Consider the following 115,343-nt stretch of genomic DNA (forward strand, 5'->3'; position numbering starts at 1 on the left):
ATAAAAGCCCTCCAGGCCCACATCGATGAGGCGAAAACTGCAATAATAGACTCTCCACCGGGGACCGCCTGTCCGGTCATCGCGTCCGTGGAAAACATGGACTACTGTATCCTGGTGACCGAGTCCACGCCTTTTGGTTTCCATGACCTGAAGCTTGCGATAGACGTTGTGAGGCAGATGAAAGTCCCATTCGGGGTGGTCATCAACCGCCACGGACTCGGGGACGCAAGGGTAGAAAAGTACTGTCTGGCCGAAGGAATCCCTGTGCTCCTCAAGATTCCAAACGACCGTAAAATCGCAAAGCTCTATTCCGAAGGCATTCCCTTTGTTGAGGAAATGCCGGAGTGGAAGGAGAGGTTCCGGGAAATGTTTGAAACGATAAAGACTCAGGTGGGTATGGGGGCTATGGCATGAAACAGCTTACCATTATCAGTGGAAAAGGAGGGACGGGAAAGACCACGCTTACCGCGGCTTTTGCCTCTCTTGCGAAAAACGCCGTCTTTGCGGACTGTGATGTGGACGCGGCTGATATGCACCTGATCCTGAAGCCCGAGGTCCTGAAAACCGAAGACTTCTGCGGGCTGGATGTCGCGGCAATTGACAAAGAACTCTGTATCGAATGCGGAAAATGCAGGGACCATTGCCGTTACGGGGCTATTACGGAAGTTTCGGGATCTTTTAAAATCGATCCTTTAAGTTGTGAGGGCTGTGCGGTCTGCACCCTTGTCTGCCCCGAAGGGGCTGTTTCCATGCAGACAAGGGTTTCAGGACAGGCCTTCTTCTCCGAGACCCGTTTCGGGCCCATGGCGCACGCAAGGCTTGGCATAGGGGAAGAAGCAAGCGGGAAACTGGTAAGTGAAGTCCGGGAAAACGCGAAAAGCCTTGCTGAAAAGCATGGTAGAGAACTGATCATAATTGACGGTCCACCCGGTACGGGTTGTCCGGTAATCGCCGCGATTACGGGCACGGATCTTGTCCTTGTGGTCAGCGAACCCACGCTCTCGGGCCTCCATGACCTGAAGCGGGTAATTGAGCTTGCCAAACATTTCAGGATTCAGGCAGCGGTTTGTATTAACAAATACGATATAAACGAGGAAAACACCCGGCTTATCGAGGATTTCTGCGAGGGTGAGGACATTCCGGTGCTTGGCAGGCTTCCATATGATGACGTTGCCACAAGGGCAATGATCTGGGAAGAAACTGTGATCGAATATGCCAAAGATAACATACTTGCCGAGAAGCTGAGGCTTGTCTGGGGGATGTTGCTCCGCTTGCTGGAAATCGGGCCTAAAACGGAAACCCCGAAAAAAGTTCTGGACATGAAAAAATTTTAAATCCGGGTTAAGATTGGAGAAGTTCGAAAGTTACATAATAGAATAGATGATTATCAATTGTAGTAACAATTCACTAAAAAACATAATATTCGGATAATTCGGAAATCCTGATTCAAAGAAACCATAATATTCAAAGAAGTTCAAATTAAACAAAATACAAAATTCGCGAGGAAGCAAGATGGACTATGCTGAAATATCAGAGAAACTGGTTGAGTACCTGGACCTCAAATACGAACCCGTTGCGGTGAAAGTGCTCAAGAAAGGAGAAGCGATTCCCGAGGGCTATTCCGAACCTGAAAAGAACATCAGGCACTGCCAGTCGATAATGAGGGCCAGGAAAGGGGAATCTTTAGTAATTCCGGCTGCGAAACACGCCTGTGTGGTGGGCGGGTCAAGCCTTGGGCTGATTCCCACTCCCCCGAAAGTTACTTCCGGGGAATTCCACGCCAACCTCAAGATGTTTGACAATGCGGAAGCAGCCGCCGAAATGATTGCAAAACGCCCGGCCTTCGAACCAGAAAGCAGGATCGCAACCCTTGTCAGCCCCCTGAAGGACGCAAAATTCGAACCCGATGTCGTGATCCTTGTAGACCGGCCAGAGACCGTTTACTGGATCATCCCGGCAAGCACCTACTATGGGGGCGGCAGGGTAAACTTCAGTTCCGCGGCTTTCCAGGCCACCTGCGCCGACTCCACGATCATTCCGATCCTTACAGGAGAAATTAACCTGTCCCTTGGCTGCTACGGCTGCAGAAGGTCCACCGACATTGAAAAAGATGAAATGCTTATGGGAATTCCCTTCGGTAGGCTTGAGAGTATCGTCACAGCCCTTGAAAAGATCCACGCCGGACCCATGGCAAAGGCAAGATAAAAACAATTTCTTTCAATTTTTCATTTTTTCACTTTTTTTTCCATACTCTTTTTCCACTTATTTTTCTCCATACTCCTTTTTCCACATCTTTCCTCACTTCAGACTTTTTTAATTTTATTATGACCTTAAGGTTATGGAAACGTTTAATACTTCCAAGTTTCGTTATAAAATAATACTAAAGTTATGTTTCCATTCTAAAAAATATGGGGAGAAAAATGCAATGTGCATTATGCAGAAATAAGGAATGTCTGCGGGGCAAGAACTGCTCCATTATAAAATCGGAGCTTGAATACAGTGAGAAGGAAAAAAGGGCCCTTCAGGCTTCTTCCCTTTTTCAGGTCGGAACCGAGAGAAAAACAAAACTTGAAGAAATTATAATTTATGCAAAAAGAATGGAATATAGTAAGATAGGAATCGCTTTTTCCATCGAGTGTGAAATAGAGGGCCGCCTTGCCTATGACCTCCTTTCCAGGTATTTTGAGGTCTTTTCGGTCTGCTGCAAGGTCTGCGGTTTTGAAAAAGAGCAGTTTGGAATCCCGACAAACGGAACTTCAGAATTTGAGGCCGCTTGCAATCCTCGAGGTCAGGCTCTCCTCCTTAATGAGGACGGGGCCGAGCTGAACCTCATGCTTGGGCTGGATGCAATAAATGAAATCATTTTTTCCGAAAAGTCGGATGCACCTGCAGTAAGCCTCCCGGTGGGGGAATTGCTCTCCTTAAAAGAGGTCCGGGCCAGTCCTGTGGGAGAAAATACAGTCCTGAAAAATCCGGCATTCCGGAAACAACATGCAATCAAAAAAAAATGGGTTTAATATCAGGGCTCACCACCTCCTCTGCATTCAGGGTTTTCAGGGCTACGGCTACAGCCCGGATTTTGTGTCCAATATGCGGGAGATCGTATCTGCTCTGAACCGGGATCTTTTTCTGAAACTGAAGCTTGTTTCCGAATGTGACGTTATCTGTGCCTGTTGTCCCAATAGACCAGCGTGTGTTCAGCAGGATTCCAAAAAGGCCGGCCGGATCAGGGATATGGACCTCTTCGTGCTGGAGAAACTGGGCTTTGGGGACGGGGCGGTCCTGGAGGCAGGGGAACTTTTCGGGCTTGTCCACACAACATTCAGGAACGCTTCCGATATCGAAGCTGTCTGCGGAAACTGTGGGTGGAGATCTAAATGCCTCTGGTACCTTCAAAAAGATAGCTGAAAATGCTGAAAATCCGGGGCCAGAAAACAGGTATTTGATTGAAAAAAATAAATATGCTCCGGACCTGAGCTTGTTCTCCAGCCCGGGCCGGGCCAAACTTTCTTTCTGTTATTGAGTTTTTCGGATATTGAAATTTTTCGGATATTGAAATTTTTTGGCTATCGAACTGTTTACCTTAAACCGGCACTGATTTCATAGACCTTTGCCAGGAATTCCATGTTCTGGACCGCATTTTGTTCTATACCCAGTTCGTCCGGGGAGGCCCCGAGGGCCAGGGCGAGGAGCTGGGAGTAGTGAAGCACGGGGATTGAGTAATCGGTCCCGAATTCCTCGTTTACGGCAAGCTGCCCCCGGTCAAACTGGAGGTGGCAGAAAGGACAGGCGTTGACTATGCAGTCCACATTCGCTTCCCGGATGCAGGCGAGTTTGTGTTCGAGCATCTCCAGGGATTCCCGGACATGCCCTGAACGAACCCCTCCGCCTGCTCCACAGCACATCATTTTATCGGTGTAGTCCACGCTTTTTGCGCCGGTTGCTTCCACCAGTTCGTCAAAGAAGACCGGGTTTTCCGAATTTCCGAGATTCCGTTCTCTGGAAGGTTTGATCAGGTGGCAACCGTAGTGGAGGGCTACCTTAAGGTCAAGAGGAGTCGTGACCAGGGCTTTGAGGGCTTCAGGTCCTGGTTCTTTGTAGAGCAGTTCTATAATATGCCTGACTTCCGAGCTACCCTTAAACTCCAGCCCGATTTCTTTGAGGTATTCGTTCGTTTCCTTTTTCAGTTCCGGGTTGCCTTTCAGTTCCAGGTTTGCGTCCGCAAGGGAGGCATAACAGCCATTGCAAATGGTAAGCACGTCTCTATCCATCTTTTCGGAAAGCACGACGTTTCGGGCCGCAAGGGCCAGCCAGCTTGCTTTGTCAAACGACTTGAAGACCCCGGGAGCCGGGCAACAGGACGCACCGGAAAGTTCCGCCACGTCAAAGCCGAGCCTGTCCAGGCAGATTTTGGTGGCCTTTTCGATTCCAGGGTAGCGGTTCGGGACAATACAGCCAAGAAATAGTGATAGTTTTGTCATGATAGGGCCCCCCTTCTTTATTTTTCAGGAATCTTCAGCAGCTCATCGAATTTACAGGCCCGAAGAAGGGTCTGAACGTCCCTGAGGGCTTCGGGATATTTCTGGACCGTTTCGGTCAGGGGGTCAAGGCCCAGTTCCTCTCTTTTCTTCTTTGTTTCCTCGTTGAGGGGGACTGCGTGTCCGCATTTCATGACAAGCTCCGAGACCTTCCTGTGCTCGGGCAGCATGAAGCCTTTCCTTACGGCAAGTCGTCTGATTTCAAGCAGTGCATCGGTAATTGGGATTTGCCTTGGGCAGCGTTCCTGACAGGTATAGCAGGTGGTGCAGAACCACAGACTATCATCAGACAGGACGGCTTCCCTGTTCTTTCGAGCATCCCTGAGGATTCTCCGGACATTGAGGCTGGTATGCCTCCCGGACGGGCAGCTCCCGGTGCATGTGCCACATTGCATACAGGCAAATATATCCAGCCCTGCAGCTTTTAACACGTCTAATATTTCTTCACTCATACGGGTTCACCGGTTAAAATTTCCTTTAAGGATCGGCCGTTTTTGAAAATTAAAGATTGATCGGGCAATGATTATTTTTAGAATATTTCATGCCTGATTATGGGCATTTATACCCTACAATAAGCTTTAAATTCTATTTTCAGGCCCATATTGATTTTTTACAAAATTAAAGCATTTTAAGGCCTTATATTTTCTTTTTAAGGGGAAGAATTCTATTTGATTTATATATTTGTATGATGTTTCTGGTATTTAATATACACTAAATTGCTTTACGCTGTTATTCGTCTTTTATTATTTACCTTTTATTTTATATAATATATGTGTTTTTTGTGTGATGGGATAAAAGGCCGTCTGAATATTTGTAAATGCAAGTTTGATATAGATAAACTTAATTAATTTTTTGTTAGTCTTTGGATAATCATATTCACAGGCCTTTATATATTAAAATCTTAGTAACTCCGGTTCATCTGTTTACAGTTATTTAAATTCCTTCGGTTTTTACACAAATGAGGAACTAATACAAGAGACTACTCACAGTCCGGAAAAATAGGTTCAGCCGTCAGGAGTTTGTTTTATACTGTAAACAAAATGTTATTGTTTATTATAAAACAATAATATTTTCTCAAAAAACTGCATAAAAAGTTAAGTTGCCCGCCTGAGTTCTACCGGTGACGGCCCTCTTTTAGGCTTCAATTAGGACAAAACGATAATGTTTTGATTGCTTATGAATTCCGGTAAAATACCCAAAGTGATTTTAGACGGGAGTGTTCAAAATACTGAGCATTCCGAAACCTGGTATTACATTTGACTTCTATCTGAAATAAAACATTCACATAAAATTATCTAATTTGAAACATATCTTCAATGGAAATATAATCCATATCAGTATCTAAGTTTTTAACATAACTATATGAACCTCTGAATAACCCGTCTTCGTCGATAGGAATCATTATATTTTTAAATAAATTTCCCAATTCTTCTGCAAATTGATTTAGATAAATCTGATTTAATTTATGCACATAAGAAATCAAACTATCTAATATACTGGAAAAACTTTCAAGTAAATTCATTGATCCATGTATTAATAGAGGGGCCTCTTTTTGTTCTCTTTTAGTCATATTAAATTGATTTTTAAATATTGCTTCTTCAAAACCAGTTAATTGTGGTTTAGAATTATGCGGGGTGTCAAATTTCTTAGTATTTTCTTCAAATTCCTTTTTAACATTTTTATTTTTATCAATGACATCTTTTTTTAAGATCTCTATATATTTTGGATTATTTGAGATATCAATTAGATTTGCTTTTATTTCCACAATTTTACCATCTTTTACTTTAGCGATATTTCCCCCTTTGGATGAAGATTCAGATATTCTCCCCCCTTTAAAATAGAATGGATTATCTGGGTGAACTACTCTGTTCCTGATTATTTTTAACCTCCAATAAATTTCCCAATAAAGGCAATCTGGATCTTGAGATTTTGGAAAAATTGAGTTAAATTCATCTTTTTGTTTTTTACTAAAATATTTTAATGCCTCATTTTTAAAAGGTGCTTCAAATAAGGATGCTGCTGTTTCAATGAAAGAGTCAAATTCATAAAAAATTGAGTCATTATTAAAAGGAATTAAATATTCATTTTCATCATTAATATCAGTGGGTGTTTCGAATTCATTTAATATAGAAATAAACCGCTTTGCATGGTATAAAAATCTTAATACATGATATTTATGTCTTAAAAACATTTGATTTAGATCATAATATACATTATAGCTTATATTTGGTTGCAGATTGTAAGTTAATACTTCGTTATTATATATATACAGAACAAATACTTCATTTTCTATACTTATGATTGCCTTCGATAAATCTTGATATTTTTTAAATTGCATAAAATGAATAAACATTCAATTAAATATAACTCTGTTGACATTCTTGAAATATTTTTTTCTTTGGCATATCAAAAGTTAACCCTGTATAAAAAGTTCAGTAGCTCGCCGGAACCTTACCGAGGGCGCAGGATCTGACCGCTTAACCTCTTTCTTAGAAGCCGGGGCCGGGCTTCAATTACCTTAAAACAATAACGTTTTGCTTTCTTATGAGTTCCGTAAAAATACCCAGGGAGATTTTAGACGTGGGTGTCCAAAATCTCAGGAATTTTGAAACCTTTAGATTTTTGCAAAAAAGAGACACAAAAATTTTAATGGCCATCACAATTGCTATTTATTTTCATTAATTTCTTCTTTGTTGTTTATTGAATATTCTGTAAATTGTTTCAAGCCTATGGAAATTTCTTTGAGATCTGACTGAATTTCCTTAATAGATTTTGCTAAACGGAACAAAGGTGTTGATTGTGCACCTATTTGGCTAAGACCTACCATTTCGGAAAAATTAATTTGATATATAGATTTATAATTATTGCCTACACTGTTTGTGTATACAATTTCAATATTGATGGGCTCCTTTGTTTTAAGAGCTAAATCTTCTAACAAACTGGTTGAAAAAATTCGTATTTTTTGGTTGGGAGCAAGATAATTAATTCCATTTTTAATAAGTGTTACTTCAGATAAAAATTGGCCACTTATATATTCAAAATCCGGTTGTACTTCAAATATTATATCACGAGCAGGCCCCAAACCTATGTTTTGTATGAACATATCTATAATATAATTAAATTCTTCTTTCGGCTGAATAAATACAGAAACGTTGGGTTCGGTCTGAACTTTCCTCATTTTATTTGTTTCAAAAACTAATATGCATGTTAATAATGCATAAAATATAGTTGATACCGCCACTATTCCTGAAAATATCAAAGTTAAAGAAGAAGTATCAAGGTTAATAATCCTAAATATAAGCTCATTCATTAAAATCACCTCTATAAATTAGTAATTGTTACATTAATCACTCAAAAAATTAACAATTAGTGCAAACAAATCATCAAATATAAATCTGATTTTAAAAACAATTTTGCTTTTTCTATCAACCCAGCATAAAAAATATATAGATTCAAACATTGATACTTTATAAATAAAATCAAGAGTATATCTTGGCAAATGACGAGAAGGAGCAAATTATATGGTTGCAGGAGAAGATTATATAATCGGTAAAGCTGCAGAAGCTATGGTCGTTTGGTTCAATAAAAGAAAAAATGAAAAGGAACTTGTCCATGAAATATTACTATCCCTTAAAATTGGACTAAACAACATCCCTCTCCACATGGATTTATGTAAGGAGTATGGCTGTATCAAATACTTAAAATTAAAAGTTTATTTGCCCTCGGACATTGAAAACTTGTCACATTTTCTGATAAAGTACCAATATAAGTTGGACAATGATTTGTACGATGTGATGATCGACTTCATTAGACTTCTCATAGATTACAATGAAACAATAAATTCTTTACATTTGGGAATGGGGGAAATATTGAATGAACAAGAAAATTTAATATTAGGAAGCATCGAGAACCTAATTCAGAAGATAAATGAGTTAATAAAAAAAGTAGAGTAATTTGGCATGAAAGTCCAATGTGTACTTTCATTTTTTTGCCTGTAATTCGGGAATATCATGTGTGTTTTTCCAGTAAATTCACTTCTTCCAATACACTCGCCCATCAAAAACAAAAAAGAAGAAGGTATATGAAGAAGAGATGTCCTGAGTTTCTGAGTTTTTCCATAAACTACTCGGCCTGGTCCGGCTGGGTCTCGAAGCTCAAGGGTTAAGGGGTGGAACTCCGAAGAATTGAACTATTGCGGCGGCTCTTTATATGGAGACATCAAAAAAAGGGATGAGAAAGAAAAGAAGATGTTAGGAAACTGTACCAGATCATGTCATGCAATGCTTAAAAAAAATATTTAAATGTTACCGCCATATAAAAAAATCATGGCTATAAGATCCAGTGCTGTAATGATTTATGGAGTGCCTATAATATATCTTGTAATCTTTATTATTTTAATAATCTGCATTCTATATTTATATTATAGAATCAAAAAAAAGTAATCTGTACCTCAATTTCGATCAGAAAAAGAGCTTGCCAGAAAAGGACTTGAGAATTTATCAAAAAAGAAGTTGAAAAATTGCCAGAAAAAAAAGAGAAAGACTTCAGGAGAAATTTATTCCCAGGTCTTTCAGGCCGTTAAGTTTTGCGATATTGATCAACAGAGGGGTTAACGCTTCCACGGTATTTGCGTTACTTAAGGGTCCGCCGTCCAGAGGTTTGAGACAGCCCATGTTTTCTGTTAATTTCATGACCACTTTTTTGGCTTCTTCGTCGTCGCTGCAGATAATAGAGTCATGCACTGCTTTGCACTTGACAACGTCCTGCAGTTTTCTGGCTGCGACATTATGGAATGCTGCGACGACTTTTGTGGATTCCGGAACTCTTGCCTGGATTGCTTTGGCTGCGGATCCTTCTTCCGGGGGTTGGTATTCAAAAACGGGACCCGCTTTTACCATCGGGACAACCGGGCTTATAAGGATCTTATTTTCGAGATCTTCCCGGATGCTTTCAAGCAGGGAAGGTACATGACCAAAGCGGATTGTCAGAATGAGGAGGTCGGCTTTTTTTGCGGCTTCGGTGTTGCTTTCTCCTGTTATCTTTATTTCTGAAGTGTCAAAACCGTAGTTTTCCAGTTCTTCAAGGGCCTCGTTTGCAGCTTCCTTTGCGGTTTCCGGGGTTCTTGACCCTATAACCACTTCGTTCTTAACACCATCTTCCATCAGGTTTTGAAGTGCAAGCCTGAGAACCATCCCTTTTCCAATGTTCCCGGTTCCACCAAGTACTGCTATTGTTGTCTTTTCCGAATTCAACTAAACTGGCCTCCGAGTTTGCCATGTTTATTTATAAGCTATAGTGAGAAATTAATATAGTTTCTCCATTTCTTTTGGTAAAGTATATTAAGTTCTCCCTATTTATCCCTCCTTATTTTATTTTTAAAAAGTTTTTATACTATAAGTAAAGAAGTTCCTTTCCTTGATTCTGAAGGTGGTAGAGAGGGATAGTTCCTTCACAAAAAAACTTCCCAAAAAATATTATTTGTCCTATCAAATTTATAGATAAGTTTATACGCTATACTCCCCAATATGAAAAATAATTTATTTATGTGGGACATTTTTAGCTTAATTTTCAATTGTTTGGGTGGCGAAAGCCATCCATATCTTAAATGTAATGCATAATTAATGGGGGGTGGGGGACTGGGGAGTACCCCGAGAGCATTATCTATGGTTGCGGTGACGTTAGTTTCCGCAGGAATTATTTTACTTGCATGTGAAGCCTTTTTGGGGGATATCGGGATGGAGGAGTCCCGGGATTCATTTTCAGAGTTTCCTTATAATTTATTTCTGGAAGAAAAAAACTCTGAGCTGGTAGAAGAGCCGGTTTATGTGTATGTTTCTCCTGATTTCGATACCACTGTACTGGATTCCTATCTGGAGGTCGTGGAAAGGGACGAAAAGAATCATGTAGTTGTGGGCCGGGCAAAGCCCGATTCTCTGGAGGTATTTTCTTCTCTTCGGGAGGTCTGGCTGGTTCGGAAAGCGTTGCCTCCTCTTGTAAGGGAGGTCGGGGAGGTCCCGGAGGGAGCGTTTCCTTCCGAAAAGCTCCTGAATTCCTTTAAAGTTTCCGGGGCAGGGGTCAAAATAGGGATTATTTCCGATGGGGTTTCCCTGCTGCCTGAGGTCCAGGCCTCCAAAGGGTTGCCCCCTGATGTGCGTGTCCTGGATGCAGGGTCAGGGGACGAAGGTACTGCGATGCTTGAGATTGTGCACGGCATTGCTCCGGAAGCTGAACTGTATTTCCACAAAGCCGGGAGCAATCACCTTGAATTTAACGAGGCCGTTGACGCTCTTGTCAGTGCCGGGTGTACGGTTATATGTGATGATATCGGCTGGCCCGATGAACCTTTTTTTGAAGACGGGATCGTAGCTTCCCATGTCCGGGAAGTTATTGAAAATAACGACATCCTGTATGTAAGTGCGGCAGGAAATGATGCAAACCACCATTATCAGGGCCTGTTTTTTGATGAAGGAAACAACTGGCATGATTTCAGTGAGGGAAACAGTTTATCTAAAAACCTGTATGTGGATATCCCTCCAGGTGGATCGGTGATCATCGTTCTTCAGTGGAATGACCCCTGGGTCTCTTCAGGAAACGATTACGACCTCTACCTGAAGGACTCCGCAGGAAATATACTGGCATGCAGTAAGAATTTCCAGGACGGAGACGACACTCCTTTAGAGTACCTTATATATGAAAATACGGGGTCAGGGTCAACTCCTGATCCCATGCATGTTGAGGGGCTTGTTAGTGTAAAGAAATATTCGGGTGACCCGAAAGTTCTGGAACTGTTCCTGTATCCGGAAGCCTCTGCCAGAGTTAAACCCGTAAACCTTGTGGCGGAAGACTCCGTCTTCGGGCATCCCGCAGTTCCAGGGGTTATCTGTGTCGGAGCAATTGATTCCGGAAACCCTGATAGGGAAATAGAAACCTTCTCTTCCAGGGGGCCTGTGAGCATCTATTTCCCTGAATACGAGCTTCGGAAAAAAACGGATATAAGTGGCCCTAATAATCTGAAAGTCACGGGGAAGGACGGAGAATGTTTTATTCTTTCAGGCACAAGTGCTTCAGCTCCCTATGTTGCGGGAATCGCGGCCCTGGTCTGGAGTGCCTATCCCGAAAAAACGGCCCCTGAAATCCGGGAAATGCTTTACTCCACGGCCCTGGATCCCGGGGAACCCGGATATGATTATACATACGGGCACGGCTCAGTGAATGCTTTGGAAATGTACCTGAGCGGGGCCAAACAGGTGGAGGATGTGGGGGCGGAAAAAGAAATTATTCCCACTCTTTTCAACCTCCTTTACCTTCCTGTTTTTTGGGAAGAAAGGGTGGGGGCAGTTGACGGAACCTCTTGTGCATCCGGAGCCAGGATCCGGGACCCGTGTATGGCTCTGGAAAATGTAACGAAAATTTGGAGAGGGTGCGATTAACTGTTTTTTTTCTTAACCCTTTTCCCGAGCTCTTTTCCTGAATCCTTTGTCAGTCCACAAGCAGAATTCCAACACAGCTTGTTTTTTCCGGTTTGCAGAACTCAAGTTCAAGCCCCGCTTTTTCCATGGTCTTTTGCAGGTTGATTCCCACAGCCTCAGGGGCAAAGCGCCTTAAATGGGGTTTTGCGCAACTCTTTCCGCATTTTTCGCACTCGTTGCAGGAGCCGGGCCTGAGCAGGTGGGCGTAAGTAAAACCTTCCCTGAAGGCCTCCAGCTCAAGTTCCAGCATTTTGTGAAAAGAGTCCTTTCGCAGGCGAGACCAGGCCTTTATCAGGTCAGGTTCGGTTTTTGTGTCGTGCTCTTCCACAAGCAGGAGAGCTTTGGAGTATTCCTCCAGGATTTTCCTGAATTCATCAATGGAAGGGATGTGAGGCGGGCAGCTCAGGCGTTTCCCGTAGCTTGGGCAACCAAAGGCGCATTTCAGGGAAATTCTGTTTTCAACGGCTATGTCTCCCGATTCCAGTGAGTAGGCTTCGATCCCAAGTTCTGAGGCCTTTTCAATCAGCTTGTTTAATTTTTCGGACAATTTGCTTTCCCCTTCTTTCTAATTTTTGAATTTTTGCTTGCTATATCCTGGTAACTGCGCCCTGATAATTGCTTTCACTACCCGAGTTAAACTACCTGAGTTAAACTACCTGGGATACTTTTCTATAATTTGCAGAAATAATCTTAATAGATATCCCCATGACAAAAAAAGTACCTTTAAATGAACTGGAAAATCGCATAAGCCGCTTCAGAAAACAAATGGATACATCAAATCCCGACTGGGATATGGCCGTTTTCTTCAGTAAAATAAACCTTTACTACCTAACCGGCACGATGCAGGACGGGATGCTAATTATCCCGAGGAATGAGGAAGCAACATTCTGGGTCCGGCGTAGTTATGAAAGGGCTCTTGAAGAATCCTTATTTTCCCGTATCGAACCTATGAACAGCTTCCGGGATGCTGCGGGGAGTGTCATTAAGGGAAGTAAACTTCCGGATACGGTCTATCTGGAAACCGAAACAGTCCCTCTGGCCCTGTATCAGCGCTTTCAAAAGTACTTCCCCTTCAAGACCGTCAAACCCCTTGATCCTCAGATTGCCGCCGTAAGATCCGTAAAAAGCGAATACGAACTCTCCCTGATGCGGGAAGCCGGCCGAATTCATCAGCATGTACTCGAAGACCTCGTGCCCGGGATGCTGCGGGAAGGGATGAGTGAAGCAGATCTCGAAAGCGAACTGTTTTCACTTATGATAGAAGAAGGACACCACGGAGTAATCCGATTTGGAATGTTTGATACGAGTATGGTTCTGGGAAACGTCTGTTTTGGGGAAAGCTCCATTTATCCCTGTTATTTCAACGGGCCCGGCGGAAAGCGCGGACTGAGTCCTGCAGTACCCGAACTTGGAAGCCGGGACCGGAAATTAAAGAAAGGCGACCTGGTCTTTGTTGATATAGGCTGCGAAGTTGAAGGCTACCACACCGATAAAACCACGACATACATGTTCGGATCATCTCTTCCCCAGTATGCCATAGATATCCACAGGAAATGCGTGGACATACAAAATGAAGCTGTATCGATGTTAAAACCCGGCGCCATCCCCTCGGAAATCTACAATACCATAATGAATAAGCTGGATGAGGAATTCCTGGAAAATTTCATGGGTTTTGGGAACCATAAAGTAAAGTTCCTCGGGCACGGTATTGGCTTATTTGTCGATGAAACCCCTGTAATTGCCAGAGGCTTTGATGAGCCCCTGCAGGAAGGAATGGTATTTGCCCTCGAACCCAAAAAAGGAATTGAAAAGCTCGGAATGGTGGGGATTGAAAATACCTTCATAGTAAGTTCTGAAGGTGGAGAATGCATTACCGGGGACAATCCGGGTTTGATTCCCGTATTTTAATTGGCGAAAATCAAGATTCCGGTTGAATATTATAGAGAAATTATAGTGGCTCTTCGCCATTTCCTATGGGTATAAAGAATCTTAACTCAAAGATGGGGGCCTGTTTTGTGATGGCTATACACACAAAACAGTGAAGAGCCTTTTTAAGCCCGAATAAATTACTCAAAACTCATACATGAGCCATTTTAGAAGGACCGCTTTGAGAGCCGGATTTACAAAATATTTCCTGTATTTTCCTTCTGTTTCTGAAAAAACGATCCTATCATCCCTTAATTTCTTTATATGCCAGTAAGTTGTGCTTTTGTCCAGATGCAGGACCTTTGAAAGCTGCTGATTTGTGATATTAGGGTTTTCCAGGATCTTATGAAGTATATGTTTTCTTGTGCTGCTTTTTAGATGTGCTATTATTATCTTTTCGCTGCTTGCGAAATGGTCGGCGTTTTGAAAGGCCCTTGTGAATTTTCCGCCTCTCATTAAAGTTATCTTATTTCTGGCCTTAAGCATTTCAAGATGGAATTTTACAGTTCCCCGGTTAATTTCCAGCTCTCTTGAGATTTCGGATATCGTGCACCCCGGAATCTGCTGTATGTAACAATAAATTTTTTGTTTGTTTTCCTTTCCCTGCCGGACTCTGACCTTTCCCAGAATTAAAGGGGCCAGCTTGAATATGGAAAGAAAGGCGGCCAGATACCCCATAATGTAAGCTATCTTGAACGACAGAGGAAATTCCCGGAACGTGAGAGTCCTGTCCGCCCCGCTCGTATCGACGGCACCACTCAACTTATTGAGTTCTTCCTGAGGTGGGCAGGGGCCTACGGTATATCCTCCGGTATCTGCATTAGCTGGACATATGGTACTCAGGATCAGAATAAAAAGTAAGCTTATCTTCCACATAGTTTTTACCTTTAATCCAGGCAGAATTGTCTTCTGTTCCGGCTGCTTGTTCTGTCCGTTCTTTCTGTTTTTCCTGTTCCAGAAACTCTTTTTTAACGCATTTTTAACATGTTTCAACTTTTTCAGAATTAATTCTAATGAAACTTATTTAATTTTTATGGCCAAATCGTCCAACTGAATATTTACGGTCTGGTGCTTAATTTCGGCAAATTGGACCATTATATTTTTTTGGGAGTTCTAATTCATTCTTCAGTACACGCTTTTTGAAAAATATACCAAACCTGAATTCAAATTTTTGGAAAATTCATAATGCTGCTAGCTCAATAGTTTGAAGGTCTGGCCGGAAAACTAATATAAATCTACTTTAAAGTACTTTTCAACATTCTTACAAATTGTCAGAGCAATGAGTAACTCCATTAGATTTTCATTTTTATTCATTTGTTTGATTATCCAGAATCACATTCTTGGGGAATTTATCTGAAAAGAAGGGTGTTTTATCCTGAATTTATTTCTTCCAGTTTCTCTTTATTTTTAACCTGAAATTAATTCAACACTTCTTGAGGAAAAAATATGAAAAGTAATTCAAAAAGTAAAACCATATCAGCAATGCCGATTGACACTTTTTCGATTCCACACTCATCTGTAGCAATGTCTAATAAAACATGCGGAAAAAATACACTCATAAGAGTTCTGGGAATAACAGCACTTGTGATTTTAATACTGATGGGCGGAGCAGGTGCAGCTCCATCTTTATACGTGCCATGTACTGCGGATTGTACTGTCTTTGTAATTGACACAGCAACTAACGATATTACAGCTCTGGTGCCTATAGACGGCTGGCCTAGAGATGTTGCAGTCAACAGGGCAGGAACAAAGGCATATGTGGCAAGTCCATTCAGTGATGACAATGTCCATGTAATTAACACTGCGACAAATACGGTTAGCACCTCAGTGGAGGTAGGAGGTTACCCTCTGGAACTTGCGATCAACCCGAAAGGAACAAGGGTTTATGTGACGGACCGTGACCGCACCTACATCTCTGTAATCAACACAGCCACAAACAGCGTAGTGGACAGGATTGAAGTGGGCCTGATTTCTCATGATATTGCAGTTTCACCGGATGGAAATACAATCTATGCTACGAATGGTTTCAACAACACTACTTCTGTTATTGACGCGACTACAAACAAAGTTATAGACACTGTGTCTGTGGGACCTTCTCTCTATGCAATTGCAGTCAATCCTAATGGAAATAAGGTGTATGTAACAAACGGGCGAAACAACACTGTTTCTGTAATTGATACAGCTACAAACAGGGTTACGGCCACTGTGCCTGTAGGAAATCCTCGCAGCGTTGCGGTCACTCCGGATGGAACAAAAGTATATGTGACAAACTGGCAAAACAACACTGTTTCTGTAATTGATACAGCTACAAACAGGGTTACGGCCGCTGTGCCTGTAGGAAAGAATCCTGGTAACATTGAGGTCACCCCGGACGGAAAAAAGGTATATGTAACAGGCTGGGGAAGCAATACTATTTCTGTAATTGACACAGCCACAAACAAGGTTATAGCCACGGTGAATACGGAAAAATATCGTAGAATATACTGTAATGGAACTTACATTTGGCCTTCTATAGATTCGAATACGGCTGATCAAAGTATAGAGGCAAGCTCCGAGGCAACTGAAGATATAGGAGTTGAAGAGACTGACTTATCATCACCTGATGAAGGAAACTCTGAAGAAACAAACGTGGTCGAGTTCAATAATTCAAACAATAATAATTCTGAATCTGATAATGGTAGTAGCTCAAGTGAAAATGAATCGAGCAAAAATAACTCCGCTCCGGGCTTCGGATTATTGGGAAGTTTGATTTGCCTGTATGGCGGATGGAAACTCAGAATGAAGTAATTGGATCTGGATAACCCGGGGTGAATTTGCTGTCAACTTAATGTAAAATATTGTGAAGCTTAAGCAGATCCCACGGTCCAATAAAAAAAAGAGATAAGATAAAGCCCGAAGCTTCACCTTTAAAGTTACTGTAAATCGATTTCTATCCGTAAATTTATTCCGGTTTCCTTGCAAGCTTCTTTGTTGCAAGCTTTTCGACAATCCCGAGGCTGATCTCGTCGCTTGTGCTCAGCTTTCCACTGGCAACGGCACTGTCCAGGAGGTGTTTGCCTACCGGGGTGCGGACGATCAGGGTTGTGTAACCGTCAGGGCTTCCGACGGCCCCTGCGGAAATGTCGGATTTAAGAGCCGAAAAGTCCGTGCAGACCTGGCAGCCAGGCCTGATGGTGTCTTCGAGCTCTTTGAGGGGGATGAGGAACCCGGTCCCGTCGTTCAGGGTGATCTCGAGCTTGCCCTTCACGTCCATACGGGAGATCTGCATGGGCTCGACCTCGAACTCCTTTTTGAGTTTACCCGCAACAAGCTTTTCGTAATCGAAACTTTCGGTGCAGAAAAGGCCGATCACGACACGGATGGATTTTTTGTAGGGCCTGACAAGATCGTGCTCGCTCTCAAGCATCTTCCTGATTGCCTGGACCACACAGGGGACCCCAACAACTGCGATGTTCCTGTACTTCTTCCTGACCACGGCTTCCTTGAGGGCCGAGACCAGAGGGACCCACCAGTTGTAGCGGCTGCCTGCCTGGCTGATCAGGGCTTCTTTTTCGGTGATTACAGTGGAACTCGGTTTGAGGGTCCAGGGGTCCTGGCTGACCGTGACCACAGCGTCAATCTGGCCGTTTTCAAGAGCGGTTTCAAGAAGGGCGGTAACAGCCCCTCCGCTCTGTTTTCCCGGGACCTCAAACTCGGCTTTTGCGGCTTTGATTTCCAGGTAGTCTCCAAGGAGGCTTGAAGGTTGTTCATCTAACCTCGGGCAGACCTCATAGCAGGCTCCACAGGGCACGTCGTCCACCGCGGCTTTACAGTAGCCGTTGTTAATGGGGCTTGAAGAGTTCTTGCCGGTTTCGAAGTAAAGGGCATCTGCCGGACAGACCGCAATGCAGGCTCCGCAGCCCGCACAGAGGTCCTTGTCCCAGACTGCCTCTTTCAGGTCCCTGTAATCCTTACTTACTTTGTACTCTGTCATCAGAATCACTCCCAGACGTACTTTCCTGCAAAAGGCCGGCTGCTTGCAGGAGCTATTCTTGTGTAATTGGTATTCAAAAACTCGGAGGGGTCAAGCCCGAACTGGGTACAGAATCCCTTTATTTCCGGCTTGATGCGTTCGAGGTCGGCTTCCGTGAACTCGAACTTCTTTGCGCCTACTCCGAGCAGGTGGTCCTCCACTTCTCCACGGATAACGATCTCTCCGCCGTGGATTCCACTGCCTATCCCGCGGTCGGTCATGGACGTTTCCAGACCGATCCCGAGCACGAGCACGAGTCCGCCTGCCATGTATTCTCCAAGGAAGGAGTGGGCTGTCCCGCCTATTACCAGGATCGGCCTTGCGTCCACAGCGTACTGCTTCATGTGGATGCCGCCTCTGTACCCAATATTGTTTCGGATATAGACCTTTCCACCGCGCATACTGTGGGCCACTGCGTCTCCGGCACTTCCGTGGATTACAAGCAGGCCCTTGTTCATGGTGTTTCCGGGAGCGTGTTCTCCATTCCCATGCACAATGCAGGTCGGGCCGTTCATGAGCATTGCAAGGTCCCCACCGGGGACCCCGTTAATGACAATGCGCACGTCGTCGCCTCTTAAGCCGTCGGCAATGAACCGCTGCCCGAGCACGTTGTCAAGCACGATTTCTTTTTCGCCGTTGGCCACGGCAGCCCTTATCTGCTGGTTCAGAGGGGTGTAATGCATATCTTTTGCATCGATTTTGAGCGTCATATTCAGGCCCCCACGATTTCCACGTCAAGCACTTTAAGCAGCCCTTCGTCCAGCATGAACCCGCGCAGGCGGTCCCTGTTTCCACGCATACTCTCGATACTGTTGATTCCGGCAGCACCCATAAGTTCACTCAGTTCCAGGGTCCAGCCCTTGATAAGGTTCGAGACCTGTCTTGCTCCCTCTTCGGGGTTAAGCCGGCTCACAAGGTCGGGACGCTGGGTAGCAATTCCCCAGGGGCAGAGCCCTCTGTAACAGTTTCCACAGACCCGGCAGCCCATGGCGATAAGGGCCGCGGTCCCTATGTAGGTCGCGTCTGCCCCAAGCGCAATGGCCTTTGCAAGGTCAGCGCTGTTCCTGATCCCGCCACTTGCGATAATGGAGACTTCGTTTCTGACTCCCTGTTCCCTGAGTTTCTTGTCAACAGTTGCAATGGCAACCTCAATCGGGATTCCCACATGGTCTCTGAAGACCTTGGGGGCAGCTCCGGTCCCGCCGCGGTAACCGTCGATTACAACCGCATCTGCAGAAGAACGGGCAATTCCCGCCGCAATTGCTGCAACGTTGTGTACGGCCGCGATCTTTACGAAGACCGGCTTTTTCCACTCGGTTGCTTCCTTGAGGCCCCGAACAAGCTGGACCAGGTCTTCAATACTGTAAATGTCATGGTGAGGAGCAGGGCTGATGGCGTCGCTTCCTTCAGGGATCATTCTTGTCATGGAAACTTCCGCAGAGACCTTTTCTCCCGGCAGGTGTCCGCCGATTCCCGGCTTTGCTCCCTGGCCGATCTTAATCTCGATTGCAGCTCCCCTCTCCAGGTAGTCCACGTCCACCCCGAAGCGGCCTGAGGCTACCTGGGCGATCAGGTTATTCTGATAGGGGTAAAGTTTCCTGTGCATCCCGCCTTCTCCGGTCCCCATGAAGGTCCCGAGTTCGGACACGGCCTTTGCCATGCTGAGGTGGGCGTTTAAGCTGATGGCCCCGAAACTCATGTGTCCGATCATGATCGGGGTCTCAATCCGAAGGTTGGGGGCAAGCTTTGTCTCAAGTTCCACGTCTCCGGCTTCGGTCTTTTTGAACTGGAGCCTGGAGGGCTTTTTCCCGATATAGGTCCTGAGTTCCATGGGTTCTCTCAGGGGGTCAATACTCGGGTTTGTTACCTGGCAGGCATCAAGCAGGAGCTGGTCGAAAATGATCGGGTGATTCTGCGTGTTTCCCATGCCTGACAGGATAATCTTTCCGCTCCGGGCCTGCTTGATGACGTCTTCTCTGGCTTCTCTGGTCCAGACCGGGTGGCTGCGGTAGTCCACAGGGTTTTCCCTGAGGTTAATTGCGTCCCGTGGGCACATGGCGATACAGCGCATGCAGGCGGTACATTTCCGGGACTCGGTTATTATCCGGTCTCCTTCTCTCCTGAACACTCCGTAGGAACAGTTTTCAATGCAACGACCGCAGTCCATGCACTGTTCCCGGTCGATACTGATCTTGTAGCGGGGGGGTACACTTCCGAGGGTCATTCGTTAAACCTCCCGATGATGGGTTCTCCTGCTCTGGGAGTATAAACATTTTCAATATTGGGTTCAAGTACCCGGATTGCAGACTCTTCACTGGAGATGTAGAGCCTGTTTTCAGTTTCTCCGACCACGAGGGGGCGGAGTTTTATCCTGTCCGTAAAGCCAACAATGCCGTCGTTTGAGGCAACCACGATTGCGAAAGGCCCGTTCATGAGAGCGGAGCCATAGGTCAGGCGGATTGCCCGGTTAAGTTCTTCTTCGGCAGGGGGCATGCGGTCGATTTCATCCCAGAATGAAGGGGCAAGGGCTTTAACAACCATTTCTGTGGAAAGCTCGTGCTTTCTTCCGAGCAGGTCGAAGAGGTAGGCTACGACTTCGGTATCCGTTAAGAGGGTGCATTTGTAGCCGTACCCTTCCACATAACGCTTGTTTGTCCCGTAGGAGGTGATTTCTCCGTTATGCACAACCGACCAGTCAAGGAGGTTAAAGGGGTGAGCGCCTCCCCACCAGCCTGGAGTATTTGTGGGGTAACGGTTATGGGCAAGCCAGATGTAGCCTTTGTATTCTTCAATCCTGTAGAAGTTTGCCACGTCTTCAGGCCAGCCCGAGGCCTTGAATACACCCATGTTTTTCCCGGAGGAAAAGACCAGAGCACCTTTTATCCCTGCGTTTACTTCCATTACGATGTCCTTGACAAGGTCCTCTTCGGAGCCAAAGCTGCCTCCGATCTGGTCCTTGAAGGGTTTGAAGAAGTATCTCCAGGGGATATGGACCTTTTTCAGGCCTGGTTGCTCGGTTGTTGGGATTTCTTCCTGGTGCACTATTGTGCCATGGGATTGGAGGATTTCGTCAACCTTTTCTTTTGGTTCTGCCATGTTGTCAAAAAAAACATGAAGAGCATAGCAGTCTGCATAGTCAGGATAGATCCCGTATGCAACATAGCCTGCCCCGTCTCCGCTACCTCGTTCATTCATGAGGCTCAGGGCGGCTTTTATGCACGAACCGTCCATCCTGGACTTTGTTCGGTCTATAACGCCGATAATTCCACACATTGCAATCACTTCAAAAATAAATTAGTTATAAGGTTAAAAGGTATTTAGACAATCGAAGCCTATGTGTTTTAAAAATTTGCAAAAACATGTACATAATATATACGGATCTCAACACCTGCCTCTACGAGCATAATGTGAATAACTGAGTGTTCCGCAACGGTCTACTTTTTTGTCCGGTTTCCCGTTTTTCTGTACAGTAGCCATAAGCTTGTAAATATTCGGTAGTAGTAATTCCTTTGATGAGGGCTAATCCATTGTCAGCTCAAAGCTTTTAGAACTCCTGCAATAAGAAGCAGGTAAGTTAATACCCCCCTCACTATATATAAAATTTCCCGTATTATAGGGAGGGAGAAAGGTCGCTAAAAACCGATGCAGGCCCCGGTTTTTCTGGCTATTTTCAAGCAGTTCAAAAAAGATTTTTGATAATCCTGGCCGTCAAAAAACTCAATTTTTCATAAAAAGTTAAAAGCAGGCTGGTCTGTAGATCAGGTACAGACATACAACCGCTTCATTTTTTCGGGTCCCTCAAAGCATGTGCAGGTATGTCTCAAGTTCCCAGGGGTGGACTATTGCCTTGTATTTGTCCCATTCACTTGTCTTCGAGCAGATGTATTTTTCAAAGACATGGTCCCCGAGTGAGCTGCGTACGAATTCGCTCTTTTTCATCTCGTCGGTTGCTTCTTTGAGGTTTGCGGGCAGGGACCTTATACCTCTTTCCTGACGTTCTTTTTCAGTGAGCTCGAAGACGTTTATGTTTGTAGGTTCTCCGGGGTCGGTTTTGTTCTTTATCCCGTCAAGCCCTGCTCTGAGCATGAGTGCAAAGGCCAGGTAGGGGTTGCAGGCCGGGTCTGGACACCTGAGTTCCACCCTTGTCCCTTTGCCTCTTGCAGAAGGGATACGGATCAGGGAACTCCTGTTGCTGTTCGACCAGGTGATGTGGATGGGGGCCTCGTGACCCGGGACAAGCCGTTTGTAGGAGTTTACCACCGGGTTCGTAATTGCTGCAAATTCCATGATGTGTTCCAGCAGCCCGCCTATGTAGTACATTGCCTCCTCCGAAAGTCCGTTGGGAGTTTCAGGGTCGTAAAAGACGTTTTCCCCGTCTTTAAAGAGGGACTGGTTGGCATGCATGCCCGAGCCGTTAATTCCGTAGATGGGTTTTGGCATGAAGGTTGCATAGTATCCTTTATGGTATGCGATGGACTTGACCACATACTTGAAAGTGACAACGTTATCGGCCGTTGTCAGGACGTCTCCGAACCTGAAGTCTATTTCGTGCTGGGAGGGGGCCACTTCGTGGTGGGATGCTTCCAGTTTGAAGCCCATATTCTCAAGGGCGTAATCAATGTCCCTCCTGACATCCTGGGCCCGGTCAAGGGGGGCGAAGTCAAAGTAGCCGCCGTGGTCCGTGAGTTCGGTTGTGGGGTTCCCATTTTCGTCCAGTTTGAAGAGGAAGAACTCAAGTTCAGGCCCTACATTCATGGAATATCCCAATTTTTCGGCGTCGGCAATCGCACTTTTCAGGACGTAGCGCGGGTCTCCTTTGAATATTTTTCCGTCCGGAAGTTTAACGTCTCCGAGGATACGGGCCACAGCCCCCACTGAGGGTCTCCAGGGAAGTATCCGGAAGGTCGATGGGTCCAGTTCGAGCATCATATCCGATTCTTCAATCCGTGTGAAACCTTCGATAGAAGAGCCATCAAACATGACCCCGTTTTCAAAGGCTCCTTCGAGCTCTTCGGCAGGGATCGCCCAGCTCTTTATGATCCCGAGAGTATCCGTAAACTGGGTCCGGATAAACTTAACGTCACATTCCTGTACCTTTTCCAGTACGTCTTCCTTTGTCATTGGCTTTTCTTCTTTTTGAGTCATTTGATCCCTCTTTCAAACAGGAAAACGGTAACCTATTACCTATTTAATATTATTTATAATTTTCTACTTTTGCTTATGTATATAAATAAAGAAATACTCAACATAATATTGATTTTTTGGGCATATTAAGGTGCCTACAGAGAAATCTTTCTTTTTTTGAAAAGTGTCAACTATATCAGCAGGACTTATTTTCTTCTCTTAATTCTTTGTTACAATGGGGGATGAACAAAATCCAGTGGACAACATCCTGGAAATGTTAAAAATTAATATCTTGTGTACTTTCCTTCCCTGTCAGCCTTCGACTGTCGTGTTAAACCATAGGTTTAACAGGAGTTTCTAATTTTCAATTAGAAACATCGAGAACGAGAGCCCCCCTCTTCCCGCATGATATCTAAAAATTATATAAAGAGCATATTATTTCCTTCCCGCATGAGATCTATAAATTATATAAAAAATGTAATGTTTATACTGTTTTGCATGTTACTGTTTTTTGGACCCCAGAGCCAGCTAATGCTTCAAAAACCGACTCAATCTATGGCAATCAACACGTTTGTCGCCTTGACTATGGCATAGGCCTCTTCTCCGACTTTCAGCCCGAGGCTTTCGGCGGACTTTTTTGTGATTATGGACACCAGTTCCGCTCCACCCGGAAGTTCAAGTGTGATTTCCGAGTTTACGACCCCGTGGTCTATGTTCGTTACCTTTCCTTTCATAACGTTCCTTGCACTTACTTTCATGTCTTTTCACTCCCTTATTTTTTGAATGCTTATTATTGATATTGATTTTTCGAATGATGGCTAAAGGCGGCCCGGCTTTTTTTTGCAGAAGGAGCTGCTTGAGGCTACTTGAATATTATTATAGTGCTCCGCATCCGCAGCTTCTGGAAAGCAGGGTCAGTATCCTGCCTTTTATATCGTTAATATCGTCTTCTGACATGCTGGCAAGGAGGTCCTTATGGTCTTTTTCCAGGTGCTCAAACATATCTGTTTTCACTTTTTCAGCATCATTGCCTACGGAAATGAAGTCGCAGTTTATCCCCAGATCCCTGCATTTTACAATTTTTATGTAAAATCCCCCCTATAAAATTTTAGATCAACTACTTCTTAAAAAGCAATATTTTATTTCCTATTATATGATGGGAATGTTCCTTGCACAGCCATATTCCTCTTTATAGGGGACATTGATAGTGAGCATTTCCTTTGAATTTATTGCGATAGCCTGGTCGGGGTCAACGGGCCCGTCAAGGAAAAAGGACCCGATGTATTCCGCACTTTCACTGAAAGCTTTCAGGTAAAAGCTGTTTTCATGCATCAGGATGGTAATATTTTCATTACTCACATCAGGCAGTTCTACTTCAATAGTAAGATTTTCATGATCGTCGTCGTGATACATGGCTATTATAGGTGTTTTTAGTATCTTGGGTATAGGCCCCAGCATGAATATTCCCCCCGATTTGCATATCTAATTTTCATCAAAACAAATGTTTTAAAAAATTGATTTATTCCCCATGGACTACACAGATAATATATAGAATATTTATTATAAATATCTTACAGGTATATTTAAGGAAAAATGCTGCGGTGTCAACTACCCCACGCTGAAGCAGTGGGGCTTGTATAAGCCCTAGTTGACCAGCCTAAGTCTTAATTGACTACGTTGGAAATGTCAGTGCGACAAGAAAGCTATAATATGAATTGCGGTAACGCTATCCCTTCCATTTGGGATAATCCTACTATGACATGCGTTGATGGTAACGTCAAGGTGTGAAGCTCATATGACAATATGGAGAAGTTTAGAAATCTAATCTAAACCATCTGTTAGGATAAGAATTCTAAGAAGAACGTAATGTGAACCATTGTAAGAATCGTGACCAACAACAAGCGAAATTAGATTGATACGCTTGAACCAAAATGGTAATGAAATCAGACCAATAAGGCTTGACATACTTATTGGGAAATGGACATATGATTTTCGGTTTAAAGATGGCTTCTAAGGTATTCACAATTATTCATTTTATAGAACTTGGTAAGCCCTATATGTTCCCCTCGGGGTAGGAATCCTGCAAAGGATGACAATGACATAGAGGGTAAAGGAAAGGAGTAGAAAGCGAATGACAATTTGTAATGAACTGTATAGGGGTTCAAAATTTGCCCTAATCCAAAAGGATGCAGACTTACTCCGTGGTATCAAAACGTAAGAATGAAGGTATGACCTATGAATGTAAGTCATTCAAATACGCTGATCGAGAAATCAATCCGCGAGAAGCTTACAAACAAAACACATGTTAATAGGCTGCAAGTCATGACTTACGAAAGCAGTTATTAACCAAATAACTGCTGCCCTAACGGGTTAAGAGATGCTTGAGCTGTATGAGGTGAAAGTCTCACGTACAGTTCTTAGGCGAGAAAGAGGGAGTAATCCCTCCGACTTAGCCGACTGATACCTGCGAATGCTTCCTCAGTTTGCAGCTCTATCGTGTAGTATTAAAAGTCCTGAGAGGTAGGGACGGTGTGCTACGCATGACAAGCGTTTCCAACATTGGCGAGGGGAGACAATTTAAAAATTGCGTTACCTGCTGCGGGAATTCGTTTCCAATGCAGAGTGGAGAAATCCATTATGATTTTTGTACTGAACAGAAACAAAGAGCCGTTAAGTCCCTGCCATGAAGCAGTTGCAAGAAAACTGCTTAAAGCGGGAAAAGCGCTTATTCACAAAAAATATCCCTTTACAATTCGACTCAAAGAGCTGAAAGAGTCTAAGGACAATTCGGCTTTTAGACTAAAAATAGATTACGGTAGCCGTCACACGGGTCTTGCTATTCTGAAAGGCTCAAATGTTGTCTGGGTTGCACAGTTGCACCACAAAACAAGCATAAAAAAGAATATGGATAGCAGAAGATCAATGCGGAGAACACGGCGAAATCGAAACACCCGTTATCGAAAACCGAGGTTTCTGAACCGGAAAAGGCGGGAAGGCTGGCTGCCTCCATCCCTGCAAAGCCGTGTAGATAACATTGAAAATTGGGTCGAAAGGCTCAGGAAACTCTGCCCTCTGACACATATTTCCTATGAAAACTGCAAGTTTGATACTCAACTCATGCAAAACCCTGAGATAAGTGGAATCGAGTACCAGCAGGGGGAGCTGCAAGGGTATGAGATAAGAGAATACCTGCTTGAAAAATTCGGTAGAAAATGTGTCTACTGTGGAGCTGAAAACGTTCCTTTAGAAATTGAGCACATTATTCCTAAAATCAGAGGGGGCTCAAACAGAGTCTCCAATTTAACATTGGCTTGTAGAGAATGCAACCAGAAAAAAGGAAGTCAAACTGCAGAAGAGTTTGGACATCCAGAAGTATATAACCTGGTTAAAAAGCCGCTTAAAGATGCTGCGATTGTAACAGCTACCAGATGGAAAGTTTTCGAAGTTTTGACGAGAACGGGCCTTCCTGTAGAATGCGGCACGGGTGCAAGGACAAAAATGAATAGAATCAGGGCAGAGCTGCCAAAAGATCATCATTTCGATGCTATTTGTGTAGGAGAATCCACTCCAGAAAAAATCAATTTTGCAACAAACAACGTCCTGCATATCAAAGCAAAAGGAAGAGGGCAGTATAAAAGAACAAATCTCGATAAGTACGGCTTTCCTCGTTCATACCTTCCCAGGCAAAAAACCTTTTTTGGTTTTCAAACTGGCGATACAGTCAAGGCGGTTGTACCCAAAGGCAAGTACAAAGGGACATGGTTTGGTTCCGTTGCTTGTAGAAAATCGGGTAGTTTCGACATCAAAAACAAAGAGGGGAAAAGGATCTCAATTAATAAAAAATACTTCAAAGTATTACAGAGGACAGATGGTTATGAATATTCGACAGAGAAGTGCGGCATTCCTCCCGGCGCTAAAGCAACCGGGCTCCCTGCCTGAATTTTTGTGGATAGGTCAACTCTCCCTCCCTAAAATATCCGATTTTAGTATAAGGAGCTTGTCTGGGAAAGCAAGTCCTGGTTGACCAGGCCACCAATCAGGCGTTTCAAAAGATTGCCAGTCGATAGGAGAATACATAGTTACCCTGGAAGGCCATTTCAGTTCCAGGCTCTAAGGATGCCGGTCAAAAAGTTATAATAGGTATTACCAGTGCTTGCTTTTTGACACTACACCTAAAAGCGGGACCCTGTTCCATTCCCCAATCTGATTAAATCATCGAAAATTGTTGTGAAGACGGAAGCAGTTTATCATGATTCTTCACTTAACCGAAGACGCATTACTGAGTTTTCGAGACATCTAAATTTTCAAAGTTTTCGGCTTATTCAGGGTGAATTGACAATGAGAAATGTAAAATGTATTTGTGAAGCAGCTCTTTTCATGCTGGTTGTCGCATTCGTTATTGCATCCGTTATTATTGCCCCTGCCTCTGCCGCGGTCAGCGGGCCAAACCTTAAAGTCACGATTATTGAGATAAACCCCTATCCGGCCGAGATCGGGCAATATATAGAGCTGACCGTCCAGGTGGAAAATGTAGGCAGGGAATGGGCAGAAGATGCCTCAATAGAGCTTATCCCCGACTATCCGTTTTCTCTGGATTCCCCTGCCAACGCCATACAGAACATCGGGGCCCTTTCCCCGGAAAAGATCGCTACAAGGGAGTTTCATCTCTTTGTCGATAAAAACGCTCAGAGAGGGACCCGTTCCATAGACATCCGCACCCAGAGTGAAAAAAGCGCTCCTTGGAGTGAGGACACTTTTGATATCAGGGTCGGGACCGAAACCTTTGACAGCAAGGGCACGGTGGAATTGGAACAGATCGTTTCCGACCCCGAGGTCTTCATGCCCGGAGACCGGGGAACAGTTACCCTGACTCTTCGAAACACCGCGGAATCCTCCACGATAAATATTGGGGGCAGGGACTACGATACCAATGCCAGGATACAGGCGGCTGTCCTCAGTTCTTCAGAGAATGGGGTCACGGTTACAGGCAACACCTACGGGGAAATGGGGATCCTGGGGCCCGGGGACAAAATTGACCTCACTTTCAATGTCGAGGTCGCAGAGGCCGTGGAAGACGGGACCTACCACCTGGAACTTTCCGTGGAAGGCAACTCTTTTGAATATAACAGCAGGAAGAACATCCCCCTCGATGTAGACTCTTCCAATGTGAAGGTTATTCCCTCCAAACCTCTGAAACTGGTAAACGGGGAAGCAACCCTCGAGTTTGATGTGGCAAACACCCACCCAAACGAGTTCAATTCCGTAATCATAAGGCCTGAAGCCGAGGGAATCGAGTTCTATCCCCCCGAATACTTCATAGGGCCTATGGACCCGGACGAACTCTTCACAATCGAGTTTGACGTGTTCACAGATTTCGGGAAAGGTTCCGGGGAAGGGGCTGGGGCGGAGGATGTTTCTTCTTCTTCTTCTATTTCTCCCTCTTCCCTGACAGGGCCGGTTAACCTGACCCTTACCGCAAGCTACAGCAACGGAATCAACCGGCACGAAAATACTGTTAGCAACCTGCAGCTTTCCCGGGTATTTGAGGGCCAGGAAGGAGGTTCAACAAAGTTGTTTACAGGTCTGGGTCTTCTCATCCTGATAGTTGCCGGGGTCTTTATCTACAGGAAGAAAAAGCAGGGGTGAAAATGAACCCTGTGGACACTCTTCGTTACGAGTGATTAACGGGGCACTGCTTTCAAAATAATTTAATACGTAAAAGAAAGTCAACGAAAGTCATAGAAAGTCAAAGCCTTATATTCAGGCCCCCTTATAGTAATGGGTATATTATGGGGATTTTTGTAAGGGGGCCGGGCTTTTGGTGAAATTTAAGGAAGCCGTAAAAATCTCAATCGGGAGTGTAAGCAGTGCGAAACTTCGCTCTTCCCTCACAATCCTGGGCATCGTCATAGGCATCGCTGCCGTGGTCGCTAATGTTTCTCTCGGAGGGAGTTTCAACCTCTTTTTTGAGAAGGAAGTCAATGCCCTGGGCTCCAATTTTATAATCATCTTCAGCCAGGAGCCTAACCTCTTTTACACCGATGAGCTTGAGCTTATAGAAAAGACCCCCGGAGTCAAGGGGGTCTCGCCTATAAAACAGCAGCTTGCGGAGGTCACCTATCTTTCCCAGAAAAAAAATGTTGAGGTGGTCGGGGTCACCGAAGACTACGAGGAGACGGCCAACATCCTTATGGAAGAGGGGGTTTTCATAACGGACCGGGATATTTTTTCCGCAGTTATCGGGTCCGATGTCGCTTATGAGAAGTTTGACCGGAATATCTCGGCTCGGAATTCCATTGATATTGCTTTTCGCCTTGAGGGAGAAGAGATGGTTTCCAGAAAGTTCAAGGTAAAGGGCATAATAGAGAGTCCGGATACCGCTTTTGTCCAGGGGGGAGTTGACAGGGACAAGAGTATCTTTATCCCGGTCTCCACCATCAACAGGATGCTTGAAGAAGATGATTACGGGGCTTTTTTTGTCATGGCTGAGGACCTGGAGACCGTCAAGGAGACCTCGGACGAAGTGGACAAACGCCTTGCCCGCAATTTCGGGGTCCCCTCAAGGGATCTGGATGATGAGGACGCAAAACCCTATACGATCTTCAACCAGGCCGACATCCTTGAGCAGACCAACCAGCTTGCCGATTCTTTGGGCAGTTTCCTGATCGCGGTTGCCCTGATCTCTCTTCTGGTGGGCTCCATAGGGATCATGAACATAATGCTTGTGACCGTTACGGAGCGCACCCGGGAAATCGGAATCATGAAAGCTCTTGGTTTTTCCGCCAGGGATATTCTTTTCCTCTTCATCACGGAGTCCGTAATCCTCAGCCTCTTCGGGGGAATCCTCGGGGCCGGGGTCGGGGTTGCAGGAGCTTACCTGATTACGAGCTTTCTCTCAATTCCCTTTGTTTTTCCGCCATATATCATTGAAATAGGTTTCATGGTGGCGTTAATTGTGGGGGTTGCAGCGGGAGCTTATCCTGCGAATAAGGCCGCAAGAATGGAACCTGTGGAGGCCCTGCGCTATGAATGAGTAAAATTTTCCCGAAAATATGGGGATTTTTTCCTGATTCCTGATTATAGAGGTGAAAGGAGGGTTGTTTTCCTGCTTAATGCAGGGTATTAATGTTGTGGAAAATTAATTTCTCAACATATATATGTCAATAAATTCAATTACTAATTATACTTTAATAAACTGTAATCAAAAAAACCGGAATTCAAGGAGGGAAAAGAAATGGCTGCGCCGGACAAAAAAGCAATAGGGGCCAGAACTTTCCTGTATCCAATGCCCACGACTCTCGTGGGCGCAAATGTGGATGACAGGCCCAATTACCTGACCGTTGCTTTTTGCGGGATAGTGCAAGCAAAGCCTGCTATGATCTCGGTGGCTCTTGGCAGGAACCATCATACGAATGCGGGCATCAGGGAAAACGGGACTTTCAGTGTAAATATCCCATCCCGGCACATGGTTGAACTGACAGATTACTGTGGGATCGTTTCCGGAAAAAAGGTGGACAAGTCCGGGCTTTTCGAGACCTTTTACGGGAAACTTGAAACCGCGCCCATGATCCGGGAATGCCCTGTTAACATGGAGTGCAAACTCGTAGAAATCCTCGATTTCGGGGGCACAAACGAGGTCTTCATCGGGGAAATTATCGAGAGCTACGCCGAAGAAAAGTACCTGTGCAACGGGACTCCGGATATTGAAAAGGTTGACCCAATCCTATTTTCCATGTACGACAATAACTACTGGCAGATGGGACAGCACCTGGGAAGGGCCTGGTGTGTCGGGAAGAAATTCAATGAAAACGGAGATAAAGATCTCTGACTATGGATATCTGATTAAATAATTTATGTCTGTTATTTTTAAATAAAGGTGGGTCCGGGAGAGGGACTTTTCCCTCGCCCGGGATCGAACAGGGGGATTTGAATATGCCAGTCATCACCATCGAGATCACGAAACTTACAAAGGAACAGAAAGCCAGGATTGTTGATCTGTTTACCAGAAATGCGAGCGAAATCACCGGAATTCCGGAACAGGCCTTTACAATAGTCTTCCATGAGATTCCCAGGGAGAATTTCGGGGTTGGAAGAGTATTGCTTTCCGAAATTAAAGATTGATTAATTCTGTACTGATTAATTCTGTACTGATTAATTCTGTACTGATTCGTCGAAATCTGATCCATTAGAGGCATTTTTCGGGCCTTTTTTTCCAAAAAAAGGTCAGGCCGGAAATTAAGGGGGGAACTAATGAAAATCACGGTTTTTAGCGGGAGCCATAAAGGAAGGGAGGGCAACACCTTCCTCATGGCAGAGGAATTTTTGAAAGGGGCTGAGGAAGCCGGGGCCGAGACCGAGAACGTCATCCTGGTCGAAAAGAAAATCGGATACTGTAAAGGTCTTTTTGAATGCTGGCTCAAAACTCCGGGCAGGTGCAGCATCCGGGACGACATGGATGAACTTCTTCCACTCTTTTTGGCCTCGGATGTTGTCGTGTTTGCAAGTCCAGTTTATTTTGATAACGTTACAGCTCTTATGAAGACCTTTGTTGACAGGTTGACTCCTCTTCTTTACCCTCACTTTGAGGAAGATGAAAAAGGGGAGTACAGGCACATGAAACGCTTTGAAAAAGTTCCGAAAATTGCTCTAATCTCAAACTGCGGGCTGCCCGGCCAGAGCAATTTCCAGGTTCAAAGCCTCTTTTTCAGGCGGCTTGCAAGGGCTCTCCACACCGAGGTCATTGCCGAAGTCTACAGGGATGAAGGGGAAATTTTCAGGGGCAAGGACAACATCCTGTTAAAACCCCTGCTTTCAAAGTACAGAAAACTCCTGCGCTCCGCAGGCAAAGAGCTTGTGGAAATGCAGGAAATTTCTGAAAAATTAAGGGAAGGCCTTGAAAAATCCATAGTCCCTTCTTCCATCTACATAATGTTCGGGAACGAGGAATGGGACCGCTTGATTAAAGAAAATAAGCTTGCATGATAAAAGTTTCTGGAAAAAAAGGGGAATAGGAAAGGAAAGGAAAGGAAAGGAAAGGAAAAGAAAAGAAAAGAAAAGAAAAGAAAAGAAAAGAAGGAATGTAAAAAAAGGGGGAAGGGAAAGGGAAAACCTCAGTTCCCTTCCACAAGTTCTTCAAGGGTTTTTTCCATGTAGGGGGCGTTGCTCCTGTTGAGCAGTTCCTGACAGACTTCCGATGGGTTTCCGTCCATTACAACCGCCCCGTTTTCGATCAGCACGACCCTGTGGGCGACTTCCCGGACAAAGTCCATATGGTGGCTGATGAGCACGATTGTGGTGCTGAAGCGGGCGTTGATCCTTTTCAGGGAGTTGGTAACGTCCCTGAGGGTTACCGGGTCGAGGTCCCCGAAAGGCTCGTCGAGCAGGAGGTATTTGGGGGAGGTCGCAAGGCTCAGGGCTATAAATGCCCTTACGTGTTCCCCTCCGCTGATCTGGTAGGGGGTTTTGTCGAGCACCTCGAGGGAGAGGTCCAGGGCTTCAAAGACGGGGGCTGCGTAACTGTCCACATCCGTAGACGGGATGGTCGGGAAAAGTCTGGAGTAGACGTCGAGCGTAAGGTTCAGTTCCCGAAGCGTGATATCCTTTTCTTCCTCGAGCATTTCTGGAAGCCTGTAGATGGTGTCCAGGGTCTCTTCCGAAAGGCCCAGGTCTTCAGCTTTTTTCCGGGCGTATTCGATTGATCCCTGCTTTTTCATGCTGAGCCTGAAGCGGATCTGGTCCCGGACCGTGGAGTTTACGGACATGGAAAATTCCTGGTTCATGACACTCATGATCCTCCGGAGCTCCATGCGCTTTTTGCTGTACTGTGTGATATCCAGCCAGTCCCCATCACAGAGGTACTCCACAGTCCCGCTTTTAGGTTTGACCAGGCCTTCCATGAGCTTGATTATTGTGGTCTTTCCGACTCCTGAGGCTCCGATGAGGGCCAGGATCTCTCCCTTGTGCACGTCCAGGGAAAGGGCTTTGATATTCAGGACTTCTCCCATGCGGAGCACAACATAGCGTTTTGAGATATCCTTTACCCGGATGCAGACCTCTTTTGATTCGGGTTTTGTGAGCCCTTCTCTGGGTTTCATGTCTTTCTTAAAATTTTTTAGAACTTTTGCAGGCGCTCCTTCCTCGACGATTTTTCCGTTTTCGAGGAAGATCAGACGGTCTGCGAGGTAGGCGTGGATTTCGGGTAGGTGAGAGACCACAATGACCGCAAGGTTCAGCTTATCCCGGATCTGCTTTATCACGTCCAGGACTTCCTGCTTGGTGTCGGGGCCGGTCATGGTTACCGGTTCATCAAGAAGGAGCACTCTCGGCTTTGCGGCAAGCTGTCTTGCCATCACCACTCTCTGTTTTTCCCCTCCGCTCAGCATCTGTGTGGAATGGAGCGCCTTGTCCCCGAGCCCTACAAGTTCGAGGTATTCAAGGGCTTCCGAATACAGTTCATCGTAGAAAGGGGAGTCAGTTTCAGGAAGGCCTTCTGTCCCTATCCTCTGGAAATTGAGTTTCCTTATCACGTTTTCTATTGCAGGCCCGTTCCAGAGTCCGAAGTTGCGCTGGAGGTGGATCGCGGTCTTTTTCATCAGGATCTTTTCCCCTTCGCGCCCGGAGGCAGGGGTTATTATCTCCCCGTCCACTTCCACACTACCTTCCTGGAATGGCTCGACTCCCCTGATAATCCGGAGAAGGGTTGATTTTCCGCTTCCGCTTCTTCCTGTTATTCCAAGGATTTCCCCGTCTTCCACGGTCAGGTTGATATGGTCTAAAACTCTTCTTTTTTCGGAGTTCACCTCGTAATCTTTTACCAGATTGGAAAGCTTGAGCATACGTGCACCTCTAATTATTTTTTATCCTGTGATATTTATGTAATATTTCTATAATATTTCTATAATATTTCTGTGTGTACTTCTGTAAATCCTTGATTATACGAACATGTTAAATGTCCGAGGTTTCCCTTATTGGGGGATCAAAGCCCTCGGAAAATGAGGATATTAATAGAATAAGATGCAATATTACCTTTAAAACTATTTATTGTAATCGCCGCCGAGCAGTCCTTATATTTTTAAGAGACTTCGGGGTTTTAGGAGTCTCAATAGTTATATTTTTTTTCGTTTTGTAAATCTCTTTTCCCGAAAAAAAGCTTTTTCTCTCGATCAGTATTATTTTTTTATGAAAGTTATTCATTGCAGAAAGCAGGGCTTTTTTTCAAAAATATTCAAAAATATTAAAAAATATTTAAAAAACATATTAAAAATAGGGTTCGGCATTATATGCAAGAAAGTTGGTGATTGAGTGGGGGGTCCCCCGGACCAGTGTCCGGGTTCAGTGCTTGATAGCGGCCACGAGTTCGGCTACTTTGGCAGTAACGTCTTTCGTTTCTTCAACAATCGTGCCTGTCACGATCATATCCGCACCGGCTTTCGCACAGAGTTTTGCGGCTTCTCCGTCCCGTATCCCGCCGCCTACAATCAGCATGTTGTCCCCGAGTGCCTTCTTGACAGCCCCTATCATTTTCGGATTGATCGGAGCGTCGGCTCCGGACCCGGCTTCAAGGTAGGTATAGTGCATGCCGAGGTATTTGCCTGCTAGGGCGTAGGCAACGGCAAGTTCGGGTTTCTTGCGGGGGATCAGTTTCGCGTCCCCTACCCAGCCGACGGTCCCACCGGGTTCTACCAGGATGTAAGCCATGGAAATCGGCTCAATTTTGCTCCTGTAGACCATGGGGGCTCCGAGCACCTGGTTTGTGACAATATAATTTATGTCCCGCGAGTTTAACAGGCTCATAAAAAATACCGCATCAGCATAGCTGCTCAGGCCCGCTGAGTTCCCCGGAAAGAGGATTATGGGCACGTCAACTTTTTCTTTGATCTTCATGACCGTCTCGTCAAGCAGGGTCCCGCTGGCTCCTGTTGATCCCCCGATCATGATTGCGTCGGTTCCACCTTTCACGGCCGCAAGGGCCATTTCAGCAGCTTTTTCTGGCGTCTGAGACGCCGGGTCAATAAGGGTCAGGTGGGCTTTACCGTCCTGCTTAACAATCTTTTTTAGGTGAACTTCCACCTGCAAAAAAGATCATGCTCCCTTAGATTCCTTGGATTTTACTCGAAGATTCTTGTATCCGCATTTCCTGCAGCGGGTCGCTTTTACAGCGTTTCTGGCGTTGCATTTCATGCAAATTTTTTTATTCAATAACCTTTCTTCTGCTTCTGGAAATCGTGCCATTATCGTCACCTGTATCTATTTTATTATAGGTATATAGCCCGCTTAATGGATGTTAATGCATATAATAGTTTTCATCAAAAAATCCGGCCTGCTGCCCGATTTTTTAAGCTTCCTGTGCCGGACTTCCAGGGGGCTCAAAGCTTATTTATGAGGGGGGCTTTAATTCCTCCCTATCCGTTGTAGTTCATTCAGATCCGGATCCGTAAAAGACCCGGAGCTCTATCCTATAAAATCCCTATTATATTAATATGATTCCAGATTATGTTCGCAAATTTGACTTTGAAATCGATACATTATTCAGAAATTATCAGAACAGGACCCGGCGATTAATATGGCAATTCATCCGATAGAATTTCGTTACGGTACAGCAGAAATGAAGCACGTATGGAGTCAGGAAAACAGGCTTGCAAGAATCATGCAGATCGAAGTCGCCCTTGCAAAGGCCGAGGCTGATGTGGGGCTGATCCCGAGGGAGGCCGCGGAAATCATTGAAGAGAGCATAGCTTCTGTTCAGTCCGAGCGGGTAAACGAGATCGAAGAGGAAATCCATCATGATATGATGGCTGTGGTCATTGCGATCACCGAGCAGTGCAGAGAGGATGCGGGCAAATGGGTGCACTTCGGGGCAACCTCAAACGATATGCTTGACACGGCAACCGGGCTCCAGATTAAAGATGCTATTGAGCTCCTTGAGGAGAAGGTCAGGGCTCTTCTGAAGGTCCTGCTCAACCAGGCCGAGACTCACAGGCAGCTTGTCTGCTGCGGCAGGACGCACGGGCAGATCGGGGTTCCCACGACCTACGGGCTCCGGTTCGGGATCTGGGCCTCTGAAATTGCCAGGCAACTCGAACGCCTCCATGAACTCAAACCGAGGGCAACAGTCGGGCAGATGACGGGAGCCGTTGGGACCCAGGCGGCTTTTGGGAAAGCGGGCATAGAAATCCAGAAGCGGTCTATGGAATACCTTGGGATTGGGGCTGTTGACGTCTCCAACCAGATCATCCAGAGGGACCGCCACGCCGAGTTTGTGATGTGGATGGCAAATGTGGTCACTACCCTTGACAAGATCGGAGTGGAAATCCGTACCCTCCAGCGCAGTGAGATTGCGGAACTCGAGGAAAGCTTCGGGAAAAAGCAGGTTGGATCCTCCACCATGCCCCACAAGCGAAATCCCATAAAGTCCGAGCAGATCTGCGGGCTTGCAAGGATCGTGCGCTCCATGGTCGAGCCCGAACTCCTGAACAACACCCTCTGGGACGAGCGAGACCTGACCAACTCCTCCTGTGAAAGGGTGGTTTTCCCGGAAGCCTGTGTGCTTACGGACCATATCATAAAACTCGGGACCGGAGTAATTGAAAACCTGGTGTTCTTTCCGGAAAACATCAGACGGAACCTGGACCTTCTCAAGGGCCTGAACATGGGAGAAGCCGTCATGATCGAACTTGCAATGCGGGGAGTCGGCAGGCAGGAGGCTCATGAGCTTGTCCGGGCCTCCGCAATGAAAGCCCATGATACGGGTATGCACTTTAAAGATGTACTTCTGGAAAACCCCGAGGTTGCAGGTTACCTGAGCGCCGGGGATATTGAAGACCTTGTTAATCCGGACAGGTACATCGGTACCGCCGTCGAACAGGTTGAGACTCTCGTCTTAAAGTTGCGGCGGGTCTACAGCCTGTAAAATGTTTCTGACCATAGGAAATGGGCTTCCCATTACCCTTTATTTTTTTTAAAAAGGGTAAAAAGGAAATAAAGGAAAAAAAGGAAAAAAGGAGGAATTTCAAAAATTTTCAAAAGGGTTATTGAGGCATCTTTAGCATTGGTGTTGCATTATAAACGTCTTCGGGTATTGTGGTAGATGATAACGGTTTGATAGTGGATTAGATGCCTCAATCAGTCCTATGTATAAATTATTTATATACTTTGTGTTGGCTTTGTACACAACCGCCCAAAACATTTTTCCAATCTTCCTTTGTATCTTCTATTTGTTGGGTTTCCGGGCTTCTTAATTCTGGTCTGGCGTGTTTAAGGAGTTTATTGAGAGATCTTTTTCAAATTTTCACCGTTATATTTTTATACAATTATTCTATGCAGGTGCTTCGGGTTTTTTCTTATTATATTTTTTCATGCCGGATTTGCCTGTTTTCCCCTCCGGGCTCCTCTCCATAATATATGAAAGGGAGGGATACTTTTATAAATTCCTAGTGTATTGTATGACTGATGAGCTAGTCCGGGTAGTTCGGCGTTACCTGTTATCCGAAATCGCCGATATGCGGAGGACGAAGCCAATGGAAGGTTTATCAAACAGTTTCTAGCCTGTAATCTCAACTGAGAAGCTCCGTCCTGCTTGGATGATGCTGGTATGGTGGCTTGCTGGAGAGCAGGTCTTCATACCTTTACCGTGGAAACCGGTCGAGGCCCGGAAGGGAGCAGACTCACTGTGGGCAACCGTCGCTTGCGGGGTCGCGGGGTGGAGGCGAGGTTTCAGTCCCCTGGGATCTGCAAGATATTTCGACCTGCGGTGTGCTCATCACTAAATTCCACTATAAAAGAGTCCTTGAAAGAGGAAAATAGCTTAATTGACTTTTTTCTCTGGAAAAGGTTAAATATCGGAACTGCCTTTTTAGGGAACGCGTCTACTCAACCGCTAACAATCGCCGGTGACGAGATAGCCAAGCCCGGTATGGCGCAGGATTGCTAATCCTGTGATGCTTCGCATCTCGGGGGTTCGAATCCCCCTCTCGTCGCTTAACATTTTTTATCTTTTGGTATGAAAGTACACCTGTGTACTTTCATTTTTTGAGCCTGTTACTCGAAGAGTTTCATGTGCTTTTTTTTTATCTTTTTTTTTTCTCTGGCGTATAGCATACTCTTTATTTATAATGTGGTACTTTTTGCATAGGGCTTCATATATCGTTGTCGAGGTCGCCAACTTCGACATTCAAAAAATCAAAAATACGGAAATCGAAGGCAAACAGTGCTCGGAAGGGGGGCAAAAAGGATACGATAATGTCCTGGCCTATATTTTTTACCGGGACGGGTACACCTGCCAGAACTCTAATTGTTAAAACAGGTCAAAACGGCTTTTGCTCCACGTTCATCATATCCATTACAGAAATAAAGGAGGCTCAGCCCGGCCTGCTAACCTTATTACCCTCTGCAACAAATGCCACACTCCAAAAAACTACAAAGAATTCTTTTTAAGGTGGAGACCGAAGGTGAACTACCCCACGCTAAAGAAGCTGTTCGACAATTCAATTTCAAAAAAAAACAGGTAAAAAAGAAGGCATATAATGCCTTTAAATTGAAAACGAATGAATTAGATTATTACTGACTGTAATTGTCGGACAGCCTGTAAAGCATTGGGGCTTTCTACTTCGTTCCTGTAAGGGGATTCAAAGATGCCACATTTATGAACACGTGCTGGACGTTTGTTGAGTCAATACAGGCTTCAAAAAACAAAGAATGGAAGGTGCAGCATACGAAAAAATCGTTATCCTGTTCAGCCAATGGATCTTGTTGAATACGAAGGAAGTTTGTATTATGTAGTGGGAATCCACGCCTACGGAAAAAGGGTAATACTCAAAGATCCGGAAAATAAATCAGGCAGATTGGTCAACAATCAAAAAGTCAAAATTGTAAAGTATGGCAAAGGGTTCTGCTGGGTTAACCCATCCGTACTCTGTTAAACAAAATCTCGAAAACCGGGGGGAGATCCCTGTAGTGTTGACGTATTTCTTCCCCCACTAAAGTAGGGGGATCCTGCTGAGGGGTCCTGAACAATATTTTTGTTTTCGTTTATTCAGGATGTGGCAAAATGGAAGGTCGTAAAAGTATTGGACGGATATCCTCGGGTATTGAAGAACTGGACTTAAAACTGGATGGGGGGTACCCTGAAGGTAAATCAATTTTCATTACCGGAGGCACTGGTACTGGAAAATCCATATTTGGAATTCATTTTCTTCACAGGGCCTGCAAGGATGGTAAGAAATGTGTGCTGATCGCCACCGAAGAGATTCCTGAAGACATTATAGAACAGTCTGAAATCCTTGGGCTCGGGCTTTCTCGTTATTATAAAAGCGGACAGCTCGTAATCGAGAAGGCTTTTCAGAGTCGGTCTGAAAAGGTGCAGACTTCAAAATTCGGTTTCACGCCGGAAGGTCTGGAAATAGAACTTCCTTCTCTTGCGGATTCCGTACATTCCGGCACGGAAGTCGTTGTCATTGATAATATAGGGGTATTCACCCTGCGCCTTTCGATTCAGGACTTCAGGGACCAGTTTGATGCCCTGAACTTTGTTCTTTCCAGTATGGGGAGCTGTACTGCTATGTTCGTGATGGATGAAACAGCGTGTAAGATGTCCAATAATATTGCTGAGTATTCTGTCGCAGGTTCGCTCCGACTTTCGGTAAGTGAAAACCCTTATACAGGAAATACCGAACGCTATCTGATAATTCCAAAAATGCGAAGGACAGAACTCAAACTGGAGTCGATTCGTTTTGAGATTACTCCTAAAGGGGTAAAGTTATTTTGAATATTTTTAGCCCTCTTCATTTTTTTTTCAGGATATTTTCCTAAATTTCTGCATTTTGAGATCTTTCTCAGTAAATCACTAATTTTTGAAAGTTAAATTATTTAAGCAATTACACCTATAACTCTTATGAATAATGTTTATATCAAAATTGAACAAATTTCTACTGTCCAGGCTGAAAAAGATGTGCTGTTAGTCAATTGAAATTTTAAAGTATAGTCCACTGCGGTCATAGTGCCAAACAATTTTCAGTATGTCATTTTGAAAAAATCTATGTAACTTGTGCCAATACCTGACTTTATAGAACAGATTTTTTAGCATATTTACAGTTGATTTTTAGATGAGGTCCAATGGATAAAATTGTGTATATTTAGGAGTGCGGAAATTGTTTGGCCGGGGAAAGGATCCGATAGGCGGGGAAGATATGGTTTCCATGGATGAGGTTTTATCTGAAGATATCATAGACGAAACTAAGGAAGTTGAATGTGAGAAATGGGATAAGGAAATCCCCATTGAACATATACTATATAAAAGTTCTAAGCCTCAAATCCAGGGAGAGGAGCCTGCTGGAGCTTCCTCTGGTTCGGAAGCAGAAGAGGTTACGGATTTTGATGCCGGAGAGCTAAGGGGGGAGGTCGAAGACAGTTCATCCTCTGTTCTCGCTGGGGTGGAGGTCCCTCCCCCCTCCTTTGAGATTGGGGACAAACCGGGCATCGAAGCCGGACCCGGGAAGGAAAGCCCCGGTCAGACTGATGAAACTCCGGTGGACAAAGAGAAAAAGCCCGCACAGAGGGAAGGCCGAAAAAAGAAAAAGCTTATGAATAATTTTCAGGATTTTTTGAATGAACTGAAAAATATTGAGGGCATGCAGGATAAAATCACCTTCATTAAAAAGAAATTTTTGGATGATGAACTGAGGACTCTTCCCCCATACGATCCCGAACTTGACGGCCCGCTGCTTGAATACGAAATTCCAGAAGGTTTCACTGAAGTAGAACGTTATTGGGTGGATGAGCCTTATGCTTTTATCAGCGTCATAGAAAACAGGGAAATGAAATATTATAATCTTGTGGAGCCGACTCTCACAGCATATGAAAAAACGGTTCTTGAAAAGGTCAGGGATAATCTGGAGGATACGCTGACCCAGGAAGATATGGGTTCCGGGATTAATAAGAACGCGGTTCTTATAAATAGGGCTATGCGTTTACTTGAACAGTATTACGAAACTCTTGATGTTCCTTCTCTTCATAAGGTGATTTATTTACTCCAGAGAAATTTCATAGGTTATGAACGAATAAACGGCCTCGTCCTCGACCCGGGCATTGAGGATATTTCCTGTTCGGGGATCGATATTCCTGTTTATCTCTACCACAGGGTACATAACAACATTGTAACAAACGTATCTTTCGGGGAAAAAGAACTGAATTCTCTCGTTGTCAAACTCTGCCAGCGCAGTGGGAAGCATATCTCCATAGGTGAGCCTATTGTGGACGCTACCCTTCCGAATGGTTCAAGAATGCAGGCAACCCTCGGAAAAGAGGTCACGACAAGGGGCAGTTCCTTTACAATCAGGAAGTTTAAGGGAGATCCCATAACTCCGATTGACCTGATCAACTACCAGACATGCAGTGTTGAGATGATGGCCTATTACTGGCTTGCAATTGAAAATAATATAAGTGTTCTTCTTGCAGGGGGGACCGCTTCTGGAAAGACCTCTCTTATGAATGCCATTTCTCTTTTCATCCCCGTACTTTCCAAGATTGTGTCCATCGAGGATACCCGGGAAATCATGCTTCATCATGATAACTGGATAGCCGGGGCCACTCGCAGGTCCTTTACCGTGGGAGGCACAGGCGAAGTTTCCATGTACGAGCTATTGAAAGCCGCCCTCAGACAGCGCCCTGAATACATCATTGTCGGAGAGGTCCGCGGTAAAGAAGCACTCACTCTTTTCCAGGCCATGTCTACAGGGCATACCACCTATTCCACTATGCATGCAAGTGATGTGCAGACCGTTGTAAACAGGCTGGAAAACGAACCCATCAACGTTCCGCATGTGATGATGCAGGCTCTTGGGGTTATCAGCATCCAGATGCAGACATATGTGGATGAGGTAAGGGTCAGGAGGACCAAGACCATTGTGGAAATCACAGGTCTGGACGCAAGGACAGGGAGTTTGAGGATCAATGAGTTCTATAAATGGGATCCCCTTAATGATGTTTTCAAACGTGCGGGCGACTCCTACGTGTTAAACGAGATCACGAGGGCAAGGGGATGGACTCCACAAAAACTTTTGCAGGAATTCCAGAACAGGGAGCAGATCCTTGCGTATATGGCCGGGAAGCAGATCCGGGACTATGTTAGCATTTCTCTTATAGTCCATCTCTACTCTACAAATCCCGGGCTTGTGATGGACTCGGTTGAGAACAATACCCTGGAAGACCTGATCTCGCACAGGGTTTGAAAATGGTGAAAGCATGAATGCTATCGATTCTTTTGCATTCCGGATCTTCGGGGGATTCCTCCTCAAGCACGAGGATAAATTTGCCCATTTTAAGGTCACACTTCGACAGGCTCAGACCCCGGTCCCTGTGCTCCATTTTGTTTCAACTTCCATTTTCTATTCCCTGCTTGCGGGATTTTTCGGAGGGGTCGGAGGACTTGTTGCAGGAAAGTTTCTTTTCAGGGGGGTTACTCCTGAACAAATTGTATCCTCTCTCCATGTGTCGAGCCGGGTTACGGGGCGTTTTGACACTCCCACTCTTATTTCGGAACATCTCCCGCTTCTTCTGGCTATAGTAGCAGGTTTGCTCCTCTTCTCACTGGTCGCTTCCCTTTCATGGGGCCTGATTATGATATTATCCTTCCATGAAGGCAGACAGCCGTAAGAGGGCTATCGATCAGGTTATGCCCCACGCAGTGGGCTATCTCTATGTCCTCAACCGGGGCGGGGGCATGACGATTTTTGAGATCATGAAGTCCTTGAGTGAGCGCCCACATCTCTACGGGACTACTGCCAGGGAGTTCGGGAATATCATCCGGGATATAGAATGTTTCGGAAAAGATCTTCAGCGCGCTCTCTGGGACGGGAGTGACAGGACCCCCTCCGAACAGCTGAGGGACTTTGTTGATGGCCTGATCTCAATAGTCTCAAGCGGAGGCGACGTCACCCTTTATCTTAATAATAAGATGGACCTGTACAAGAACAACGCCAATAAGGAGCATAAACGCTTCCTTGAAACACTGGCTCTTTTGGCAGAGGTTTATATCACCGTTTTTGTAGTGGGGCCGCTTTTCCTTATGACGGTCCTTGTGGTTATGAACCTCATGGATTCCGGAGGGGGCGGTGAAAGTAAACTCTATATGCTGGTCTACGGGGTGATTCCTTTCGGGACCCTGACCTTCTTAATCTTTCTGGACATGCTTACCGGAGATGCTGAAAAGATGCCTCCGGAAAAATTATCCCTTATAAGGCCTGATTCCTTCAGCGATGTCCGGGTAAAACCGCCTACGGAAAAAGACCTGGAATTAATCCGGAAAATCGATTTTCTTGAGAAGGTCAACAGGGTAAAAAACACTTTGATGCACCCGATTTCAGCAATGTTAAAGACCCCAAATTACGCCTTTATCGTAAGTGTTCCTCTTGCTCTGGGATATATGGTTTACGCTTTCCTGAAGAGCCGTCCTCTCGGATACGGCTTTATAGAAATCAGCTCCGTGCTTGACGATCACATATATTTCAGCCTTCTCTTCCTGCTGATCCCTTTCATCATTTTTCATGAACTTGAGATACGTAGAGTCAGCAGGATCGAGGACCAGGTCCCTGAGTTCTTGAAAAGGCTTGCCAGCATTAACGGGACAGGGATTTTGCTGGCCGATGCTCTTGCAATCACTGCCCAGTCAAATATGGGCATGCTTAAATCTGAACTGGTGCGCCTGGTTGAGGACCTGCGCTGGAACTCCAATCTGGTTGCTGCTCTGAAGCGTTTTGAGTCTCGCATCAGGACCAAACTTACCCGCCGCAGTATGTCCCTTATTGCCAGGGCAAGTGAATCAACCGGGAATATTCATCAGGTAATTAGCACTGTTGCGGAAGATGCCGATATCCAAAAACAGTTGAAAAAAGAGCGGGGCGCTGAGATGTTTATTTACGTCTTTATTATCTACATAACCTTTTTTGTCTTCCTGATCATCGTCTACGTGCTTGCGGCTTTTTTCCTGCCCGCGCTGAGTGGGGCCGGCAACTCTGCGATGTCCATGGGGGTTGATCTGGAAGAATATACCACGCTCTTTTTCCATGCTGCCATGCTTCAGGGCCTGGGCTCGGGGCTTGTAGCCGGGAAAATGGGAAGTGGAGTCCTCCCTTCAGGTTTCAAGCATTCCCTGATTATGATGACACTTTCCTATGTGCTCTTTGTCGTGTTCCTCTGATTTAGCCGGGTTTTCTGCTTTTCCGGCTAATTTCGGAGGGTTTCGTGCTTGACTTTAATTTCGCGCAGAGTGAAACCCGGTTAAATACCCGTCTGAGCTCCTATTCCTCAGGAGATCCCGTGCCTGACCTTTCGGGGGAGATCTGTCTCTATGTTGAAGGAACTCCTTCCCTTGTTGGTTTCGTAAGGGCTTATATCAAAGAATAACTGGAGGAAAGAGGCATATCCATACTTGAAGTCGAAAGCTTCGAAAAACGTTATGAATCCCAGGCCCTGCTCGTGAATGTCCGGGCCGGGGGGCTATACACTCCTTTTTATGCCAGGGTGGAACCGGAAGTCGTGTTTTTCTATACTTCGACGGGCTCGGATACTGAATATTTTGTAAAATATAAAAACGGCTCACAATCCGTTTCCTTTGTAAATAAAGGGCCGGAGGACGAAGGTTCTGATGGTGAAGGTTCGAAAGGAAGGGATAAACTGGTTTTTGGCGAACTGGAAATGCAGGATTCCACGAGGGGTCTCATCTCAAAAAAGGCCTACAGGAGATTCCTCGCCTGTGAAATTTCAAAAGGAGTTGCAGATAATCTTTATCAGACAGGCGGTTAATTCATCAAGAAAATTTTCTATAATTCCTATATATACTATTTGGTTCCCTGGTAAGGGCAAATACTTATTCAGTTTATTTTCTATTTTTTTTTTATATTTTTTAATATATTTTATTCCGATTCTTTATAAAAAAAACCAATAACTATATATTTCCACTTACTATATTTTGTACTGGATACGATGAAATCAAAAATAAGCCATTATTTCGCGTCAATGACCCTACTTTCAGGTTTTATTCTGGCGCTGATGGGTATTGGTTTTGCTCTATCTGTAAATCTTACAAGAAGATCCGACCCCGGAGAGATAGCCCTAACCTATACTTTCATTGGTTTCAGTTTATCCTTTATTCTTTTAGGCATAAACCTGATGATAATAAAGCCAAAAGAGTACCACCGCTATGCGGTGGGAGGAGGGTTTATCCTAAGCTGGGTCGGGATGGGAGCATTTTACCTGATTTATCCCGAGGGCTGGAAATATCCAAATGTCACTTTTGTGGCGGTTGCTTATACAACGGGGATCTGCCTGCTCGCGGGAAACGCCTTTGCAAACACGGTTTTATACCAGATTGAAGAGCGTGCAAGGCTGCTCTTACAGGAGAAAAGTGATAAAGAAAAAGGTCAAAATGAGGGAGACATTGATAAAGAGGTCCAGGAGGCCCTTGAAAGGTCCTTTTCACAGGACAGTGAATTTTCACATTTTAACCTGGGTATAAAAGATGAGGACTATGATTTTATCCTTGGAAAAGCTTTTACTGATTCCGAGGAGAAGAAAATCACCTATAAGGATGATATTTCAGAAGTCGAAAACCTGAAATACTCCCGGGGCGAAAACCTGGAAATTAATGATGATGAGCTTGCTTCAACATCAATGTTGCTTGCTCAGACTATAAACAATAATTCGTCTGTGAATTATTCGACTAATAAGAACAGTACACAGAAAAAAAGCATATTTGATTATATAATGAACATCTTCAAGAGGCACAAAAATGGCTAAAGGACTTGATGTAGGAACAATGAATATCATCTGCGCGGACAAAGGAGACGGTTCGATTTCTTTTGCACAGCAGAGAAATGCATTCCTTGAAATGGAATCTAACGACCTGACAAAGCACATGCTTGACAATTCAAAGGTGCTCTATACCCAGCGGGGAAACAACCTTAATGTGCTTGGTGAAGATGCTTTTAAGTTCTCCAACGTGTTCAACAAGCACATCAGGAGGCCCATGAAACAGGGGATCATCAGCCCTGATGAAAAGGAATCCATCCCTATAATTAAAGTAATCATCGAAAGGGTACTCGGAGCTCCTGAAAAGAAAGACGAGATACTCTATGTTTCAGTCCCTGCAAACCCGGTAGACAACCAGTTAAACGTACTTTACCACAGCAAGACCGTAGAAGCTCTTGCAAAAAAACTCGGTTACAAAACCTTTTCGATCGATGAAGGGCTTTCAGTTGTCTATTCCGAACTCAGTGATGCGAATTTCACGGGTGTGGGAATCAGTATTGGAGCTGGAATGACCAACGTGACCGTGGCATATATGGCAACCCCTATCGTCTCTTTCAGTATCGCCAGAGGTGGGGACTGGATTGATGAACAGGTGTCAGTCGCAACCGGTATGGCAAGGGAGCGGATTACTTCTATCAAGGAAACCGACTTCTCCTTTGGTCCGGAATACGAACTGGGAAGCGTCCAGGGTGCCCTCGCTGTTTACTATGACGCCCTCTTAACCTACGTCCTCCAGCACCTCAAGAGCAAACTCTCGGAGACCGCTCCCCCGGATGCCGATTTCCAGGTCGCAATTGCAGGTGGAAGCACCAGGGCAAAGGGCTTTGTGGATATGTTTGAGAAAAGGCTTTCTGAAACTGAACTGCCTATCAGGATCTCCGGTGTCAGGAAAAACAGATATGTTACTCCGTCCTCCAAGGATTCCAGAGACCCCCTCTACGCCATTGCAAGGGGATGCCTGATCGCAGCTCTTACAAAAGAGGCAAGCCTCTCCCCCGAGGCTCACGCCCCTACTGTAGTGGAAACCAGCACGAAAAAGTAAAAACCCTGCAAGCAGGAAACGCTTTTTCTGAGAAGGGTGGGTTCACCCTTCTTATACATCTTTTTTGGACTTTAGGTACTTCTGCTTATTTTTTTTGAACTGCTGGCCTTCAGGCTTGCCAGATTTTTCGAGGTTCGGATTGGGGATGTTTTTCTTTATGGAGAAAACGGGGGCTGAAGGTTTCCATTGCCCGGTCGGACAGAGGGTTTCCCATTGCCCGGTCAGGCTGAGAGAAATCCTTATTTTTACGGGACGGGCTTGTCATCTTTCTTATATCCCTTTTATGTATATTTCCTATTTTTGAGTCTATTTCGCCAAATCTGCCGAATGATCTGCCAAACCTTAACTAAGATTTGCTTTCCCGGCAGTAAGAACACAAGTGAATTTGATAATGAGGGTAAATATCAAAATCATATCAATCTCTCTGACGCCCACGGTATTCGGCAGGAATATATTTTGCCTCAGTAAGGGAATTTTACTCCAGTGTGCAGAGGCGCAGCATTCGGAAAAATCAAATTTAGTTTTTAAATAAATTAATAAGGCATGAGGTGAATAATTAAGATTGCAGGCATACGTGCTGGAAAATATATACTCAAACTGGAGGTATTTCATGATGCAGTCTTTTATAGTAGAACATTACCTTAGCAAAGAAATAGATGTGTATTGCGGTGGCCCGGATATATTCATAGGAAAGGTTGAAGCCTGTGCTGACAATGTCCTGACCCTCGGCAAAGAGGGAAAACTCACCCATATAGCAATTGATAAGATCATCGCTGTATGGGCTCATTAATCCCGGCAGTTCAGCAAAAGGAAAACTGCATACAAGAAGGGATTGGCCCAATTCCTTCTTGTATTTTTAAATAGTTTCACTCTTAAGTTAAATTTTTCTATTTTTGTTAACAAAGGCACTACCTGTAAATCTATTTTCAATGGGCCTCGATTTTTTTTACACAGTGGGTTTTACGGGGAATCTCCGGCCTTCCGGTGGCTTGCTGCGTGGGAGGCAATAAACTCCCGCATAAGTTTTGTTCCGAGCATTGCTGCCTGTCCTGAATCATATTCAGGGGCAATTTCCATAATATCGAAACCCATCGCGAAAGGGGCCAGGGTCCGGATAGCGGTTCGGACCTCTCTTGCGCTTAAACCGAAAGGCTCCGGAGTTCCGAGGCCCGGGGCAAAGGCGGGGTCCAGGGCGTCCATGTCCAGGGAGAGATAAATCTGGTTGCAGTCCAGGTATTCCAGAGCTTTTTTGAGGACTTCCACCATACCCATTGCCTCCACATCATCGGCGCTGAAGTATTTGAGTTTATTTTCCCGGGCAAAGCTCCATTCTTCTTCAGGTCCACTCCGGACCCCTATCGAGACCAGGTTTTCCGTGACCTCTGAGAGGATGTTCCGGGAGACACAGGCATGGTTGTTTTTAAATCCTCTGTACTCTTCCCTGAGGTCAAAGTGGGCGTCTAGGACCAGGACCCCGAAGTCTTCCCCTGCGGCTTCGGCGCAGGCCTTTACCGTGGCAAAAGTCAGGGAATGTTCCCCGCCCAGCATGATCGGGAGTTTCCCGTCCTGAAGGAGGCTTTTTGCATCCTCGTAGAGTTCTCCGAGGGTCTCGTCCACTGAGGCCGAGGTTTCCATGTTGCCTGCATCGTGGATGAGCAGGTCCACAAGGTCGATATCAAAGAAAGGGTTATAGCTCTCAAAATTCGCAGAAGCCTGGCGCATGGCATCCGGGGCCCACCTGCTCCCCGCACGGTAGGAGGAGGTATTGTCAAAAGGCACTCCAAAGATCACATAACGGGAAGTCTCGTAGTCCGCAAGGGCGTCAACAAAAGTATTCGGATAGAACATATCCTGATCTAACTGAAGTCCTGGTATAAAAAAACAGGGTAACAAACAGGGTAACAAACAGGGTGAAAAACAGGGTAAAAAACAGGGTCAAAAACGGGGTGAAAAGCGGGGTAAAAAGAGATGCTAAAAAAGGGAATTCAGGCGGTTTGCCTGAACACTTTTTCGGGTTCTTCCGCATCGGAGAAAGTTCCCGGTTTTTGAGGAATCTCACATCCTGATGTCGAGCTTGATCTTGCCAAGAGCGGTGATGTAGGAGATATCTTCACCCTCTTTGACCTTGCTCTTGAACTCTTCCGGGATTGGGATTTCGAAGGTCGAGAAGTCTCCCATGTCCATGAGCTGAGCGACATCTCCGATAACGGAGAGAATCTGTGCGCTCTTTCTTTCCACGATGGGCACGTAGATCTTGGTTGCAACGGATCCGATGTAGGAGCGCTTCTGGCCGTCAAAAAGCCCGATTACTTCGATTCTTGCCTTGGCAGCTCCGTGTTTTCCGGGTTTGGATTTGGTAATGCTCTTGATGATACATGCTTCATCATCGACGATTACGTATTTTCCTTCCTTGAGGTTCTTAACTTCTACTTGCTGTTTCATAATAATTCTCCCTGTTTTAATGAATTTTGTAAATTTGATCTATAAATGCCGACAGAATCGGTGAAAGCCCCGGGAAATTCCAGGAATCCTCCTTCTCCTGTGGTAAAATCGTGCTATTGTAACTCTGTTTAAAAGCCTGTATTATTCTCTATTCTGTATGATGTATGTATGCTTTTTAAAGCAAAAACCGCAAAGGGATTTTCCTTATGTGACCGGAGCCTTCAGAAAAGCTATCCTGCCGGTCAAAAACTAATACGATTAATTCATCTACACTATATAATGCTTATGCGAAAACCCGTCCTTTCGGGCTGGTTGAAGGAATATCTTTCCGAATTCCGGGTACAATTTCCCATTTTTTCTTTTCAATTTCCGGGATTCAGGATACCCAGCTTCCTTAATTTCTTTTCCAGAGGCACTCCCTTTTCATCCCAGGTCCTGAAATGATAGTATTCAGAAAGGGCAGCTTCAAATTCTGCCTTCGAAATACCTTTTTCTCTCTTCCCTCCATTTTCCTTTCCATCTTTCTTTTTCTCTTTCTTTTCTCCTCTCTCTTCCCTTCCTTCTTTTTCTCTCTCTTCTTCTCCACTTCCTTCAAACAGGCGGGCCGGAAGAGTATCATCTGCTCTGGAAAACCCTGCTTTAAGGTTGAAAATTCTCTCAAGGTTCCAGATCCTTTCCCCGGTTTTCAAAAGTTTAGCTCCCGAAATCTTTCGATCTGTGCCGGTCTGCAAAAGCCTCGAACACATCTCCTCGTTCAGGGCGAAAAACGCGAAAGGACAGAGGACGAGGGAATCAAGGACCGCTGTCAGGTTTTCAAAGACCTGCAAAATCCCGGTTTTTCCTTTCAGGCCAAGGCGGTCGAGCCCCAGGGGTTTTCCAAGCAGCTCCGGCCCCACCATGAAAGCGGTCCGGTAATCTCCGCCATGGGGGGAGGTCGCATAGGCAAGGGCCTGACCTCTGATCCCCCGCACGTCAAAGCCTGCAAGTTCGAGCCCTTTAACGTCCAGGCTCAGGCCCTCCGCTCCCAGCAGGCCCAGGTATCTGTGGCTGCCTTCCCCTGCTTCACTTTCCCCTTCCCCGATTTGCTTCAGCAGGGCCTCAAGCTTCGGAGCTTCGGGCTTTTTTCCTTCATATTCGAAATGGGCCCCGAGCACTGAACCTGTGGAAACAGGGTCAAGCCCGTAGTCCGTACAGAGCCTGCTTAAGCTGAGCACGGACTCGAAGTCCGGGTTTTCCGGGTTCAGCCCGAAAGCCCAGAGGGCATCGTAATCCGGAACCGGCTGCCTGCTTCCCTTAATCCTCTGTTTGCAGGCTATGGGACAGTTGAAACAGCCCTCTCCTTCGGGAGAATAATTTGCTTTAATCCACTCCCCGGAAAGCTTTTCCGCAAATTCCGATTCTCTCGCCCGGAAATTCCGGACGGGAAGGGCTTTCATGTAGTTCAGGAGCCTGACCAGCACCGGGGTCCCGTATTGGGCAAGCCCTTTGGAGAGCACGGGGTTTGCCTCAAGGAGTTTCAAAACCTTAGTTTCCGTTTCCCTGAATGCCACAGGGTCGGCAATTTCAGGCATCTCCGTCTTTCCCTTTACCACCACGGCCTTCAGTTTCTTGGAACCTGCCACAGCCCCGAGCCCTCCGCGTCCGAAATGGATGGAGTCGTTTACCAGGGAAGAGATGCGGACCAGTTTTTCTCCGGCCCGGCCTATGCAGACTACGCTTCCCAGGGGCACCAGGGCTTCTGTGCACTCTTCGGTGTTTTTACCCCAGAGGGCGGCAGCCGATTTGATTTCGGTTTTTATTTCATTTCCTTCTGCCTTCACTTCCACATACACCGGCTCTTTAGCCTTCCCGCTTATGATAAGCGCGTCAATCCCGGCCCACTTCAGTTCCTTTCCGAAAGTTCCGCCTGCATTGTAGCTAAAGACCGTGCCGGTCAGGGGAGACTTTGAAGTCAGGACAAAACGCCCTGCCATGGGGGCAAGTCCCGTGAGGGGGCCGGTCGTAAAGATAAGGGGGTTTTCCGGGGAAAGGGGGTCGGTATCGTGCTCCGTAAGCTCCGTAAGCAGCTTTACCCCGAGCCCTCTTCCCCCAAGGTAGTCTAAAAGTAGTTTCTCATCGGTCAAAGTTTCGTTAATCTGGCCTGAACCAAGGTCTATTATTATGGTTTTTCCTCTTCGGCAAGGCATGTGCTTTCTACCCCTTCGCTGATCCTTATTTTCATTCAATTTTTTGAAAAATACAGTTTTTAAAACAGCTGAACTCTATATAATACGAATTCCAAATAATAAGTGTATGACTCTGAGGAAACCCTATCTTATATCCGTTTATGCCCTTGTCCGAAACGATAATGGGGAGTACCTGCTTTTGAGGCGTTCAAAAAATTCGAGGACCCAGCCTGGCAAATGGGACCTGCCCGGAGGGAAGGTGGACCCTGGTGAGACTCTCGAAGAAGCTGTTACAAGGGAAGTCAGAGAAGAAACCGGGCTTTCTCTCGGATTACAGGAGATAGCCGGTGAGGTCTGCTTTGAGCTTCCGGCAAAAAGAGTAATCGCCGTAGTGTATGAAACCGAAGAACGTGCCTCTGAGGTGAGGCTCAGCCACGAACACGAGGACTTCAACTGGTTTCCGGCTTTACAGATTTCTGAAATGGAAGAACTCCCGGATTATTTCAGGAATTTTTTCAAGCAATATCTCAGGGAAAGTCTCAGGTCCACCGGGCTTTCCGCTTAACCTTCCCTGCTGTTTTTCTGTTTAGCGGAAGTATTTTTTTTCCAGTTTTTTTCTCTTTTTCCTGCTGTGCTGCCAGCTTACTCCCAGGAAAAGGATAGAAACAAAGGCCGCAAGGGCTCCAAACCGGATGAATGTTCCGTATTTGCTTACGAGGAGGGGATTTACATCATCCCTGAGTTCGAATTCTTCGTACATAATGTCCCTCCTGTCATCGCTGTGCGCAAGCCCGAGCGCGTGGCCCATTTCATGTTTTGAGATCGTGAGCATGGTCGCGTCTCCGTACTGGTGCCAGCCTCTCCCCATAGGGTTTCCAACCTCAAGAACGATTTCCACCTGGGTGAACCTCCCGTTTATGATATGGGGCCTTGCGTAGCCCGCAACCCCTGGGGTCGCACCTTCTATAGCTTCCATGTTTTCCACCCAGCGGATACGGATATCGGCATCTTCGGAGTCAACAATTTTAAAAACAGGCACGTAGTCCAGTTTCCCGTTGCCTCCCTCTTCCCAGTAGGCAAGGGCCTTTTCTACCTGTTCCTGATATGTAGGGCTATAGCGGAGAGGCGTGTTTTCCGTGTCAATGGAAACCGTGATCGGTGAATGGTTCCAGGGCTGGTCGGTGATCTTTTCATAGGAATAGTAGGCTGTTGCACAGGGGACCATGGAAAAAATAAAAAGCATCAGGGCCATTACAATAAATGATCTTTTGTTAAGCATGGGACTTCTGAATGAAGATGGACTATGAACTATATATACTCACACAGGTTTGGTTTTCAGAATTATGTTGGGGTGTTGTCTTGCATTTTGATACAAAAATTCCGAATTGTGTTTTTGTTGGTGGAAGCGTTTGGTGTGTGCATTCAAACCACGGAAAGGCACGGAAAAAGAATGCAGGAAGACGCCAAGTACGGTTGCTCTAGTTTTTTAGTCCGCTTGAGTGAGCGAAGCGAGCGAAACGGACCTCGTGCTCCCGAAGCGAAACTCGGGAAGCGAAACTCGGGTATTTAAAGTCCCGGCATACTCACCGGCCATCAGGCCGGTTTCCGTGTATTCCGTGTGTTCCGTGGTTGAAAGGCCTATTGATGTGATTCTTGACAAAAAACTTCAAAATTCCGAATTTTAAAACTGAATGAGTATATATTCATGACGCTTAAAATAAAAAAGATGGATTTAATGGAGTCATTCAAAAAAAGGCCCAGCAGTCTTCCGGAAATGGATTCATTATTCGAGGTGGGCTCCTGAAATATTACAGACCTCGCAGTTCGGGTCGCAGCAGCGTTCTTCTCCTTCTTCCTCCTCGTCAAACTCAGATGCAATGGCTCTTGTGCTTTCGGCAAGTACGGCCGCGTTTGAAAGAGAGGCCCCTATCATGATGGAAGAGAAAATACTTTCTTTTGAAATGCCCCGCCTCTTTGCAATCCTTATATGCATTTTAAGACAATGCTCACAGCGCAGGGCCGAAGCCACGCCTATGGATATAAGCTCCACGGTGCTGGGGTCAAGGTTCTTGAATTCCCGCATAATGGCATTGTCATAAAGCGTCTTCGGGATAAATATTTCCGGGAGATCCTTCATGAAGTTCATGATGTAAGGGATTTCCCCATACTGCTTTTTTACATCTTCTAGAAGTTTGGGGATTGCGTTTTCGGGATCGTCCTTTAATATTTCCACAATGTCTTCGAGTTCCATACAAAGTTCACCAGTGAGCATTTTTTTAGGGGTTAGAATGCCTTATCTTTTAGGAACCTGGATTTTCAGAACAGAAATTGATATCAAACCTGACCTTTCTCGATCAAATTTTATTATACTTGAGCAGATCTGATTATACCTGACCGGATTCGATCATATTTTAATCAAACCTGCTCGATTCTCTGAAATTCAATCAAATTTACTAAAAATTTTAATTGAAGGAGCGACTTATATCGCAAAGCCAACGTCCGATTTAGATTTGATCTTTATCAATATATAATTTTTCATTTTCGACCGGGTGATGTTCGCAAGCTCCGAGAGGAAAACGCCTTCGTCAAATTCCAGTTTCTCTATTTTCTCATGGAACTCATCATACGGGAGTTTGACCCGAAGCCCGTTAAGTTGCAGTGTTATCGGTCCAGGGGAAAGCACATTGCGGATTTCAGGGACCTGGTTTTCGATTTCATTCATGACTCTGGCGGGCAAAACGGCAAGAGGGTCTTTAGCAAACTCTCTTCGTATTTTTCCAACTACTTCCGCAACCCCTTCATTCAATCCGTCGAGGGCGCAGATCTCCTCTCCTTTCTTAAGGCGATGGGCGACCCTGCCTATTTTTCCTATGTAAAGATCGGCTCCAGCGACGTCTTCTGTCTTGAGTTCGGGCCCGCCTGTTACCACAATGGGGACTTCTATTCCCTCAAAGAGTTTTGGTTTTTTATTGATTATACAGTCGCTGAAGGACCCGAAAGTAAAGACCACCAGGTCGTGTTCATTGATCAGTTTGCGTTCAAAATCCTTCGAGAGGGAGACCCTTCTTCCCATGCCCCGGGCAAGCCCTATCATATTGGTATTGGCCCCGGGGTGCCGCAGGTACTCGGCAACATCACAGGCGGAATGGGGCAGGTGGTGGGAGGCAAGGGTCGGGGACACAACGGCGATTTCAACCCCGGTCAGGGGGGCTTCAATCATGACCCCGTGCAGTTCGTCAGAAATATCCTTTATCAGGTGCACGTCCTTTTCAGGAATCAGCATGATAAGATTGGCCTCGGTCCCTGTAATCATTTTCTGGATTACGTAGCCTCCCAGGTCTTCGAGTAGTTCAAGTATAAGCCAGTGCTTATGGACCCCGCCCGTGTAAAGGTAGGGCAGGAGTACGGCTGCCATTCTTACTTGCCTCCTTTTGTCCTTTCCAGTTCTTCAAGCATTACCCCTGCCTCTTCTATCCATTTCTTTTGCATGATTTCCTCAGAGGCCACAAAGACAAACCTTCTGCCCTTAAACAGGTGGTAACGGACCCTGAACCCTTCCGGGGTCACTCTGATCGCAAAGTCCACCAGGTTTTCGTGGAGTGTGTGGCGGGGGTTGGCCACGACCATTTCTTTGATAAAGGGAGCTTCTTCCAGAGGCCTCTCGACTTGTACGGCCACGGTCCAACGGTCAGGCTGACTTATGTTTGCCTTCCCATAACGTTTCCAGAGCAAACGCAGCAGGTCCGGCAGGTACTGTTCCCTCTTTATGGAGATCAGCACCTGCGGTTCGGTCGCAACTTTTGCTTCCACATCGGCAATGTCTGTGGTTTTCAGGGTAGAGCTTATTTCCCTCAGGATAATTGCCATCTGGAAAAGAGAATCTTCGGGCCGAAGGACCACTTTGATCCTGCCTATGGCCGGGGCAAGCTTGAGACTTGAGATGATGTCCTCAACGATCTTTTTGTAAAACCCGGCTTCCGAAGGGATTGCAGCCTCCACTATAAAGGTCTCAAGCGCATCCATTTTATTCCTCCACGTAGCCTGAGGCAAGCAGAGCTGCCCCGACTGCTCCTATCATATGGGAATCTCTGGGGACAAGCACGTCAATCTTGAGGAGGTCGCCAAGGGCCTTTGGTACCCCTTCTATCAAAGAAGAGCCGCCCACCAGGATCAGGGGCTCTTTCACGTCCACTTCCTGGAGCTGCTGCTCGAAGAGCTGTTCGACCACGCTGTAACAGGCCGCGGCCGCAACGTCTTCGGGGCTTGCGCCTTTTGCCAGGGAGTTTACAAGGGACTGGATCCCGAACACGATGCAGTAACTGTTCATGGTCACGTTTTCCTGCATTCCCTTTTTGGCCAGGGCTCCGAGTTCGGTGATGTCCACCCCGAGGCGTTTTGAGATCATCTCGAAGAAACGACCGGAGGCTCCGGCACAGATCCCCCCCATGGTGAACATGCCCGGAATTCCGTCTTCCACCGAGATGGCCTTGTTGTCCATACCTCCGATGTCAATGACGGTTGCGGGTCCTTTCTGGCAGTCCGCAAGGTATACGGCCCCCTTTGAATTAACCGTGATTTCTTCCTGGATGAGCTGGGCCTTGAAATGTTCCCCTATAAGGAAGCGGCCGTAGCCCGTTGTCCCGAGGGCCTGGATATCTTCTCTTTTAATCCCGGCCTCTTCCAGAGCCAGCGAGTATGCTTCATTGGCACTTTCCAGGACCTTTGTGGTGGGGACCCAGCCCCTGCCTATGATTTTGTTGTCCTTCATAACCACGGCTTTTGTGGTGGTGGAGCCTGAGTCTATACCCGCCGTAAGTCCGGTCTGGACTTCCCGGGCCAGCAGGTGCCTTCTCCGGGCAACGGTGGTCAGGGCTTCCAGACGGGTAAGCAGGGTGCCCGCACTTGTGCGTTCCGTAAAGGAATAGCTGATAACCGGGATGTTAGAATGTTTGTGGATATATCTCCTGATCTCGTTTCTCACAATTGCCGCTTCTGCGCAGCGGAAACAGGTCGTGATAAAGACCCCATCCACCTGGGTCAGGCCCTCCACAACGGCTATGGCCCGGGCCATCATGAGCCTGAGGTCCCCGCTTGCGACCTCGAGCCCGAATTCTTTTCCCATATTGTCAATGCTTTCTACGTTTATTTCGGGATAAATGAACTTCGCGTTTACCTTCTCAGCCGCGGCTTCGAATTCGGGCTGGACCCCGGAATACTCGGAACCGCAGGAAACAAGGGCAATCTTTACGGTTTCAAGTTTGTCGGAGTTCATGTTTTTTCCTCCTTTGCCGGTTCCCCTTTATTTTCGGCTTCAGGTCCTAAATTATTTTCGTTTATTTCTTCTTTATTATTTTCGTTTATTTTTTCATCAGCCTCTCCGGAAAGGGCTTCGAGGAAAGCCGCGATTTGGTACACGAAATCCGAGGCATCATCTTCGGATGCGGGGTACCTGACCTCAAGGATGGGGATATCCTTTGAACGCACCAGATACTTCATCAATTCGTTTGTACGATTACAGCCCACACAGCCGAAGTTCACGGGAGGGTCCTCTACAATAATTGCCGCTTCCGCCTCTTCGATCAGGGGACCTATAAGGGCCATCCGCCCGCGGACCCCTGCCGGGACCTCGACTGCCGCAAAGCGCAGTCCGATTTTCGGGTCTTCCGGGGTTATGTTAATTGGGGGGGAGTCCAGGCTTATATTCGTAACTTTTTCACGTACCTGGTTCATAACGGTAAGGGGCTCGTGCCCGAAGCGTTTTACCAGGTCAGCCAGGATCAGGCTGTTTACAGGATAAATGAAAACCTTAACCAATTTTGCTCACCTCGCAAATTGACTTTCAATGATTCGCTCAAGCTCCGAAACTTTCAACCTGCTTTTCTCTTTTCTCTTTTCCTTTACAGGTCTTTTTGCCTCAAGTTCGTCAAGTGCGGCCCCTATTGCGGGGAGCATCCGTACCTCTTCTCTGAGGAAATGAAACCCGGGCCTTGGGCCTCCGCCTCTGGCAGCCCTGCAGCGCCTTTCGTCTCCTGCGGGAAAACCCCGGTCTTTCACAAAAATATGATTTTTGTCAAGCTGCCGGATATCTTCCGTCACCTGCAGTACGTCACCCTCGGGCCCGGTAATAATAAGCCCGAAACAGGTCTCTTTTACCGTGACGGGGAACTCTGATTCGTAGATCTTCATGGCCGCGTCTACAGGCAGTACGTTATCCGAACTGATTACAATGACCTTTGTAATCTCTTTCTCTGCTGTCATCAGTCTCTCCTTACTGCCGGCTTACCGGAGGTGACTCCCGGGAGCCTTTCTTCTCTTTCGGGATTCCAGTTCTCTTTCGAGATTCCAGTTCTCTTTCGAGCACAGGTTTACTCCTCTCCTTTGCTCGGACGCTTTGCTTCGCTTATGTATATCACGTCCCCTTCCCGGATGCCTTCCAGCTTCTTAAGGTCCAGGACCCTGCCTATGATATTCGTGGATGAAAACTTTTCACCGGTCGGGCCGAAGAGCTCGTCTTCCATGGTCTTGACCCCGATGTTTCCCATCCTTTTGGCGGACTGGTTGGTGATTCCGATTTCTCCTGCCAGGATTTTTCCTTTCGGGAGGTTTTCGGGCATGATCTCCATGTACTTCAAGGCATTCTTTTCTGGCCGGAAAATATAGGTGTTTTCATACACCATCTGGACCGGAAGTGCCCCGACCTTTTTTGTCTTCAGCTCAAGGGAATGGCGGAAGAAATCCAGGCTCTTCGGGGCTTCGGGGTATAATTCCACCTCAACAAGTTTCGAGCGGGGGACCGCGTAGGTGCTAACCTTTGCCTCTCCGAGGATCTCAAGGGTGGTCGTGGGGTTCTGCCTGACAATTACCGCATCTTCCCCGTCGTACCCTTCCTTTACAAGCTCCACGCCTATGGCAGCAAGAACAGGCACCACTTCATCGAAGTTACGGCCCAGGAGGTCGATCTGGGGTGGCAGGGTTTCCACCGAGAGTTTTTGCCCTTTCTCAGAAAGCTTTATAAGTTCAAGGCCTTTCGTGACGTGCCCGATGATAGAATGTACCAGGCTTGAGGGCCGGTCTTCTCTGGAAACGTAGGTCCTTCCGGTCCCGTACCCTGCGGTCCGGACGGAAATTGCCCCTTCGGTCCTGGGTTCGAAGTTTTCGTAAGGAACAGGTTCCCTCTGCAGGGAGTCGTCCGAGATAAAAGAACTTGCGACAAAATCCACAGTAAAAGTGCCTTCGCGCACAAGGGCATAAAATTGTTCCGCACCTGCAGGGGCGTTTATGGAAAGTTCCACCTCGATATATGTATATATACTCATCCCGGCATCAAGGGGGGTCGAAAGCTCGGTAGTGCAGCTTTTCTCCGCAAGCTGTTCCCACTCGATTAACGGTTCGATGCTCTGTATAGAATCTCCTCTGGAAAGTTTGTTCAAAACATTCTTTCCGCTCACGACCTTTGCAAAAGAGGCTTCAGCAGGGCTGCCGTATTCTGCTGCATGTTTTTTTCTGGAAATTATCAGGTGTGTGTTCCGGCTGTCAAACCCACCCGCGCCAAAGAGGACATCATAATTTTCAAAACTCTGTACTCCGCGCACCGGTTTTATATCGGTTTCAAAAGGGCCGAAAGCCACAGCTTCGGGGCTGGCCCAGCGCACCGGAGTGCCTTCGTACTCTTTGAAAGATTCAGCCCATAACTTTCGGGAGGATGAATCGAGGCTTTCGAGTTCGATTCGAAATTCCCCTTTACCTGTCTTAATGGCGTATTCGCTGACATCTTCTGTCAGTCGCCGTCCTGTTTTTTTTAAAATTCCAATTGCCGTGCCGGGCTGATAGGGGGCTCCGGCGGCTTTCAGTGCGTCTTTGAGGGTCGCGCCTGCAGGCAGGCGAATTTCCCTATCATTGACCTCAACGGTGATTTCCTCTGTCGTAATCGGCACCTCATAAGGCCTGTATAGCTAAGGGGATGGAACGTTAATTATATACTAATATTTATCATTCATTATTTTTTTAATTAGATTCACACTGTTATTTTACTTAACACTATTACCTCTTTCTATACATCTCCAGGACTTTCTCCTTTTTTGTCTTTTGTCTTTTCCCTTTTATACTGCTTCTTCCAGGGCCTGAACTTTTTCATCTTCCGTAAGGTGAGAGAGTACTTCTTCCGGTTTCCCGAGAGCTACGATCTTTCCATCTCGCATGAGGGCCACCCGGTCGCATATTTCGTTTACGAAGTCCATGTCGTGGGAGACGATAACAAAAGTTTCTCCCATTTCTTCCCTGGCCCTGAGGATGGAGTTTGTGACCGATATCTTTGTAATTGGATCCATTGTCCCGGTGGGCTCGTCCATGATAACGATCCTGGGCTCCTTTATAAGGACCTGGGCAAGCGCTATCCTGTGCCTTTCCCCTTCACTCATTTCGTGTGTCATCTTGGGCATAATCGCTTTTGCCTTCTCGTCATCGAAACCTGCTGCCTTGAGAGTCATAATTGCTTTTCTTACCCCCAGTTCGTAAGGCAGGTCCAGGCTGATGGACTCGGTCATGTTGTCGATTACGGTACTGTGGGTGTAAAGCCCGTATTCCTGGTGCAGGAAACCCATGTACTTTGTGGCCCTTCCTTTGTTGTTTACCCCGAGTATCCTCATGTCAATCCATTCGTCTCCCACGCGGACCTCAACTTCCCCGGCGGTAGGCGGCAGGATTCCCATCAGGATTTTGGAGGTCGTGGTCTTGCCTGCGCCACTTAGGCCCACAAGCCCGAAGATTTCCCCTTCTTTTACGTCAAAGGAGATTGTGTCAACTGCTCTTACAACTCCTCGGTCCACCGAGATATAACGTTTGGCAAGGTCCCTTACCCGGATTATGGGTTCTCCAATGACTGCGTCTTTCTCACGCCTGACCAGAGAGGCGTTTTGCATGAAGATCGCCGAGACCTCCATAGGATCCCCTGCTGCCATGACTTCTCCGTTTTCGAGGAGGATTGCCTTGTCTGCCATTTCCTCGATTACCTCGGGCCAGTGGGAGGTCAGGAACATGCTCATTCCGTATTTTTCAACGGCTTTCATGATGGTCTTGTGGACCAGGTTTGCAGTCATCGGGTCAAGAGTACCTGTGGGCTCATCCGCGAGCAGGAGCAGTGGATTTCTGACAAGTTGCCTTGCGAGCACAACTCTCTGTTTTTCCCCTCCGCTTAACTCTCTTGCGACATGCATCATACGGTGGCTCAGGTTTACTTCCTCAAGGAGTTCTACCGCCTTTATCATGGCGTCATCTCCCTTGTACCCGATTTCTGTGAGAGAGTTTATGACGTTTACAAGGACCCTCTCATCTCCGTAAAGAGCAAAGGTCCTCTGCAGCATGATTGCAATCTTTTTTGTAATATCCTTTCTGACAGGTTCATAGAGGGACATTTTTATAAAGTCGGCTTCATAGGCCTGAAGTGTCTCTCCGCAGACCTGGCATTTCTGGCCGGCTTTGCTGGGGGGTTCGATGTATCCGCATTTTTCGCAGCGTGCGAGGTGGTAAATCACTTCTCCGGAAATGTTTTCAAAGGACTCGGTCCCACGCAGCACATGCATGAGGATGGTTTTTCCGGATCCGCTTTTTCCCAGAATCCCTAATACTTCTCCTTCGTTAATGGTAAGGCTTACGTTTTTCAGAGCTTTTACACCGTCAAAATCGACGGTTAAGTTTTTAACTTCAATAAATACCGACATGCATTTTCCTCCGCGAATTATGAGCTGAAATCGTTTTTTTAGTTCGGTTTTTGCCTGTCCGGGGCGTTCTCTGGCACAGGGACGTAAAAAGTAATCTACTGGTGGATTAATGTGATTATAAGAACGCGGCAGAAAACCCCTGAGTCTTGGTCTCAAGGGTAATTGACGGGCTGACATCATCAATTAATTTCACCCATATGGGCAACATTTACATAAGGCTAAACATTACATAAACATAACGCATTATTTTCTCACTGTTAACTCTAAAAAACGTCATCAATCAACATATTAACCCATTTTTTGTAACGATTCCTGGGCCCTGACAATATCCAGGACTTTTATGAGGTCGTCCAGCACCACATCAGCTGCTTTTCTAAGTTTTTCAGGGCGCGCGTCCCCCTGCTGGACCATCATTATCCCTACATCGGCTGCCCTGAGGGCCAGGATATCATTTATGCCGTCTCCAACCATGAACACAACGTCATATTTTTCTTTAAGTGTGTGGATTATTTCTTCTTTCTTCTGTGTAGTAGCCAGGGCAAAGACCCTCTCTGTCGGAATATTTATAAACTCCGCAAGCTGGGAAAGGCTCCTGGCACTGTCTCCTGAGGCTATGTAGCTGTCAACTCCCATTTCCTCCAGGGTCCGGATGGTTTCGTGGGTGGTATCAAAGACCTGGCCTCCCGTGCTGAGTACGTAGGGCACGGAACGGGTTTCGGAGTCCACGATCACCCCGGCCGCAAGGTAGAATATATTCGGGCAGCGGGCGCTCACCATCCTGATTACTTCGTGCACATCCCTTATCCTGGTATTGTCTCCTTTTATTATCCCGAAGGCAGCTTCTGCGGAAAAAGCCCCGTTGGAGCAACTGATGCCTATAGATATCTTTTTTTCTTCAATAAATTCTGAAAGGAGTTTATCCTCCCTGCACTGAAGAATAGTTTCGTTTTCAGTATTCAGGACAACAAGAGCACATCCCTTTTTACTTGCAACAATGGCGGTGCTTTCTATGTTTTCAAGGATTCTCCCAGTTCTGGAGTCCTTTGCCACCCGGTACATGTGCAGGAGTGTCCCAGCACTGTCAAATACAACGGCGATCCGTTTTTGCATAAAAAAGTATTAACCTGTTTAATAAAAACATTTGCCCGAAAAATTTGAAAACTGAACAGCCGGAAAATAAAATATCTGTCTTTGTGGGCTACACTCTTTCTAAAAAATTGGAATCCCTGATAACAGGGTTTTTTGAATTACCCTTCCCCACCTCCTTAGGAGTTGCGGAAGGGGCTCAAGGGCCCCTTCTTCCCACTCGATAGTTAATAAATTGGAGTTCCTGAAAGCAGGGCTCCTGCTAAAAAGCCGAGGATTACCCCTGTATTCAGGAAGGGCAGGCCTGCCTGAGGGTTTCCTTTCATGACCAGAAGGGAAAGTGCGAAATACCCCACCAGGGTCCCGAGCATTGCCCCAAGTACCGGATAGGAAAACATATCTGCATGGTTCAGAAAGATGTAGGCGGAAACCACAAGCAAGGTCGGCATGACCGCATCTCCGAGCCCCATGAAGAAGGCTTCGCGTTCTTCGCCTTCCCCGAAACTTTCCTTTCTGAAGGAATAGTTCCTGTGTTTGGGGATTACAAAGAGGATGGGCAGTTTCAGGTCCATGATTCCTTCCGCCATGGCGACCATATGCTTTGTTTTGTAGACGGAAATCGCGTCATACACCGCAAGGAGGAGGAGCAGGACTATGACGGGGATTATGGAAAGGGATATCCCTATCAGCGCACTCACGCCCGCCGCAATGCATACCCCTATAATGTCAATTATGTACCATTCGGGGTATTTGTAGAGTATCACTGTCATGCCCACGGAAAGAAGGCCTGAAACCAGTGTGACAGCCCCGGGGGACATTGGGAGCAGGGTAAACAGGGCATAGAATACGTAGTAAAGGGTACTGAGCACAGCTATGTAGATAAAGAGCGTTATGAGCCAGGTCATATCCTTTTTTATTGCCAGGAGCACAACAAGTGTAAAGCACAGGATCAACCCGATATAATATATGGAATTTGAAACGTCCGTAGGGTCCTCAAAGGCCTGCATTTCATTCATTTCCATGGGGGTGGCCAGAAGCAGCGCTATTATCTGGACAAGCAGGATAAGTCCTGCCATGGAAAGCATTGGTAAGTATTCCATTATTTTCTGTCTGGTGGAACTCAAATGACCTAAACTCCTTATTGTTAACTTCTTTTATTTTTTGAATGTAGTCTGCATCTCCAGTAGAGCTGCCCGGGTGATATGCTCTTCGCTTGCTCGTCCGGAAGGTGGGGTTTTGGATGTGGAAGCCTTGGACGTTATTGGTGGAAAAAATAGAAGAAAGTTTAATATATAGTTTGTGCAAAAAAACAAATACTATTTCTGTATAAAAAATGAACAAAAATAGAAAGTCTATATATTATATTAGCTGATGTTCTTATCAAATACTTTTGGATGTTTTTTCCGGAAAAGGGTTCATACTAATTATCTATTGAGTTTGCTGAGGTGTATAATGGAAACAAGAGATTCGGTATTTTTCGCTGTGATGGTTCTATCATCATTCCTTCTATCCTTCGAATGGCTCAGAAGGTTTCCGAGCCGGGCTTCGAATCCCCTTATCATAATCTCGGTTGTGATTCTAATAGGTACCCTGGCTGCAATGCTTATTTCTCTTAATACGAAAATCAGGGAGCTCGAAGAGAAGATAGAAGCGAAGGATCGCTCTCTTCGGGTAAATCTGGAGGGTACGGAGTCCAACATGGAAGACAGGATGAACGAACTCATCAGCAAGGTAGACAACGCAATCTACGAGTTTAACCGCAGGAAATATCATTGAATTATTTGTCGAATAGTTTTATCAAAACAGGTCCTTCCTCAAGCTTTTCAGATTTACCGGAAATGGCAGGGGAAGTAGTTGACCGCAAGCTATTATTAGCAAAAATCCCATATTAAAATAGTTTTTTGTTTGACAATCAGATGAGAAGAGGAATCTCCTTCATTAGCATACCCGGTTTTGCCAGAAATGATGCTTGAGGGTAGTTCACAGCTTTATAGAGAAGGAAACAGAAAATGCACCTTAGTTTAGAACCAATTGGTATTATAAAAAAGGCTGCAAACAAATCAGAGATCCTGATCTACGCTGATTTTGAGCAGATTATACGCAACATTGTAACTAAAGTCGGGGAAAAGGCAGAAGCTGGACAAAAGCTTCTGGTGGTCCACAAAAATAACAACAGCAAAAAGCCGGATGATGGGCATCAGGTCAGGGTCACTAAAGCTACGCTTCTTGAAAGAAACGGTAATCTTCTTACGGTTTCCAGAATCGATGCAAATGAAGATTCCGTTATAGACGTTCGCCTTGACCTGTTTGCTTGAGTTACGTTTTTTGTCTGGAATGGCGTAATAACATATACAATTTATTTATTTATTTATTTATTTATTTATTTATTTATTTATTTATTTATTTATTTATTTATTTATTTATTTATTTATTTATTTATTTATTTGTTTTATTCCGGATAGTTCACTCTCCGGCTGGCCTGGGGGATGGGTCCGGAAAAGGCCCGGGGTACGGAATGCAGAAAATGGGGTTTGCTGCAGTCCTCATGCTTTTTTTTTTAGTGTGCGGCTGTCTTGATGATCTTGGTGGATGGAAGGAGGGTCCCGCTTCTTTTATTCCGGGAATCGGTCCGACTGGAAGTTCCGGAAATGGTTCGGGAGGGGCCGGGGCCGGAAATAATGGATCGAACCTGCTTGCCGTCTACATGGTTGGAAGTGACCTTGAGTCATCTAACGGCTATGCAAGTACTGATATTTTTGAAATCCTGGATGCGGCCCCTCAAAACCGGACTGAGGTGGAAATCGTGCTGGCCTACGGGGGCAGCGACCTGGATGGCTGGCGGGGGATGACTATTGCGGACCTTTCCGACCTTGAAAAGGACGCAGGGGACGGGGTTATAGGCAACGAGGGCCTTCACAGGCGGGCCTATAAATCGGCAAACATGGGGGATCGGAAAAGCCTGGATACATTTTTTTCCTACCTTCGGGAAAACTATGAGAGCGAGAGGTACATTCTGGTTTTCTGGGACCACGGGGATGCCTACCGGGGGGTCTGCTTTGACGAAAACCACCGTTATGACAGACTGGAACTTCCTGAACTTTCAGAATCTCTTGAATCCTCAGGTCTGCATTTCGACTTGGTGGGCTTTGACGCCTGCCTCATGGCAAACCTAGAACTTGCAAAAAGCATCTCGTCTTCGGCCGACTACATGCTCGCCTCCGAGACAATCGAGCCCACCCACGGCTGGGACTACGTTTCTTTTGTGGGCTACCTTGCGGAAAACCCACAGACTTCAACCCCGGAACTCGGGCGGAAAATCGTTGACAGTTATCTGGACAACCCGCAGCATCTGCGCCCGAGAACCCTCTCCCTCCTGGACCTCTCCCGGACAGAAACGGTGCTGGTAAGTTTCGATTCCCTTGTGGAAGCAATGGACTCAAGGCTTCTGATCCCGAAAAGTTATTGCGGGCTCGGGGCTTCTTTTACAAAAGCCCGGAAGTTCGGGGTCGGGCCGAAAGAAAACAGTGAAATCTCCATGGACCTGAAAAGCTTTGCCCTGCAGGTGGAAGAAGAGGCCCCCGAACTTTCCGAAAAGGCCGGGGACCTGCTCGAGGCCCTGGACAGTTTTGTGGTCTACGCCAGACACGATCGGGGGGAGGCCGGGGCATACGGGGTCTCGCTTTATTCTCCTCACGCCGGAGAAAAGACATTCAAGGGCTATAACCCGGAATCTCTTTCCGATACCTGGTCAGGGTTTCTCGGGAGTTACCTGAAACGGACCTGTGCGGACCTCCTGGACCCCACAATATCAAAAACAAGGGGGGGTTTTGCTGTTGAGGATAATTCCGGACTGGCCACGGTAAGGCAGGTTTATCTGAGCGCAGCCTCCGAAGGCATTTCGTCAGGGAGTCCCCTCCTCGAAGTAAAGGGGTTCGTGGGGGGGCCATTCGTCCTCCTGGGGAGCAGGCCCGCTGAAATAAACGAGAGTGGATATTACAGCCCTCCGGTCTGGGACGGGAAATGGATATACCTCCGCGACGGGAGTACGGGCAACTATGCGCTCATGTCTGCGATGTATAAAGGAAAATGTGAAGAGGGAAAACTGATTTTCTTTATTTCGGAGGCAAAACTCCTGCGAGACGGGCTTTCTCGCCCCTGCCTGGTCCACCTCTGCCTGGACCAGGCAAATGGGTCTGTGGGTGCCTACCTGAACCCCTATGAGGTCCTGGAGAGTGGGGATCTCCTTTTTTCAAGGGAAGTCCTCGGGCTGGAAGAGGGGGATGTCCTTTCTACCTACGCCATCCTTTATGGGGATAACTCCAATCCTCAAAACTGGGTCGAACTCGGGAAGATTACTGTAGGAAACGACACGAGGTATGTGTTTGATTACCTTCCCCTGGGCACGTACTACTCAGCCCTCTACGCCGAGGATTACCATGTGAATTTCAATATGACGGAACCGGAAAAACTTGTAATTGAATAAGACCGGGAATACAAATAATATCCAGAAGATCCAGAAGGTCCAGAAAGTCCCGAATCGGGCGCAGGATAAAATAGGAAAAAATCCTCTGAGGTAAAGCATGGGTACAGATATAGGAGATTTACTTCAGAAAAAAAAGGTCGGGCTTTCGGACCTTACAAACCGGGTGGTTGCAATCGATGCGTTCAACACCCTGCACCAGTTTTTGAGCATTATCCGCCAGCGGGACGGCAGTCCCCTGCAAGATTCGAGCGGCAGGGTAACCTCACATCTTTCGGGTCTGCTCTACAGGACAACGAGTCTTGTGGAGGCCGGGATAAGGCCGGTCTACGTTTTTGACGGAAAACCCCCTGAACTGAAGGCTAGGACCCTGAACAAAAGAAAGCAGGTCAGGGAATCGGCCCGGGAAAAGTGGGAGGACGCAAAAGAGGAAGGGGACTTGGATGCCGCATACAAATACGCCCAGGCCTCTGCAAAAGTGGATTCACAGATCGTGGAGGATGCCAAATACCTCCTTTCGGCAATGGGTATTCCTTACGTTCAGGCTCCCTCGGAAGGGGAAGCCCAGGCTGCCTACATGGTGCTTAAAAAAGACGCGGACTTTGTGGTCTCTCAGGACTACGATGCTTTCCTCTTCGGGGCCCCGGCCGTGATAAGAAACCTGGCGATTACGGGCAAGCGCAAACTACCAGGAAAAAATACCTATGTTGAGGTCGAGCCTGAGCTTATCAACCTTGAAGAAAGTCTCAAAAACCTTGAGATCAACCGGCAGCAACTTATCGATATCGCGATTTGCATCGGCACGGACTTTAACAAAGGTCTGGAAAGGGTGGGCCCGAAGACCGCCCTCAAGCTGGTCAAAAAACACGGAGATATTTCCGGAGTCCTGCGGGAAAAAGAGGTTGAAATTGAGTCCCTCGAGCAAATTCGGGAACTTTTTTCCAGACCGCCAGCTACGGACGAATATGAGCTCAAATGGAAAAAACCGGACCATGAAATAATGGTCGAATTTCTCTGCGAGAAACACGGTTTTTCCAGGGACCGGGTGGAAAAGGCCTGCGAACGCTTAAAAGAAGCTTCAGGGGGCCGGCAGCAGACCCTTGACCAGTGGTTCTAAAAATGATGTTTTGTCAAATATTTCAGTAAGTTTAAAATGTTTGAAATTTCGGAGGACTCTTACGGCTTATTCTCAGAAAAGCGGGCACGAAGAAGAAGAAGAAGAAGAAGAAGAAAAAGAAGAAGAAGAAAAAAGCAGATCTGAGAAACCTGAGGCTTCAGTCAGGGCCGGGCATGTTCATTTGCATGGAGCGGTAGACCCAAACATCTTTTCCACAGAAAAGGGTATCAGAGCGGTCAAAATCTCTTTTGTGGGCCTCATGATAACCGCTCTTTTCCAGATAGTTATAGTCTGGTTCTCGGGCAGTGTTGCCCTTCTTGCCGATACCATCCATAACTTCGGAGATGCGGCAACAGCAATTCCTCTCGGGTTTGCCTTTCTGCTTGCCCGCAAAAAGCCCAACAAGCGCTTTACCTACGGCTACGGGCAGAAGATATCGCAGGCGTCATAATCGTCCTGTTGATCCTTTTCAGTGCCCTGGTTGCAGGGTATGAGTCAATTGATCGCATCCTTCACCCGAGTCCTGTAAACTTTCTGGGGGCTGTGGTCGTGGCCTCTATTATTGGGTTTACGGGAAACGAGCTCGTGGTTAAATTCCGCATCAAAATCGGAAAGGAAATCGGGAGTGCCGCTCTGGTTGCGGACGGCTACCACGCCCGGATTGATGGGTTTACGAGCCTTACGGTGCTTTTCGGGGCGGTGGGCGTCTGGCTCGGCTACCCTCTTGCAGACCCGGTCATCGGTTTTATCATTACTCTTGCGATCCTCCACATTGTCCGGGACTCAAGCAAGGCCGTCCTTTTTCGCATCCTTGACGGGGTTGACCCGGACATTGTTGAAGAAATTATACAGGAGGCCGGGCATGTGGAAGGAGTAAGGGACGTAACGGAAGTCCGGGTGCGCTGGCTCGGGCACAGGCTACATGCTGAGGTAAACCTGGCAGTTGACCCGGAACTTTCGGTCGAAGAGGGACATGCAATTGCCATGGAGGTGCGGCACAGGCTCCTGCACGACCTTGTTTACCTTTCAAACGCCGTTATCCATGTGGATCCTGTGGGCCTTTCCGGGGAAGAGTACCATCGTATTGAGGAACATGAGCACGGGGGACATCCCCCGCATAGGCATTGAACGGAGACGGGCCTTGAATGGAGATGGGTAGTCAACTACCCCCACCTGGCAGCCTTTGGCTGTCGTGTTAAACCATAGGTTTAACAGGAGTTTCTAATTTTCAATTAGAAACATCGAGGACGGGGACCCCCCTTCTTCCCGCCTGTAAAGTTAAATGGACAATGTCAACTACCCGCCATTAAAGAAGCTGTCCGACAATTCAATTTCAGAGTAAAAACGGGTAACAAATAAGGCATATAAAGCCTTTAAATCGCAAAAAATGAATTATATATTACTGGTGGGAATTGTCGGAAAGCCTGTGAAGTCACGGTCATCCTGCCTGATTGACCGTGAAGCTTTTTCAGATTTCCGAAATCTCCGCTCCGCTGTTTTTGGCTTTTGTCATGAAGACAGTCCCGCCGACCGATTCATCGAGCATTTGCTGGACTTCTGCCTGAAGTTCCCTGCCTTCCGCTTTGTTGTCCACCAGGGAATAGACCACGGGTCCGAAAGAACTCACTCCGGCGCCATAGCTGCGGGTGCGCATGAAGGCCGAGACTTCCTTGACAATGTCGGGCCAGACATAGTGTTCAAGCCGGTTGAAACCCACGTTCTGGACGTGGTTTACGGCAGCCCCGAAGTTCTCAATGTCTTCTTCGATTACCGAGGTCATCATCTGCATGAGTACCACGTGGGCAACTTCCCTTACTTCTTCTAGGGGGAGGGGGCAGAATTTCTTGAAAACCTCTACTTCTTCTTCATCGTGCATCCCTTTGTCATCAGGGACTGCGATCACAAGTTCCCAGTCCGGAAAATCTTCCCTGAAGAGCACGGGCCCCGGAGGCACTCTGCTGGCAGCCGAGGGTGAAAAAGCTCCTTTATCTTTGAACCTGTGCCCCCCGTCCACTATGAAACCTCCCTTTTCAAAAGCCGAAACTCCTATCCCGGAAGTTCCGCCCCTTTTTATTATGTATGCAAGTTCCCGCGAGTCCATTCCGAGCCCGTAAAGTTCGTTAACGGCTGCCGCAGCCGAGAGGGATGTCTGGGTCCCGGACCCGAAGCCAACGTGAGAGGGGATAAAAGACTCAATGCTTATCTTTACACCCTCACCTTCCGGGAGTACGGCTTCAACAGCCCGTGTCATGCGCTCGGTAAAAGCCTCCGCACCTTCAATCCGGATTTCGTCTGCTTTTTCGGCTCTTAATGTGACATTGGGGGCGGGAAGCGCAAGACCTGCTCCCCCATCTACCCTTCCGATCTCCGCGTTCAAGTCGATGAGGGTCATGTGAAGCCTGCAAGGAGTAATTATTTTTATCATCCTTTATACAACACCTGGTATTATTATATTCTGCAATTACATATTATTGCTCAATGTTGACTGTTTTTTCTTATTGCTGATGATATTCAATATTTAATAAATTTTTTTAATATTTTGCCCGCAGGCCCTATAAAATCTGGTTTTTCAACTTCCTCTTCCCGGAAAAATTGGGAGTTTAGAAAAATATGCGATGGAATAAATATCAGGATATGAAGTCGGAAGGGATGCAAGGATGCAAAATCGAAGAATAAGAGAATCGGGTAATGAGAGCTGCAAAAAAAGTAAAGAAGATTGGCAGGTAAAAAAGGTAAAAAGAAAAGCTCAGGCTCCTTCTTTTTTCCATATAATCATTGACTCCCCGGTCATTTCCGGGGGTTTTTCCAGTCCCAGGAGGTCGAGCATGGTCGGGGCGATGTCGCAGAGTTTTCCTTCCTTCAGGCCCTCCACTTCCCCATCTCCGGCGTAGAGCAGTTTCACGGGGTTTGTGGTGTGGGCGGTATGGACTCCTCCGGTTTCCGGGCTTTCCATCTGCTCGGCGTTTCCGTGGTCTGCGGTAACGATTGCCGCCCCACCGGCTCTGTGAAGCGCCTCGATTACCCGGCCCACACAGGTATCCACGGTTTCCACGGCAACGACTGTGGCATCGAATATGCCCGTGTGCCCCACCATGTCCATATTGGCGAAGTTCAGGATTATAACGTCGTATTTTCCGGATTCGATCCTTTTGATTACCTCATCCGTGACCTCGTAGGCGCTCATCTCGGGTTTGAGGTCATAGGTTGCGATTTTCGGGGACTGTATCAGGTCGCGGTCTTCTCCGGGATAGCAATGCTCGATTCCTCCGTTGAAGAAGAAGGTTACATGGGCGTACTTTTCGGTTTCGGCTATTCGGAGCTGGGTCTTGCCTTCCCGGCTCAGGACTTCTCCGAGCACGTTTGTGAGTTTTTCCGGGGGGAAGGCCAGGGGCAGGCTGAGGTTTTCGTCGTAGCGGGTCATGCAGACGTAGTGGATCTGCGGCCGGGCTTTTCTCGGGAACCCTTCGAAGTCTTCGTTTACAAAGGCCCAGGTAAGTTGCCGCGCCCGGTCAGGCCTGAAGTTAAAAAAGATCACGGAATCGTTGTCTTCCACCAGGGCCTTCGCTTTTCCTTCGGAGTCCGTGATTATGGTTGGCTTGACAAACTCGTCGTTTTCTCCCCGCGCATAGGCTGCGGCCACGGCGGAGACCGGGTCAGGGGCGCTGAAAGGGGCAACTCCGACGGTCAGGGCATCATAGGCCAGTTCCGTCCTGTCCCAGCGCTTGTCCCGGTCCATTGCATAGTAGCGGCCCGAGACAAAGGCCACTTCTCCCATGCCGGTTTCTTTCAGGAAGGCTTCGAACTCTTTCATGTCCTCAAGGGCAGCTTTCGGGGGCACGTCCCTCCCGTCCAGAAAGGCGTGAATATATACTTTTCGGATGCCCTGCTCTTTTGCAAGCTCCACGAGGGCCTGAAGGTGTTCCATGTGGCTGTGCACCCCTCCGAAGGAAAACAGCCCCATGAGGTGTAGTTTTGAGCCCTGTTTTTTCGCGTTTGCAATCGCCTCCAGGAACACGGGGTTTTTGAAAAACTCTCCATTTTTAATGGAAAGGTTAATCCGGGTGAGGTCCTGGTAAACGGTCCTTCCCGCGCCGATGTTCAGGTGGCCCACTTCCGAGTTTCCCATCTGCCCCTCGGGCAGGCCCACGGCTTCCCCTGAGGCTTCACAGGTGCAGCTGGGATATTTTTCCAGCAGGCGGTCAAGGTTCGGGGTATTTGCTGCCAGGATGGCATTTCCTTTTGAGCTGGAGCTGTGCCCCCAGCCGTCCAGGATCATAAGTATGAGGGGTCTTCTTGCCTGAGTCATATGCAGGGAATTTCCTCCCGAGTTCATAAATACCTTGTTCCTGAAAACGTGATCTTCTATTTTTATATAATTAAAAAATATAAAAACAGTCCTCGATTATAAGTATTAATAATTACATACCTGGAAAAGGTCAAAAAAATCAAAACGGAAGTAAAGTCTGTAAATAAATTATAAAGTAAAGTAAAAAATAAATTATAAAGTAAAGTAAAAAATAAATTTTGTAATTCTTCAGGTGAAAATATCTCTGGATGTGCCAGTGCAGAATGCGACAAAATCGGTAAAATCCGGTTATAGCCAGGCGAAATTCCGGAAAACAGGACGAGGAGGATTAGATTATCTATGAACGCTGAACATTCTGACTTAAAGCTCAAGGACCTTACCGCCAACCCGGCTCCGCTGGGACTCATGGGTTTTGGGATGACCACGGTACTTTTGAATTTGCACAACGCCGGATTCTTTGCCATGGGGTCAATGATCCTTTCCATGGGTATTTTTTACGGTGGTATTGCTCAGGTTATTGCCGGGATTATGGAATGGAAGAAAGGCAACACCTTTGGAGCCACGGCTTTTACCTCATACGGGTTTTTCTGGCTCTCTCTTGTAGGGATAATCGTGCTGCCTGGCCTGGGCTGGGGTACGGCTCCTTTAAAGACAACCATGGCTGCATACCTTTTCATGTGGGGGCTTTTCACCCTTTTCATGTTCATTGGGACGCTCAAGTCCCCAAAAGCCCTTCAAGCTGTGTTTTTCACCCTGACAATCCTGTTTTTCCTGCTCGCTCTTGGGGACTACACAGGCAGTGCGGCAATCTCAAAGATCGCGGGATATGAAGGTATTTTCTGTGGCTTCACTGCAATCTACACGGCTCTTGGCCAGGTGATCAATGAAGCACACGGAAAAGCAATTTTCCCGCTGGGCTGAATTAAAAAGTTTTTCCGGATTTTACCGTTCGGATTTTTCATTCCCGTCTTCATAATCAGTTTAAATTATAGTGACCCTGAGTTTTATCTCAGGGGTATTTCTTTTTTTGGCTTTTTTAAATTTTGTACCGAATCGGTCGTAAGCTCTTTTTCACACACTGTAATTGCATGGTCTGCGCAAGATAGCCTTTTTTTCGAAATGACTTTTTTTTCAAAAGATATATATTATTTCACACTATTTACTTCATTAGTATTACGTTTGTACTAATGAATTGACTTATATGAGGAATACGCATGGAAACTAAGAGGCCTGACTGGAACAACGTTTGGAAAGACGCTGTGGAAAAGCAACGAAAAACAAATCGTAACACTGAATGTTCAAGTATATGGGGCAGTAAGGAAAGCGCAAGGCGTTTCTGGAACATGGCCCAGGAAAACGGGGCTGAGAGGGTGAAAAAAACAATAGAAGGAATGGCTTTGACCCCCAGATCCCGGATTCTTGATATAGGCGCAGGCCCCGGAACTCTTGCTATTCCCATTGCCCGGCAGGTCGCCCATGTAACGGCTGTCGAGCCTGCGGAAGGGATGATGGCTGTCCTTCAGGAAAACCTTGATGAATGCGGGCTTGAAAATGTGGACTGCGTGTATAAGGACTGGGAAGCGGTTGAACCCGAAACCGATCTTTCAGGCCCTATGACGTGGTCTTTGCTTCGTATTCCCTGGGCATGGGCGATATACGGGCCTCAGTCCAGAAGATGCTGGACGTCAGCTCCGGATATGTTTACCTCTACTGGTTTGCAGGGGAGACTTCCTGGGACATGTATTACAGAAAACTCTGGCCCATCCTTCACGGCTGTGAGTACAGTTCCGGTCCCAAATGTGACGTGCTCTACAATGTGCTCTATGAGATGGGGATTTATCCCAACGTGGAGACCTTTCCTTTCGAGAATATAAACAGGTTTAAAGATATGGATGAGGCACTTGAGCATTTCGGGCCACATTATGGGGTTAAGACCAAAGCTCAGGAAGAAATACTCTCTGAATATTTCACAGATATGCTTGAAGAGGAAAACGGGAGTTTTATCCATAAAGGCTGGTCCACGAGGGTAAAACTCTGGTGGAAAAATGAGTCCTGATGCCTGGTAATTTTCTGGTCAAATACCCCACGCTAAAGAAGTTGTCCGACAATTCAATTTCAGGTAAAAAACATGAAAAAAGAAGGCATATAAAGCCTTTAAATCGAAAAAAACGGAATTCAGATATTACTTACAGTAATTGTCGGACAGCCTGTAAAGCAGTGGGGCTTGTATAAACCCTGGTTGACCATTCTAAGTCTTAATTGACTACTTTGGAAATGTCATGATACCTGCGAATGCTTCCTCAGTTTGCAGCTCTATCGTGTAGTATTAAAAGTCCTGAGAGGTAGGGACAGTGTGCTACGCATGACAAGCGTTTCCAACATTGGCGAGGGGAGACAATTTAAAAATTGCGTTACCTGCTATGGAAATTTGTTTCCAGTGCAGAGAGGAGAAATCCAGCATGATATTTATACTTAACAAAAACAAAGAGCTGTTAAGTCCCTGCCATGAAGCAGTTGCAAGAAAACTGCTTAAAGCGGGAAAAGCGGGTAGTTTCGACATCAAAAACAAAGAGGGGAAAAGGATCTCAATTAATAAAAAATACTTCAAAGTATTACAGAGGACAGATGGTTATGAATATTCGACAGAGAAGTGCGGCATTCCTCCCGGCGCTAAAGCAACCGGGCTCCCTGCCTGAATTTTTGTGGTACATCCGGAAAAGTCTGTCACTAATAAAAATTAAAGAGTCCGGAAAAATAGATTAATCAGAAAGTTTAATAAGTCAGAAAAGGTTGATTTCTCAAAAAGATTGATTCCTTTTCTCATAGTTTCCCCTTGCTCCATTAACAACTCCAGTTGTTGGGGTAATTTTACTGTTTTCACATCGGAAATTCAACCGCTGGAACATTTTGAAAAGTTTTATATATTTTTGTGATGTACAATTGGTTAATCTGAAATATTTTAAAGTGTTATCCAGGGGGGAAGCTCCCTATTATCTTTTTTTCAAGTGCTCAGTTTTCTTTAGTACTCGAATATTTTGATGTAAGTAAGAAAATCTGTCAGTTCAAATCCAAAATACCGGTAACAGAGATGGTTGAAATGGAAGTTTTAGATTTTTTGAAAGTAGAGCTTATACATTATTGTGAAGTGGTATTACTTTTAGTGTTTTCCTTTTTTATCATAAGCCGGGTCAAGGTTATTCTTAAGAAATTCTTGAGCAGGACTGATATTCCCCTGGATCTCCAGAATATTTTAAAAAGATCTGTGGTATACGTACTATGGTTCATAGTCCTGATGAGTGTTGCATCTGAGCTAAACCTCGGAGACCTTTTGAAGCCAATAATAGGAGGGTCGGTGATAATCGCCGCCGCTTTTGCTCTGGCTGTAAAAGATATCCTTGCCGATGCCGTGGCAGGCCTCTTCCTTCTCTCGAACCACCAGTTTAACATTGGGGACAGGATCGAAACTATGAAGTATAAGGGGGAGATCATCAACGTTACCCTCAGGAAGACGCAGATAAAAATCGATGACAGAACGATTGTCATACTCCCAAACGGGAAAATTGATTCTTCCGGCTGGCTGCTATACGAAAAAGAACTGGATGAGATAGTTGATTAATTTCCGCAGTTTGAATATTCTGGCAGGCTCTTCTGCAACACTTACTCCATACTTACTTTTTTCTTCTTTTTTAGAATTGCCCACTTTAAACAGAGTGGAGAGACAATAATCGATACCGCAACCATGAGCACGATTGCCGAAAAAACCTCCTGGCTGATGATTCCGAGGCCTCTTCCTATGGAGAGCACGACGAGTTCGACTCCGGCCCTGGGCATTACGCCTATCCCGAAGATCAGGCTGTCGTAAAAGTCGAAGCCTATGGCCCTTGAGCCGATAAAGCCCCCAATCAGTTTTCCGGAAAGGGCGGCCAAGGTCACGAAGAGGGTAAAAAGCCCGGCCCCTCCGAGAGTGGCAGGGTCAATGGAAAAGCCAATAAAGGCAAAAAAGAGGGGGATTAAAATCCCGTGGGCAAGCCCGTTTACCTTGCTCTGGACGTCCTGGAGTTTGGCGAGAGGGATTTCCGAGATAAGGACCCCTCCTATGAAGGCCCCGATAACGGCGTGCAGCCCGAAGAGTTCGGCCAGGTAGGCTGAGAAGAGAGCCACCATGACCACAAAGGCAAAGATGGCTTCTTTTGTGTGCATCTTCCGGGCGGCTTCGAAGATGCGGGGAAAGAGGTACTTTCCGAGCAGGTACATGACTGCCAGGAAGGCCAGGATTTTGCCGGCCAGGAGAAAGGTCTGTGCAGCCGTTGGGACCTGATTAAAACGGGCAAAGGTTACCACGATAGAGAGGAGAAAAATCCCTATGATGTCATCGAGGATGGCAGAGGAGAGCATTACCGTGCCAGGCCTGCTTGAGAGGTAGTCGAGGTCAATGAGGGTCCGGACCACAACCCCTATGCTTGTGGGGCTGAAGGCCACGGCCATGAAAAGGCTCTGGAGAAACCCAAGAGAAAAGATCCAGCCTATCCCGAAACCAAAGGCAAAGGCAAAGGCGACCTGAAAGAGGGTGGGGACGAGCGCAGTTAAGGACGCGGCCTTCAGGTCCTTTAAATGGACTTCCCCGTACCCCGCCGTAAAGAGCAGGAAGATGGCCCCAAGCTCTGAAAAAAAAGCCAGGATCTCCAGGGCAACTTTCGGAAAGAGAACTCCGAGGGCCACCCCTGCAAGGATCTCTCCGAGGATTGCAGGAGCTCCAAGCCTTTCGAAACCTTCCCCCAGGACCTTTACGGCAAAAAGTAGAAACAGTAGCTGAAAAAGGGCGCTCATGAAACTCAATCCCTCACCCGAGTTCCGCTTCGGCACCCGAGTTCCGCTTCGGGAGCACGGGGTCCGTTTCGCTCGCTGCGCGAGCTCAAGCGGACTAAAACCCAAATTTTGGTACCTGACTACAAGCTCTGTTTATTCCAATTTTTCGGTCTTCCGCTATTTCTTTCTCCCCCGGCTGACCTCAGTTACAATGTCTCTTTTGGATATGACTCCGACCAATTTCCCGGCTTCGACCACGCAGACCCTGTCAAACCTGTGTTTCATCATGAGGTCTGCTGTATGCCGGATTGTTGAGTCATGGCTAACAGTTACCGGGTGAGTTATCATAATATCCCCAGCCTCGACCCCGAGGGATCTGACTGCCATGAGGTGGGTGTGTTTTGCACGCGGGACCTGGGCAAAGAGCAGGATTTCAAGGATAATGTCCTGGTCGATAATCCCCACAAGCTTTCCCTCAGAATCCAGCACGGGGAAGGTATGGAAGCGATATTTTTCAAAAAGGCCGAAGATTTCCTTCAAGGGCGTATCTTCCCGAACCGTAACCACTTCCCGGGCCATGATCTCTTCTATTTTTATTTCAAGACAGCTCTCGCAGTCTACATTATCTGAAATATCTGAGTATGGGCCTGGTTTCGGGTCAGATTCCGAATCTGAAATCCAAGACTCGGGGCCTTTCGAAGTAGGAATTTTCGGAATTTTTGTGTTTTCCCTGAAAATGTGCCCGGATCCTTCCGGCCCCCCGGCTTCGGATGTATAAACCCCTTTCGTAAAAACCCCTCTCGAAAGTGTACAGAAAATCCCTGAATATAGTACAGGATTTCCTTCAATAATTATACATGGTGCATATTTTATAAAATATCTCGCATAATATAGATCCTGAAGAAATTTCACCATTTAATTTTAAGATGATACCTTCGACCCTTCAAAATCCGTTTGATCTTTTGGATTCCTGTCCTCGGTTTTTTCGCCTGTGTCCGGCAGAGGTAATTTAAAGGATGGGATTATACCCTATTTCATGGCTGAGGTTAAAATTAAATTATTTGCTAATCTTCGTGAACGTGCGGGCACGGCGGAGCTCATCCTCTCCGGGCAAAGGGTGCTCGATGTCCTGGAGTCACTCATTGAAAAATACCCTGACCTTGAAGAACTAATTTTTGAAAAAGATGGACCTGCTCCTGAACTTTGCGGGTACGTAAACATCCTGGTCAACGGGAACAATGTCAGGCATCTGGACTGCCTGGACACCATACTTTCCGATGCAGACGAAATTGCAGTCCTGCCTCCGGTTTCCGGAGGGTGAGTTTCTCAGGGGGTGCAGGAAGATGGGCAAGATTTTTAAGGAACGGACAGCGGTTGAGGTTGCCCGAAAGCTTTTTTTGGAACAGATTTCACCTCTTCAGGCCGCTGAGGAAGTCCGGCTTGAGGGCTCTGTGGACCGGGTGCTGGCCGGGGCTGTAGTTGCGGGCAGGAACGTCCCTCACTACAGGCGTTCCGCAATGGACGGCTACGCGGTCCGAGCTTCCGATACCCAGGAAGCTACCCCCGCAAACCCGGTCCTGCTGGAACTTTCGGATAGGGTCGAGGAAGGGGTCTGTACCTGGGTCCACACGGGGAGCCCTGTGCCGGAGGAGGCCGATGCCGTGCTCATGGTTGAGGATACGGTTACGGCCGGGGATCTGATTGAGGTAAGGGCCCAGGTCTATCCCAGCCGGAATGTAGGAGGGATCGGAGAGGACATTAAGGTCGGGGACCTGATTTTTGAAAAAGGGCACATGCTCCGGCCCTGTGATGCCGCTGTGCTTGCGTCTCTGGGATTCGAGAAAGTGGAGGTGCTCCGAAAACCCCTGGTCGCGATCATTCCCACGGGAGACGAGATCGTGAGCCGGGAAAAGACTGTAGAGATCCCTCCTCCGGGGATAGTCCTGGAGACAAACGGGCTGATGGTGGGCCTCTATGTTGAGAAATGGGGAGGAATTCCCCGCTACTCTGGAATCATACCTGACGACCCCCTGAAGCTAAAAGAGGCCCTGGAAGCAAACCTGGATGCGGATATGATCCTTATTTCGGGAGGTACCTCGGTCGGGAAACGGGACCATGCCCCCGAAGCCGTGGAGTCCCTCGGAAAACTCCTGGTGCGTGGGGTAGGGGCCGTTCCCGGAAAACCCACCACCCTGGGAATTATTAACGGCGTGCCCGTGGCCTGCCTCCCCGGTTATCCCGTGGCGGGGCTTGTGGCTCTTTATTTCTTTGTCCGCGCAGGACTCCGCAAACTGGCTGGAAGACCCTCAGGAATCCCTGAACCTGTCCTGAAACGCCGCCTGACTGCAAAGGTTAGTTCAAGGATAGGTTACGTCAGTTTCGTGCGGGTTGTCCTTGAAGGAGACGGCGTGCGCCCTCTCATGGGAGCTGGGGCAGGCGTCCTGAGTTCCGTTGCAAAGGCGGACGGCTTTTTGCTTGTCCCTGAAAATGTGGAAGGGTACGAGCCCGGAGACGAAGTGGACGTTTTCCTTATGGAATAAGGAAGGTCACCCTGACAGAATGTGGCTCCTTCATTCCGTTTTCATTTTCTCTTATTTCCTTCCCTCATCTTCTCTTTTTTCTATAATTCTGGAAAAACGGGGAACTCCCGATTTCCAGGCTGGCGGCATCCGGCCAAAGCTTTCCGGCCCATGGATAAAGAATTTATAGGGCCTGCTGTAATATTCAAGAAGAGTTTTAAATTAATTAAGTGAGGCACATGTCCTTTCCCGATTCAGATCTGGACAATATATTTCTCATAGGCGCAGGCGGTTTTTTAGGGGCTGTTTGCAGGTTTTTACTCTGCGAAGCCATTGAGGCTCAGGCTGGCGTCCTTTCGGTAAACGTGCTTGGAAGTTTCATGCTTGGTATGCTCATGTACGATACGGAATACCTGGGCTTTGTAAGCCCCCGGCGCAAACTCATGTTCGGGACGGGGTTTATGGGGGCCTTTACGACCTTTTCAACGTTTGCGGTTCAGTCTTTCGGGATGTCCTTTTTGCCAGCCCTGGGCAACATCGGGGTAAATCTGTTTCTTACCCTGATGGGGGTCTCCCTGGGAAGAACTGTAATAAAAACGGTTTCATTCAGGAGGGCCTGAGCTGTTCCTGATGCCCGGTCTCGAAAAACTGTTTCTGGTGGGAGTAGGGGGATTTCTCGGAGCCACTCTTCGTTATGTGGTTTCAAGCCGGGTCCCGAAAATTCGGCATATCCCCGCAGGGACCCTCACGGTAAACATCCTGGGAAGCCTTGTGCTGGGGCTTCTGACTTTTTCTTCTGAACCCGAGTCTCTGGTTTATCTCGTGAACATCGGGATGCTCGGCTCGTTTACGACCTTTTCAACTTTTGCCTACGAGACCTTCAAGCTACTTGAGGAAGGAAAGAATGCTCATTTTTTCCTGAACATCTTTTTGAACGTGGCACTCTGCCTCGCAGGGGTAAGTCTCGCCTACATTGGCCTGAATATGCCTGTTTGATTGCAAGGAGATAATCTTAAAAATATACATAAGTTTACAGGCCAGTAAAAAAGCCTTAATTAATGGAATTTTTGATAAAAACAGGAAAAGAATCTTGAAAAATATTGGAAAATCTTAAAAAATATTGGAAAATCTAGAAAGTCTTAAAAAATCTGAGAAAATCTTAGAGAACGAATATTAATAAGTTCAGAAAAGAAGTTTAAAAAGGGAGATGAGGCCCTTTTAATCACTTTACAAGAGCTTTTGCAGGTCTCTTCATGAATCTGCGCTTGTGGCCTGAGGACGTGAACCTCTGTGCTGGTCCCGGGTGTGCCTTGTGAGCTTTTGACTTCTCGATCTTGATAACTCTTCCTTTTCTGCCTTTTGCCTTAATCCATTCAATACTGCCGGTTTTGCCCATTATCATACCTCGTTAATTGTTTAATTTGAATTTTGATTATATTCGCCGGGAGTCTCCCGACTGCTTATCTAATCAATTGTATTAATAAATGACATTTTATAAATAATTATCTGGTTAGTGTCATAGTATCCGGTTGCACTTTAACCGGTGGCCTTTTAATTGATAATTTTTTATAGTATCAAAGAAAAAAACCTGAATTTCAAGTCAGTAAAACTTGCCGCGGAATTCCTGACCTGTGAAAATATACATGCCATAAGGCATTGGGTTTATCATAGAAAGAAATGCTAGTAATTAAATGTTACGGACATGCTCCGAAAAGGCTTTTTTACTGGAAGGTGATCAACATTAAAAAAATGTCAATCGATGAAAGGCTCGCCGAAGCAAAAGAAGAGCTGGAAGGCATAAAGAACTTTCCGGATGAAAAGTTTGCCGGTATAATCAGGGAAATCGGTTTCAAATGTGAGCTCTGTGGCCGTTGCTGTACGAAAGAGTTTAATGACCACGTTTTCCTGCTGGATAAGGACGTAGCCGTGATAAAGAAGATAGATCCGAAAGCCCTTGTGCCTGCTCCCTATTATGAGTTCTGCGACCAGGATGGCAACTTCTATGTCTCAGGCTATGCCTTGAAGACAAAAGAAGACGGTTCCTGCGTTTTTCTTGAAGCCGGGCGCTGCAAAATCTACGGGAAGCGTCCCACAATCTGCAGGGTTTACCCTTACATGCTCCACAGGGAAGCCGATGAAAACGGCTGCGTGGAATGGAGACAGTTCAGCGGCCTGAACGAGCATGGGAGCTATCATTCCGAACTTGAAGAGGCTGAGTGTGAAGCAATTGCAGAGGATACAAAAGCATATGAAAAAGCCATCATACTGCAGTTTAGAAGTTTTCTAAAAGCTGTAAAGATCCACTTCAAGAAAAACGGGCTCAAACACGTCCAGAGGGTTTATGATAAGCGGATGAGGGATTTCTTAAACGGGGATACTGATATCAAGGTCTTTGTGTACTACGGAAACTGGTTTGAAAAATGTGTCATCGAAAAAAATAAGAATTGATGCGCAGAAAAAAATGATGGCAAAAAAGGTCATTTTCGGAAAAAAAGTGATTGGAAGAAAGAAATGTAATGTGATGAGGGATATTTGAGGGCCCGGTTTCCTTTTTCAGGCCCTGTGTCCCTTTTTATGCCCTCGGGCCTTTTACATTCCATCTTAAAAGTATCCCGTCTTCAATCTGTTCGGCGGAGAGCAGTTCCAGGTCCAGGAGTTCGTTTTCGGTAAACCCGGCTCCGTCAACGAAGGTCGGAGCCCCTGTGCCTCCAATGATCAGGTTTCCGACAAAGGTGTAGATCTCGTCAACCAGCCCTGCGGAGAGCATTCCCCAGTTCAGGGTGGCTCCGCCTTCAACCATAAGGCTATTGATGCCCATTTCTTTCAGGTTTTCGGCCAGCAGGGGAAGGTCAACCCGATCTTTTCCGGCCCTGATTACGCAGGCTTTTTCCTCAAGCTGTCTGACTTTTTCCTCGGGAGCGGCGTTTGAAACGGCCACGATCCGCATTCCTTCTCCTTTTTTGAAGATGTCGGCGTCCAGAGGGACGCGGGCCGAGCTGTCCACAACGATCCTGACCGGGTTTTCTCCCCGGCCTTCGGCTTTCCTGGCTTCTTTTCTTTCAGGGGATTTCACGGTCAGGCTCGGGTCATCGGAAAGCACGGTCCCTATTCCCACCATAATTGCGTCGGCCCGGGCCCGAAGTTCGTCCACCCGTTCAAAGTCTTTTTTTCCCGAGATTCTGACCTGTTTTCTCTCTTTTGTCGAAAGCTTGCCGTCTGCGGACATTGCTGAGTTTATGAAAATAAATGGTTTTTCCATGATTTATCCCCGGGAACTTTCGTTTGTAAAATACCTCTCCCTGCTTCCTTCGGAGTTGAAGACGGAAGGCCCTCTCTCCTTCCCCCTTCTTCCCACCTGTTTATTAAAAAATAGTAAAAAAGAAATATATGCAATGTTTGGATTTACCTGGCATCAATCAGGGGTTTTAACAGGTCCCGGTCCCTCAGGAAACCCTGAAGTTTCCGGTTTGAGTTAATAATCGGGAGCTGGTCGATCCTGCTTCTTTTCATCTTCCGGGCGCAGTCGCTTACCGAGGATATATACGTAGCAGTGATCGGTTCTCTTATCATAACGTCTCTTACTATCAGGTTGTTGGGGACCTTGATCCTGGATACACTGTAGTAGATGCTCATGGTGTCTCTCATGGACTCCCAGGTCCAGGCGTCATCGTCCGAACCCGCAGACATGTCAGACATTTCAACGGTATCTTCGATCACACTGGCCGCGATGATGTCTCTGTCTGCGAGGATGCCGATGAGTTCCAGATTTCCGTCAAGTACAGGAACAGCTTTGAGCCCGGCAAGTTCCATGATTCTGGCTATAACGGGCAGAGGGGTTTCGCTGTATACAGCAAATACTTTGCTGTCCACATAGTTCTTGATAGGGACGTCTATGGTCATATCAGCAACCGTACCCACCACGTCTGCAACTGTTATGAGCCCCACAAGTTTTCCATCGTCGACCACGGGAAGCCTGCGGATGTTGTGTTCCAGCAGCATCTTGGCAGCGGTTTGCAGGTCCGAGTCAGGGGTGATGGAAATCGGGTCTCTTGTCATGAGCAGGGCAAGTTGCTCTTCTTCGGGATTGCGCAGGAGATTAGTCCTGGATACAATCCCCACCACCTTTGAATCTTTCAGCACCGGTACTCCAGATACCTGTTTATCCTTCAGGATTTTCAGAACCTCGTCCCTGGAACCGGGAAGGGTGGCACATACAACTTCCCGTACCATTATATCTTCTACGAATATGTTTTTTGGCATGTTATCTACACCTTTGTTGTCATGATTCCTCAAGCAGGATGCCTGCAACTTTATTCGTGGGAGGAATGCCATCAACTTTCAGGCATTCCGTTCCACTTTTGGATTTCTCCACTCTGCTTTTGAAACAAGTTCCCGTAGCAGGTAACGCAGTTTTTGAAACTGTCTCCCTTCGCCAATGTTGGATATGCTTGTCATGTATAGCACACCGTCCCTGGGTTTCAGGACTTTTACTACACGATAGAGCTACAAACTGAGGAAGCATTTGCAGGTATCATGACATCTCCAACGCAGTCAATTAAGACTCAGGCTGGTCAATTAAGGCTTGCTGAAACAAGCCTCCCACTTTAGTGGGGGGTTATTGACCTGCGTTCAAATTTGATTTTCCGGACCTATAGTCTGTGCATCTTTCCTGAATTAATAGGAATAAATTTCCGAAAATGATTTCTTAGTCCGTGTGCAAGGTTTCAGGATTTTTCCCCGCTCCTGACAACCATCACCGGGACGCTGGAATTCCGGACGACTTTTTCTGCGACGCTTCCCAGCAGGAACCGGTCAATCCCACTTTTTCCGAGGGTTCCCATTACTATCAGGTCAATTTCATTTTCGTTTGCAAAATTGATGATCTCGTTACTGGGATGGCCCTCGCTGAGCATTTCTTCAACCCTGACCCCGAAGCTGTCTCCAATTTCTTTTACTTTGGATACTGCTTTCTCTCCTTCTTTTTTCAGTATCTGGTACATGGCTTCCCAGCCGGCATCCATAGGTACTGAGGAAAATGATGATGTGTCCACCACATAGAGCGCGTGTACTGTTGCCCCGCTGAGTTTTGCGACTTCAATTCCGTAGGTGACTGCCCTGCTGGTGTTTTCGGATCCGTCGGTTGCAATCATTATATTCTTGTAAAACTCGCTCACCATATCATGTCTCCATCTGCTATTTATGAGTGAAGTACGGATATTATATCACTGGGCCTTGCCCTCCTAACTATGCCATTTATAGGATTTTTTATCCCTGAAAGGTTGTTTGAGTTCCCGTTAAGGATCATAAGCTTCGCTTTATTCCCCTTTTCTATCAAACCCCTGGATTCAAGCCCCATTACAGAATAACCATTAAGTGTGCAAATTTTAAATACTTGTCTGTCTTCCAAAGAAAATATTTTAGATAGGATTTCCATTTCGGCAAACATATTTACAGAATTTAACATTACATTATCCGTACCCGCAGCAACAGGGATTCCGGCTTCCAGCATTTCCGCGACAGGAGCCATACCAACCCCGGTTGTAAAATTTGACCTCGGGCAGACAACAACGGGGATTCCAGCATCTGCTACTGTTTTAAGGTCTTTTTCGTTTGCTTTCGTGAGGTGGACCAGGAAATCGGGATCAAGAGCCAGGGCTTTTTCTATATCATCCCTGCTTTTTTCCCCGGCATGGATGGCAAAAAGTTTTTTTTGCTTTTTTGTAAAACCGGCAATTTCTTTGAGCAGTCCGGGATCCATATCATTTGCTCCACTCATTCCAAGCCCGCTGGATTGTAGGAGTACTCTTTTTATCTCACTTAACACAACCTGAAGGGGCTTTTCCGGTGCAAGCGGCCTTCCAAGTATAAGGGATTCAAGTTCCAACCCCTGAAGGGCTTCATTTAACGCAGAAACTCCTAAAGGTCCCCCCTCTCTGAAATCTGCAAAAGCACATGTCCCTGTCTCAATCATGTCCAGAAGGGTCCTTCTAATGCACCTTACGAGCTCTCTGTAGGAGGTTTCCCGAAGGATCCGGTGTTTCAACCCGTCTGGAGGTTTTACAAGAGTGTCCAGGTCTTTATTTATTTTGAATCCGGAACAGTTTCCAAGAGAAGGGTCCTTACATACGGAGTCTCCAAGATGGGTATGAGCATTCACAAAACAGGGGGCAATGATATTGGTCGAATTGGTGCGTTCTTCCCCTATTTCCCTGATGATCCCATTTTTTATGCAAATATAACCTTCGAGCGGTTCCAGCTCCGGCCCCGCTATAATCGTTCCGGAAATTACCCGTTCAGTACCGTACATTTTTAAGCTCCTCTGCAGGTGCTAAGACCCCTGTGTCCAGCTTATGCAACACCTGATAGATGCATTCTATATAACCTTACCTTAAGAAGGATTCTCTGTGAGTTTTTATACTTTAGGGATTTTTCTTATATAGACTATCCTGCTTTCGGCAGGTACTTTGTATGTCCCACATAATTTTAACTATGAAGGAAATATTTCAAAAACACCATCATTAAATATTCTTAAATTTTACTGTCCACCCGCCTAATATAGGAACTGTGTATATATTTAAACTGCGTCATCTTTATATCTTAATAGTAATATCTAAGGATCTATCGCATTGTTAGGTCCTTGCATGAGACACTGGGATTACCTACCTATGATTGTACAGACAACCCCAATGCGGTACATTGATAGTGTGAGAATGCCCGGCACGAGGGAAACTGAAAAGGACTGCGGAAATTCCAGAGGATGAATTTTCAGAGTTAGTGCGTTCGGGCTACAACACTATTTCCCGATTCTACTTTTCAATTCAATTTTCTATTTTCTACTAACACATTCTATTTTCTACTATACATTCCACCTTCTACTATCAAATAAGCTCTCTTTAAAAATTCGGTACTGATTTATAGTATTCCGAAAAAGCTAGAGTCATGCCTTTTGATGACGCAATAAAAGCGCATGATGGAGGGGTTATTCTGGACATCGAAGTGACCCCGGGCTCAAAGTCCATATCCGTGCCAGGTGGGTACAATGAATGGAGAAAGCGCATAGAAGTAAAACTTACTAAAAATGCCCAGAAAGGAAAGGCAAATGAACAGTTGATTGCAAGCTTTGCCGGGCTTTTTGGGGCAAGCGGTTCGGATATCATGATTACAAGCGGGGCTACGAGCAGCAAGAAATCCGTATTTATAAAGGGGATCTCGGTTGAAATGGCAATTTCGGTCCTGGGGGCCCGCTTAAAAGAAATTGGTCGATAAATTGGACCGGGCTGATAAATGGCTTTTTCAAATTTTTGTTTGTTTTTTTTGTAGACATGTAGACAGGTAATGTTCAGAAATAAGGTTGCGGGTATTCGTGGTTGATGTTGAAGTATATAGAAAACGGCTTGAAATAATAGATAAACTCCTTGAAGAACTTTCGAGCCGGTCTGAAAAGGGGGCCGTAATTATAGTTGAGGGAAAAAAGGACGTCCTTTCCCTGAAGAAACTGGGTATCAACGGAAAATTCGAGCTTGCGACCCTCCACCCCCTTCTTAATTTTTCGGAACGGATCGCAGGGCAGGGCCGGGAAATAATCGTGCTTACGGACTGGGACCGGAGAGGGGACCTGCTGGTTTCGAAACTTTCTATTTATTTTGGAAACCTTGGGATAAGGCCTGATTTTGAGATTCGAAGAAAACTAAAGCTAATCACACAAAAAGAGATAAAAGATGTGGAAAGCCTGTATACATATGTCTCAAAATTGAGGTTCACAACGGGCTCAAAAACGATATCCGATCTGGATTTTTGAAACGGATATGTTAAGTATATCAAAGGGTTCTGTTGGGTTGACCCATCGCGACCCTATTAAACAAAAAATAAAAAAGAAGGGGCCGTAGTGTTAACGCATTCTTCCCCCCACTAAAGTAGGGGGATCCTGCTGAGGCTTTCTGAAGTCTGATACCGAAAAAAGAAACCCCGAGTACAATTTCAAAAGACACACCTGCTGCTTATCAGGCAGAGAACATCTTATTCATCCTGAAGAGGCTTGACAATTTCTGGTCCTTCTTTCTTAGGCAATGCTTCCGGTTCTTCGAGGTTTTTCTGCTGGTCAAAAGTACGGTCAAACTCTGGATATACCCGGAATTTATCTGCAATCTCCTCGAACATCTTGTGTCTTGGACTGATGATGATTATATGTGCCGGAGGATGGATTTTTTTCAACCTGCTGATCGCTGCTCCTGCATGGTTATTCAGTTCCACAAGAGCTGCGGAATTGCATTTTGCCTTCAATGGTACACCCATTACGCTCACGAGCAGTTCGTCAGCATAGTTAGGTTCTATGCACCTTGGATTTGCCGAAAACTGAATGTGTCCGTACCTTTCAAGGTCGTGCAGTGCTATTTTTACCTTATCCGAGTCATCTGCCCGGACTAACGCGAAGGATCTCATTTTGTAACTATTCAGCCATACTTTGAACAAAGGCAATTTTTCCTCGTTTCGAGGAAAAATTGCATATAAAATAACTCTATCTCTTCAGTATCATGCTTACACGTGAAGAGATTCTTGAAATCTATGAAGAAGGCCCTGAAGCAGTCGTTGCTGTAATTCAGAGACTTGAGACTATCATAGAGAAACAGGCTTCTCAAATTGCTGAACTTGAGGAACGTGTAAGGGTTTTAGAGGCTCGTCTAAATCAAAACAGCCAAAACAGCAGTAAACCTCCTTCTACTGACGTTTTTGTGAATGAAAAACCTAAACCTAAGAGTAGCCGCACAAGAAGTGGGAAAAAACCTGGTGGTCAAAAAGGTCATTCTGGAAGTACTTTCGAAATGGTTGGGGATCCTGACCATATAATATTTCATTCCCCTCACTGCTGTGAAAATTGTGGTCATGATCTTGAAGATACTGAAGTTCGGGACTGTGAACGCAGGCAAGAAGCTGATATTCCTCCTGTGAACATCATATTTACCGAACATCGTGCTGAGTCCAAGAAATGCCCTCACTGTGGGAAAATAAACAAAGGTACTTTTCCAGACTCTATAAAATTCCCTATTCAATATGGACCTCGCCTTTTATCCTCTCTTGTATATTTAAGGAACTTTCAATTGATTCCTTATAAACGGATTTGTGATTTGTCAGAGGACTTTTATGGAATACGTATCAGCCCTGCTACCATAAAAAGAGCTGAAAAGGAATTATTCCAGAAATTGGAACCTTTCGAAAAAGCTGTTTTCGAACATCTACGGGTAGCCTATTCTGTACATTGTGATGAAACAGGAATGAGGGTTTTAGGGACAAAATGGTGGCTCCATGTTGTTTCAAACAGTCTGTGGACATACTATTTTGTACATCCAAAAAGAGGATCAGAGGCAATGAATGCTTTGGGTTTTCTTCCAGAATACAAGGGGGTAGTAGTTCATGATGGTTGGGCATCATACAACAAATATGGATGTGAACATGCTCTCTGCAATGCTCATCTTAAGAGGGACCTCACTGGAGTTGAAGAGAATTTTGAGCAGCAATGGGCTAAAAAAGTAAATGAACTTCTGAGTGAAGTAAAAAAATATACCGACGAATGCAGAGAAATGGAAATTCCAATAGATCCAATAAAAGTCAGGGCATTCGAGGAAATATACGATAAAATAATTAAAGAGGGAATTGAAGAAAATCCACCTCCTGACCTCTCAAAACAGGTTAAAAAAAGAGGAAGACCAGCACAAACAAAAGCAAAGAATCTCCTTGATAGGTTCATAAAATACAAGGATAGGATTCTGAAATTCCTCAATGACCTGAGAGTTCCATTTGATAATAATCAAGCAGAGCGAGACATCAGAATGATGAAGCTACAACAGAAGATTTCGGGAACTTTCCGAAGCATCGAAGGAGCGGTAGCTTTCTGCAGAATTCGGGGATACATATCCACTATTAGAAAGAATAGCTTGAATGTCATGGATGCTATTCGAGCGGCGCTCAATGGAGCGCCGCTATTATCCGATAGTTGCAACATTAGCTGAAACTATGCTTTTTTTATCAGTAGGCTGAATAGTTACCTCATTTTTTACACACCACCAATTAAATAAAGTTATCCCCATTTACATATAGCTTTACACCTATAATAATCTTTGGACGAGTCTATCTCATGTTAGGAAGTTGTAGCCTGTATCTCGTACCCTATTTCAGATATCTTCCTGTCATAACAATTTCATTATGGGCCCACATGTAATCACAACTCATTAATATATGTCTGAATGTGGCAACACTTTTTATATAGACCCACATGTAATAGTAACTTCATAATATATATTAAGGAGCATTGCAAACATATATTTTTAATTTAGAGATTTTGTAGAGCTTATTTTGAAGGTACATGCCAAAAATTATAGGTGCTTCACTAATCCCTTAACATGGCTCTCTTTTATCATTCTGGATTTTCAGAATAACATACTCTCTATCTTTTAATGTATTGTATATATTCTTTTTGAAATATTATTGACATGTCCGGGAAAAATGTCATATTATTTATGTATAATTATTAAAACATTTTTTTATTTTTTGTTAGGGGTGCTGATGAGGGGTAATGTTAAATACAAGCTTTTTTAACGCTTTATTTTAATTTTGAGGCATTAGTTATTTATGACTGATTTCCAGGCATATAAGTGCTCTAAATGCAAAATGATTACAAAATGACCTCAATATTTTTTAAATGATTGGACTCAATAAATAATATTTTTTATCCCTAACTTTGCTGTACCATACAGAATAAGTACAACAACGTTATTAATAACGCATTCTAAATTATTCCAAACCCTGGTTTTCACATTCAAGGTTATTTGATTGTCCAAATCCTGGTTTTCACATTCAAGGTTATTTGATTATTTTTTGAGTGGTGATTGAATGGTTACAGATATCGAGAAGAAGGTGATTACTGCAAAAAAAGCGTCCATCGAACTTGCGAGTTTCGGGACGGACCTGAAGAACAGGGCTCTTCTGGCCATGGCCGAAGCCCTTGACAGCCACAGGGAAGAGATCCTTGAAGCAAATGCGAAGGACATTGTGGCAGCAGAAGAATTAAAAAACGCGGGAAAGCTCACCCAGGCCCTCGTGGACAGGTTAAAAGTCAATAATTCCAAAATTGACGGCATGATTGCCGGGATCAAAGACGTAATCAAACTCGATGACCCGGTAGGGGAAACCCTTTCCACTCTCGAACTGGACACAGGCCTGAACCTCTTTCAGGTAAGTGCCCCAATTGGCCTTATCGGAGTGATTTTCGAGGCCAGACCCGATGTCGTGCCCCAGGTAATGTCTCTCTGCCTTAAAAGCGGGAACTCGACTATTTTCAAGGGCGGCAGCGAGGCCAGGGAATCGAACAGGGCTATCTTCACCATCCTCACCACTGCCATCGAGGCCAGCGAAGGCATGCCCCCCGGAGCTTTCCAGTTGATGGAGACCCGGGAAGAGGTCATGGACATCCTTGCCCTTGACGCCTACATCGACCTCCTGATCCCGCGCGGGTCCAACGAGTTTGTCAAATTCATCCAGGACAACACAAAGATCCCGGTCCTGGGGCACACGAGCGGGATCTGCCACTACTATGTGGATGAGTTTGCGGACCTTGAGACAGCCTGGAAGGTCTGTTTTGACGCAAAAGTCCAGTACCCAGCGGTCTGCAACGCCATCGAGACCCTGCTTGTGGACCGTAAAATTGCGGAAGCCTTCCTCCCAAAAATGGCGGAAATGTACCTGGAGGCCAGGGTGGAGCTGCGCTGCGATGAGGCAAGTTATGCCCTCCTTCAGGCAAAGGGCCTGACCGAACTCTCAAAAACCACGGAAGAGGATTGGGGCCTTGAGTACAACGACCTGATCCTCTCCATTAAAATCGTGGATTCCACCAAGGAAGCAATTGAGCACATCAACACCCACGGTTCCCACCACACGGACGGGATTATCACCGAAAACAATGAGAGAAGAAGAACGTTCATCGGACTTGTGGACTCTTCCAGCGTCATGGTCAACGCTTCGACCCGCTTTGCAGACGGCTACCGCTACGGAAAAGGGGCCGAGGTCGGGATCAGCACCAACAAGATACATTCCAGAGGGCCTACAGGCATGGAAGGCCTCCTTATTTACAAGTACATCCTCATGGGAGCCGGGCATGTTGTAGCTGATTATGCCGGAAAGGACGCAAAGCCCTTTACCCATAGAAAACTTGACCTCAAATTTAAGGACGTAAATTAAACACTTTGTAGTGGAAATTTATAGTGAGATAAGTCCCCGAATTCGGATGCTATATTAATATATTTAAATAATTATAATGTATCGAAATACAGCTGAACCGAAAAATCACGAAAAATAAATGAAGGCAGTGAACCATAGTGAAGTAGAGAAGGGGGGTCACTTTCTTCCCCTTTACCTTCCCAGCCCTTGCTGCCGTCCCAAAAAGACTCTTCAGAGGCCTTACTTTTGACAGACCGAAATCAGTTTTTCCGCGATGTAAACAGAATCGTTATCAAGATAGGGACCTCCTCGATTACCAGGAAGGACTGCGACAGCACGAAAGAGAACTGCAGCGTGGACCCCGACTTCATGGCCCGGATTGCAACCCAGGTCTCGGAACTGCGAAAACAGGGAAAGGAAATCATCCTTGTAAGCTCCGGAGCAATCGGGGTCGGCCTCAATGAACTGGGAATTGCGCCCAAACCCAGAGAAATCCCGATCAGGCAGGCGGCTGCGGCCGTCGGGCAGAGTATACTCATGCAGGACTGGAGCCGGGCCTTTTTAGAGCACGGGATAAAGGTCGCCCAGATCCTCCTGACCTATGATTTCTATTCGGATCGGGTAACCTACCTGAACCTGAAAAACAGTATCAACACCCTGCTGGACTATGGGGTAGTGCCTATCATTAATGAAAACGACTGTACCTGTACGAATGAAATCGAGGCAATCTTCGGGGACAATGACCGGCTTTCCGCCATGGTCGCAAGCAAAATCGAGGCTGATCTCCTGGTGATTCTCTCGGACATCGACGGGCTTTTTGACAAAAACCCGAAAGTACACCCTGACGCAAAGCTCCTGGATACAATCGAAAAGGTAACCCCTGAAATCGAGAGTTACGGGGGAGACCCTACAAGCTTCAAGGGCGTTGGAGGCATGAGGACCAAGCTCAAGGCCGCAAAGATCTGCAGCATGGCCGGTTGCTATGCGGTGATTGCAAACAGTGAAGTCGAAGACATCGTCCCGAGGCTCCTTGCGGGGGAAAATATAGGCACCCTTTTTCTTGCGGAGCACCATATACTGAAAAACCGGACTCGCTGGATTATTCTTGCGCGGGCTTCTGGGGAAATCGAAGTTGATAGGGGAGCAAAAGACGCCGTTCTCAGGAACATGGGTCTGCTTCCCGCAGGGATTATAGGCGTAAGCGGAACCTTTGAAAGGGGCGATATAGTAAAACTCATATGTGAAGGCAGGGCCTTTGCAAAAGGAATTACGGATTACAGCTCCGGGGAACTTATGATAATAAAAGGGGCCCAGACTGATCGGATAGAGGAGCTTCTTGGCTGTAAGGGCTTTTCGGGCTGCAGGATTTCCGATAATGTTATTAAAACGGAAAATATCGGTTTTCTGGAAAGTCCCGAATCAATTTTCCATGAAGATTCGAAGCCTTCAGCTTAAATCTGGATTTTTTTAAAAAAAGCGGAGATATTCTTATGACACTTGAAAATAAAAAACTCGGGTTTATAGGAGCAGGCATGATGGGTTCTGCTCTAATCCGGGGAATCATAAAAGCAGGAATCGTACAGCCGACTCAGGTTGGAGCAAGCGACCTCTATGAACCCGGCTTAAATGCACTCAGGGATGAGTTGGGAATCAGGGTTTCCACGGACAACATCCCGATTATCAGGGATTCCGATATCATAGTCCTTGCCGTAAAACCCCAGATTCTCGGGGCAGTGCTTGATAATATCAGGCCGGAAATAGACAGCAGCAAACTCGTAATCTCGATTGCGGCGGGAGTACCACTGGAAACCTATGAAAAAGCTCTTCCCGAGGGCAGCCGGGTCATCCGGGTTATGCCCAATATCGCAGCCACGGTTTCGGAGGCGGCTTCTGGAATCGCTCCGGGCGCAAACGCAAACTCCGAGGACCTGGAAATCGCACTTGAACTCTTTTCCGCGGTCGGCACAGCCGTCCGAACCCCCGAAGTCCTGATGGACGCCGTAACCGGGCTTTCAGGAAGCGGTCCGGCCTTCATATTTCCGGTGATCGAGGCCATGGCCGACGGGGGCGTCTATGAGGGGCTTGATAGGAAAAGCGCTCTGGCCCTCGCCGCTCAGACAGTGCTCGGGGCCGCGAAAATGGTGCTTGAGACCGGTATGCACCCGGGGGTACTCAAGGACATGGTAACTTCCCCTGCGGGCACAACCATCCAGGGAGTCCATGCTCTGGAGGAGGCTGGAGTCAGGGCCGCCTTTATGAACGCTGTGATTAAGGCAAGTGAACGCTCAAAAGAACTTGGGAAAAAATAAGCACAAGTTATATTTTCCCCTTTCTACCTTTTTTTCTTTCTTCAGAGCATAAAATCAGCTAATACCCTCTTTTTTTCAGGTAACATATTTTAAACTCAGCTTTCAAAGAAGAGCTATTTTTGCCTTGATTTGCCACAAAAATCAGTGGCAAGGAAGATCCGTTAAAAAAAATATTTGTAAGGCCTAAGTTCTAAATTACATTTAAAAAGCCTATTGTATCTGTTTTTTGAAGAAATATCTTTATATACGTAGAACCTAAATTTATATCATGGTTTTTTTAAAACAGAAAATAATCAACGGTAAAAAATACTGGTATATTATTAAAACTGGCAGAATTGATGGAAAAGTGAAAACTATATTTCAGATATATTTAGGCAATGCCGAAAAAATATTTGAAATGAAAAAACAGAGTGAATCATTGCCCTACATGAAACTGAAATCTTTTGAGTACGGCAAACTTGCCGCACTTCTTCATGTGAATGAAGAGCTTGGATTCGTTGACATAGTGAACAAGCACACTATGAAAAAATCAATCGATGGTTTAAGTGTCGGAGAGTATCTTTTACTTGATATAGTGGGGAAATCTCATGGAGTTTTAAGTGAAAACGGTATTGGGGAATGGTTCAAAAAATCGGCCTTATCTTTTAAGTGGAAATTCCCTCATAAATTAAATTGTCAGAATTTTTTGAATCATATGAATTACATTGATTCCGACACAATGAAAAATATTGAAGACGATTTGTGCCGAGTTCTCATCGAAAAAGGACTAACCCCTTCAGTACTGTTTGTGGATGAATCAAACTGGTTCACTTATGCTACCAATTATGATGAAAAAAGTGAATTGCTTCATAAAGGGTATAACAAAAAGCATCGTAAAGACAAAAATCAGGTATCTGTAGCGCTGGCTGCTAATGATTACAACTTACCTTTTATTCACGAGACATATCCAGGAAATGTGCATGATTCAGAGGAATTTTCAGGTCTGGTTGACAAAATAGTAAACCGTCTAACCGAATTGAATATTTGTTCGGAAGACCTTGTTCTTGTTTTTGATAAGGGAAACAATTCAAAGGACAACATTGAAAAAGCAACTTCAAAGATGAATTTTGTAGGGGCTGTAAAAGCAAATCAGGCAGATGATCTTCTTGAAGTGCCATTATCTAAATATCAATTTTTATATGAAAGCTCAGAAGGCCACAAAATTTATGGCTATCGGACAAAGCATCAGTTTTACGGGACAGAATTTACAACAGTAATTACTTTCAATGAAGGAACTCACAAACTTCAAAAAAGAACTTGTGAGTCAAATATGTCAAAAATAACTGAGAATCTGGAAGACCTACAGAGGAGACTGGAAAGCAACAGAGGAAAAGCAAGAAACAGGAGCAGTGTAGAAAAAGAGGTTGCAGACATTATTATCAAAAAATACAGAAGTATGGTGAAATATGAAATTACTGATGCTCCTGAAGGTAAGAAAAAACCTCAGTTAAAGTTCTGGATTGACGAAGAGAATAAAAATAAGCGCGAAAATTCATTAGGAAAAAATATACTATTTACAGATAAGCACCGTTGGCACACTAAAAAAATTGTGCAAACATACAACAATAAAGGCGCTATAGAGGATGATTTTAAGCTATTGAATGATCACCTGCTTGTCCCTGTGGGACCGGTGTACCACCACAAAGATGAAAATATCAAAGTTCACGTATTTCTGTCTATAATTGGCTTACTTTTCTACAGATATTTAGCCTGGGAGACAAAGAGATATGGTCTTTCTATGAGAAGACTAATTGAAAATTTGTCCGAAATTAGGCTGGCAGTTATCCAGGATAAAGAATCAAATAAGTGTAATATTATTCTGGAAGAGATGAGTACAAAGCAAGCATCATTATTTTCTTTCTTGAACCTGGGTAATTACCTGCCACCCCAATAAAAACGTCATCAGTAGGATTATTCATTCCTTAGGCCCACACAAACAAAGCCGCTTGATAACGGAAAAACATGCATCTTTGAAAGTAAAGTTAAAATATTTGTATTGTTTCTTGTCCAATTTCCTCGATATCTTCCTTATTATAGTAAGATTGTTAATGATTGTTTGTTACAAATATCAGTAAATGATATATATCAGTACCCCCAATCATATCTTTACCTGATAATTTTAGGAGCTAAGGGTATCGTGGGCTGGATGGGGGTCCAAACTTCATACTGACATACCATGTTTCTTTAATTGGAGAGGCATATCCCTTCCAACATAATGCTTTCTTTTCCACCGATGCTACGTCCTGATCAGGGAATCCAATCACGATGAACCGCAGGAACCGGAGTTTTTGGACCTTCTTCGGTTTCCCGCAAGTGGGGGATTTCTTATGGGGGTGAGAGATCCCTTCACTTTTCTTCTTTCTTAATCCCTTTTTTATCCTTTTTTGATACCCCGAATTCAGCTTCCTGAGTTCAGTTTCGGGATCACAGGAAATCAAAGATTATCTGGAAGTTGTGATGAAATCGCAACAGCATGGGGACCCCCTTTTCGCTCGCATTGCTCGCTCAAGTGGACTAAAAACCTGAAAACCGAATAAAAACCCGAAAGTGGAACAAAAACCATGAAAAACAGGAACTAAGGAGACGAAAAAAAAAAGGAAAAAAATTTGAGAATTAGAGGATTATTTCGAACTGTCCTTTTTCAGGCACATGAACCAGTCAAGACAATACATATCTTTCTCCTTTTCTTTGAGCCTTTCTTTTACCCCTTCCATGGAACTGGGAGGCGGGATGATTACATCATCGCCCGGCTGCCAGTTGGCAGGGGTTGCAATGTGTTCGGCGTCGCTCTTTTGAAGGGCGATCACAAGCCTCTTGATTTCCTGCATGTTTCTCCCGTTTGCAAGGGGATAATATAGGACTGCCCTGACCTTTGCTTTCGGGTCGATGATGAAAACGGCCCTCACGGCCTGGGTGCTTGAGGCGTTGGGCTGGACCATGCCGTACTTTTTGGCAACTTCCATTCTCAGGTCCTCAATTACAGGGAACTCGATTTCAAGGTTTTTCATTCCTTTGTATTCGATTTTTTCCTTTATCCTGTTGAGCCAGGCTATGTGGGCAAAGATACTGTCTATGGAAAGCCCGATAAGCTCGGTGTTCATTTCCTTAAATTCAGGCTGCATGCTTGCAAAGGTCATGAACTCGGTAGTACATACGGGTGTAAAATCCGCAGGATGACTGAAAAAAATGACCCATTTTCCTTTGTAGTCGTCCGGAAACTTGATTATTCCCTGGGTGGTTACGGCCTCAAAGGCCGGTGCATCGTCCCCTATGAGAGGCATATGTATCTGTTCACTCTCGGTATCTTCCATCTGTCTCATCTCTCTTAAAATAATTAATTGATATCTTGTTGCAGAGTTTAGTAAACATCTATTTTATTGTATAAACATCATCATATCCTAAGTATATGTATTATTCTGCTTCAAGCAGGGGCAATTCCAACCAGTTTATCCTCAAACGAAAACTTTATATCAAAGTATTGTAATATCAATATATGTTGATATAATGTTAAATGGATATCAAATTCCAGAGATAAAACCGGAGAATAAAGCGAAAAGAAGGAAACAAAAATGACTGACATCTTTTACCCATTTCAATGGATTGCAGACAAAGTGACCTACGCAGTGCTCGACATCGCTCCGGAAACGCACCTTGCAGCCAGTGTTAACTTCATTATCTACGATGTCCTGAAGATCTTCTTCCTGCTCTCAGTGATGATCTTCGCAATCTCTTTCATAAGAACCTACATCACCCCGGAAAAAACAAGGAAAGTACTCGGAGGAAAGAAAGGCCTGCGTTACCATCTGCTGGCTTCCCTAACCGGAACGGTTTCCCCTTTCTGTTCCTGCTCGTCCGTTCCCCTTTTCATAGGTTTTGTGGAAGCCGGTGTCCCCCTGGGAGTGACCTTTTCCTTTTTGATCACCTCCCCTCTGGTAAACGAGGCGGCGGTTGCCGTGCTCTGGGCCACACTCGGCTTTAAAGCCACCGCGATCTACGTAGTCTCGGGCATCGTGCTCGGGGTTTTTGGAGGCTACCTGATTGGGGTCCTGAAGCTTGAAAAATACGTTGAGGAATTCGTTTACAAAATAAAAGTGGGCCAGCAGGCAGGCGGGCCGGAAAATCTGAGCGGGAAAGAAAGGATCGCTGTCGCCTTTGAAGGTGTAAAAGAAATCGTTAGCAAGATCTGGATTTACGTAATAATAGGAGTCAGCATAGGTGGAATTTTCCATGGTTATGCCCCGGAAGGCATCCTCGAACAATACGCGGGCAAGGACAACCTCTTTGCAGTCCCGCTTGCGGTTCTCCTGGGAGTTCCCCTCTACTCAAACGTCATGGGCATGATCCCAATCGTCGAGAGCTTGATTGGGAAAGGACTTCCCATCGGGACGGCTCTGGCCTTCCTTATGTCAGTTACGGCTGTTTCTTTCCCCGAGATGATTATTCTGAAAAAGGTGCTGAAAAAAGAGCTGATAGGAATCTTCGTCGCGATTGTGGCGGTCTCAATTATCTTTACGGGCTACCTTTTCAATATATTGCTGTAAAGCTACCGGAATAATAAATCAGAAATCTAAAGAAATCAAAAAGAATCAAAATATAATGGAGCGGTGAAAAATCATGAAGATCGAAATTCTCGGAACCGGATGTGTAAAGTGCAAGAAAACGAAAGAAACCATTGAAAAAGTCCTGAAAGGAGCTGGCATTGAGGCCGAAGTTGTCAAAGTTGAGGACTTCGAAACCATCCTGAACTACGGCGTCATGGTTACCCCGGCCGTGGTAATTGACGGAGACGTGAAAATTGCCGGGAAGGTTCCGACTGAAAAAGACATTCTGGAATGGGTTGCCTGAATTATTGGATTTGGGCAATTTTTCTGATCCTTGAAAATACCACAATCCCCGGGAAAAATAGATATGTCTAACATCTTATATAAATAGTTGAATATAATAGAGGTGACTTAAATTAGAGGTGATAAATTGACTAAACTTACAGTGAACTCCACAATCTGCGGTTTTACTCACAAAATTTCCGGAACCCTGCAAAAGGATAAAATCATCGTAGACATCGAAACCCCCTGCAAGAACATAAAGAAAATGACCCATCTTGAAGTCCCGATGATGGAAATTCTGGACATCAAAGACAATTACGTAATGGAAAAAGCCCAGGAAGCCGGTTGTTCCTCAAACTGCCTCGTACCCTGTGCGATAATTAACCTCTGCAAGCTTGAAAGCGGATTCATCGCAAAATCTCTGGCTAAAAAAGTAGGCAGCCTCAGCATTGTGTTTGATGAGGTTTGATTAAGGGTTACAGGCCCTTTCCAAAAGTTCTTTTTAAAAGGGCCTGAAAACCCCTGTGGAAAGGGAAAGGGCCTCCCTTCCCATCTACCTATTCCAGATTATATTTCGTCCAAAGTTCTCTCATACACGCTTTTATCAAGTTCGTTCGCCCACCCGAACTGGGAGCCGGCCGCCATGAACATTGCAACTGAGATGGCTTCCGCAACCTCGTCTTTTGTGGCCCCCTCGGCAAGGGCCTGTTTTGCATGTGAATCTGCACAATGCTTACAGCGCATGAGGAGAGCTGAAGATACTGCAATCAAGCACTTTGTTTTGGTATCGAGGGCTCCATCTTTGAAAATAACTTCCCTCATTTTTCCGAATGCTTCTACGGTTTCAGGTATTCTTTCATCCATAAAGGCCATGACTAATCCTCCAGTCAATAGAAATACAAGAGGTCAAGAGGAACACTATGTTTAAAAACCTGTTTAAATGTTGGCAAGTTAAAAATTGAGCTGTGAAGGGGATTTGTGGGAAGTCAAACAATAATCTTTAGGGCCTTCTGCTTGCACACCGAAACACAGAGCATACAGAACCTGCAGTTTTCAGGCTTGACGGGCACACATACCCCGTCCTGAATTTCCAGTACACGGTGCTGGCAGTTGTCCACACAGAAACCGCAGCCTTTACACTTTTCTTTGTCAACTTCTATTTTTACCATTTTTTAACATCCGTTTTTAAAGAATTGAAAGAAATAATGGGAAAGGGGGCAAATATACCTTTGGAAAAACCATGGTTTTCTGGTTTTCCTGCACCGATAAATTTCGGTAATTTTTTATCTATTGGTCCCAGAATACTTAATTAAGGAAAATGAGCTAAAAAATAAAATAAGTAAAATAAATTAGAAAAAAGGACGTGCAGGAATGAACACAGGACAAACAAATCCTTCTGATAATCAGGCCGGAGTCGATCGCCAATGGGCCTTTGAAGTGGCCTTTTTCCTCCAGAAGGTTGGAGTGATCCTCAGGGACACGGGCGAGGCCCTGAGCGGCCAGGACTACCTGGAGGCCAGAGAGCAGGCGGCCAGTCTGGAACAGTCGGTTCTATACGAAAATACCCTGCTATCGGATTTCAGTACCTCGGCCTATTTTATAGAATCCAGGCGACTTTTTATTCATTTTTTGGACGAGTGCACAAACTTTGCGGACCTTCTGAACCTTGCTTTTCTTCAGGAGAAGGCCGGAAGGGAAGATTTTCTGGGAAGACCTGTTCAGGTCAGGGAATCTACCGAGAGGCTGAACCTTTTAAAAGACATGCTGACAGCTCAACTCCACCTTTACGGCTGGTGTTGAGTACTTCGAAAGAGATTGATTCTTTCTTAAGCACATCACTTCACTATTTTGTTACAATTCACTCCTGATTCTGCAACCAATTTGATAAAAAATATAAACAGTTTGGCAGATAAATCAGGAAAAGTACTTTTTTTGCAGGAAATTTCGCCAGGGAAAATGATTTTTTTTTTGAATATGGATTTTTCATTATGTTAAAAAAAGTATTCAATAGCCGGTTTTTTAATGTTAACAGTGACAAAATATATTAGTAACGTTTATTTAATCGTTGGTATTATTTAGTCTTGCTTTGGACACAGTACAGAAAGGGAGTTAAAAAATAATAAATACTAAACAATATAATTTAAAAATATCCGGAGAAACCGAACAGGGATTAAAAAAGGAGTTATTTGATTATGCACTACAGCCTTGGCATTGATGCAGGGGGCACCTACACCGATGCAGTAATTCTTAGAAACTCGGATAATACTGTTATTGCTGCAAGCAAAGCCCTTACCACCTATCCTGACCCGCTCGGAGGAATCAAAAACGCAATTGACGAGCTGGATGAAGAATATGTGAAAAACGTAAAAGTAGTATCCGTTTCCACAACCCTTTCCACCAACACCATCCTTGAAGGCACGGGTTTTCCCGTGGGCCTGATACTTGTGGGAAACTACGACATCGCCCAGGAACTCCCGACCACTCACTACATCCAGGTAAGCGGGGGCCACAAGTACAACGGAGAGCGGGCAGATCCCCTTGACCTTGAAGCCGTCAGGAAGTTCGCGCTTGAAGTAAAGGACCGGGTCTCGGCCTTTGCGGTCTCGTCATTTTTCAGCATCAGAAACCCCGAACACGAGGTGGAAGTAAAAAAGGCCATTCTGGAACTGACCGGCCTGCCCGTGGTCTGCGCTCACGAACTTTCCCAGGATCTCGGGGCTTTTGAAAGGGCCATAACCGCCTTTTTCAACGCCCAGTTAATCCCTATATCCGAAAAATTCATGCAGACCGTTGTAAATGAAACCGAACGCCGGGGCATGGACGCGAGAGTCCTTATGCTCAAATGCGACGGCTCGGTCGTGGGGATAAACAAAGCTCTGGAAAAACCCATCGAATCCATCTTTTCAGGTCCCGCGGGAAGTCTTGTGGGAGCGGCTTTCCTGAGTAAAAAAGAGACCTGTGCCATGATAGATGTGGGTGGGACGAGCACGGATATCTCCCTGATCAAAAATGGGGTCCCTGAAATGAGCGAGGCCGGAGCCGTTGTCGGGGGCTGGAAGACAAGAGTTCGGGCAATCAAGATGGAGACCTCGGCCATGGGTGGAGACAGCCATATCTGGGTCAGGGGAAAGAAGGCATACATCGGCCCGAGAAGAGTGGTCCCTCTCTGCAGGGCCGCGGTCCTGTACCCCGGTTTCCTGGAACTCCTGAAAGCAAACCCCGTCCCCTCAAAAGGAATTCTTGGAACCAACATCCAGCCCACGACCTTCTACTACAAAAGTGGCTACAAAGCGATTGAAATCAGTGACGGGGAGAAAAAATTGCTGGACGCAATCGAAGAAACCCCAACCTCGATTACCGAGATGTACAACCGCCTGGGGACCTATCCGTCCACCATGTATCTTGAAAACCTGCTTCAGAAACGCCTGATCCAGGCCGTGGGCTTTACCCCAACGGATGCTCTCCATGTGCTCGGGGACTATTCTCAGTGGGAAAGTGAGGCTTCCATAATAGGTGCGGAAAGGCTTGGCTTCCTTTTCGGAGGTCTAAATGGAGACGAATTTGCCCGGTACATAAAGCAGGAATTCGCAAAAAACATGGCTTCAGACCTCATTTCTTTCTTCCTGGAAGGAATTGAGAAAAACGAGATCCGGAAAATCTTTGACATCCCGGGGGTCCCAACGAAGTTCAAGGTGGAGATCCCGGTGGTCCTTATAGGAGGGCCCGTTGTTGCTTACAGGAAAGAACTGAACGAAATCCTGGACGCGGAGATCCTGGTGCCCGAGTACGCAAGTGTTGGAAACGCGGTCGGAGCCCTTGCAGCCAAGGGGATCCGGAGGGTTGAGATCCTTATTAGACCTGTTTCCCTGGCCGCCCCGGATATGGCTTTCTACGTGTTCTCCGAAAAAGGCAGGGAATACTTTGACCTTTATAAGGAGGCCCTGGACTTTGCAAACCGACTGGGGAAAGAGTTGATTCTGGATTATATGACCGGGTCAGGCCTTGACCCGAACAACATCCAGATCGATATCGATAAAAAAGAAATCCTGCCGGACGGCTGGAAAGTCCCAATGGAGACAAAACTGATCTTCCTGGGCACCGGAACCTACGAAAGCGCGTAAAGTGCCTTCCTGTCGAAAGACAAAGGAAGGTCTTTTCTTTTTTTGAGGATCATTTCAGGCTTTTTTTTAGGAAGGTTTTTTGGCCTGTTTATAAGATAATTTTCTGAAAAATACGGTATGGGGATAGATAAAGGTTATATACTGGGAAACCGTGTAGGGGATTACTTAGGTTTGAAGTGGGCTTCCCTTTTACTGCCTGCTTCCAGGGACGAAGGCAAAAGTAATAACCGGAACTTACAAAATGTTCATAAATTTACTGATTAAGTTTTGTTAATACCGATACTAAACTTTCCTGGTTTTTAATCACTGTTTGCGGCATCCGGTTTTTAATTTCCTCCGGAATTTAAAGATGTACACGGCCGCCTGTTCAGGTATTCTGATCTGTTCTTTTCAACTGGAACTGTGCCTGGTTTTGATTAAAGCAAGCGTAAGTACGACAGGGGACTTTGAAAGAGAGGGATCTGGAATCGCTCTTAAAAAATAGATCTAAAAAAGAGATTGCTGATGGGGACTGCAAGAGAAAAAGACTGTCAGGAAAAACAGTTTTTTGCACCTGTCCCGGCGAGGCCCTGCCGTAAAAGATGCTGCCAGTATGCAACACAGATGCAGTAGATATGCAACACAGATGCATCAGAGATGCAGCAAAGAATACTATCCGACGGATTTTGAAATCCGTGAAATTTTAAACCAAATAATTCAATTAGAGTGAGCATATGGAAAAATTATCAAAATTCGCAGCTCTTGGACTCTCAGAGAGTACCATGAACGCCCTTAAGAATAAAGGATTTGAAGAACCAACCCCTATCCAGGAAAAGATCATCCCTCTCTTTATGGGAGGAGATCTGGATATTGTCGGACAGGCCCAGACAGGGACCGGAAAGACTGCAGCCTTCGGGATTCCTATTATTGAAAAAATTCCGGAAAAATCAAAAACCGTTCAGGCAATCATTCTTACTCCCACGAGGGAGCTTGCAATTCAGATCTCCGAGGAATTGAATTCCCTTAGAGGAAACAAAAAACTGAACATCGCCCCCATATATGGAGGACAGTCCATGAGCAGGCAGCTTCAGCTGCTCAAAAGCGGCGTGGACATCGTTGTCGGGACCCCGGGAAGGGTTATCGACCACATCAAGCGAAGAAGCCTGGTTCTTAAAAATATCTCGTATTTTGTGCTGGATGAAGCCGACGAGATGTTGAACATGGGCTTTATTGATGACGTAAAGGAAATTTTGGAAGCAACGGGTCCTGACAAAAGGATGCTCTTCTTTTCCGCAACAATGCCAAAGCCAATTCTGGGGATTGCGAAAAAGCACATGAAAAATTACGAGTATGTGGCTGTTGCAAATAAAGAAGTAGAAACACTGACCGAGCAGATCTATTTTGAGGTTGGGGAAAACAACAAGTTCGATGTCCTTTGTCGGATCATCGATATGGAAGATGAGTTTTACGGACTTGTATTCTGCCGGACAAAAAACGACACCACCCAGATTGCCCAGAAACTCGGGGACCGGGGCTATGCAGCCGATGCTCTTAACGGGGATATGACCCAGCAGGAACGGGAAAGGATCCTGAGGAAATTCAGGAAACAGAAGCTCAATATCCTGGTGGCAACCGATGTCGCTGCAAGGGGAATCGATATCGTAGACCTGACTCATGTCATTAATTACTCCATCCCTCAGGACCCCGAATCCTACGTGCACAGGATAGGCAGGACCGGAAGGGCAGGAAAACAGGGAACCGCAATTACCTTTGTAACTCACAAGGAATTCCGGCGGCTGACCTACATAAAGAACACCTCGAAGTCCAACATGAGAAAAGGCCAGCTTCCTGAAATAGAGGACGTTATCACGGCCCGGAAAGGAAGAGTAAAAACCGAGCTTGAGGCCATCATGGATGAAGGAGAATACGGCGACTTCCTTGCGATGAGCAAGACCCTTCTAGGCGAGTACCCCCAGGAAGAAGTCCTGGCCGCCCTCCTGAAATACACCTTCAAGGACACCTTTGACAAGAGCAGTTATACCGAGATCAACAGCAATTCCTATGTGGACAGGAAAGGCAAAGCCCGCCTTTTCGTGGCAATGGGAAAAGCTGACGACATGACCCCCGAAAAACTCTGTGAATTTATAAAGAAGGAAGCTGGAGAAGGAGAAATTAATGCCAGGGATATCGAGATCTTCCCCCACTTCTCCTTCGTAACCGTCCCCTTCGCCCAGGCCGAAGTCCTGCTTGAAATGTTCAAAAACAGGACAAAAGGGAAAAAGCCCTTTGTGGAAATCGCCCAGAAAAGAAACAGGGGAGATAACAAAGGATACAGCAAAGGAGAAGGCAGAGGATACAGCAGAGGATACAACAGAGGGGACAGCAAAAAAGACGGCAGAGGAGAGAAAAAGCAGAGAGGAAGATCTGGGAAAGCATAAAATTAAGTGTTTCCTGAATCCCCCTTAACTTCTTTTTTAATTCTTTTTCAATTCTTTTTCAATTTTTATATAGTTTCTTTTTTCAAATAGTTGGCTGCACTCCGAGACGTTTTTCAGGGAAATTGATTTTTTTCAGATTAATCTTTTTTTCAAGGAAATCCTATTCAAAAAATCCACATCCATTTGAAGTTATGAAAACCTTATTTGCGGATTTGGAATGTTTCAAAAAAGACGAAAACCGCTTGTGATTACGATATATAAAGTTAACAGCGACAATCAAAATACGTTAATATTATTTAATGTTCATTAGACATAACATATTGTCCAACCGAAGAACTTAGAAAAAACTTGAAAGAAACCTGACAGGAACCTGATGGGAACTCAACCGAAATTTAACATGGGTTTAATATCCCTCACCAGATCCACTAAAAAAACCAATAAAAAAAGGAGCCTAATTATGCAGTACAGTCTGGGCATCGATGCAGGCGGGACCTGTACCGATGCGGTGCTTATTAGGGACTCGGATGGCGTGATTGTTGATTCCAACAAGGCGCTCACCACCTATCCCGACCTTCAGCAAGGAATAAAGAACGTAATAGACGGCCTGAACCCGGAATACCTTAAAGAGGTGAAACTGGTTTCGGTTTCCACCACCCTTTCCACCAATACCATTCTGGAAGGGACCGGTTTCCCGGTCGGCCTCATTCTTATCGGAGACCATCCGCTTGAAAAGGAACTGCCCACGAAGCACGTCCTTTTTGCGGATGGGGGACACAACCACAACGGAGAAGAAGTAAAACCTCTCGACCTCGGAGCTATCGAGGCCTTTGTCCTGCGGGTCAAGGATAAGGTCTCGGCTTTTGCGATCTCTTCCTATTTCAGTACCCGGAACCCGGAGCACGAACTTGCGGCAAGAGACCGGGTGCTTGAACTTACGGGCCTGCCCGCGGTCTGCGGACACGAACTTTCCCAGCAGCTCGGAGCCTACGATAGAGCCGTGACAGCTTTTTTAAACGCTCAGTTAATCCCGATTACCCGCCGTTTCGTGCAGGCCGTCATCGAAGATATGAAAGGCAGGGGCATTGACGCAAGGCTTCTCATGCTCAGGTGTGACGGCTCGGTGGTGGGGATCAAAGACGCCCTTCAAAAACCCATCGAGACCATCTTCTCAGGCCCTGCCGCAAGCCTTGTGGGGGCCTCACAGCTCTCGGCCCAGGCAGACTGCGCCGTAATCGATGTGGGCGGGACGAGTACGGACGTCTCTTCAATGACAGCCGGGGTCCCGGACCTGAGTGAGGAAGGGGCCGTTGTCGGGGGCTGGCAGACCCGGGTAAAAGCCATCCGGATGGCAACCACAGCCACGGGCGGAGACAGTCATATCTGGACAAAAGGCCGGGAACTTTTCATAGGCCCTCGCAGGGTCGTGCCCCTTTGTGTGGCCGCGGCCCAATACCCGGATTTCCTGAACACTTTCCGGAGAACGCCCATACCCCTCAGAGACGACCTTTGCGAAAACTTCCAGCCGACAAAGTTTTTCGTAAGATCTGGCTACCCGGCAGGGGAAATGAGCGAAACCGAAGCCGAGGTTCTGGCCACGATAGGCGAAGAACCCATATCGGTCCCTGAGATTGCAAGGTTGATTAAAAAAGACATACTCCCAAAAGTCTTTGATTGCCTGATCCAGAAACGGCTGGTGCAGGCAATAGGCTTTACCCCAACTGACGCTTTGCATGTACTCGGGGAATATACGGAGTGGGTTGAGGAAGCCTCCGTTCTTGGGGCCGAAAGGCTTGCAAGACTCATGCGCCTGCCTCCCTATGAGTTCTGCATCGCGGTAAAGCAAAGGGTTGCAAGGAATATGGCACTCAGCCTCTTTTCTTATGTCCTGAAAGGAGTGCCCGAGGCCTCGCTTGCGAAAATCATTGATGAAGGCTACCCTGCAAGGCTTGGGCTGAAGACCCCCGTGGTCCTCCTCGGAGGCCCTGTCCGGGCCTACCGGGAAGAGCTGAAAGAAATTATCGATGCCGATATCCTGGTCCCCGAACACGCGGAAGTCGGAAACGCTGTCGGGGCCCTTGTGGGAAAAGGGATCAAACGGGTCGAGATCCTGATCAGGCCTGAGAACCTCGCAGCCCCGGACGAAAACTTTTTGATATTTTCCCCGGGCGGGAGGCGGAAGTTCGAAAAGTACGGGGACGCCCTGGACACAGCCACGGAAATCGGGAAAGGCCTCGTCCTCGACTATATGAAAGAATGTGGCCTGAGCGGGAGCCAGGTGGAACTCTCCGTTGAGAAAAAGACAATGTCCCCCGAGGGCTGGGCTCATCCTCCAATGGAGACGAAACTGCTGGTTGTGGGTGTGGGAATGAGGAAAGAAAAATCCCATTAACTCAGACCTTCCAGAATTTTTGATTACGGCCGCCGGGCCGGAGGAAGGTAAATCAAATACTCCCACAGCGGCTGTAAACTCTCCAGAGCTGCAAACATTTTGGGATCAGGCAGGAAGTAATGCAGAAACAGCAGAAAAATACATACGCAATCGGGTTTTAAGTGGAGCGTAAACTACCCCCCGGCCTTTGGCTGTCGAGGGCGGGGACGGAACATCCTACCCACCTTTTCCCGCCTGTCTGTTAAAATGTTCAAAGAGGATATTATGAAAAACCCGCTAAAAACAATAAGAGAAACAAACCCACTGGTACACCACATCACCAACTGGGTGACCATTTACGACTGTGCAAACATGACAAGAGCCCTCGGGGCCCTTCCTGTGATGGCTCATGCCCCTGAAGAATGCGCTGACATGACCCGACTCTCCTCCGCTCTTGTGCTCAATATCGGGACCCTTACCGTTGAAATCATCGATGCTATGATTATCTCCGTTACTGCTGCAAACGAGAAGGGAATACCGGTGGTGCTCGATGCCGTGGGGGTCGGGGCTACGAAGTTCAGGGACGACATGGCTGCAAAAATTCTTGATTCCGTTCGGATTGATGTCATCAAAGGCAACTACTCCGAAATCGCAAAACTGGCCGGCGAAAACGTTGAAACAAAAGGAGTTGAAACAACCTCAATTGAGGCTGATCCCGGAGAACTTGCAAAAGGACTTGCAAAATCAAAGTCATGCACCGTTGTGATGACAGGAAAGGAAGACATCATAAGTAATGGGGAAAAGACGTTTATCGTAAAGAACGGGCATGAGCTAATGGGGTCAATTGTAGGGACCGGCTGCATGGTGGCCTCAATAATCGCTTCCTTTGTGGCGGTAAATCCTGATTACTGTGACGCGGCCAGAGATGCCCTGTGCTGCTTTGGAGTTGCAGGAGAACTTGCAGCCGAAAAAGCAAACGGGCCTGGAAGTTTCAAGGTGAATCTATATGATGAGGTATTCAATATCTCGGACGAGACAGTAATGAGTAAGATGAATTTTGAAGAATTTTAATACTGATATATGTCAACTACCTGCTAAGGAATGGCTGAAAAATAACTTCATATTTTCAGTCAGGAAATCATTTTATACCCATACAGATTGTATTTTTGTTGATTGAGACATTTGGTGTGTGCATCCAAACCACGGATCACACGGAACACACGGAAAAATAATCCCGGAAGACGATATTTAAGGTTGTTCTGGCGTTTTTTTGTCTGCTTGAGCGAGCGTAGCGAGTGAAACGGACCCCGTGCTCCCGAAGCGGAACTCGGGTGGTTAAGAAATGGTAAACAAAAATACTTGATATTATATTTGACTTATTCCTAAATCTAAAAACTCAGGAATTTCCTGCTGAGGTTTTATGAACCAGAAAAAATTCCTCTTAGAAGAGATTGATTTTTATCTTGTAACGGATTCCGGACTCTCAAAAAAAGGTACTCTGTCTGATGTAAGGGATGCAGTTGAATCGGGCTGCAAGATTATCCAGTACCGGGAAAAAGACAAGAGTACGAAAGAAATGATCAATGAAGCCTCCAAAATCAGGAAAATCTGCGGGGATTCCGCGGTCTTTCTGGTCAATGACAGAATTGATGTCGCTTTAGCGGCCGGGGCCGATGGGGTGCATATAGGTCAGGACGATATGCCCCTTGAGACCGCAAGAAAACTGCTTGGAGCTGATAAGATAATTGGCCTTACTGTCCATAACAGAGACGAGGCAATCGAAGCAGAAAAAAATGGGGCTGATTACGTAGGCCTTGGTCCAATATTCGATACTTCTACCAAAAAAGATGCGGGAAAGGGAATTGGCCCTTATAATATTAGAGAAGTTAAAAATGCGATAAAAATTCCTTTAGTTGCTATCGGCGGAATAAACAAAGAGAACTGTGGAAGCGTAATAAAAAACGGGGCCGACAGCCTGGCGATAATTTCTGCGGTAGTATGCAGTGATGATGTAATAAGAGAAACAAAAGCCTTTATTGACATCATTCTGAAGCATAAAACGTCATCAGTAACCCCACGCTAAAGAAATGGTCCGACAATTACTATCAATAATAAAGAACGACTGTCTATTGTTAATTTTATAATACACAGCCGGAACGGTGGGAAGAGCCTGTGGACTTACGGAGTTTGCTCCGGGGGATGAAGCAGGAAGTCCCCTACGTTTATGGGAATAGTTTATGTCAACTCTCTTTTCAGGATCTTATGTGCAATATTTAGCGCTTTAAATTTCTCAGTGTCGCCGGTTGGCTTATCCGGGTGCAATTCTTTTGCCATTTCCTTGTATTTTTGATTAATGAGCTCAAAATCAGTCTCATCCTGGTCGCAACCGAAAAACTCCCGGGCTTCTTTGCGCTTATCATGAACATTTTTATCTTCTTGGAACTCTAAAATAAAATCAGATAATGATTTTTCCCCGGAAAGAACCTGATTTGCTTCCATTTCAATTACTTTGGATAGGATATGAAGATTTTCTACATATTTATTTTGCAGGCCATGGGTGTAATGCATTCGATGGCCGGATAAGTACCAGGTAGCAGAAGCTTCAGTCTTTTTCATTGCCATGCGCTCAAGAGGTATGTCAATGTCATATTCGTTAATACCGATCTTTCTTAAAGTTGTAAAGAGATTATTCTTATATTGCGTAGCTTTTCGATTGCCAGCGCTCTTAACAACAATTAAACCAATTTCATGTCCTTTTATTTTAATCATTTAATTCACGATTCCTAAGGCAGGATGCCTGCAACTTTAGTCGTGGGAGGAATGCTGTCAACTTTCAGGCATTCCGTTCCACATTTGGATTTCTCCACTCTGCTTTGGAAACGAATTTCCGTAGCAGGTAACGCAGTTTTTGAAACTGTCTCCCCTCGCCAATGTTGGATATGCTTGTCATGTGTAGCACAACGCCCCTGGTTTTCAGGACTTTTAATACTACACGATAGAGCTACAAACTGAAGAAGCATTCGTAGGTATCGTGACATCTCTAACGTAGTCAATTAAGACTCAGGCTGGTCAACCAGGGCACATTACATGCCCGTCACATTAGTGGCGGGTAGTTGACTCATTTTTATTTTTGGAGATTTCATTAGTATTATGCTACTTTATATAATTGTATGTATTTTCGAGAGTAACTTTTTCCCTCATCCATGTGTGAATTACGGTAAAGGATTCTGTTGGATTGACCCATCAGTACCCTGTTAAACAAAATACAGAAAAACGGGGGAGGGGGTCCCCGTAGTTCTGATGCATTCATCCCCCACCTGCCCGCCTTCTGCTGTCGTGTTAAACCATAGGTAGGAGTTTCTTATTTTCAATTAGAAACATCGAGGGGGGGCCTTCTGCTGCCGGAGGCAAAATAAATGAAACTCCTGTTAATAGCCGACATTCACGCAAATTACGAAGCCCTTAAAACTGTCCTCGAAGTTCCCCACGACCGGGCAATCTGCCTCGGAGACATCGTGGACTACGGCCCCGACCCGGCTGCCTGCATAGACCTCCTGAAAAAAGAAGGAATTCCCACTCTCAGGGGCAACCACGACAACGCCGTGGCCTTCAAAGTGGACTGCCAGTGCGGCTACAAATACAAGCACCTTTCAATCGCGACCCGGGAATACACCTGGAAAGTCCTTGACGAATCCCGGATGGAATTGCTCAGGAAACTGCCTCTCGTAATCAAAGAAAAAATCGACGGGAAAAAACTTTACCTGACCCATGCAAGCCCCCGCTCCATTTATGAATACATTAAACCTGAAACCCCGGACGAGGAAATCCTGGAAATGCTTGCGGATCCAATGGAACCCGTGGATTCCGATTATCTTGTAGTGGGCCACTCTCACATCCCCCTTTCCCGGAAACTCGGAGCCCTGACAATTATAACTTTACTTTCAAAGATGCATGTTTTTCCGTTATCAAGCGGCTTTGTTTGTGTGGGCCTAAGGAATGAATAATCCTACTGATGACGTTTTTATTGGGGTGGCAGGTAATTACCCAAGTTCAAGAAAGAAAATAATGATGCTTGCTTTGTACTCATCTCTTCCAGAATAATATTACACTTATTTGATTCTTTATCCTGGATAACTGCCAGCCTAATTTCGGACAAATTTTCAATTAGTCTTCTCATAGAAAGACCATATCTCTTTGTCTCCCAGGCTAAATATCTGTAGAAAAGTAAGCCAATTATAGACAGAAATACGTGAACTTTGATATTTTCATCTTTGTGGTGGTACACCGGTCCCACAGGGACAAGCAGGTGATCATTCAATAGCTTAAAATCATCCTCTATAGCGCCTTTATTGTTGTATGTTTGCACAATTTTTTTAGTGTGCCAACGGTGCTTATCTGTAAATAGTATATTTTTTCCTAATGAATTTTCGCGCTTATTTTTATTCTCTTCGTCAATCCAGAACTTTAACTGAGGTTTTTTCTTACCTTCAGGAGCATCAGTAATTTCATATTTCACCATACTTCTGTATTTTTTGATAATAATGTCTGCAACCTCTTTTTCTACACTGCTCCTGTTTCTTGCTTTTCCTCTGTTGCTTTCCAGTCTCCTCTGTAGGTCTTCCAGATTCTCAGTTATTTTTGACATATTTGACTCACAAGTTCTTTTTTGAAGTTTGTGAGTTCCTTCATTGAAAGTAATTACTGTTGTAAATTCTGTCCCGTAAAACTGATGCTTTGTCCGATAGCCATAAATTTTGTGGCCTTCTGAGCTTTCATATAAAAATTGATATTTAGATAATGGCACTTCAAGAAGATCATCTGCCTGATTTGCTTTTACAGCCCCTACAAAATTCATCTTTGAAGTTGCTTTTTCAATGTTGTCCTTTGAATTGTTTCCCTTATCAAAAACAAGAACAAGGTCTTCCGAACAAATATTCAATTCGGTTAGACGGTTTACTATTTTGTCAACCAGACCTGAAAATTCCTCTGAATCATGCACATTTCCTGGATATGTCTCGTGAATAAAAGGTAAGTTGTAATCATTAGCAGCCAGCGCTACAGATACCTGATTTTTGTCTTTACGATGCTTTTTGTTATACCCTTTATGAAGCAATTCACTTTTTTCATCATAATTGGTAGCATAAGTGAACCAGTTTGATTCATCCACAAACAGTACTGAAGGGGTTAGTCCTTTTTCGATGAGAACTCGGCACAAATCGTCTTCAATATTTTTCATTGTGTCGGAATCAATGTAATTCATATGATTCAAAAAATTCTGACAATTTAATTTATGAGGGAATTTCCACTTAAAAGATAAGGCCGATTTTTTGAACCATTCCCCAATACCGTTTTCACTTAAAACTCCATGAGATTTCCCCACTATATCAAGTAAAAGATACTCTCCGACACTTAAACCATCGATTGATTTTTTCATAGTGTGCTTGTTCACTATGTCAACGAATCCAAGCTCTTCATTCACATGAAGAAGTGCGGCAAGTTTGCCGTACTCAAAAGATTTCAGTTTCATGTAGGGCAATGATTCACTCTGTTTTTTCATTTCAAATATTTTTTCGGCATTGCCTAAATATATCTGAAATATAGTTTTCACTTTTCCATCAATTCTGCCAGTTTTAATAATATACCAGTATTTTTTACCGTTGATTATTTTCTGTTTTAAAAAAACCATGATATAAATTTAGGTTCTACGTATATAAAGATATTTCTTCAAAAAACAGATACAATAGGCTTTTTAAATGTAATTTAGAACTTAGGCCTTACAAATATTTTTTTTAACGGATCTTCCTTGCCACTGATTTTTGTGGCAAATCAAGGCAAAAATAGCTCTTCTTTGAAAGCTGAGTATAAACCCCGGCTCCGTGGGTCAGCCCAGAGATGGGGAAACCCGAGCAGGCTGTGCGGTCTTTGATACGGAAACAGGAGAAGTCGAATTCTTCCGCCTCGAATACGACATCGAAGCAGTCTGCTCAAAAATCGAAGAAAGGATGCCTAAAGCCGACGAACTGACCGCAATCCTCAGGCGCGGCTACTGAAAACAGAAAATCCGGGCAAAAAATCGCAAAAACGAGCAAAAAAGCCGCTCAAAGGAACTAAGGCGTAAAAAGCTCCAAAAAGCTTCAGAGCTCCCTGATTGCCCGGACAATTTTATCAATGGCTCCGGGAGTGACATCATCAGGCCTCGTCTTTTCAATCCCGAGCCCGGTGACTATCAGGGTGCAGTCAGCTTTAAGCCCTGCTTCCTCAAGTTTTTTCGTGGCACAGTGGTCAGAGCAGCCGTTAAGGGCCAGCAACCTGAACCCATCAACTAAGGCATCCTCTGCCACATCAGCCCCTTTGTGCGCAGCCGCAGCTCTGTACAGCCCCGGCCTCCGGAAAGCAAGAGTCGTTGCGGCCTGCATGGTGAGTTTTCCTGTATTTGAAAGGCCCGAACAGGCAAAAATCAGGGTCCTCTTTTTTTCGCTTCCGGTTCTGGAGTTATTTTCCTGAACTTCTGTGTCCTTCTTTCCTGTAGATTCCATGATTTTTAAGCCCCTGTGGATCGCTCACATAAGTGTTTCAAAATATATTGAAATTCAATTTCCCTCCGGCCTGATATAACTTTCTGTTTTTAATTTACAGGTACCGGGCTTGCAGCCAGGAGGCTTTAATCAGTGGTATTATTCAAGAAGGCAGGAAAAATAAGAGAAAAATGGAAAACTGTTTTTAAATAAATATAATAAATCTTATAAATACTCAGTCCAGCGTTGTGATTTCAACGTTCATGTTACCGACTTCAAGGACCGCCACGGTTGCTTTTCCGGAAAGTACACCCGCACATTCCCCTGGGTTGATAACATGTGTGCTGCCCACAAGCTTGACTCCGGGCTTATGGGTGTGCCCGCGGATGACCACATCGAAATTTCCTGATTCGGCGAGGGCCTTTACCAGAGCCTCGTTTGTGCCATGCAGGAGGGCGATGTGCAGTCCGTCAATGGTGAGGTCCGCAAAGTCCCCGCAAACTTCGGCCCCGATTTCTCCAAACCATTTTGAGAGGACAAGGCGGTCTCCATCGTTGTTCCCGAAGACAAGATAGAGTTTTGGCTCAAGCTCCTGAAAAGCTTTTACCGTAAAGGGAGAGACAATATCTCCGGCATGTAGCACCGCTTTTACTTTCTTTTCATTGAAGTATTTTACAGCTTTTTTGATTGCATCCATATTGTCATGCGAATCCGACATGATACCTATCAAGGTTACCCACCTCTTCTATTATATTAGATTCATTAAGTATTTTAATACATTCTCCGGGAGCGATATGTCTTCTTTTTTAAAAACTCAGGCCTTCCCCTGCACCTCCCTAACTTTCCATGAAATCTAATCTCGAAGAAATAATTATAAATATGGGCTCCCGGTATTATCTGAATAATACCAGGAGAATACCCATAGAATACCCAGAGAATACTGCTCGAATATCTTATATAAACTACATAACTTCCCCTCATAAGCATAAACAGGCA

110 protein-coding genes, 1 tRNA gene, 1 other RNA gene and 2 pseudogenes (1 of these 114 running past the window's edge) are annotated in these 115,343 nt (G+C 45.7%); 64 read left to right on the forward strand and 50 right to left on the reverse strand.

Features of this window, described 5'->3' with window-relative positions; genetic code table 11:
* The 5 genes from ACZ5QV_RS08715 to ACZ5QV_RS08735 all read left to right on the forward strand — a co-directional run.
* Positions 1–414: the final stretch of an ATP-binding protein gene (locus ACZ5QV_RS08715; RefSeq protein ID WP_464599455.1), read on the forward strand. 537 nt of this gene lie to the left of the window's left edge; the window shows 414 of its 951 coding nt (coding positions 538–951); its start codon lies beyond the left edge, outside the window; its stop codon occupies positions 412–414.
* The gene (locus tag ACZ5QV_RS08720; protein ID WP_464599456.1) at positions 411–1,334 is read left to right on the forward strand and encodes an ATP-binding protein; all 924 of its coding nucleotides are present in this window, start codon (positions 411–413) and stop codon (positions 1,332–1,334) included. The genes ACZ5QV_RS08715 and ACZ5QV_RS08720 overlap by 4 nt, the downstream gene beginning before the upstream one ends.
* A gap of 178 nt (positions 1,335–1,512) precedes the next feature.
* Positions 1,513–2,205 carry a DUF169 domain-containing protein gene (locus ACZ5QV_RS08725; RefSeq protein WP_464599457.1) on the forward strand — a complete coding sequence of 231 codons (693 nt, stop codon included), beginning with the start codon at positions 1,513–1,515 and terminating at the stop codon, positions 2,203–2,205.
* A gap of 215 nt (positions 2,206–2,420) precedes the next feature.
* Positions 2,421–3,017 carry a DUF1847 domain-containing protein gene (locus ACZ5QV_RS08730; RefSeq protein ID WP_464599458.1) on the forward strand — a complete coding sequence of 199 codons (597 nt, stop codon included), beginning with the start codon at positions 2,421–2,423 and terminating at the stop codon, positions 3,015–3,017.
* Positions 2,992–3,408, forward strand: a complete 417-nt coding sequence (locus ACZ5QV_RS08735) for a DUF1284 domain-containing protein (RefSeq protein ID WP_464599459.1) — start codon at positions 2,992–2,994, stop codon at positions 3,406–3,408. The genes ACZ5QV_RS08730 and ACZ5QV_RS08735 overlap by 26 nt, the downstream gene beginning before the upstream one ends.
* Before the next feature lie 170 nt (positions 3,409–3,578).
* On the opposite strand, the gene hdrB is transcribed toward ACZ5QV_RS08735, so the two are convergent.
* The 4 genes from hdrB to ACZ5QV_RS08755 form a co-directional block, all read right to left on the reverse strand.
* Positions 3,579–4,481 carry a CoB--CoM heterodisulfide reductase subunit B gene (gene hdrB / locus ACZ5QV_RS08740; RefSeq protein WP_464599460.1) on the reverse strand — a complete coding sequence of 301 codons (903 nt, stop codon included), beginning with the start codon at positions 4,479–4,481 and terminating at the stop codon, positions 3,579–3,581.
* Positions 4,482–4,498: 17 nt separating this feature from the next.
* Positions 4,499–4,990, reverse strand: a complete 492-nt coding sequence (gene hdrC, locus ACZ5QV_RS08745; RefSeq protein ID WP_464599461.1) for a CoB--CoM heterodisulfide reductase subunit C — start codon at positions 4,988–4,990, stop codon at positions 4,499–4,501.
* A gap of 839 nt (positions 4,991–5,829) precedes the next feature.
* Positions 5,830–6,876, reverse strand: a complete 1,047-nt coding sequence (locus ACZ5QV_RS08750) for a hypothetical protein (RefSeq protein WP_464599462.1) — start codon at positions 6,874–6,876, stop codon at positions 5,830–5,832.
* Between the two features lie 327 nt (positions 6,877–7,203).
* A complete protein-coding gene (locus tag ACZ5QV_RS08755) occupies positions 7,204–7,848 on the reverse strand; it encodes a hypothetical protein (protein WP_464599463.1) in 645 nt (214 codons plus the stop codon).
* A gap of 211 nt (positions 7,849–8,059) precedes the next feature.
* On the opposite strand from ACZ5QV_RS08755, the gene ACZ5QV_RS08760 reads away from it, so the two are divergent.
* The gene (locus ACZ5QV_RS08760; RefSeq protein ID WP_464599464.1) at positions 8,060–8,491 is read left to right on the forward strand and encodes a hypothetical protein; all 432 of its coding nucleotides are present in this window, start codon (positions 8,060–8,062) and stop codon (positions 8,489–8,491) included.
* 591 nt (positions 8,492–9,082) lie between these two features.
* Here the strand turns inward: ACZ5QV_RS08760 and npdG are convergent.
* Complete coding sequence (npdG, locus tag ACZ5QV_RS08765) at positions 9,083–9,790, reverse strand: NADPH-dependent F420 reductase (protein ID WP_464599465.1); 708 nt, start codon at positions 9,788–9,790, stop codon at positions 9,083–9,085.
* 411 nt (positions 9,791–10,201) lie between these two features.
* On the opposite strand from npdG, the gene ACZ5QV_RS08770 reads away from it, so the two are divergent.
* Positions 10,202–11,968: a S8 family peptidase gene (locus ACZ5QV_RS08770; protein ID WP_464599466.1), complete on the forward strand. Its 1,767-nt coding sequence runs from the start codon at positions 10,202–10,204 to the stop codon at positions 11,966–11,968.
* A gap of 49 nt (positions 11,969–12,017) precedes the next feature.
* On the opposite strand, the gene ACZ5QV_RS08775 is transcribed toward ACZ5QV_RS08770, so the two are convergent.
* A complete protein-coding gene (locus tag ACZ5QV_RS08775) occupies positions 12,018–12,554 on the reverse strand; it encodes a DUF2284 domain-containing protein (RefSeq protein ID WP_464599467.1) in 537 nt (178 codons plus the stop codon).
* Positions 12,555–12,712: 158 nt separating this feature from the next.
* Between ACZ5QV_RS08775 and ACZ5QV_RS08780 the strand changes: the two genes are divergently transcribed.
* Positions 12,713–13,915 (forward strand): M24 family metallopeptidase, encoded by a 1,203-nt coding sequence (locus ACZ5QV_RS08780; RefSeq protein WP_464599468.1) that lies wholly within the window; start codon positions 12,713–12,715, stop codon positions 13,913–13,915.
* Positions 13,916–14,077: 162 nt separating this feature from the next.
* Here the strand turns inward: ACZ5QV_RS08780 and ACZ5QV_RS08785 are convergent, their stop codons facing one another.
* Positions 14,078–14,809 carry a winged helix-turn-helix transcriptional regulator gene (locus tag ACZ5QV_RS08785; protein ID WP_464599469.1) on the reverse strand — a complete coding sequence of 244 codons (732 nt, stop codon included), beginning with the start codon at positions 14,807–14,809 and terminating at the stop codon, positions 14,078–14,080.
* Positions 14,810–15,379: 570 nt separating this feature from the next.
* On the opposite strand from ACZ5QV_RS08785, the gene ACZ5QV_RS08790 reads away from it, so the two are divergent.
* Positions 15,380–16,720: a YVTN family beta-propeller repeat protein gene (locus ACZ5QV_RS08790; protein WP_464599470.1), complete on the forward strand. Its 1,341-nt coding sequence runs from the start codon at positions 15,380–15,382 to the stop codon at positions 16,718–16,720.
* 154 nt (positions 16,721–16,874) lie between these two features.
* On the opposite strand, the gene ACZ5QV_RS08795 is transcribed toward ACZ5QV_RS08790, so the two are convergent.
* The 8 genes from ACZ5QV_RS08795 to ACZ5QV_RS08830 all read right to left on the reverse strand — a co-directional run bounded on the left by ACZ5QV_RS08795 (position 16,875) and on the right by ACZ5QV_RS08830 (position 24,527).
* Positions 16,875–17,906, reverse strand: coding sequence for a Coenzyme F420 hydrogenase/dehydrogenase, beta subunit C-terminal domain (locus ACZ5QV_RS08795; protein ID WP_464599471.1), 1,032 nt, complete (start codon positions 17,904–17,906; stop codon positions 16,875–16,877).
* Positions 17,907–17,911: 5 nt separating this feature from the next.
* Entirely contained in the window at positions 17,912–18,655 is a 744-nt protein-coding gene (locus tag ACZ5QV_RS08800) for a GltB/FmdC/FwdC-like GXGXG domain-containing protein (RefSeq protein ID WP_464599472.1), read from the reverse strand.
* Positions 18,656–18,657: 2 nt separating this feature from the next.
* Positions 18,658–20,169 carry a glutamate synthase-related protein gene (locus ACZ5QV_RS08805; protein ID WP_464599473.1) on the reverse strand — a complete coding sequence of 504 codons (1,512 nt, stop codon included), beginning with the start codon at positions 20,167–20,169 and terminating at the stop codon, positions 18,658–18,660.
* The gene (locus tag ACZ5QV_RS08810; RefSeq protein WP_464599474.1) at positions 20,166–21,218 is read right to left on the reverse strand and encodes a class II glutamine amidotransferase; all 1,053 of its coding nucleotides are present in this window, start codon (positions 21,216–21,218) and stop codon (positions 20,166–20,168) included. The genes ACZ5QV_RS08805 and ACZ5QV_RS08810 overlap by 4 nt, the downstream gene beginning before the upstream one ends.
* A 525-nt stretch (positions 21,219–21,743) precedes the next feature.
* The gene (gene glnA / locus ACZ5QV_RS08815) at positions 21,744–23,090 is read right to left on the reverse strand and encodes a type I glutamate--ammonia ligase (RefSeq protein WP_464599475.1); all 1,347 of its coding nucleotides are present in this window, start codon (positions 23,088–23,090) and stop codon (positions 21,744–21,746) included.
* A 527-nt stretch (positions 23,091–23,617) separates the two neighbouring features.
* Positions 23,618–23,827 (reverse strand): TOBE domain-containing protein, encoded by a 210-nt coding sequence (locus ACZ5QV_RS08820; RefSeq protein ID WP_464599476.1) that lies wholly within the window; start codon positions 23,825–23,827, stop codon positions 23,618–23,620.
* 118 nt (positions 23,828–23,945) lie between these two features.
* Positions 23,946–24,155 carry a DUF1059 domain-containing protein gene (locus ACZ5QV_RS08825; protein ID WP_464602073.1) on the reverse strand — a complete coding sequence of 70 codons (210 nt, stop codon included), beginning with the start codon at positions 24,153–24,155 and terminating at the stop codon, positions 23,946–23,948.
* Positions 24,156–24,218: 63 nt separating this feature from the next.
* Positions 24,219–24,527: an Hsp20/alpha crystallin family protein gene (locus ACZ5QV_RS08830; RefSeq protein WP_464599477.1), complete on the reverse strand. Its 309-nt coding sequence runs from the start codon at positions 24,525–24,527 to the stop codon at positions 24,219–24,221.
* Positions 24,528–25,706: 1,179 nt separating this feature from the next.
* Between ACZ5QV_RS08830 and iscB the strand changes: the two genes are divergently transcribed.
* The 6 genes from iscB to ACZ5QV_RS08860 all read left to right on the forward strand — a co-directional run bounded on the left by iscB (position 25,707) and on the right by ACZ5QV_RS08860 (position 32,051).
* Positions 25,707–27,008 (forward strand): RNA-guided endonuclease IscB, encoded by a 1,302-nt coding sequence (gene iscB, locus ACZ5QV_RS08835; protein WP_464599478.1) that lies wholly within the window; start codon positions 25,707–25,709, stop codon positions 27,006–27,008.
* 399 nt (positions 27,009–27,407) lie between these two features.
* Positions 27,408–28,715, forward strand: a complete 1,308-nt coding sequence (locus ACZ5QV_RS08840; RefSeq protein ID WP_464599479.1) for a COG1361 S-layer family protein — start codon at positions 27,408–27,410, stop codon at positions 28,713–28,715.
* A gap of 172 nt (positions 28,716–28,887) precedes the next feature.
* Positions 28,888–30,102, forward strand: a complete 1,215-nt coding sequence (locus tag ACZ5QV_RS08845; RefSeq protein ID WP_464599480.1) for an ABC transporter permease — start codon at positions 28,888–28,890, stop codon at positions 30,100–30,102.
* A gap of 201 nt (positions 30,103–30,303) precedes the next feature.
* Positions 30,304–30,897: a flavin reductase family protein gene (locus tag ACZ5QV_RS08850; protein ID WP_464599481.1), complete on the forward strand. Its 594-nt coding sequence runs from the start codon at positions 30,304–30,306 to the stop codon at positions 30,895–30,897.
* A gap of 104 nt (positions 30,898–31,001) precedes the next feature.
* Positions 31,002–31,190 (forward strand): 4-oxalocrotonate tautomerase DmpI, encoded by a 189-nt coding sequence (gene dmpI, locus ACZ5QV_RS08855; protein WP_464599482.1) that lies wholly within the window; start codon positions 31,002–31,004, stop codon positions 31,188–31,190.
* 129 nt (positions 31,191–31,319) lie between these two features.
* Positions 31,320–32,051: a flavodoxin family protein gene (locus ACZ5QV_RS08860; RefSeq protein ID WP_464599483.1), complete on the forward strand. Its 732-nt coding sequence runs from the start codon at positions 31,320–31,322 to the stop codon at positions 32,049–32,051.
* Positions 32,052–32,179: 128 nt separating this feature from the next.
* Here ACZ5QV_RS08860 and ACZ5QV_RS08865 read toward each other — a convergent pair whose 3' ends face one another.
* From ACZ5QV_RS08865 to ACZ5QV_RS08875, 3 genes are all read right to left on the reverse strand, one after another.
* Complete coding sequence (locus ACZ5QV_RS08865; protein ID WP_464599484.1) at positions 32,180–33,904, reverse strand: ABC transporter ATP-binding protein; 1,725 nt, start codon at positions 33,902–33,904, stop codon at positions 32,180–32,182.
* A gap of 496 nt (positions 33,905–34,400) precedes the next feature.
* Entirely contained in the window at positions 34,401–35,144 is a 744-nt protein-coding gene (locus ACZ5QV_RS08870) for a phosphoglycerol geranylgeranyltransferase (protein ID WP_464599485.1), read from the reverse strand.
* Positions 35,145–35,150: 6 nt separating this feature from the next.
* Positions 35,151–35,300 carry a 50S ribosomal protein L40e gene (locus tag ACZ5QV_RS08875; RefSeq protein ID WP_464599486.1) on the reverse strand — a complete coding sequence of 50 codons (150 nt, stop codon included), beginning with the start codon at positions 35,298–35,300 and terminating at the stop codon, positions 35,151–35,153.
* 331 nt (positions 35,301–35,631) lie between these two features.
* Here ACZ5QV_RS08875 and purB point away from each other — a divergent pair, with 331 nt between their 5' ends.
* The 14 genes from purB to ACZ5QV_RS08945 all read left to right on the forward strand — a co-directional run bounded on the left by purB (position 35,632) and on the right by ACZ5QV_RS08945 (position 47,701).
* Entirely contained in the window at positions 35,632–36,978 is a 1,347-nt protein-coding gene (purB, locus tag ACZ5QV_RS08880) for an adenylosuccinate lyase (protein ID WP_464599487.1), read from the forward strand.
* 537 nt (positions 36,979–37,515) lie between these two features.
* An RNA gene (gene ffs / locus ACZ5QV_RS08885) (signal recognition particle sRNA) lies at positions 37,516–37,830 on the forward strand.
* A gap of 129 nt (positions 37,831–37,959) precedes the next feature.
* Positions 37,960–38,044: transfer RNA gene (locus ACZ5QV_RS08890), tRNA-Ser, on the forward strand.
* Between the two features lie 147 nt (positions 38,045–38,191).
* Entirely contained in the window at positions 38,192–38,365 is a 174-nt protein-coding gene (locus ACZ5QV_RS08895; RefSeq protein ID WP_464599488.1) for a hypothetical protein, read from the forward strand.
* Between the two features lie 18 nt (positions 38,366–38,383).
* Positions 38,384–38,575, forward strand: coding sequence for an HNH endonuclease (locus ACZ5QV_RS08900; protein WP_464599489.1), 192 nt, complete (start codon positions 38,384–38,386; stop codon positions 38,573–38,575).
* A gap of 539 nt (positions 38,576–39,114) precedes the next feature.
* Positions 39,115–39,831 (forward strand): ATPase domain-containing protein, encoded by a 717-nt coding sequence (locus tag ACZ5QV_RS08905; protein WP_464599490.1) that lies wholly within the window; start codon positions 39,115–39,117, stop codon positions 39,829–39,831.
* An 862-nt stretch (positions 39,832–40,693) separates the two neighbouring features.
* Positions 40,694–42,292, forward strand: coding sequence for a type II/IV secretion system ATPase subunit (locus tag ACZ5QV_RS08910; protein WP_464602074.1), 1,599 nt, complete (start codon positions 40,694–40,696; stop codon positions 42,290–42,292).
* 13 nt (positions 42,293–42,305) lie between these two features.
* Positions 42,306–42,716 (forward strand): hypothetical protein, encoded by a 411-nt coding sequence (locus tag ACZ5QV_RS08915; protein WP_464599491.1) that lies wholly within the window; start codon positions 42,306–42,308, stop codon positions 42,714–42,716.
* Between the two features lie 19 nt (positions 42,717–42,735).
* On the forward strand, positions 42,736–44,259 hold the full coding sequence (locus tag ACZ5QV_RS08920; RefSeq protein WP_464599492.1) for a type II secretion system F family protein: 1,524 nt from the start codon (positions 42,736–42,738) through the stop codon (positions 44,257–44,259).
* A 44-nt stretch (positions 44,260–44,303) separates the two neighbouring features.
* Entirely contained in the window at positions 44,304–44,465 is a 162-nt protein-coding gene (locus ACZ5QV_RS08925) for a hypothetical protein (RefSeq protein ID WP_464599493.1), read from the forward strand.
* Positions 44,466–44,597: 132 nt separating this feature from the next.
* On the forward strand, positions 44,598–44,864 hold the full coding sequence (locus ACZ5QV_RS08930; protein WP_464599494.1) for a hypothetical protein: 267 nt from the start codon (positions 44,598–44,600) through the stop codon (positions 44,862–44,864).
* Between the two features lie 180 nt (positions 44,865–45,044).
* Positions 45,045–45,857 carry a cell division protein CdpA domain-containing protein gene (locus tag ACZ5QV_RS08935; RefSeq protein WP_464599495.1) on the forward strand — a complete coding sequence of 271 codons (813 nt, stop codon included), beginning with the start codon at positions 45,045–45,047 and terminating at the stop codon, positions 45,855–45,857.
* On the forward strand, positions 45,850–46,911 hold the full coding sequence (locus ACZ5QV_RS08940) for a disk-shape morphogenesis protein volactin (protein WP_464599496.1): 1,062 nt from the start codon (positions 45,850–45,852) through the stop codon (positions 46,909–46,911). The genes ACZ5QV_RS08935 and ACZ5QV_RS08940 overlap by 8 nt, the downstream gene beginning before the upstream one ends.
* A 613-nt stretch (positions 46,912–47,524) precedes the next feature.
* The gene (locus tag ACZ5QV_RS08945; RefSeq protein WP_464602075.1) at positions 47,525–47,701 is read left to right on the forward strand and encodes an MM0924 family protein; all 177 of its coding nucleotides are present in this window, start codon (positions 47,525–47,527) and stop codon (positions 47,699–47,701) included.
* 170 nt (positions 47,702–47,871) lie between these two features.
* Here ACZ5QV_RS08945 and speB read toward each other — a convergent pair whose 3' ends face one another.
* From speB to ACZ5QV_RS08960, 3 genes are all read right to left on the reverse strand, one after another.
* Positions 47,872–48,759 (reverse strand): agmatinase, encoded by an 888-nt coding sequence (speB, locus tag ACZ5QV_RS08950; RefSeq protein WP_464599497.1) that lies wholly within the window; start codon positions 48,757–48,759, stop codon positions 47,872–47,874.
* A 207-nt stretch (positions 48,760–48,966) separates the two neighbouring features.
* Positions 48,967–49,353: a translation initiation factor IF-5A gene (locus tag ACZ5QV_RS08955; RefSeq protein ID WP_464599498.1), complete on the reverse strand. Its 387-nt coding sequence runs from the start codon at positions 49,351–49,353 to the stop codon at positions 48,967–48,969.
* Between the two features lie 362 nt (positions 49,354–49,715).
* On the reverse strand, positions 49,716–51,539 hold the full coding sequence (locus tag ACZ5QV_RS08960) for an aldehyde ferredoxin oxidoreductase family protein (RefSeq protein WP_464599499.1): 1,824 nt from the start codon (positions 51,537–51,539) through the stop codon (positions 49,716–49,718).
* Positions 51,540–51,645: 106 nt separating this feature from the next.
* On the opposite strand from ACZ5QV_RS08960, the gene ACZ5QV_RS08965 reads away from it, so the two are divergent.
* Positions 51,646–52,083 (forward strand): NUDIX domain-containing protein, encoded by a 438-nt coding sequence (locus ACZ5QV_RS08965; protein WP_464599500.1) that lies wholly within the window; start codon positions 51,646–51,648, stop codon positions 52,081–52,083.
* Positions 52,084–52,104: 21 nt separating this feature from the next.
* On the opposite strand, the gene ACZ5QV_RS08970 is transcribed toward ACZ5QV_RS08965, so the two are convergent.
* From ACZ5QV_RS08970 to ACZ5QV_RS09025, 12 genes are all read right to left on the reverse strand, one after another.
* Positions 52,105–52,797 carry a matrixin family metalloprotease gene (locus ACZ5QV_RS08970; RefSeq protein WP_464599501.1) on the reverse strand — a complete coding sequence of 231 codons (693 nt, stop codon included), beginning with the start codon at positions 52,795–52,797 and terminating at the stop codon, positions 52,105–52,107.
* Between the two features lie 207 nt (positions 52,798–53,004).
* The gene (locus tag ACZ5QV_RS08975) at positions 53,005–53,178 is read right to left on the reverse strand and encodes a hypothetical protein (protein WP_464599502.1); all 174 of its coding nucleotides are present in this window, start codon (positions 53,176–53,178) and stop codon (positions 53,005–53,007) included.
* A 123-nt stretch (positions 53,179–53,301) separates the two neighbouring features.
* Complete coding sequence (locus ACZ5QV_RS08980; RefSeq protein WP_464599503.1) at positions 53,302–53,769, reverse strand: carboxymuconolactone decarboxylase family protein; 468 nt, start codon at positions 53,767–53,769, stop codon at positions 53,302–53,304.
* Positions 53,770–53,997: 228 nt separating this feature from the next.
* Positions 53,998–54,933 carry a methanogenesis marker 7 protein gene (locus ACZ5QV_RS08985; protein ID WP_464599504.1) on the reverse strand — a complete coding sequence of 312 codons (936 nt, stop codon included), beginning with the start codon at positions 54,931–54,933 and terminating at the stop codon, positions 53,998–54,000.
* Between the two features lie 2 nt (positions 54,934–54,935).
* Positions 54,936–55,541: a methanogenesis marker 17 protein gene (locus ACZ5QV_RS08990; protein ID WP_464599505.1), complete on the reverse strand. Its 606-nt coding sequence runs from the start codon at positions 55,539–55,541 to the stop codon at positions 54,936–54,938.
* 1 nt (position 55,542) lies between these two features.
* Positions 55,543–56,790: a methanogenesis marker 15 protein gene (locus ACZ5QV_RS08995; protein WP_464599506.1), complete on the reverse strand. Its 1,248-nt coding sequence runs from the start codon at positions 56,788–56,790 to the stop codon at positions 55,543–55,545.
* A complete protein-coding gene (locus ACZ5QV_RS09000) occupies positions 56,787–57,332 on the reverse strand; it encodes a methanogenesis marker 5 protein (protein ID WP_464599507.1) in 546 nt (181 codons plus the stop codon). The genes ACZ5QV_RS08995 and ACZ5QV_RS09000 overlap by 4 nt, the downstream gene beginning before the upstream one ends.
* A 6-nt stretch (positions 57,333–57,338) precedes the next feature.
* Entirely contained in the window at positions 57,339–57,776 is a 438-nt protein-coding gene (locus tag ACZ5QV_RS09005; protein WP_464599508.1) for a methanogenesis marker 6 protein, read from the reverse strand.
* Positions 57,777–57,883: 107 nt separating this feature from the next.
* Complete coding sequence (mmp3, locus tag ACZ5QV_RS09010) at positions 57,884–59,452, reverse strand: methyl-coenzyme M reductase-associated protein Mmp3 (RefSeq protein ID WP_464599509.1); 1,569 nt, start codon at positions 59,450–59,452, stop codon at positions 57,884–57,886.
* Positions 59,453–59,617: 165 nt separating this feature from the next.
* Positions 59,618–61,234 (reverse strand): methyl coenzyme M reductase system, component A2, encoded by a 1,617-nt coding sequence (gene atwA, locus ACZ5QV_RS09015; protein ID WP_464599510.1) that lies wholly within the window; start codon positions 61,232–61,234, stop codon positions 59,618–59,620.
* Between the two features lie 288 nt (positions 61,235–61,522).
* Complete coding sequence (locus ACZ5QV_RS09020; protein ID WP_464599511.1) at positions 61,523–62,344, reverse strand: HAD family hydrolase; 822 nt, start codon at positions 62,342–62,344, stop codon at positions 61,523–61,525.
* Positions 62,345–62,547: 203 nt separating this feature from the next.
* Positions 62,548–63,444, reverse strand: coding sequence for a presenilin family intramembrane aspartyl protease PSH (locus ACZ5QV_RS09025; RefSeq protein WP_464599512.1), 897 nt, complete (start codon positions 63,442–63,444; stop codon positions 62,548–62,550).
* Between the two features lie 361 nt (positions 63,445–63,805).
* Here ACZ5QV_RS09025 and ACZ5QV_RS09030 point away from each other — a divergent pair, with 361 nt between their 5' ends.
* From ACZ5QV_RS09030 to ACZ5QV_RS09050, 5 genes and pseudogenes are all read left to right on the forward strand, one after another.
* Positions 63,806–64,096: a hypothetical protein gene (locus tag ACZ5QV_RS09030; RefSeq protein WP_464599513.1), complete on the forward strand. Its 291-nt coding sequence runs from the start codon at positions 63,806–63,808 to the stop codon at positions 64,094–64,096.
* A gap of 233 nt (positions 64,097–64,329) precedes the next feature.
* A complete protein-coding gene (locus ACZ5QV_RS09035; protein WP_464599514.1) occupies positions 64,330–64,635 on the forward strand; it encodes a hypothetical protein in 306 nt (101 codons plus the stop codon).
* Between the two features lie 230 nt (positions 64,636–64,865).
* A complete protein-coding gene (locus tag ACZ5QV_RS09040; protein WP_464599515.1) occupies positions 64,866–66,803 on the forward strand; it encodes a clostripain-related cysteine peptidase in 1,938 nt (645 codons plus the stop codon).
* Positions 66,804–66,900: 97 nt separating this feature from the next.
* Complete coding sequence (gene fen, locus ACZ5QV_RS09045; RefSeq protein ID WP_464599516.1) at positions 66,901–67,917, forward strand: flap endonuclease-1; 1,017 nt, start codon at positions 66,901–66,903, stop codon at positions 67,915–67,917.
* Between the two features lie 259 nt (positions 67,918–68,176).
* A pseudogene (locus ACZ5QV_RS09050) lies at positions 68,177–69,045 on the forward strand (cation diffusion facilitator family transporter).
* Between the two features lie 340 nt (positions 69,046–69,385).
* Here ACZ5QV_RS09050 and ACZ5QV_RS09055 read toward each other — a convergent pair.
* Positions 69,386–70,342, reverse strand: coding sequence for a beta-ribofuranosylaminobenzene 5'-phosphate synthase (locus ACZ5QV_RS09055; protein ID WP_464599517.1), 957 nt, complete (start codon positions 70,340–70,342; stop codon positions 69,386–69,388).
* Positions 70,343–70,663: 321 nt separating this feature from the next.
* The gene (gpmI, locus tag ACZ5QV_RS09060) at positions 70,664–72,223 is read right to left on the reverse strand and encodes a 2,3-bisphosphoglycerate-independent phosphoglycerate mutase (RefSeq protein WP_464599518.1); all 1,560 of its coding nucleotides are present in this window, start codon (positions 72,221–72,223) and stop codon (positions 70,664–70,666) included.
* A gap of 339 nt (positions 72,224–72,562) precedes the next feature.
* On the opposite strand from gpmI, the gene ACZ5QV_RS09065 reads away from it, so the two are divergent.
* The 5 genes and pseudogenes from ACZ5QV_RS09065 (at position 72,563) to ACZ5QV_RS09085 (ending at position 75,839) form a co-directional block, all read left to right on the forward strand.
* A complete protein-coding gene (locus ACZ5QV_RS09065; protein ID WP_464599519.1) occupies positions 72,563–73,144 on the forward strand; it encodes an acetate uptake transporter in 582 nt (193 codons plus the stop codon).
* A 470-nt stretch (positions 73,145–73,614) separates the two neighbouring features.
* Positions 73,615–73,758, forward strand: a pseudogene (locus tag ACZ5QV_RS09070) (class I SAM-dependent methyltransferase); the annotation flags it as partial.
* Between the two features lie 83 nt (positions 73,759–73,841).
* Positions 73,842–74,279, forward strand: a complete 438-nt coding sequence (locus ACZ5QV_RS09075) for a hypothetical protein (RefSeq protein WP_464602147.1) — start codon at positions 73,842–73,844, stop codon at positions 74,277–74,279.
* 403 nt (positions 74,280–74,682) lie between these two features.
* Positions 74,683–74,919 carry an RRXRR domain-containing protein gene (locus ACZ5QV_RS09080; RefSeq protein WP_464599520.1) on the forward strand — a complete coding sequence of 79 codons (237 nt, stop codon included), beginning with the start codon at positions 74,683–74,685 and terminating at the stop codon, positions 74,917–74,919.
* 401 nt (positions 74,920–75,320) lie between these two features.
* A complete protein-coding gene (locus tag ACZ5QV_RS09085) occupies positions 75,321–75,839 on the forward strand; it encodes a mechanosensitive ion channel family protein (protein ID WP_464599521.1) in 519 nt (172 codons plus the stop codon).
* 41 nt (positions 75,840–75,880) lie between these two features.
* On the opposite strand, the gene ACZ5QV_RS09090 is transcribed toward ACZ5QV_RS09085, so the two are convergent.
* On the reverse strand, positions 75,881–77,050 hold the full coding sequence (locus tag ACZ5QV_RS09090; protein ID WP_464599522.1) for a cation:proton antiporter: 1,170 nt from the start codon (positions 77,048–77,050) through the stop codon (positions 75,881–75,883).
* Between the two features lie 156 nt (positions 77,051–77,206).
* Positions 77,207–77,944, reverse strand: coding sequence for a CBS domain-containing protein (locus ACZ5QV_RS09095; protein WP_464599523.1), 738 nt, complete (start codon positions 77,942–77,944; stop codon positions 77,207–77,209).
* Between the two features lie 121 nt (positions 77,945–78,065).
* Between ACZ5QV_RS09095 and ACZ5QV_RS09100 the strand changes: the two genes are divergently transcribed.
* The 4 genes from ACZ5QV_RS09100 (at position 78,066) to crcB (ACZ5QV_RS09115) (ending at position 80,544) form a co-directional block, all read left to right on the forward strand.
* Complete coding sequence (locus ACZ5QV_RS09100; RefSeq protein ID WP_464599524.1) at positions 78,066–78,350, forward strand: ubiquitin-like small modifier protein 1; 285 nt, start codon at positions 78,066–78,068, stop codon at positions 78,348–78,350.
* A gap of 22 nt (positions 78,351–78,372) precedes the next feature.
* Positions 78,373–79,569, forward strand: a complete 1,197-nt coding sequence (locus tag ACZ5QV_RS09105) for a molybdopterin molybdotransferase MoeA (protein ID WP_464599525.1) — start codon at positions 78,373–78,375, stop codon at positions 79,567–79,569.
* Between the two features lie 218 nt (positions 79,570–79,787).
* A complete protein-coding gene (crcB, locus tag ACZ5QV_RS09110; protein ID WP_464599526.1) occupies positions 79,788–80,168 on the forward strand; it encodes a fluoride efflux transporter CrcB in 381 nt (126 codons plus the stop codon).
* A 10-nt stretch (positions 80,169–80,178) separates the two neighbouring features.
* A complete protein-coding gene (gene crcB / locus ACZ5QV_RS09115; protein WP_464599527.1) occupies positions 80,179–80,544 on the forward strand; it encodes a fluoride efflux transporter CrcB in 366 nt (121 codons plus the stop codon).
* A 226-nt stretch (positions 80,545–80,770) separates the two neighbouring features.
* On the opposite strand, the gene ACZ5QV_RS09120 is transcribed toward crcB (ACZ5QV_RS09115), so the two are convergent.
* Complete coding sequence (locus ACZ5QV_RS09120) at positions 80,771–80,944, reverse strand: DUF5350 domain-containing protein (protein ID WP_464599528.1); 174 nt, start codon at positions 80,942–80,944, stop codon at positions 80,771–80,773.
* A gap of 281 nt (positions 80,945–81,225) precedes the next feature.
* Between ACZ5QV_RS09120 and ACZ5QV_RS09125 the strand changes: the two genes are divergently transcribed.
* Positions 81,226–81,996: a YkgJ family cysteine cluster protein gene (locus ACZ5QV_RS09125; protein WP_464599529.1), complete on the forward strand. Its 771-nt coding sequence runs from the start codon at positions 81,226–81,228 to the stop codon at positions 81,994–81,996.
* A gap of 124 nt (positions 81,997–82,120) precedes the next feature.
* Here ACZ5QV_RS09125 and ACZ5QV_RS09130 read toward each other — a convergent pair whose 3' ends face one another.
* From ACZ5QV_RS09130 to ACZ5QV_RS09145, 4 genes are all read right to left on the reverse strand, one after another.
* Positions 82,121–82,807, reverse strand: coding sequence for a 2,5-diamino-6-(ribosylamino)-4(3H)-pyrimidinone 5'-phosphate reductase (locus tag ACZ5QV_RS09130; RefSeq protein WP_464599530.1), 687 nt, complete (start codon positions 82,805–82,807; stop codon positions 82,121–82,123).
* Positions 82,808–82,950: 143 nt separating this feature from the next.
* The gene (locus ACZ5QV_RS09135) at positions 82,951–83,808 is read right to left on the reverse strand and encodes a CBS domain-containing protein (RefSeq protein WP_464599531.1); all 858 of its coding nucleotides are present in this window, start codon (positions 83,806–83,808) and stop codon (positions 82,951–82,953) included.
* A gap of 464 nt (positions 83,809–84,272) precedes the next feature.
* The gene (locus ACZ5QV_RS09140) at positions 84,273–84,725 is read right to left on the reverse strand and encodes a universal stress protein (protein ID WP_464599532.1); all 453 of its coding nucleotides are present in this window, start codon (positions 84,723–84,725) and stop codon (positions 84,273–84,275) included.
* Between the two features lie 20 nt (positions 84,726–84,745).
* Positions 84,746–85,855, reverse strand: coding sequence for an amidohydrolase family protein (locus tag ACZ5QV_RS09145; protein WP_464599533.1), 1,110 nt, complete (start codon positions 85,853–85,855; stop codon positions 84,746–84,748).
* A gap of 632 nt (positions 85,856–86,487) precedes the next feature.
* On the opposite strand from ACZ5QV_RS09145, the gene ACZ5QV_RS09150 reads away from it, so the two are divergent.
* Together ACZ5QV_RS09150 and ACZ5QV_RS09155 are read left to right on the forward strand one after the other, a co-directional pair.
* Entirely contained in the window at positions 86,488–86,814 is a 327-nt protein-coding gene (locus ACZ5QV_RS09150; protein WP_464599534.1) for a DUF167 domain-containing protein, read from the forward strand.
* Positions 86,815–86,911: 97 nt separating this feature from the next.
* Positions 86,912–87,346, forward strand: a complete 435-nt coding sequence (locus ACZ5QV_RS09155) for a toprim domain-containing protein (RefSeq protein WP_464599535.1) — start codon at positions 86,912–86,914, stop codon at positions 87,344–87,346.
* 218 nt (positions 87,347–87,564) lie between these two features.
* On the opposite strand, the gene ACZ5QV_RS09160 is transcribed toward ACZ5QV_RS09155, so the two are convergent.
* Positions 87,565–87,987: a DUF356 domain-containing protein gene (locus tag ACZ5QV_RS09160; protein WP_464602076.1), complete on the reverse strand. Its 423-nt coding sequence runs from the start codon at positions 87,985–87,987 to the stop codon at positions 87,565–87,567.
* A 92-nt stretch (positions 87,988–88,079) separates the two neighbouring features.
* On the opposite strand from ACZ5QV_RS09160, the gene tnpC reads away from it, so the two are divergent.
* From tnpC to ACZ5QV_RS09185, 5 genes are all read left to right on the forward strand, one after another.
* Entirely contained in the window at positions 88,080–89,552 is a 1,473-nt protein-coding gene (gene tnpC / locus ACZ5QV_RS09165) for an IS66 family transposase (protein ID WP_464599339.1), read from the forward strand.
* Positions 89,553–90,432: 880 nt separating this feature from the next.
* Entirely contained in the window at positions 90,433–91,776 is a 1,344-nt protein-coding gene (locus tag ACZ5QV_RS09170) for a glutamate-5-semialdehyde dehydrogenase (RefSeq protein WP_464599536.1), read from the forward strand.
* 225 nt (positions 91,777–92,001) lie between these two features.
* Positions 92,002–93,210, forward strand: coding sequence for a glutamate 5-kinase (gene proB / locus ACZ5QV_RS09175; RefSeq protein WP_464599537.1), 1,209 nt, complete (start codon positions 92,002–92,004; stop codon positions 93,208–93,210).
* Between the two features lie 35 nt (positions 93,211–93,245).
* Positions 93,246–94,064, forward strand: a complete 819-nt coding sequence (gene proC, locus ACZ5QV_RS09180; protein WP_464599538.1) for a pyrroline-5-carboxylate reductase — start codon at positions 93,246–93,248, stop codon at positions 94,062–94,064.
* A 268-nt stretch (positions 94,065–94,332) separates the two neighbouring features.
* Positions 94,333–95,997: an IS1634 family transposase gene (locus ACZ5QV_RS09185; protein WP_464599431.1), complete on the forward strand. Its 1,665-nt coding sequence runs from the start codon at positions 94,333–94,335 to the stop codon at positions 95,995–95,997.
* A 727-nt stretch (positions 95,998–96,724) separates the two neighbouring features.
* Here ACZ5QV_RS09185 and ACZ5QV_RS09190 read toward each other — a convergent pair.
* Entirely contained in the window at positions 96,725–97,414 is a 690-nt protein-coding gene (locus ACZ5QV_RS09190) for a peroxiredoxin (protein WP_464599539.1), read from the reverse strand.
* Between the two features lie 258 nt (positions 97,415–97,672).
* On the opposite strand from ACZ5QV_RS09190, the gene ACZ5QV_RS09195 reads away from it, so the two are divergent.
* The 3 genes from ACZ5QV_RS09195 to ACZ5QV_RS09205 all read left to right on the forward strand — a co-directional run bounded on the left by ACZ5QV_RS09195 (position 97,673) and on the right by ACZ5QV_RS09205 (position 99,395).
* Positions 97,673–98,644 carry a permease gene (locus ACZ5QV_RS09195; RefSeq protein ID WP_464599540.1) on the forward strand — a complete coding sequence of 324 codons (972 nt, stop codon included), beginning with the start codon at positions 97,673–97,675 and terminating at the stop codon, positions 98,642–98,644.
* A gap of 73 nt (positions 98,645–98,717) precedes the next feature.
* Positions 98,718–98,948: a thioredoxin family protein gene (locus tag ACZ5QV_RS09200; RefSeq protein ID WP_464599541.1), complete on the forward strand. Its 231-nt coding sequence runs from the start codon at positions 98,718–98,720 to the stop codon at positions 98,946–98,948.
* A gap of 126 nt (positions 98,949–99,074) precedes the next feature.
* Entirely contained in the window at positions 99,075–99,395 is a 321-nt protein-coding gene (locus ACZ5QV_RS09205; protein WP_464599542.1) for a DUF6951 family protein, read from the forward strand.
* A 98-nt stretch (positions 99,396–99,493) separates the two neighbouring features.
* Here the strand turns inward: ACZ5QV_RS09205 and ACZ5QV_RS09210 are convergent, their stop codons facing one another.
* Together ACZ5QV_RS09210 and ACZ5QV_RS09215 are read right to left on the reverse strand one after the other, a co-directional pair.
* A complete protein-coding gene (locus ACZ5QV_RS09210; protein WP_464599543.1) occupies positions 99,494–99,799 on the reverse strand; it encodes a carboxymuconolactone decarboxylase family protein in 306 nt (101 codons plus the stop codon).
* 113 nt (positions 99,800–99,912) lie between these two features.
* Positions 99,913–100,095, reverse strand: coding sequence for a 4Fe-4S binding protein (locus ACZ5QV_RS09215; RefSeq protein ID WP_464599544.1), 183 nt, complete (start codon positions 100,093–100,095; stop codon positions 99,913–99,915).
* A gap of 202 nt (positions 100,096–100,297) precedes the next feature.
* On the opposite strand from ACZ5QV_RS09215, the gene ACZ5QV_RS09220 reads away from it, so the two are divergent.
* The 7 genes from ACZ5QV_RS09220 to thiE all read left to right on the forward strand — a co-directional run bounded on the left by ACZ5QV_RS09220 (position 100,298) and on the right by thiE (position 109,915).
* Positions 100,298–100,726: a hypothetical protein gene (locus ACZ5QV_RS09220; RefSeq protein WP_464599545.1), complete on the forward strand. Its 429-nt coding sequence runs from the start codon at positions 100,298–100,300 to the stop codon at positions 100,724–100,726.
* Positions 100,727–101,118: 392 nt separating this feature from the next.
* Positions 101,119–103,047, forward strand: a complete 1,929-nt coding sequence (locus ACZ5QV_RS09225; RefSeq protein WP_464599546.1) for a hydantoinase/oxoprolinase N-terminal domain-containing protein — start codon at positions 101,119–101,121, stop codon at positions 103,045–103,047.
* A 446-nt stretch (positions 103,048–103,493) separates the two neighbouring features.
* Positions 103,494–103,625, forward strand: a complete 132-nt coding sequence (locus ACZ5QV_RS09230; RefSeq protein ID WP_464599547.1) for a hypothetical protein — start codon at positions 103,494–103,496, stop codon at positions 103,623–103,625.
* 135 nt (positions 103,626–103,760) lie between these two features.
* The gene (locus ACZ5QV_RS09235; protein WP_464599548.1) at positions 103,761–105,464 is read left to right on the forward strand and encodes a DEAD/DEAH box helicase; all 1,704 of its coding nucleotides are present in this window, start codon (positions 103,761–103,763) and stop codon (positions 105,462–105,464) included.
* Positions 105,465–105,921: 457 nt separating this feature from the next.
* A complete protein-coding gene (locus ACZ5QV_RS09240) occupies positions 105,922–107,853 on the forward strand; it encodes a hydantoinase/oxoprolinase family protein (protein ID WP_464599549.1) in 1,932 nt (643 codons plus the stop codon).
* A 264-nt stretch (positions 107,854–108,117) separates the two neighbouring features.
* The gene (gene thiM, locus ACZ5QV_RS09245; protein ID WP_464599550.1) at positions 108,118–108,903 is read left to right on the forward strand and encodes a hydroxyethylthiazole kinase; all 786 of its coding nucleotides are present in this window, start codon (positions 108,118–108,120) and stop codon (positions 108,901–108,903) included.
* 349 nt (positions 108,904–109,252) lie between these two features.
* Complete coding sequence (thiE, locus tag ACZ5QV_RS09250) at positions 109,253–109,915, forward strand: thiamine phosphate synthase (RefSeq protein WP_464599551.1); 663 nt, start codon at positions 109,253–109,255, stop codon at positions 109,913–109,915.
* Between the two features lie 152 nt (positions 109,916–110,067).
* Here the strand turns inward: thiE and ACZ5QV_RS09255 are convergent, their stop codons facing one another.
* Positions 110,068–110,601, reverse strand: coding sequence for a J domain-containing protein (locus tag ACZ5QV_RS09255; RefSeq protein ID WP_464599552.1), 534 nt, complete (start codon positions 110,599–110,601; stop codon positions 110,068–110,070).
* Positions 110,602–111,248: 647 nt separating this feature from the next.
* Here ACZ5QV_RS09255 and ACZ5QV_RS09260 point away from each other — a divergent pair.
* Positions 111,249–111,836 carry a metallophosphoesterase family protein gene (locus ACZ5QV_RS09260; protein ID WP_464599553.1) on the forward strand — a complete coding sequence of 196 codons (588 nt, stop codon included), beginning with the start codon at positions 111,249–111,251 and terminating at the stop codon, positions 111,834–111,836.
* Positions 111,837–111,853: 17 nt separating this feature from the next.
* On the opposite strand, the gene ACZ5QV_RS09265 is transcribed toward ACZ5QV_RS09260, so the two are convergent.
* On the reverse strand, positions 111,854–113,518 hold the full coding sequence (locus ACZ5QV_RS09265; protein ID WP_464599431.1) for an IS1634 family transposase: 1,665 nt from the start codon (positions 113,516–113,518) through the stop codon (positions 111,854–111,856).
* Positions 113,519–113,708: 190 nt separating this feature from the next.
* On the opposite strand from ACZ5QV_RS09265, the gene ACZ5QV_RS09270 reads away from it, so the two are divergent.
* Complete coding sequence (locus ACZ5QV_RS09270) at positions 113,709–113,882, forward strand: hypothetical protein (RefSeq protein WP_464599554.1); 174 nt, start codon at positions 113,709–113,711, stop codon at positions 113,880–113,882.
* An 84-nt stretch (positions 113,883–113,966) separates the two neighbouring features.
* Here the strand turns inward: ACZ5QV_RS09270 and ACZ5QV_RS09275 are convergent, their stop codons facing one another.
* Positions 113,967–114,368, reverse strand: coding sequence for a putative zinc-binding protein (locus ACZ5QV_RS09275; RefSeq protein ID WP_464599555.1), 402 nt, complete (start codon positions 114,366–114,368; stop codon positions 113,967–113,969).
* Positions 114,369–114,582: 214 nt separating this feature from the next.
* Complete coding sequence (locus tag ACZ5QV_RS09280) at positions 114,583–115,077, reverse strand: metallophosphoesterase (RefSeq protein ID WP_464599556.1); 495 nt, start codon at positions 115,075–115,077, stop codon at positions 114,583–114,585.
* Between the last annotated feature and the right edge of the window lie 266 nt (positions 115,078–115,343).

The organism is Methanosarcina baltica (assembly GCF_055394095.1).

Coding starts and splice junctions, on each gene's coding strand:
- ACZ5QV_RS09275 (WP_464599555.1), bottom strand. CDS start 114,368: ATGGAATCTACAGGAAAGAAGGACACAGAAGTTCAGGAAAATAACTCC.
- purB (WP_464599487.1), top strand. CDS start 35,632: ATGGCAATTCATCCGATAGAATTTCGTTACGGTACAGCAGAAATGAAG.
- ACZ5QV_RS08830 (WP_464599477.1), bottom strand. CDS start 24,527: ATGCTGGGGCCTATACCCAAGATACTAAAAACACCTATAATAGCCATG.
- ACZ5QV_RS09210 (WP_464599543.1), bottom strand. CDS start 99,799: ATGGCCTTTATGGATGAAAGAATACCTGAAACCGTAGAAGCATTCGGA.
- ACZ5QV_RS08915 (WP_464599491.1), top strand. CDS start 42,306: ATGAATGCTATCGATTCTTTTGCATTCCGGATCTTCGGGGGATTCCTC.
- ACZ5QV_RS09140 (WP_464599532.1), bottom strand. CDS start 84,725: ATGGTGAGCGAGTTTTACAAGAATATAATGATTGCAACCGACGGATCC.
- iscB (WP_464599478.1), top strand. CDS start 25,707: ATGATTTTTGTACTGAACAGAAACAAAGAGCCGTTAAGTCCCTGCCAT.
- ACZ5QV_RS09020 (WP_464599511.1), bottom strand. CDS start 62,344: ATGCAAAAACGGATCGCCGTTGTATTTGACAGTGCTGGGACACTCCTG.
- ACZ5QV_RS08770 (WP_464599466.1), top strand. CDS start 10,202: ATGGTTGCGGTGACGTTAGTTTCCGCAGGAATTATTTTACTTGCATGT.
- ACZ5QV_RS09240 (WP_464599549.1), top strand. CDS start 105,922: ATGCAGTACAGTCTGGGCATCGATGCAGGCGGGACCTGTACCGATGCG.
- ACZ5QV_RS08840 (WP_464599479.1), top strand. CDS start 27,408: ATGAGAAATGTAAAATGTATTTGTGAAGCAGCTCTTTTCATGCTGGTT.
- ACZ5QV_RS09255 (WP_464599552.1), bottom strand. CDS start 110,601: ATGATTAAAATAAAAGGACATGAAATTGGTTTAATTGTTGTTAAGAGC.
- ACZ5QV_RS08910 (WP_464602074.1), top strand. CDS start 40,694: ATGCAGGATAAAATCACCTTCATTAAAAAGAAATTTTTGGATGATGAA.
- ACZ5QV_RS08755 (WP_464599463.1), bottom strand. CDS start 7,848: ATGAATGAGCTTATATTTAGGATTATTAACCTTGATACTTCTTCTTTA.
- ACZ5QV_RS09080 (WP_464599520.1), top strand. CDS start 74,683: ATGATATTTATACTTAACAAAAACAAAGAGCTGTTAAGTCCCTGCCAT.
- ACZ5QV_RS08795 (WP_464599471.1), bottom strand. CDS start 17,906: ATGACAGAGTACAAAGTAAGTAAGGATTACAGGGACCTGAAAGAGGCA.
- thiM (WP_464599550.1), top strand. CDS start 108,118: ATGAAAAACCCGCTAAAAACAATAAGAGAAACAAACCCACTGGTACAC.
- crcB (WP_464599527.1), top strand. CDS start 80,179: ATGCCCGGTCTCGAAAAACTGTTTCTGGTGGGAGTAGGGGGATTTCTC.
- ACZ5QV_RS08820 (WP_464599476.1), bottom strand. CDS start 23,827: ATGAAAGTAAGTGCAAGGAACGTTATGAAAGGAAAGGTAACGAACATA.
- glnA (WP_464599475.1), bottom strand. CDS start 23,090: ATGACTCAAAAAGAAGAAAAGCCAATGACAAAGGAAGACGTACTGGAA.
- thiE (WP_464599551.1), top strand. CDS start 109,253: ATGAACCAGAAAAAATTCCTCTTAGAAGAGATTGATTTTTATCTTGTA.
- ACZ5QV_RS09160 (WP_464602076.1), bottom strand. CDS start 87,987: ATGAGATCCTTCGCGTTAGTCCGGGCAGATGACTCGGATAAGGTAAAA.
- ACZ5QV_RS08980 (WP_464599503.1), bottom strand. CDS start 53,769: ATGGAACTCGAAGACATTGTGGAAATATTAAAGGACGATCCCGAAAAC.
- ACZ5QV_RS08850 (WP_464599481.1), top strand. CDS start 30,304: ATGGCTGCGCCGGACAAAAAAGCAATAGGGGCCAGAACTTTCCTGTAT.
- ACZ5QV_RS08935 (WP_464599495.1), top strand. CDS start 45,045: ATGAAATCAAAAATAAGCCATTATTTCGCGTCAATGACCCTACTTTCA.
- ACZ5QV_RS09065 (WP_464599519.1), top strand. CDS start 72,563: ATGAACGCTGAACATTCTGACTTAAAGCTCAAGGACCTTACCGCCAAC.
- ACZ5QV_RS08955 (WP_464599498.1), bottom strand. CDS start 49,353: ATGAAACAGCAAGTAGAAGTTAAGAACCTCAAGGAAGGAAAATACGTA.
- ACZ5QV_RS09190 (WP_464599539.1), bottom strand. CDS start 97,414: ATGGAAGATACCGAGAGTGAACAGATACATATGCCTCTCATAGGGGAC.
- hdrB (WP_464599460.1), bottom strand. CDS start 4,481: ATGACAAAACTATCACTATTTCTTGGCTGTATTGTCCCGAACCGCTAC.
- ACZ5QV_RS09170 (WP_464599536.1), top strand. CDS start 90,433: ATGGTTACAGATATCGAGAAGAAGGTGATTACTGCAAAAAAAGCGTCC.
- ACZ5QV_RS08785 (WP_464599469.1), bottom strand. CDS start 14,809: ATGTGGAAGATAAGCTTACTTTTTATTCTGATCCTGAGTACCATATGT.
- ACZ5QV_RS09005 (WP_464599508.1), bottom strand. CDS start 57,776: ATGACAGCAGAGAAAGAGATTACAAAGGTCATTGTAATCAGTTCGGAT.
- ACZ5QV_RS08995 (WP_464599506.1), bottom strand. CDS start 56,790: ATGAACTCCGACAAACTTGAAACCGTAAAGATTGCCCTTGTTTCCTGC.
- ACZ5QV_RS09055 (WP_464599517.1), bottom strand. CDS start 70,342: ATGATAAAAATAATTACTCCTTGCAGGCTTCACATGACCCTCATCGAC.
- ACZ5QV_RS09030 (WP_464599513.1), top strand. CDS start 63,806: ATGGTTCTATCATCATTCCTTCTATCCTTCGAATGGCTCAGAAGGTTT.
- ACZ5QV_RS08965 (WP_464599500.1), top strand. CDS start 51,646: ATGACTCTGAGGAAACCCTATCTTATATCCGTTTATGCCCTTGTCCGA.
- ACZ5QV_RS09145 (WP_464599533.1), bottom strand. CDS start 85,855: ATGTACGGTACTGAACGGGTAATTTCCGGAACGATTATAGCGGGGCCG.
- ACZ5QV_RS08865 (WP_464599484.1), bottom strand. CDS start 33,904: ATGCTCAAGCTTTCCAATCTGGTAAAAGATTACGAGGTGAACTCCGAA.
- ACZ5QV_RS08990 (WP_464599505.1), bottom strand. CDS start 55,541: ATGGATGCGCTTGAGACCTTTATAGTGGAGGCTGCAATCCCTTCGGAA.
- dmpI (WP_464599482.1), top strand. CDS start 31,002: ATGCCAGTCATCACCATCGAGATCACGAAACTTACAAAGGAACAGAAA.
- ACZ5QV_RS09185 (WP_464599431.1), top strand. CDS start 94,333: ATGGTTTTTTTAAAACAGAAAATAATCAACGGTAAAAAATACTGGTAT.
- fen (WP_464599516.1), top strand. CDS start 66,901: ATGGGTACAGATATAGGAGATTTACTTCAGAAAAAAAAGGTCGGGCTT.
- ACZ5QV_RS09235 (WP_464599548.1), top strand. CDS start 103,761: ATGGAAAAATTATCAAAATTCGCAGCTCTTGGACTCTCAGAGAGTACC.
- ACZ5QV_RS09085 (WP_464599521.1), top strand. CDS start 75,321: ATGGAAGTTTTAGATTTTTTGAAAGTAGAGCTTATACATTATTGTGAA.
- ACZ5QV_RS08790 (WP_464599470.1), top strand. CDS start 15,380: ATGAAAAGTAATTCAAAAAGTAAAACCATATCAGCAATGCCGATTGAC.
- speB (WP_464599497.1), bottom strand. CDS start 48,759: ATGTTCTATCCGAATACTTTTGTTGACGCCCTTGCGGACTACGAGACT.
- ACZ5QV_RS08730 (WP_464599458.1), top strand. CDS start 2,421: ATGCAATGTGCATTATGCAGAAATAAGGAATGTCTGCGGGGCAAGAAC.
- ACZ5QV_RS09220 (WP_464599545.1), top strand. CDS start 100,298: ATGAACACAGGACAAACAAATCCTTCTGATAATCAGGCCGGAGTCGAT.
- ACZ5QV_RS08985 (WP_464599504.1), bottom strand. CDS start 54,933: ATGGCAGCCGTACTCCTGCCCTACCTTTACACGGGCGGGGTCCATAAG.
- ACZ5QV_RS09200 (WP_464599541.1), top strand. CDS start 98,718: ATGAAGATCGAAATTCTCGGAACCGGATGTGTAAAGTGCAAGAAAACG.
- ACZ5QV_RS08945 (WP_464602075.1), top strand. CDS start 47,525: ATGCAGTCTTTTATAGTAGAACATTACCTTAGCAAAGAAATAGATGTG.
- ACZ5QV_RS08960 (WP_464599499.1), bottom strand. CDS start 51,539: ATGCCTTGCCGAAGAGGAAAAACCATAATAATAGACCTTGGTTCAGGC.
- hdrC (WP_464599461.1), bottom strand. CDS start 4,990: ATGAGTGAAGAAATATTAGACGTGTTAAAAGCTGCAGGGCTGGATATA.
- ACZ5QV_RS08720 (WP_464599456.1), top strand. CDS start 411: ATGAAACAGCTTACCATTATCAGTGGAAAAGGAGGGACGGGAAAGACC.
- ACZ5QV_RS09105 (WP_464599525.1), top strand. CDS start 78,373: ATGGGCAAGATTTTTAAGGAACGGACAGCGGTTGAGGTTGCCCGAAAG.
- ACZ5QV_RS08875 (WP_464599486.1), bottom strand. CDS start 35,300: ATGGCACGATTTCCAGAAGCAGAAGAAAGGTTATTGAATAAAAAAATT.
- proC (WP_464599538.1), top strand. CDS start 93,246: ATGACACTTGAAAATAAAAAACTCGGGTTTATAGGAGCAGGCATGATG.
- ACZ5QV_RS08735 (WP_464599459.1), top strand. CDS start 2,992: ATGCAATCAAAAAAAAATGGGTTTAATATCAGGGCTCACCACCTCCTC.
- ACZ5QV_RS08970 (WP_464599501.1), bottom strand. CDS start 52,797: ATGCTTAACAAAAGATCATTTATTGTAATGGCCCTGATGCTTTTTATT.
- ACZ5QV_RS08920 (WP_464599492.1), top strand. CDS start 42,736: ATGCCCCACGCAGTGGGCTATCTCTATGTCCTCAACCGGGGCGGGGGC.
- ACZ5QV_RS08810 (WP_464599474.1), bottom strand. CDS start 21,218: ATGTGTGGAATTATCGGCGTTATAGACCGAACAAAGTCCAGGATGGAC.
- ACZ5QV_RS08800 (WP_464599472.1), bottom strand. CDS start 18,655: ATGACGCTCAAAATCGATGCAAAAGATATGCATTACACCCCTCTGAAC.
- ACZ5QV_RS08940 (WP_464599496.1), top strand. CDS start 45,850: ATGGCTAAAGGACTTGATGTAGGAACAATGAATATCATCTGCGCGGAC.
- ACZ5QV_RS08760 (WP_464599464.1), top strand. CDS start 8,060: ATGGTTGCAGGAGAAGATTATATAATCGGTAAAGCTGCAGAAGCTATG.
- ACZ5QV_RS09120 (WP_464599528.1), bottom strand. CDS start 80,944: ATGGGCAAAACCGGCAGTATTGAATGGATTAAGGCAAAAGGCAGAAAA.
- tnpC (WP_464599339.1), top strand. CDS start 88,080: ATGCTTACACGTGAAGAGATTCTTGAAATCTATGAAGAAGGCCCTGAA.
- ACZ5QV_RS09130 (WP_464599530.1), bottom strand. CDS start 82,807: ATGGAAAAACCATTTATTTTCATAAACTCAGCAATGTCCGCAGACGGC.
- ACZ5QV_RS09095 (WP_464599523.1), bottom strand. CDS start 77,944: ATGGTGAAATTTCTTCAGGATCTATATTATGCGAGATATTTTATAAAA.
- ACZ5QV_RS09125 (WP_464599529.1), top strand. CDS start 81,226: ATGCTAGTAATTAAATGTTACGGACATGCTCCGAAAAGGCTTTTTTAC.
- ACZ5QV_RS08805 (WP_464599473.1), bottom strand. CDS start 20,169: ATGACCCTCGGAAGTGTACCCCCCCGCTACAAGATCAGTATCGACCGG.
- ACZ5QV_RS09090 (WP_464599522.1), bottom strand. CDS start 77,050: ATGAGCGCCCTTTTTCAGCTACTGTTTCTACTTTTTGCCGTAAAGGTC.
- ACZ5QV_RS09100 (WP_464599524.1), top strand. CDS start 78,066: ATGGCTGAGGTTAAAATTAAATTATTTGCTAATCTTCGTGAACGTGCG.
- ACZ5QV_RS09215 (WP_464599544.1), bottom strand. CDS start 100,095: ATGGTAAAAATAGAAGTTGACAAAGAAAAGTGTAAAGGCTGCGGTTTC.
- ACZ5QV_RS09260 (WP_464599553.1), top strand. CDS start 111,249: ATGAAACTCCTGTTAATAGCCGACATTCACGCAAATTACGAAGCCCTT.
- ACZ5QV_RS08780 (WP_464599468.1), top strand. CDS start 12,713: ATGACAAAAAAAGTACCTTTAAATGAACTGGAAAATCGCATAAGCCGC.
- ACZ5QV_RS08905 (WP_464599490.1), top strand. CDS start 39,115: ATGGAAGGTCGTAAAAGTATTGGACGGATATCCTCGGGTATTGAAGAA.
- ACZ5QV_RS08725 (WP_464599457.1), top strand. CDS start 1,513: ATGGACTATGCTGAAATATCAGAGAAACTGGTTGAGTACCTGGACCTC.
- ACZ5QV_RS09195 (WP_464599540.1), top strand. CDS start 97,673: ATGACTGACATCTTTTACCCATTTCAATGGATTGCAGACAAAGTGACC.
- gpmI (WP_464599518.1), bottom strand. CDS start 72,223: ATGACTCAGGCAAGAAGACCCCTCATACTTATGATCCTGGACGGCTGG.
- crcB (WP_464599526.1), top strand. CDS start 79,788: ATGTCCTTTCCCGATTCAGATCTGGACAATATATTTCTCATAGGCGCA.
- atwA (WP_464599510.1), bottom strand. CDS start 61,234: ATGTCGGTATTTATTGAAGTTAAAAACTTAACCGTCGATTTTGACGGT.
- ACZ5QV_RS09150 (WP_464599534.1), top strand. CDS start 86,488: ATGCCTTTTGATGACGCAATAAAAGCGCATGATGGAGGGGTTATTCTG.
- ACZ5QV_RS09135 (WP_464599531.1), bottom strand. CDS start 83,808: ATGCCAAAAAACATATTCGTAGAAGATATAATGGTACGGGAAGTTGTA.
- ACZ5QV_RS08860 (WP_464599483.1), top strand. CDS start 31,320: ATGAAAATCACGGTTTTTAGCGGGAGCCATAAAGGAAGGGAGGGCAAC.
- ACZ5QV_RS09040 (WP_464599515.1), top strand. CDS start 64,866: ATGCTTTTTTTTTTAGTGTGCGGCTGTCTTGATGATCTTGGTGGATGG.
- ACZ5QV_RS08750 (WP_464599462.1), bottom strand. CDS start 6,876: ATGCAATTTAAAAAATATCAAGATTTATCGAAGGCAATCATAAGTATA.
- ACZ5QV_RS09035 (WP_464599514.1), top strand. CDS start 64,330: ATGCACCTTAGTTTAGAACCAATTGGTATTATAAAAAAGGCTGCAAAC.
- ACZ5QV_RS09225 (WP_464599546.1), top strand. CDS start 101,119: ATGCACTACAGCCTTGGCATTGATGCAGGGGGCACCTACACCGATGCA.
- ACZ5QV_RS09265 (WP_464599431.1), bottom strand. CDS start 113,518: ATGGTTTTTTTAAAACAGAAAATAATCAACGGTAAAAAATACTGGTAT.